Raw genomic sequence first — 115343 nt, forward strand, 5'->3', positions numbered from 1 at the left:
GATCTGACCCCGTTTTTATTGTCGATACCTGACAGATGTGTCGACCAAGGTCGACACCCACCAACAGCCGCGGAGATCTGTCAGAGGTGGGGCGGTGTCGGAGTGCGGGGTGTCAGCCGCATGGATGCGGCTGCCAAGCCCCCATGGATGGGTTTACGGCGTCCCCGCAGTCCGACACCGCCCCGCCATCCCACGGAATGCGGCTTTGGCTTTGGCTTTTGATCTGGCCTCTGCGGGTGCAGGGCGCAGCCCTGCCGACCTTTGCCACTTGCGGTAGCAAGCCCTGCCCACTAGCCTTCGGCGGTCGTTCACCACCCAAGGATCGCCCGTGAAACACCGTCATCTCCTGCTGGCCGCGGCAATCGCCGCCGCTACGCTGGCCCTGGCCGCCTGCAAGAAGGAAGCTGCCCCAGGCACCGATACCGCCAGCAGCAGCGCACCGGCCGGCGAAACCGCTGACCAGTTCGTGGCCCGCATCAATGCCGAATTCAAGGCGGCCTACCCGGAGATGACCTCAGCCCAGTGGCTGTCCTCCACCTACATCAACGGTGATTCAGAGCGCATCGCGGCCAAGGCCAACGAGCGTTCCCTGACCCAGCTCAACAGCTGGATCGAGCAGGCCGGCAAGTTCGACGGCAAGCCGATGAGCGAGGACAGCAAGCGCGCGATCCACCTGCTGAAACTGATGTCGTCGATGCCGGCACCGCGCGACCCGGCCAAGCTGGCCGAACTGACCCAGATCGCCACCCGCATGGAAGGCAGCTACGGCGCAGGCAAGTACTGCACCGACGCCAACGATCCGAACTCCTGCCGCCAGCTGGGCGAGCTGGAGCAGGTGCTGGCGCGCAGCCGCGACTATGACCAGCAGCTCGATGCCTGGCAGGGCTGGCACAGCACCACCAAGAGCATGCGCGGTGACTACCAGAAGTTCGTCGGCCTGGTGAATGAAGGTGCCAAGGGCATGGGCTTCACCGATGCCGGGCAGATGTGGCGCAGTGGCTATGACATGCCGCCGGAGCAGATCGGCCCGGAAACCGATCGCCTGTGGGAACAGGTCAAGCCGATGTACGAGCAGCTGCACTGCTATGCGCGCGGCAAGCTGGACAAGACCTATGGCAAGGACAAGGCCGAGGTGGGCAACGGCCTGATCGCCGCGCACCTGATGGGCAACATGTGGCAGCAGGACTGGTCCAACCTGTGGGACCAGCTGGAACCGTACCCGGGCGCCGGCAGCCTGGACATCACCGCGGCGCTGGAAAAGCAGTACCAGACCAACCTGAGCGCGGCGCTGGCCAAGGCCGGCAAGGATGCGAACGTGGCCGCGCAGTACAAGGCACAGCGCGAAGCCGAACTGCGCACGGCCAAGCAGATGACCGAGCGTGCGCAGGACTTCTACGTGTCGCTGGGCATGCCGTCGTTGCCGCAGTCGTACTGGGACAAGACCCAGTTCATCAAGCCCGACGACCGCGACGTGGTCTGCCACGCCAGTGCCTGGGACATGAACATGGAAGGCGACGTGCGCACCAAGATGTGCATCAAGCCCAACGAAGAGAACTTCACCACCATCTACCACGAGCTGGGCCACATCTATTACGACCTGGCCTACAACCCGCTGCCGCCGCTGTTCCAGGGCGGTGCCAACGATGGCTTCCATGAAGCGATCGGCGACACCATCGTGCTGGCGATGACGCCGAAGTACCTCAGCTCGATCGGGCTGGTCGACGCGCCGACCGAGAGCCGCGAAGCGGTCATCAACAACCAGATGCGCATGGCGCTGTCGGGCGTGTCGTTCCTGCCGTTCGGGCTGATGATCGACCGCTGGCGCTGGGGCGTGTTCGATGGTTCGATCACCGCAGACAACTACAACAAGGCCTGGTGGGACCTGAAGGCCAAGTACCAGGGCGTGGCACCGGCCACCACCCGTGGCGAAGAGTTCTTTGATCCGGGCGCCAAGTACCACGTGCCGGGCAACACCCCGTACACCCGCTACTTCCTGGCGCGCATCCTGCAGTTCCAGTTCTACAAGGGCCTGTGCGATGCCTCCGGCTTCAAGGGCCCGCTGCACGAGTGCACCTTCTACGGCAACAAGGAAGCCGGCCAGAAGTACTGGGCGATGCTGAGCAAGGGCGCCAGCCAGCCGTGGCAGGCCACGCTGAAGGAACTGACCGGCTCGGACAAGCTCGATGCCGGCCCGATGATCGAGTACTTCAGCCCGGTCAACGCCTGGTTGAAGCAGCAGAACGAAGGCCAGATGTGCGGTTGGCAGGCCAACGCGGCTCCGGCAGCGGCGGCGAAATGAAAGAAGGGGCGGGTCCGCGAGGATCCGCCCCTTTTGATCCGGTAGCGCCGGGCCATGCCCGGCGACTTTTCATCACACCGCTGCGCTCGCCGGGCATGGCCCGGCGCTACCCGCGATGACGATCAGTTGCTCTTCTTCGCCGCCAGCTGCGCGGCCAGGGCGGCCTTGAATTCCTCGAAGGTCTGACCCTTCTCGTTGGCTTCGGCCTGCGCTGCATCGCGCAGCGCATCCGAATAGATCAAGCGCACCGGCGTGCCCTGCCGTTCGTGCAGTTCACCGGCCTGCATGATCAGCGCCAGCACCTGCGCCGCACTTTCGCTCTGGCCGGCAATGCGGCCATCCATGCCCAGCACCCATTCGCCATCGCGACGGACGACGCCGGCCAGCAGCGTGCGCTGGCTGTCGCGCAGTTCGGCGTGCGGCTCGACGGGCGAGGCAGTGGCGGCGGCCTTGTTGGCAGCCTGCTGTTCCTGGCGACGGCGCTGGTCGCGGCGGGATTTAGAAGAGGTCGACATCAGTGGGGCTTGCATTGCGGGGGCGCAAGGATAACCCACGCCCCCTGCATGCTGGTTCACACCGCTACGGCATCCACTCAGTCCAGCACCCGCCCCTGCCGCCAGTAGCCCATGAAAGTGATCGCGCGGCGATCCAGGCCGCAGTCCTTCACCAGATACCGGCGGATCGCCATCACCGCGCCGGCCTCGCCCGCCACCCAGGCATACATCGCGCCGTCCGCACTGGCATCAGCCTGCTCCCACAGGATCTGCGCGTCGACGTCGATCTCGTCCAGTTCTGCGCCCTCGGCCACGGCCGAGGCCGCCGCCAGCCGCGCCTGCACGGCCTGCAGCAACCGCTGCCCATGAACCTCCTGCTCGCGCGGCAACCACACCAGTTCGGCCGTGGCCGGTGCCTTCAATGGCACCGCATCGCCCGCCTGGGCGATCTCCAGCAGGGCCAGCGTGCGCGGCGGATCGGCCAGCCCGGCCAGTTCCTCGAGGATGCCGGCCACTGCCGGCAATGCCGTCTCATCGGCCACCAGCAGCACCTGGCCGACCCCGGCTGGCGGCTTCCATTCCCAGCCTTCGCTGCTGTCCGCGCAGTCGGCGTCAGGGGCCAGCAGCACCACGCGGTCGCCCGGCCGTGCGTGCGTGGCCCAGCGCGAGGCCGGTCCGGTCTCGCCATGCAGCACGAAGTCGACGTCGACCTCGCAGTCGCCGGCGCGCAGTTGGCGGATGGTAAAGGTGCGCATCGGCGGCCGCGCGTCATCGGGCAGTGCCCGGTAACGGGCGTACCAGTCTTCGCCGCTGGGCACGTCCGGCGCATCCTGGCCGGGCAAGGGGAAGAACACCTTGATGCGTTGGTCCGGGCCTTCGGTCTTCATGCGCGCTACGTCGGCGCCGGTGAACACCATGCGGTCCAGGGAAGGAGAAAGAACGCGGCGCTCCTTCAGCGCCACCTCGAACAGGCGGTAGGTCTGCTGCGCAGCCATGCGGGTACCTCATACGGCGACATCGGAATGGCTGGCTGTCGTGCATCCACGAACCGGCTCGCTGGAAACCCCAGCCTAATCCCTGCCCGCGGCGCCGCAACGGGCCCGCGCGTGATGGCGCACCCTACCCCTGCGCGACGCTCAAAGCGCCGTGCCGGCTGCCTCTGCTGCGCGCTCGCGCTGATGTTCCCAATACCAGAACACGAAGCCGGCCGCGAAGAAGGCCGCCTGTCCCAGTGCCAGATGCAGCGGGCTGTCGTGCAGCAGTGGCGATACCACGCCGGCCACCACGGTGCTGATCATCAGCTGCACGAAGGCCTGCAGCGACGAGGCCAGGCCGCGCTGCTGCGGATACATGTCCAGCACTGCCAGCGCCAGGATCGGGAAGATCAGCGCCATGCCCATGCCGCCGAGGAAGATCGGCATCACCGCCCACGGCAGCGCGAACTGCGGCGCCAGGCTGACGTAGCCGATGTTCAACACGGCAGAGACCGCACACAAGGTAAAGCCCAGGGCCACCTGCCGCGTCGGTGTGCTGTGCCCGGCCATGCGCCCGGACAGGAACGAACCGGTGGTCATGCCGCCGATGGTGGGAATGAACAGCCAGGCAAAGCCGCCTTCACCCAGATGCAGGTGCTGCATCACGATGGCCGGCGCCGAGGAGATGTACAGGAAGATGCCGCCGAAGCCGATGCTGCCGGCCAGCGCCAGGCGCAGGAAACGCGGGTTGAAACCGATGCGCACGTAGTCGCGCATCAACGTGCGTGGCGACAGTGCGACCCGTGCCTCCGCCGGATGGGTTTCCGGCAGGAAGCGCGCGGTGGCCGCCAGCAGCACCAGCGCGAATACCACCAGGAACCAGAAGATCAGCGGCCAGCCGGCACCGCTGAGCAGGATCCAGCCGCCGATGATCGGCGCGATGGCCGGGGCGATACCGAACAGCATCGACACCTGGCTCATCAGCCGCTGCGCGTCGTGGCCGTGGTACAGATCGCGGATCACCGCGCGGCCGACGATCATGCCGACACCGGCAGACAGGCCCTGCAGTGCGCGGAACGCCAGCAGCGTGGTCAGGTCGGTGGACAACGCACAGCCAACCGAGGCACCGACGAAGATCACCAGGCCGCCGAGGATCACCCGCTTGCGTCCCCACGCATCGGACAGCGGGCCGTGGGCCAGGCTCATCAGGCCGTAGAACAGCAGGTAGACGCTGATGGTCTGCTGCACCGCCACCTCGTCCACCGCCAGGCGCTGGGCCAGCTGCGGAAACGCAGGAAAGATGGTGTCGATCGAGAACGGACCGAACATGGCCAGGCCAGCGAGCAACAGGGCCATGCGGCGGGTGGAAGGAGCAACAGCGGCGGTCATCGGGCAAGCGTCCGGCAGGGCCATGCGTGACACGCACGGCGGGCGCCGATCCCCTGCAGCAGGGACGGCGCCAGATGAATACGAGAATCCGACCATCATAGGTGGGGAATGCGTGCGACGCCATGCACGGGTGCACAGAACGCACGCCCGGGCCATCGGCCATTCAGGCCTGTGAGGCCGCTCCGGGCCACCGTCGGGCACCGGCAAGAGGCTATAATCGGCGGGCAACACGGTGGGAGAAGCAGGTCACCGCTGCCGAAGGCGCAACGCCCGTAATCGCTCAGGCCCGATACCACCCGTAACAGAACTCTGGAGAGACCGGTTCGATCCGGCGCCGAAGGGGCACGAAGCTGCGGTTTTCCGCGCTTTTAAACTCTCAGGCAAAAGGACAGAGGGGCGCCCGCAGACCGCCGACCGGCGGCTTGTGCCCGTGCGTGTGCCCTTTCCTGACGGATCCTTCGCCATGTCCCAGAACACCCCTTCCCTGCGTGAGCTCGAGCACCATTCGGCGTTCGTCGAGCGCCACATCGGCCCCAACGATGCCGAGATCGCGCAGATGCTCGGCGTCATCGGCCACGCATCGCTGGATGCGATGACCGATGCCATCGTCCCGGCCAAGATCAAGTCGCCGGCACCGCTGGCGCTGCCGGAGTCGATCACCGAAGTGCAGGCGCTGGCGAAGATCCGCGCGATCGCCGACAAGAACACCGTGCTGCGCAGCTTCATCGGCCAGGGCTATTACGGTACCCACACGCCGAACGTGATCCTGCGCAACATCCTGGAAAACCCGGCCTGGTACACCGCCTACACCCCGTACCAGGCGGAAATCTCGCAGGGCCGCATGGAAGCGCTGATCAACTTCCAGACCCTGTGCGCCGACCTGACCGGCATGGAAATCGCCAACGCCTCGCTGCTGGACGAAGCCACGGCCGCCGCCGAAGCGATGACCCTGGCCAAGCGCTCGGCCAAGTCGAAGTCGGACACCTTCTTCGTGCACGACGCCGTGCACCCGCAGACGCTGGAACTGCTGCGCACCCGCGCCGAGCCCATGGGCATCGTGCTGCGCGTGGGCACCCCGGCCGAAGCGCTGGAAGCGGAAGCCTTCGGCCTGCTGCTGCAGTACCCGGACACCTTCGGCCAGGTCGGCGACTACAAGGCGCTGGTCGATGCCGTGCACGCGCGCGGCGGCCTGGTGGCCGTGGCCACCGACCTGCTGGCACTGACCCTGCTGACCGCCCCGGGCGAATGGGGTGCGGACATCGTGGTCGGCAACAGCCAGCGTTTCGGCGTGCCGTTCGGTTTCGGTGGCCCGCATGCTGCGTTCATGGCCTGCCGTGACGCCTACAAGCGTTCGATGCCGGGCCGCCTGATCGGCGTCTCGATCGACGCACAGGGCAACCCGGCCTACCGCCTGACCCTGCAGACCCGCGAGCAGCACATCCGCCGCGAGAAGGCCACCTCCAACATCTGTACCGCACAGGTGCTGCTGGCAGTGATGGCCTCGATGTACGCCGTCTACCACGGTCCGGAAGGCCTGACCCGCATCGCCCGCCGCACCCATCGCCTGGCCGCGATCCTGGCCAGCGCGCTGCGCACCGCCGGTGTGCAGGTCGGTGCCGACTTCTTCGACACCCTGCACGTCACCGGTGTCGACGCCGATGCGATCCATGCCAAGGCCCGTGCTGCCGGCTACAACCTGCGTGCAATCGACAGCAGCTCAGTCGGCATCAGCCTGGACGAGACCACCACCCGCGCCGACATCGTCGCCGTGGGCGCGCTGTTCGGTGCCAACGTTGATGTGGACGCGCTGGATGCCAGCACCGCCGACGCGCTGCCGGCCGGCCTGCTGCGCCAGTCCGCGTTCCTGACCCACCCGGTGTTCAACACCCACCACAGCGAGCACGAACTGCTGCGCTACCTGCGTTCGCTGGCCGACAAGGACCTGGCGATGGACCGCACGATGATCCCGCTGGGCTCGTGCACCATGAAGCTCAACGCCACCGCCGAAATGATCCCGGTGACCTGGCCGGAGTTCTCGCAGATCCACCCGCTGGTGCCGGCCGAGCAGGCGCTGGGCTACAAGGAACTGATCGATTCGCTGGAAGCGATGCTGGTCGAGTGCACCGGCTACGACGCGGTCAGCCTGCAGCCGAACTCCGGTGCGCAGGGCGAGTACGCCGGCCTGCTGGCGATCCGCGCCTACCACCGCTCGCGCGGCGAAGATCACCGTGACATCTGCCTGATTCCGGATTCGGCGCACGGCACCAATCCGGCCTCGGCACAGATGTGCGGCATGAAGGTCGTGGTCACCAAGACCGATGCCAACGGCAACGTCGACGTCGAGGACATCCGCCTCAACGCCGAGAAGTACAGCGACCGCCTGGCCGCGATCATGATGACCTACCCGTCCACGCACGGCGTGTTCGAGGAAGAGGTGGTGGAGATCTGCGAGATCATCCACAAGCACGGCGGCCAGGTGTACACCGACGGTGCCAACATGAACGCCCTGGTCGGCGTGGCCAAGCCGGGCAAGTGGGGTTCGGACGTTTCGCACCTGAACCTGCACAAGACCTTCTGCATCCCGCACGGCGGCGGCGGCCCGGGCGTTGGCCCGTGTGCGGTCAAGTCGCACCTTGCCCCGTTCCTGCCGGGCAAGCTGGGTGACAACGGTCCGGTCGGCATGGTCAGCGCCGCCAGCTTCGGCAGCGCCTCGATCCTGCCGATCAGCTGGATGTACATCGCGATGATGGGCACCGAAGGCCTGCGCAAGGCCACCCAGGTCGCCCAGCTCAACGCCAACTACATCGCCAAGCGCCTGGCCCCGCACTTCAAGACCCTGTACACCGGTCGCAACGGCCTGGTCGCGCACGAGTGCATCCTGGACGTGCGTCCGCTGGAGAAGACCAGCGGCATCGGTGCTGAAGATGTGGCCAAGCGCCTGATCGACTTCGGCTTCCATGCCCCGACCCTGAGCTTCCCGGTGGCCGGCACGCTGATGGTCGAGCCGACCGAAAGCGAATCGCTGCACGAGCTGGACCGCTTCATCGACGCGATGATCCAGATCCGCGAAGAGATCACCGCGATCGAAGACGGCCGCCTGGACCGCGAGGACAACCCGCTGAAGAACGCGCCGCACACCGCCACGGCGGTGACCGCCAGCGAATGGACCCACGCCTACCCGCGCGAGCTGGCCGCCTTCCCGCTGCCGAGCCTGAAGCTGCAGAAGTACTGGCCGCCGGTGGCACGCGTCGACAACGTGTACGGCGACAAGAACGTGATGTGCGCCTGCATCCCGGTCGATGCCTACAAGGACGATGAAGTCGAGGCGTAAGCCTTCGCGGTATCGGTAGAAGAACGGCCCGCGCAAGCGGGCCGTTTTCCTTTCCAGTAGATCCACGCCATGCGTGGATGCTCTGCCATCACGGGTCGGGCACCTGCCCCAGGCTCAACTGCCACGACACGCCGAAGCGGTCCTGCACCCAGCCATAGCGGCTGCTGAACTCGTAGTCGCCCACCGGCATCAGCCAATGCCCGCCGTCGCCCAGCACGCGCGCGGCACGTTCGAACGATTCGGCACCCGCACATTCCACGAACAGCGACATTGAGGGCGTGAACGTGAAGTCGTGCACATCCAGGCTGTCGAAGCACAGGTAGTGGGTGCCGCCGAGCAGGAAAATGGCCTGGCGGACCTGGCCGGGCACGCCCGCGCCCGCCGCGTCAGGGTGGCGCTGCAGGGCCAGCAGGCGGAATTCGGCGAAGGCTTCGGCGTACAGGGCCAGCGCTGCTTCGGCCTGGCCGGTGAACATCAGGAAGGGACGGCTGCGCAGCATGCGGTGCTCCCGTTCGTCGGGCCGGTATGGCCCACGCGATCAGCATCGCACGCGGGATGTATGCCTTCTGTAGAGCCGAGCCCATGCTCGGCTGACGTCTGCCCGAACAGCAGCCGACCGTAGGGTCGGCTCTACAGATCAAGCCTCGCGCATGCGCCGGGCAATGGCGCTGCTGGCCGCGATGGCCGCCGTCAGCGCCACCATCGACAGGAACTGCAGGCGCGTATGCGCCTCACTCAGCAACAGGCCGAAGATCAACGCAAGGATGCCCAGCGCGCACACGGTCAGCCACGGGAAGCCGGCCATGCGGAACGGCAGGCGCGTGCCCAGGCGGTCGGCGCGACGGCGCAGCACCAGCTGCGAAACCAGCGACAGGGTCCACACCAGCAGACAGGTGGAACCGACGATGTTCAGCAGTACCGGCAACACCTTGTCCGGGAACAGCAGTTCCATGATGGTGGCAGCGAAGCCGAACAGGACGCTGGCCAGCACCGCGATCACCGGCACCTGGCGCGGATCGGTCCAGCCCAGCACGGCCGGTGCTTCGCGGCGTTGCGCCAGCGAATACATCATGCGCGAGGCGCCGTAGAGATTGGCATTGAGCGCCGACAGCAGGGCGATCACCGCGATCAGGGTGATGGCCGTGGCCGCACCCGGAATATTGGCGACATCGAGAACCGCGGCGAACGGCGATTTCAACGCTTCGCTGGTCCACGGCACCACGGCGATGATCACGCTCAGCGAACCGATGTAGAACACCAGGATGCGCCAGGCCACGGTGCGGATGGCACGGGCGATGCTGCGCTCGGGGTCTTCGGTTTCCGCCGCCGCAACGGCCACGATCTCGGTGCCGCCGAAGGCGAACACCACCACCAGCAGCGCCGCACCGATACCGGCCAGGCCCTTCGGTGCGAAGCCACCGTGCTCGGTGAAGTTGCTCAGGCCCGGCGAGGCCACCTGCGGCAGCCAGCCCATCAGCAGCGCCACGCCAACGGCGATGAAGGCCAGGATCGCCGCCACCTTGAGGATGGCGAACCAGAACTCGAATTCGCCGAAGTTCTTCACCCCGAGCAGGTTGATCGCGGTGAAGAACAGCATGAATGCCAGTGCCGCCATCGGTACCGGCACCACCGGCCAGACCGTGGCCAGCAACCCGGCCGCGCCCACCGCCTCGGCGGCGATGACGATGACCAGCTGCACCCACCACAACCAGCCCACGGTGGCACCCGCGGTGGCGCCCATGGCATCGGCTGCATACACCGAGAACGCACCGCTGGTCGGCTTGGCGGCGGCCATTTCGCCCAGTGCGTTCATCACGATGATCACCAGCGCGCCGGCCACCAGGTAGGACACCAGCACCGCCGGGCCGGCCGCCTGCACGCCCACGCCGGAGCCGAGGAACAGGCCGGCGCCGATGGCGCTGCCCAGCCCCATCATGATCAGCTGGCGTGGCTTGAGCGAATGGCCGAGGCGGGAGGGCGAAGCGGTCTGATCGGGGGTGGCGGGCATCGGCAGGGCTGGCGGCGGCGACAAGGGCGACACCTTACCGTGTCCTGCCGCCGCGGGGATAGGCACAGCGCAGCAGGGAACTCAGGCCGGTAGCTGCTCGCCGACATTCCCACCAATACGGGCGCGGTAGGCGCGCGGCGAGAAACCGGTTTCAGCCTTGAACTTGCGGGTGAACGCGCTCTGGTCGCTGAAACCGCAGGCCTGGCCGATGCAGGCGATGCTCTCGTTGCCGTGCAGCAGGTGCATGGCCATCTGGATCCGCAGCCGGGTCAGCACCTGCTGCGGGGTCATCTGGAACACCTTGCGGAAGCTGCGCTCCAGCTTGGACAACGAGAATCCGGTGATGTCCAGCAGGGTCTGCATCCGCACGTTCTCGGCGTAGTGCGTATTGAGATGGGCCAGGGCCAGCCGCAGCTGCTCGTACTGGGTGCCCAGGCTGTCCTTCTGGCCGAGGTCGCGGGAGATGCCGATCAGCCCTTCGACCTGCCCGTCGACCACCAGCGGTCGCTTGCAGGTCAGGCACCAGCCCGGCTCGCGGTTGGCGAACAGGTGCAGTTCCATCAGGTTCTCGATCACCTCGCCGGACAGCACGCGGGCATCCTGGTCGACATAGTCCGCGCTCAGGCCGGTGGGGTAGATCTCGGCCGCGGTGCGTCCGATCACGTCCTTGCGCGCACGCAGGCCCAGCCGTCGCAGCATGGTCTGGTTGACGTAGGTGTAGCGGCCCTGGCGGTCCTTCATGAAGAACAGCACGTCCGGAATGGCGTCGAACAGGGCTTCGATGTCGGCGGGTTCGACTCGCATGCGGCAAGCATACCCGAGGCGCCGATTTGTCTGCGCGTTCACTCCCACGGGACCGTGCATTAACACCGACGGCGCCAGTGTCTGGGGTCTGCCCCTACCCGCTCCAGGAGATCCTCCATGGCCGCCAGCAAGCCGACCGGCAAGCGCGCTCCCGCCACTCCCTCCGCCGACCGTGACAGCCGCGGCCAGGGCGATGAACTGCATCAACTGGCGGGAGGAGAACATCCGGTACTGACCAGCAACCAGGGCATCCCGGTCGCCGACAACCAGAATTCCCTGCGCCAGGGGCCGCGTGGACCGACCCTGCTGGAAGACTTCCTGCTGCGCGAGAAGATCACCCACTTCGACCACGAGCGCATTCCCGAGCGCATCGTCCACGCGCGCGGCTCGGCTGCCCATGGCTTCTTCGAACTGACCAAGTCGCTGGGCAAAGTGACGCGGGCGAAGATCCTCACCGAGGTCGGGGTGAAGACGCCGGTGTTCACCCGTTTCTCCACCGTCGCCGGCGGCGCCGGCTCGGTCGACACCCCGCGCGACGTGCGCGGCTTCGCGGTGAAGTTCTACACGAAGGAAGGCAACTGGGATCTGGTCGGCAACAACATCCCGGTGTTCTTCATCCAGGACGCGATCAAGTTCCCCGACCTGATCCATGCGGTGAAGATGGAACCGGACCGCGCGTTCCCGCAGGCGGCCAGCGCGCACGACACATTCTGGGATTTCGTCTCGCTGATGCCCGAGTCGATGCACATGATCATGTGGGCGATGAGCGACCGCACGATCCCACGCTCGCTGCGCACCATCGAAGGTTTCGGCATCCACAGCTTCCGCCTGCTGGATGAAGAAGGGAACTCCACCTTCGTCAAGTTCCACTGGCGCCCGAAGCTGGGTCTGCAGTCCACGATCTGGGACGAGGCGCTGAAACTGCAGGCAGCCGACAACGATTTCCATCGCCGCGACCTGTTCGAGGCGATCCAGCGCGGCGACTTCCCCGAGTGGGAGCTGGCGGTGCAGTTGTTCAGCGAAGAACAGGCCGACGGCTTCCCGTTCGATCATCTGGACCCCACCAAGATCATCCCCGAGTCGCTGGTACCGCTGCAGGTGATCGGACGCATGGTGCTGGACCGCTGGCCGGACAACTTCTTCGCCGAGACCGAGCAGGTTGCGTTCTGCCCGGCCAACGTGCCGCCCGGCATCGACTTCAGCAACGACCCGCTGCTGCAGGGACGGCTGTTCTCCTATCTGGATACTCAGCTGATCCGCCTGGGCGGGCCGAACTTCAACCAGATCCCGATCAACGCACCGAAGTGCCCGTTCGCCAACCACCAGCGCGATGGCCACATGCAGATGCAGGTGCCGAAGGGACGCGTGGCTTACGACCCGAGCTCGCTGCAGGAGGACAGCCCGCGCGAAACACCCGCAGGTTTCCGCAGCCACGCCAGCGCCGATGACGGGCGCAAGGGTCGCACCCGTGCGGAGAGCTTTGCCGACCACTACAGCCAGGCACGGATGTTCTTCCGCAGCCTGGAAAAACCGGAGCAGGCGCACCTGGCCTCGGCGCTGGTGTTCGAGCTGTCGAAGGTGGAAACCGAGAAGGTGCGCGTGCGCACCGTCAGCCATCTGCGCAACATCGACGAGGGACTGGCCAAGCGCGTGGCCGACGGACTGGCCCTGCGCACCCTGCCCGACCCGGCACCGACCGCAACCCCCGCGCAGGACCTGCCCGCCGCACCCGAAGTACGCGTGATCGGCCGCAACAAGTCAGTGCTGCAGGGGCGCTGCATCGGCATCCTGTTTGACGAAGGTTCCGATGCACGGGTGATCGCCAACCTGCGCAAAGCCGCTGAAAAGGCCGGCGCCAGCGTCAAGCTCGTCGCACCGAAAGTCGGTGGCGCCACGCTCAGCGACGGCAAGCTGCAGGCCGCTGATGGACAGCTGGCCGGTACCCCGTCGGTGGTGTTCGATGCGGTGGCCGTGGTGCTGAGTGCCGATGCTGGCAAGGCGTTGGCCAAGGAAGCGGCGGCCGTAGGCTTCGTCAGCGACGCCTGGGCGCATCTCAAAGCGATCGCCAGTGACGAAGGTGCACAGGCCCTGCTGAAGGCAGCGCGCGTCGGCAACGATGCAGGCACCGTCGAGGCCGAAGACAGCAAGGCCTTCCTCACCGCTGCCGCCACCCGCCAGTGGGCGCGCGAGCCGAAGCTGCGCCTGCTGGCCTGATCATCCGACAGGAGAATGCTCATGCCCCGTGGTGACAAATCCGCCTATACCGACAAGCAGAAACGCCAGGCCGAGCATATCGAAGCGAGTGAGCGCGAACGTGGTGCCAGCGAAGGCACCGCCGAGCACATCGCCTGGGCCACCGTGAACAAGCAGGATGGTGGCGGCAAGCGCAGCGGCAGCGCGCGCAGGAGCACGAAGAAGACGGCACCTGCCCACGCCAGCAGTTAAGCCGCAGTCGGCAGCGCCCTCACCCAACCGGCCACCACAGCGGCGGCCGGTTCGGCACAGGCCTGCAGCAGCAGATGCGGCCCTTCCAGTGCAACGTGCCGCGCATGCGGCAACAGCGCCTGCAGTTCGGCCACACTCGGCGGCCACAGCAACCGGTCCTGACGCGCCTGCAGGCACAGCGTCGGCACCATGATCTGCGGCAGCAGTGCGCGTACGTCCACCCGCAGGGTTGCTGCGGCGCGCTGCCGCAGCGTGGCGGCCGGGATCTGCGCCAACGCATCGCGCAGCATCGACAGGTGCTCGCGGGTGCGCCATCGCCCCAGCAGCAGGCGTGCCAGCAACGCTGCGGGAGGCATCGGCCAGGCCGGCGACAGCAGTGCCGCGCCGGCTGCCGGCAATGGCACGGGCCGATGTGCGAAGGTCGCGGCCAGTACCACTCCGCGCAGCCCGCGCGGATGCCGCATTGCGAGTTCAACCGCCAACGGGCCCGAGAAGGACTCGGCAAGCAGTACGAATGGTCCATGTGGCAACCGTGGCCACAGCCCCTCGGCAAGCGCGGCGTAATCTTGGGCTCCCTGTGCAGGCAGTGCGATGGCCTGCGTTGTCAGCCCATGAGCCTGCAGCGCGGACAGGAACGAGGTCGACATCCTGCCGGTGCCATCCAGGCCTGGCAGCATCAGTACGTGCAGCGGCGCAGCCGACGCATCGCCGCACTCCTTCTCCTCGTTTCCGGTTTCCATGGCACCTCCTTTGCTGGCAAGCATCGCCCGGATCGGCACGCCGCGGAAGCTCCTGTTCTGCGCTTCTTCCGCTGCGTCGGCCAAGGTTGCGCGATACTGCCGGCTTCGCCGCAGGATGCGGCTACCAGGGAGAACCGTTGATGCGATGGACCTACGCACTGGCCATGATGGCCCTGATGCTGCCACTGACCACCTTTGCCGGCGATGGCTGGATAGATGGCGACGGCAAGGCGCTGCCGCAGACCGATGCCATGAAGTCCAAGGATGGATTTGCGGCATCACTGCTGGTCACCTCCGACGCCGATTGGCGGGCCAAGTGGGACACCCCAGCGGACACCACGCCGAACTTCACCGAGGCCAGCGACGTGCAGCTGGGCGGAGAGTTGTTCGTGCTGACGTTCCTGTCCAACCCGCAACTGGGCGAGGATGGCGCAGCCAAGGTCCACTGCGACGTGCGCATGCTGCGCCCGGACGGCAGCACCAGCGCGGATGAGCGCGATGTTCCCTGCTTCACCGCCCGTCTGCCGGGTCCACCCACCTTGTTGTACATGACCAACGTGCAGCTGAAATTCGTCGCCGAACCCGGCGATCCGAAAGGTACGTGGACTGCGCAGGTGGTGGTCAAGGATCTGCTGCGGGGTGTGAGCCTGCCGCTGCAGGCCCACTTCGAGGTCCGTTGAAAGGAGGCCTGCGGATGAAGATGCGACGATTGTTCAGCTGGACCGGCCTTGCGCTGTGCGTGGCCTACCTGCTGTTTACCGCGTGGCTGGTTCACGGCGCACAGTCGGATGCGGACCCGAAGGGTACCTACATCCTGATGGCGCTGCCCATCACCTTGCAGTCTGCCGCGCTTGATGCCATCGGCGCAGGCGGCCTGCTGTACGGCAAGCCCTGGTCGACCGCGTATGCGGTGCTGGTGCCACCAACACTACTGTTCCTGTACGCGGCCGGTTGGTGGATCGAACGCTCGGCGCGCGGGCGCTGACGGCACTCAACCGTTGCGTGCATCGACGCCCTGCATGCGGCCATCGCATGCAGGGCGTCATCCAACATCCAACTACGGACTGCTTACGCCGCGCGCGCAGACACGGCAGGCTTGCGCACACCCTGTTCCAGCTGGAACACCGACACCGACGTGGTCAGTGCATGCGCCTGCTCTTCCAGCGCGCGGCTGGCAGCAGTGGCTTCTTCCACCAGGGCCGCGTTCTGCTGGGTCACCTGGTCCATCTGCACCACCACCTGGTTGACCTGCTCGATGCCAGCCGCCTGTTCCTTGCTGGCGGCGGCGATGTCGCTCATCAGCAAGGTGGTACGCGAACTGGCCTGCGCCACGCGCGCAATGGCAGCTTCGGACTGCACGGTCACCGCCAGGCCGCTCTGCACCTTGGCGGCGGCGTCCTCGATCAATTCCTTGATCTCCTTGGCAGCCACGCCCGCACGCTGTGCCAACGTACGCACTTCGCTGGCGACCACCGCGAAGCCGCGGCCCTGTTCACCGGCGCGCGCCGCTTCCACCGCGGCATTCAACGCCAGGATGTTGGTCTGGAAGGCAATGCCATCGATCACCGTGGAGATTTCCGAGATGCGCGCGGAAGACTGATCGATCTCGCCCATCACCGTGGCCATCTGTGCCATGGCCTGCTCGGTCTCGCGCACGGCAACGCCGGCCGCGTGCGCTTCGCTGTCGGCCTGACGTGCCAGCTCGGCGTTCTGGCGCACGGTCGAGGTCAGCTCTTCCATCGAGGCGGCGGCCTCTTCCAGATTCGCGGCCTGTTGTTCGGTACGGCGCGACAGATCGTTGTTGCCGGCGGCCAGTTCCTGTGCCGCGTTGTTGATGCTGTCGGCCGCTACCTGGATGCCGCGCACGATACCGGTCAGCTGCGTGGTGGTGGTATTGGCATCGTCGCGCATGCGCGCGAAAACACCTTCGTAGTCGCCTTCCATGCGCGCGGTGAGGTTGCCATGCGAGATCGCGCGCAGCACGTCGGAGACATCGGCGATGCTGGCCTGCGAACTGGCCATCATGCCGTTGAGGTGGTTCACCATCGCCTGGAACTGGTACTGGAATGCCGCGGCGTCGCCACGCATGCTGAAATCGCCGGCGCGCGCGGCACGGGCCAGTTCATCGATCTGCGCGTTGATCGCCATCAGGCTCTGCTTGACCGCCGCCAGGGTGCGGGTCAGCGTGCCCTTCTCGCCCGGGTACTCGGGCAGATCGCGGCTGAGATCGCCGATCGCATAGCGCTGCATCACCTCGGCCATCAGCAGCTGCACCTGCACGTGCGATTCGACCAGGTGATTGGTGGCCTGCACCATGCGGCCGAAGTCGCCGGGGAAGGCGCTGGCATCCATCCGGTAACGGATCGCACCGGCTTCATGCTGCTCGGCCATCTGCAGCTGGGCGCCGATCGCCGCCTGCACACTCTGGCGCACGCTGGCCATGGCCTCGCCGAGCTGGGTCAGCTCGTCACGACCGCCAAGGCGGAATTCCTGGTCCAGTTCGCCCTTCGACAGGCGCTCGGCCAACTGCACCGCACGTGCCAGCGGGCCGGTCATGCTGCGACCGATCAACACCGACGCGGCGATGCCGACCAGCAGGGCCACGCCGCCCAGCGCCAGCAGCTGCAGCAGGCTGCGTTCGCCTAGGCGGATCGCCTCGGCAGCGGCCTCACGGCTTTCCTTTTCCTCATACGCCACGCCATCGGCCAGGGCCTTGTTCCAGCCATTGGCCGCTTCCTGCACCGGCCCCAGGGTCAGCGCCACGGCAGCGGGGAAATCGCCCTGCTCCATCAGTTCGCTGGTCTGCTTGTTGAGCGGACGCGCGAGCGCACGCTTGGCGGCGATGGTCTCGCCGATCACCTTGCCCTCGGCATCGCCGGGCAGGGCCTGGTAGGCAGTCCAGCTGGCCTCGTAGCGCTTGACCAGATCGGCGATGCGCTGCTCGTCTTTGGCGCGGTCTTCGCCCTGGCGGATCAGCATCTCGCGTCGCACGACCATCATCTGGTTGTTGGCATCGAGCATCTCCGACAGCAGCCGTACCTTGGCTACGCCAACCTCGACCACCTGCTCCATCGCGCGCTTCTGCACGGTGGTGGCGGTAGCGCCGGTGGCCACTACGGCGGCAACCAGCAGCAACAACAGGCCAAAGCCAAGCCCAAGACGCCAGGCAACCCTGACGTTCCTCAAGTAGTTCATGGGGTGAATCCAAAACGGGGGGGATGCGCCCATATCGGCCTGCCTGTCGGGAATCTTGATCGTCCCCCATGCGCCTGCGTCGGAAGCCGTTCACCTTGGTGAGGTGCGGTCCTCCGCTTCCGCGGTGGGTCTTTGGCGTGGCGATGCGCTCCCGCTGCTCATGCCGGCATCAGTTCCTTTTCACGGCGGCTACGCAGCGTTTGCAGGCAGGGTGGAGGCGTTATCTGTTTGGAGACGCCCATGCCCGTATGCCGCCCCGCCCTGCTTGCCCTGTCGCTGCTGATCTCGCCCGCCTTCGCACAGTCCACGCCACCTGCGGGCCTGCCAGCGCCGATTGCCGAAAAAGCCGGTCCTGACACGGCGGCACGCTCGCCCCTGCATGCGCAGGTCCTGCTGGACCGTGCGAATTTCTCTCCGGGCGAGATCGATGGCGAAGTGGGCAGCAATCAACGCCGTGCGGTGTCCGGTTTCCAGGCTGCGCACGGGCTGACCGTCAGCGGTGAACTGGACGACGCCACCTGGAAGGCCCTGCAGGCCGATTCGGCTGGTCCGCTGGCAAGCTACACGCTGACCGCCGAAGACGTGGCCGGCCCCTTTGTCGCCATCCCGAAGAAGCCGGCCGAACAGGCCAAACTGAAATCCCTTGGCTTCAGCAGTGTCGAAGAATCACTGGGCGAACGTTTCCATGCCGCCCCGGAGCTGCTGAAGGCCCTCAATCCCGGCGTGGATCTGAGCAAGGCCGGCAATCGCATCCAGGTGCCCAACATTGCGCCTGCCGCTTTGCCCAAGGCGGCCAAGCTGGTGGTCGACAAATCCGACTCCACCCTCCAACTGCTGGACGTGCAGGGCAAGGTGATCGCGCAGGTACCGGTGTCGTCAGGCAGCGAGCACGACCCGCTGCCGATCGGGGAGTGGAAGATCCTCGGCGTGTACCCGGATCCGCCATTCCACTACAACCCGAAGCTGTTCTGGGACGCGAAGAAGGGCGATCGCAAAGCCACGATTCCGCCCGGCCCGAACAATCCGGTCGGCCGGGTCTGGATCGACCTGTCCAAGCCGCATTACGGCCTGCACGGCACGCCGGTACCCGGCCACGTCGGCAAGACCGAATCGCACGGCTGCGTGCGCATGACCAACTGGGATGCGCTGCGCGTGGCCGCGGCGGTGGATACGTCGGTAGTCGTGGTGATGCAGGAGTAAGCCGATGCGACTCGCGCAACTGATCGTGCTGGGACTGGTGATGGGCGTGGCCGCCGGGTGGTGGCTGCAGCGCGATGGCGAGCCCTCCGATGGCGCGGCTGTCCACCCTCCTGCAGTGGTTGCGGCGGACCACGCACCTGCCGTACCCGCGGAGCAGGCAGCGACGGCAATCGCTGCACCCGCCCCAGCAGCAACCGGCGACACACCCTCCGGTCTGCTGCTGCCGGTACAGGGCATTGCGCCGTCGCAACTGCAGGACACCTTCACCGACGCACGCAGCGAAGGCCGTGTGCACGATGCCATCGACATCATGGCCGCTGCCGGCACGCCGGTGCTGGCCGTGGCCGATGGCCATGTCGAGAAACTGTTCGACAGCAAACGCGGCGGCCTGACGATCTACCAGTTCGAACCCAGCGGCCGCTGGTGCTACTACTACGCACACCTGCAGCGCTACGCCGACGGCCTGGCCGAGAAGCAGACCATCAAGCGCGGCGATGTGATCGGCTACGTCGGCAGCACCGGCAACGCCAACCCTGAAGCTCCACACCTGCATTTCGAAGTGCACGCGCTGGGACCGGAAAAACAGTGGTGGAAGGGCGAATCGCTCAATCCCTATCCGCTGCTGAAAAAAGGGGACGGAGGGGATTAAGTCGTAACCCGCACGGTTTGTCCGGGGCGTCTATACAGCGCGTGGCCCCTTCCTGCGCAGCGCGATGGTGAAGATCACCAGTGCGATACCTGGAATCAGCAGCAACAGCGCCACCAGTTTCCAGAAGAAGAATGGCCACAGCCAGATGTAATCCAGGTCGGTCAGCTTCAGAAGATCCAGCGGCGGTTGCAGCTCGACGGTTGCCGGCCTGCCGACCAGCGCCGGCTCCACCTCCAGCACGGTTACCCGCAGCCAGGAGCGGCCACGGGGCAATGCGTCACCGCGGCCATAGCCGAAGTACGCGGCGGTGAAACCCGCCGTTTCAACGGTTTCCACCCGGCGCACGACATCCGTCGCGGGCGGGCCTGATCGCACGCTTGCGCGGAAGTCCGCGTGCTCGTTGGGCGTATCGACGCGCAGCAGCACGTCGGGGTCGAGGGCCGGGTCGGCAGCGTTGGGCGGGTAGCGCAGCCGCAACCGCAGGCGATCATCGATGAAGCGGTAGACCGTGATCTCCGCGCTCGCACCGGGGCTCAGCACCAGTGGCAGGGTCTGCGTGCGTGAGGCCAGGTGGTTGGCCACAGCGCCCACCGCCAGCACCACACAAGCGGCTGCCCACAGGCCCCAGAACACCCACAGGGTGATCCGCAGCACCCTGGTCCCTTTTACGCTGACATCGTCGGTCATCGGTCCGCTTCCCTGCTGGCACTGCGTACACACTAACGAAAAAGCCCCGCTTTCGCGGGGCTTTTCCTTCACGTCAGCGTGCGGTCGCTCAGGCGAACGGATCCTGCAGGACCATGGTGTGGTCGCGGTCCGGGCCGGTGGAGACGATGCTGATCGGGCAGCCGGCCAGCTCTTCCAGCGAGCGCAGGTAGGCACGTGCAGCCGGCGGCAGGTCTTCCCAGTTGGTGATGCCGTGGGTGTTCTCGGTCCAGCCCGGGAACTCCAGGTACACCGGGGTGCACTCTTCCCAGCCCTGCGCGTCCAGCGGCGCGTACTCGGTACGCTTGCCGTTGTATTCGTAGGCGATGCAGACCTTCAGCTTCTCCATGCCGTCCAGCACGTCCAGCTTGGTGATGCACAGGCCGCTGATGCCGTTGATGGCCACGGCGCGCTTGAGGGCGACGATGTCCATCCAGCCGCAACGACGCGGGCGGCCGGTCGAGGCACCGTACTCGGCACCGCGGTCGCGGATGCCCTGGCCGATTTCATCGTCCAGCTCGGTCGGGAACGGGCCACCGCCAACGCGGGTCGCGTAGGCCTTGGCGATGCCCAGCACGTAGTCGATCGCATCAGCGCCGACGCCGGCACCGGCCAGCGCGCCACCAACGGTGGTGTTGGAGCTGGTGACGTACGGGTAGGTACCGTGGTCGATGTCCAGCAGCGCGCCTTGCGCACCTTCGAACAGCACGCGCTTACCCTGCTTGCGCAGGTCATGCAGGATGCCGGCAACGTCGGACTTCATCGGCTGCACGTACTCGCCGAAGGCCAGCGCCTCGTCGAAGGTCTTCTGGAAATCGACCGCGTCGGTCTTCAGGTAGTTGGTCAGCACGAAGTTGTGATAATCCAGCGCGGTGCGCAGGAGTTCTTCCAGCTGCTTGGGGTAATGCAGGTCGGCGATGCGGATGCCGCGACGCGCCACCTTGTCTTCGTAGGCCGGGCCGATGCCACGGCCGGTGGTGCCGATCGCTTTGCCGCCGGCAGCGCGTTCGCGCGCCTGGTCCAGGGCGATGTGGTACGGCATGATCAGCGGCGCGGCCGGGGAGATCTTCAGGCGCGAACGCACTTCCACGCCGGAGGTTTCCAGCTCGGCGATTTCCTTCTGCAGCGCAGCCGGCGAGATCACCACGCCGTTGCCGATCAGGCACAGCGCATCGTCACGCAGGATGCCCGACGGGATCAGGTGAAGGACGGTCTTCTTGCCGTTGATGACCAGGGTGTGGCCGGCATTGTGGCCGCCCTGGAAGCGCACGACCGCGCCGATTTCCTCGGTGAGCAGATCGACGATCTTGCCCTTGCCTTCATCGCCCCACTGGGCACCAAGCACTACGACAGACTGACCCATGACGGGTTCCTCTATTTGTTGCGGCCATCGGGGCCGCGGACGGGTAAACCGCAGCGGGGCTGGCCAGCGCTTGGGTGGCGGCTCCAAACGGGGAGCAGCCGGCGATGGAAGGCCCAGACACGGAAAAAGCCGAACGGGGAGGCCCGTCCGGCTTTTGTGCATTATCCGGGTTTCCGGGGTCGGCTGCCACCTTTCCGACGGACGGCTTCACCGGCCGGTCAGGCGCCTCCCCGGTAGTGCCGGCCGCTGGCCGGCAATGCCAACCAAGGTTGGCATCTACCAGAGCCAGACGCAGGCGGCCGTGCCGGGCCTCAGTGCCGCACCCACCACAGCAGGCTCAGCCCGGCCAGCAGGACCAGGCCACCGAAGCTGCGCAGGGCCGGGCTGGGCAGGTCCAGCAGGCGTTCGGCCATGCGCTTCCAGGCCACGGGGGCCGCGAACAGCAACAGGCCTTCCAGCACCGCGACCAGGCAGACGGCGGCGAACAGATCTTTCATGGGGGAACTCCGGAAAAGCACGGGGCCCGGCGTATGGCCGGGCCCCGTGAGGTACTGCCGTGCGGTCTCAGCGATCGTTCTTGAGGTACTGCAGGAACGGGTCGTTCTTGTCCAGCACGATCACGCCGTTGCCGTCGGTCATCGAGCCGCGATAGGCCTCGAGGCTGCGGTAGAACGCGTAGAACGACGGGTCAGCCGAACCAGCCTTGCCGTAGATCCGCGCGGCCTCGGCATCGCCTTCACCACGCAGGCGCTGGGCATCGCGTTCGGCTTCTGCGATCAGCACGGTGCTGTCACGGTCGGCCTGGGCGCGGATGGTCAGCGACTGCTCCTCGCCTTCGGCGCGCAGCTTGGCGGCTTCCTGCTTGCGCTGGGCGCGCATGCGCTCGTACACGTCATTGATCACCTGGCTGTCGGTCGGCAGATCCACCTGCTTGATGCGCAGGTCGATCATCTGCATGCCCAGACCGGCAACGGCTTCGTTGATCCCCTTCAGCTGCTCGGCGATCAGCTCGCTGCGGTCGCCGGAGACCAGCTGCTGCAGGGTGCGCGAGTTGATCTGGTTGCGCAGCGAGTCGGTGATGATCGGTGCCAGGCGGGCGTTGGCGATACGCGGATCGCCACCGGTGGCACGGAAGTAATCACCCACGTTGGAGATGTAACCGATGGCGAAGAAGTCGACGCTGACGTCCTTCTGCTCGGCGGTGAAGTAACGTGCCGGCGCGGTGTCCAGCACCTGGAAGCGGCGGTCGAACACCCGCACCGTTTCCACCACCGGCAGCTTGAAGTGCAGGCCCGGCTTGATGTCCGAACGCACCACCTTGCCCAGGTTCAGGACCATGGCGGTCTGGTCCTCACGGACCACGTACACCGAGCCCAGCAGGCCCAGCAGCACCGCTACGACAACGGCGATCCACATTGAATTTCTCATCGGCTGCCCTCCTCACGGCCGCTCGAACGCCCGGTCGGGCGGCCCACCGGCCGGCCCGGATCACGGGAAGCTTCCACTGCCGTGGTACCCGGCAGCGACGGCATCACCACGTCCGGGTTCGGTACCGGCGCCTGTGCCGAGGTGCTGGCACGGGTATCGCCGGTCATCGGCACGTAGATCAGCTGACGGCCATCGCCGCCAATGACCTTGCGGTTCTCGCTCAACACCTGCTGCACCGTTTCCAGCCACAGGCGCTTGCGGGTGACTTCCGGTGCATCCTTGTACTGGGCCTGCAGCAGGCTGAAGCGCTGGCCATCACCCTCGGCCTTGGACACCACGGCCTGCTTGTAGCCTTCGGCGGTGGTACGGGCACGCGAGGACTGGCCACGCGCTTCAGGCACGACCTTGGCCGCATAGGCCTGGGCTTCGTTGATCAGGCGCTCCTTGACCTGCTGGGCACCGTTGACCTCGTCGAAGGCCGGCTTGACCTCCTCCGGCGGACGGGCGTCCTGCAGGGTCAGGCCGGTCACGGTCAGACCGGTCTTGAAGGCAGTCAGCAATGTCTGCAGGCGCTCTTCAGCGGCCACGGCCAGCGGGCCACGGTTGTTCAGCACGGCGTTGAGGTCGGCGCGGCCGACTTCCTCGCGCACTGCGCTCTGCGCCGACTGTTCCAGCACCTGGTTGGCATCGACAGTGCCGAACAGATACTGCTGCGGGTCATCGATGCGGTACTGGACGTTCAACGAGACGTTGACGATGTTCTCGTCGCGGGTCAGCACCGGCACCTGGATCGAGAAGGTCTTGATCTCGGTGGCGTTGACCTTGGTGACCGATTCGATCGGCCAGGGCAACTTGAAGTTCGGGCCTGGGGTCAGGATGCGCGAGAACTGGCCGAAGCGCAGCACGACGCCACGCTGCTGTTCGCCGATCAGCTGGAAGCTGGAGAACAGCACCAGCAGGACCACTGCTGCCGCCACCCAACGCAGGATGCCGCCGTCGAACAGATCCTTCAGCGGTCCGGGCAATCCGCCCCAGCCGCCACCATTGCCACCGCCGCGCGACCCGAACGGCCCGCGTCGATTGTCCTCGGGGCCTTGTCCGCCCTTGTTGCCGCCGGGTGTATTCCAGGCCATGCACGCTCCATCAAGATGTGGGCTGCGACGCGGGCCCTTCCCGCAACGCCAGCCATGAACCACTACCGATCATACAAGATGGGGCTGACCGGCAGGATTGAAAGGGTCCGGAACGGGTAAGGTGGCGTTTTCCTTGAAGTCAGGCAACGCCGATGGCCCCCACCGCCCCGTTCACCGCCTTCCGCATCGAAAAAGACGACGCTGGCTACCGCAGCGGCCTGGTCCCGCTGAGCCTGGACGACCTCAACCCCGGCCAGGTGCTGATCCGTGCCCACTGGTCCTCGGTCAACTACAAGGATGCCCTGGCAGGTACCGGCAAAGGCCGGATCCTGCGGCGCTTCCCGCTGGTGGGCGGCATCGACGTGGCCGGTACGGTGGTCGCCTCCACCGATCCGGCCTGGCGCGAGGGCGATGCGGTACTGGCCACCGGCTGCGGCCTCAGCGAAACCCGCGATGGCGGCTACAGCCAGTACGTGCGGCTGGAATCGAGCGCGGTCATCGCCCAGCCGGCAGGCCTGAGCCCACGCGAGGCAATGGTGCTGGGCACGGCCGGCTTCACCGCCGCGCTGGCCCTGCTGCGCCTGCAGGACAACCGGCAGACACCCGAGCTTGGGCCACTGGCGGTCACTGGCGCCAGCGGTGGGGTCGGTGCCCTGGCCGTGGACATCTTCAGCCGCGCCGGCTATGCCGTGCACGCGATCAGCGGCAAACCGGAGCAGACCGACTTCCTTCGCGGCATCGGTGCTGCCGAGGTGCTGCCACGTGATGCCCTTGCCGACACCGGGCCGCTGCAATCGGCACGCTTTGGCGGTGGCCTGGACAACGCCGGCGGGCCGATGCTGGCCAGTCTGCTGGCACAGACCGTGCCCTATGGCAGCGTGGTCAGTGCAGGCCTGGCCGCCAGCCCGACGCTGGACATGACCGTGATGCCCTTCATCCTGCGCGGTGTATCGCTGCTTGGTGTGTCGTCGGCCAATGCCCCGCGCGCGCTGCGCGAAGAAGTGTGGGCACGCCTGGGCGACGCGTGGAAACCGCAGCACCTGGACCGCATCTGCACCGCCGAAGTCGGCCTGGACGGCCTGCCTGCGGTGTTTGATCGCATGCTGGCGGGCGGCTCGCTTGGCCGCACGGTGGTGCGGATCGACTGAACGTCGCAGGCAGGCGACGGACGGCAGCTGTCGCCCTCCCGTCAACTGGATGCCGGCACTACACTTCCGGCATCACATGGGGAACAACATGGCACGCATTCTGATCGTCGACGACTCACCGTCGCAGCTGTTGGGGATACAGCGCATCGTCGAGAAGCTCGGGCACCAGATCCTGACCGCCACCGATGGCGCGGCCGGGGTGGAGACCGCCAAGGCCGAGCTGCCCGACCTGGTGCTGATGGACGTGGTGATGCCCAACCTCAATGGCTTCCAGGCCACCCGCACCCTCGCCCGCGATGAAGCGACCCGGCACATTCCGGTGATCCTGGTGACCACCAAGGACCAGGACACCGACCGCATGTGGGGCATGCGCCAGGGTGCCAAGGCCTACATCACCAAACCGTTCTCGGAAGACGAACTGTCCGAAGTGCTGGAGCGGGTGTTCGCCGGCCAGGGCTGACACACAGCTCTGGTAGATGCCAACCTTGGTTGGCACGCCTTTGCCGGCCAGCGGCCGGCACTACCCTCGAACCGATTTGCCGCCGCAATTCGTGCGGACCAAGGTCCGCACCCACCAAAGCAGATTTCAGATCGTTTCGCCAAACGCCTTGGCCAGATTCCGATAGGCCTTCTTCTGCGCCTCGTCGGTCGCCGCCGGGGCCACAATCTCCAGCTCGACGATCTGGTCGCCTTCCGGGCTGCCCGGCAGGCCACGCCCACGCAGGCGCAGCTTGCGACCGGCATCGGAGTCGGCCGGAATCTTCAATTCCACCGCTCCGCCCAGGGTCGGCACGCTGATGCTGGTGCCCAGCGCCGCCTGCCACGGGGTGACCGGCAGCGTGTACAGGATGTTGCGGCCGTCGACCTCGAACTGCGGATGCGCGGCGTACTCCACTTCCAGCAGCAGGTTGCCGCCGTGGTTGCCCTGCCCGGCCAGGCGGATCACCTGCCCGGGACGGATGCCCTTGGGCACGCGCACGTCCAGCTGCTTGCCGTTGACGGTGATGCGAAGGCTGTCGCCGTTGTAGGCCGCCTCCAGCGGTACCGACAGCTTGGCCCGGGTATCACGGTTGGGTGCATGGCCGTGGCTGCTGAAGCCCGGACCGGGGCCCGCGCCCTGGCCGCCGCGCTGGCGCGCGAACAGGCTCTCGAAGAAGTCGCTGAAGCCACCGTTGGGGCCACCGCCGCCACCACCGAACACTTCCTCGAAATTGAAACCGCCGCCACCGTAGTTCGGCGGCACGTTGAATTCCTCGCCCGGGCGATAGCCCTGTGCGCGCAGCTGGTCATAAGCGGCGCGCTTCTCGGGATCGCGCAGCGCCTCGTAGGCCTCGTTGATGGCCTTGAACTTGTCTTCGGCCCCGGCCTCCTTGCTGACGTCCGGGTGGTACTTGCGTGCCAGCCGGCGATAAGCGGTCTTGATTTCCGCTTCGCCCGCGCTCGGTTCCACCCCCAGGGTGGCGTAATAATCCTTGAATTCCATCCAGCTACCTCGATTCGCTTCGGCGGCGCCGGTGGCGCCGCCCCGGGTTCATTCTACGCGCCGGCGATGCTACGCCGCCGGTCGTGCGGCAATGGTGAGGCCGACTGATCCAGCGCAATGCGCCTGCCATCGCCCTGCCCCATGCTGTGGCTGACAGCCCGCCGCGGACGACGGAGATGGGGTGTATACATGGGTTTTCCAATGTCTTGACGCGTCCGTCCCCTCCTGGCCCCTACCTTCACCCAGCAAGGAGTTCCCATGACCATCCATGTCGGCGACCGCATTCCGGAAGTCACCCTCAAGCGCATCCGCGAAGGCATCGAGACCCTCGATACCCACGCCCTGTTCGACGGGCGCAAGGTGGTGCTGTTCGCCGTGCCCGGTGCCTTCACCCCCACCTGCTCCGCCCGCCACCTGCCTGGCTACGTGGAAACGTTCGATGCCTTCCGCAAACGCGGCATCGACGTGTACTGCATGGCGGTCAACGATCCGTTCGTGATGAAGGCCTGGGCCACTGACCAGCACGTGCCCGACGGTCTGCTGATGTTGTCCGACGGCAATGCCGAACTGACCCGCGCGCTTGGCCTGGAGCTCGATGCCAGCGCCTCGGGCATGGGCATCCGTTCGCGCCGCTTTGCCCTGTACGTGGTGGACGGCGCGGTACGCGCAGCTTGGATCGAGGAACCCGGACAGTTCGAGGTGTCTTCGGCCGAGTATGTGCTGGAGCACCTTCCCACTTGAACCCCTGACTACAAAGGAAATCGGCCAGCCATGTCCAACAAGCCAGCCAAATCCAGCAACGCCTCCCCTTCGGCCAAGGTCGCCGGCATCAGCGACCGCCAGACCCTGCGCGAGCGGGCGCGGAAGAACATCAAGGATGGCGCGATCACCGACAGCTACAGCGCCGACCGCAAGGTGGTGATCAAGCTGCTGAACGACGCGCTGGCCACCGAATATGTGTGCGTGCTGCGCTACTACCGGCACTATTTCATGGCCAAGGGCATGCTGGCCGATGCGGTGAAGGCCGAGTTCCTGGAACACGCGCAGCAGGAGCAGGCACATGCCGGGAAGTTGGCTGAGCGCATCGTCCAGCTCGGCGGCGAGCCGGACCTCAATCCGGACACGCTGACCGCACGCTCGCACGCCGAATACAAGGAAGGCAGCGACCTGCGCGACATGGTCCGCGAGAACCTTGTGGCCGAGCGCATCGCCATCGACAGCTACCGCGAGATGATCAACTTCATCGGCGACAGTGACACCACCACCAAGCGCATCCTGGAGGAGATCCTGGCGCAGGAGGAGGAGCACGCCGATGAGTTCGCAGACCTGCTGGAGGGCTGGATCGGGGAATAGCAGCTCCGGGCCATAGCCGGCGAATACCCCGGTAGTTGCCAACCTTGGTTGGCAGTTTCTGCTCATGCCAACCAAGGTTGGCATCTACCGGGTCATGGTGCATCAGGGGTGCCGGGCCATGCACATCGAACGGGTCCTGATGCATCGGTAGCGCCGGGCCATGCCCGGCGAACGCCGTGGTAGTCGCCCACCTTGGTGGGCAGCTTCTGCGCGTGCCAACCAAGGTTGGCACCTACCGCGTCATGGTGCATCGGTAGCGCCGGGTCATGGCCAAGGTCGGTACCTACCTGAGGACGTTGAACCGTACCTGCGTCCAGGCGCCGTCTGCGGCCAGTGCGGTCAACGTATGAGCACCCGGATCGGCGAACTCGCGCTGCATCAGCTGCGCACCGCGCGTCTGCGCGATCCAGCGGCCATCCAGCAGCCAATCCACGGCCTGCTCGCTGCCCAATGCGCGCAGCTGCAGGCGTACACCATGCTCAGCATTCGGCGCACGCGCCAGCGTCGCACCCTCGTTGAGGCCATCGATATGCAGGGCCACGCTGGCCTCGCGACCATCGTCGCGGCAGTCCGGCGACAACGCGGGAAGCCGTGAAGCATCGCGCGTGGCCTTGGGCAGCCAGGGTGACAACAGCGCCGGCCATCGCGCGATCTCGCGCGCGATTTCTTCATGCGGTGCGCTGCAGTCAGCCGATACCCGCAGGCCGGTGCGCGCGTCGGCCAGGTAACGTTGACGACCGGGCTGCCAACGCCGCGCATCGCGCTCCGGGAACGTGGGCGGCGCCGCGCCGTCCAGCAGGTAGGCCGACAGGCGTCGCTGGCAGAGCTCGGTGGGCAACGCCTCGGCCAGTTCACCGGTCGGCCAGCAGATGTCCGCCTCGGTCACGCTGGCTGGCATCGGCGCGGCCGCCGCATCGCCGCGCTGGCGCGGCAGGCTGTCGACCACTTCGAACATCAGCGGCAACGCCGTGACCGCACCGTACTGGCCCGGCAAGGGCGTGCCATCGGGCCGCCCCACCCACACACCCACGGTGTAGTGGCGGGTACTGCCGATCGCCCACGCATCGCGGTAGCCATAGCTGGTGCCGGTCTTCCAGGCCACGCGCGGCCGCCCGCCAACATCGAACGTACCAACGCCATAGCCCGGGCGCGGGTTCGATTCCAGCATCTCGCGCACGATCCAGCTGGCACCGGGCGACGCCAGCCGGCGCTCGATCATCGGTTCGTCATCGGTGTAGCGCACGCGGCCGGCAATGCCGTTGCGATTGAGTGCGGCAAACGCACCGACCAGGTCTTCCAGGCGCGCGCCGGTGCCGCCAAGAATCAGCGACAGATTCGGCGAGCTGCCCGGCGGGAAACGCAGCTGGATGCCGGCGTGCGACAGGCGCGCGGCAAAGCGTGCAGCACCCACCCGCTGCAGCAGATCCACCGACGGCACGTTCAGCGACAGACGCAAGGCACTGGCAGCGCTGATCGGTCCGTTGAAGGCCATGTCGAAGTTGCCTGGCCGGTAGTTGCCGAAACTCTGCGGCGCATCCACCAGCAGGCTCTCGGAATGGATCAGGCCATCATCGAGTGCCATCGCGTACAGGAACGGCTTCAGCGTGGAGCCTGGGGAACGCCAAGCCTGCACCATGTCCACGTGACCCAGCCGCTGCCGATCACCGAACGACAGCGTGCCGACGTAGGCACGCGCCTGCAGGGTCTGGTTGTCGACCACCAGCAGCGCCGCCGAGGTGCGCTCGGGCAGCGTGGAGAAATAGCTGGCCACGCGCTCTTCCAGGGTGCGCTGCAGGCCGATGTCGATGCTGCTCTGGATCCGCGCTTGCCCCGGATGCGCGGAGTGCAGCCGCTGGGCCAGCAGTGCGGCATGCAGCGGCGGGCGCAGCGAGCGTGCAACCACGTTCTCGATGCGCGCATCTTCCACTTCGTCCGGCGTCCACGCGTCGAGCTCGGCCATGCGCGCCAGCACCTTGTCGCGTGCCTTCTGGGCCGCTTCAGGATGGCGGTCCGGGCGCAAGCGACTGGGCGCCTGTGGCAGCACCGCCAGCAGCGCGGCCTCGGCATGCGAAAGCTGCGCGGCCGGTTTGCCCAGATAGGCCCAGCTGGCCGCTTCCACACCCTCGATAGTGCCACCGTAGGGCGCGCGCTCCAGATACAACGCAAGGATCTCGCGCTTGGACAGGTGTACTTCCAGCTGCACCGCACGCAGCATCTGCTTCAGCTTGCCCCAGGGGGTGCGTGTATGCGGATCCAGAATGCGCGCGACCTGCATGGTCAGGGTCGAGCCACCGGAGACGATGCGGCCACCGCGCAGCAACTGCCCGCTGGCACGCAGAATCGCCAGCGGATTGATGCCCGGGTGCCGCCAGAACCAGCGATCCTCGTAGGTCAGCAGCGCCTGCAGGTACAGCGGCGAAACGCTGTCGACCGACGCCGGATAGCGCCACACGCCCTCGGCGTCGGCGAACGCACGCAACGGGCTGCCGTCAGCGGCAACCACCAGCGTGCTGGTGTCGCGCTGCTTCGGCAACGGTGGCGGAAAGACGAAATCCAGCACCAGCAACAGCGCCAGCAATGCCGCGGTGCCCCAGCGCAGCCACGGCCACAGCGGTTGCAGCCGCTGCCGCAGGCGCGGCAGCCGCGTCTTCAGAGATCCCACCTTCATCCAAGGCATCCTGTGGGACGGGCCGCGCCGTCGCGGCCCGTCCGCACGATCACGGCTGTACCACCGTCAACGTGGTCGGGTTGCTGCGGCCGACGCCTCGCAGCTGCGGCCGGTACATGTCCTCCACCAGCGACGGCGGTACGGTGTAGGTACCCGGAGTGACCGCACGCACCAGGTAGAACACATTGGCCTTGCTGCCGCGCGAGAGCTTCAGCGCCGCCACGTAGCGGTCATCGCGGAACTCTTCGTGCTTGGTATCGGCCGCTTCGCTGCGGTCGCTGATGGTGATGCCATCCACCACCACGTCGGCCCACTGCTTGGCATCGCCCAGGTTGAGGTTCTCGATCTCCAGGCCTGCCGGCAGCAGGTCGGTCAGCAGCGCATCGGGCATCTCGCTGTCGGCGGTGATGGTGACGCGTACGATCAGCGCTTCACCCTCCTTCAGCGGACGCGGCGACCACGGCTTGCCATCGGTGCCGAAGTAGCTGCGCTCCACGCCGATCACACTGTTGTCCGGCGCCGGTGCGCTGCGCGGAATGCCGGCCACATCGATGCTGGCGAACATCGGCGGCTGCCCCTGCGGCGTGAAGCGCACGCCTGCGGCCAGCTGCCCTGCATCGAAGTTGCGGCCAAACAGCTTGCGCTCGCCGATGGCCTCGGTGCTGCCACCGATCACCAGTTCGCCGGCCACCAGTGCCTTCTGGTTGGCAGCCAACGCCTTGCCGAGGCGGGCGACGGCCACCTGTTCCTGCGTGCTCAGCCACATCCAGCCACTGTTGCGGCGCGCATCCAGGCCGCGGCCAAGATCGACCGCGCGTGCATCCCATGCCGGCTTGGCCAGCTTGTTTTCGTGGGTCAGCGCGATCATCAGCGCGTCGTCGCGCACGGCACTGCCGTAGTCGCCGAAGTACGACGGGCGTTCGCTGCTGGACTTGGCGAAGCCGGCCGCAAGAGCAGCCTGGCCACGCTTGGCATCGCCCTGCAGCGACAGCGCCACGCCCAGGTGCACCAGCGACAGGCCACCCACGGCCTTGCTGCGTTCGTTGTCGTACAGCGTACGCAGAGTACCCAGCGGTGCGCGGTTGACGCGGGCCAGCACGTAACCCGAGTACGCCTGGTTGGCGAACTTCAGGCTTTCGCGCTTTTCCTGGCCGTAGAACTGGTTGCCACCGGACAGCAGGTCTTCGCTCAGGCGGTTCAGCGCCTTCTGCAGCACGTTGTCCGGCACCGCAAAACCACCGTCCTTGGCATCGAGCAGGAACTCGGCGATGTACGGCGTCAGCCACGGGTTCACGTAGCCGTCGTCACCCCACATCGAGAAGTTGCCGTTGGCCACCTGCATCGACGCCAGGCGACCGAACGCACCTTCCATTCGCTCGCGACGGGTCTTCGCGTCCAGGCCATCGGCGCCGAGCATGGACGACGTCGCCTGGTCCAGGATCAGCGCGGCGTAGCCCTTGCTGGTGGTCTGTTCGGCGCAGCCGTACGGGTAGTTCAGCGCGCCCTGCAGCGCGCTGGCGAACGGGATCGGTGGCAGCGGGCTGACCAGCAGGCGGGCATTGACCGATTCGGACATCAGCCCGTCCATCAGGCTGCCATCCAGGCTTACCGCCGCCAGCGGATCGAGCGTGCGCACCTGCGAGCGCAGCACCTGCGGCCACGCCGCGCGTACCGGCAGATCGTAGCGGCGGTCGGCCTTGAAGCCGTTGCCATCCACGCGCACGCGCACCTTGGCCACGCTGTGGCCCTCGCGCGCCGACAATGGGAAGCTCAACGTGGTCTTGGCATCGGCATTGAGCTGCACGCTGCGCGTGCCTTCGCTCAGGCTGAGCGGGCCTTCGCTGTCCACGCGCACGTTGAACTGACCCGGCTTGCCGGTGAAGTTCTGCACGTCCAGGGTCACCGTACTGCGGTCACCCGGGGCGAGCACGCGCGGCATGCTGGCCTCGGCCAGGATCGGCGCGCGCACGATGGTTTCCACATCGCGCTTGCCGTACTGGTCATCGCTGTAGACCAGCGCTGACACGCGCAGGGTGCCATTGAAATCCGGCACCTTCAGGCGGATGCGGGCAATGCCCTTGGCATCGAGCTGCACCGGGCCGGAGAACAGGTCCACGGTCTGCACGCGCGCGGTCGGCCGCTTGGCCTGCGGCAACGCCTGCAGTGCCATGTCGCCACCGAACTTCAGCTTGCCACTGCTGCCGTCGAAGCTCTCGATCACCCGGCTGTAGATGTCATAGGCATCGATGCCGAGGCGACGCTGGGCGAAGAAGTGCGCGCCGGCATCGGGCACCGGGAAGCGGGTGATGTTGAGAATGCCCACGTCCACGGCCGAAACAGTGACGTGCGCGGTCTTGCCGGCCAGCTGCGGTGCGCTGACCGTCACCGGCAGGTCCTGCTCCGGTCGCATCTGCTTGGGTGCGGCCAGGCCGACGGCCACCGTGCGGCCCTTGCGGTCCATCGGCACGTGCACCACACCCACCGCTCGAGCCGGGGTGATCTTGCTCGGCGCACTGCCACCGCGGAACACCAGGGCGGTGATGTAGACGTCGTGGCGCTCCCAATCGGCAGTGACCGGGATCTTGTAGGTGGCACCGGGCTTGGCGTCGATGTCCTGCACGTACAGCATGCGGTCGGTCTCGACCATCAGCACGCCCTTGCCGGCGTGCGGCGGGGTCACCGTCACTTCCAGGGTATCGCCGGCCTTGTAGCCGGTCTTGTCCAGGCCCAGCTTGACCTTGTCCGGGCGGGCATCGAGGCCACGGTTGTCATCGCCCCAGCTCCAGCCGGCGCGGAACGGATAGCGGCTGGTCAGGCCGGTGGACGGATCGAACACGTCCACCCGGTACTCACCCCACTCCACCGGGAAGTCGAAGGCGACCGCGCTGCCGCCCGCATCGACGGTACGGGTTTCCTTGTTCTCGAAACGGCGGGTGAAATCGTAATCCCAGCGGTTGTCGTTGAAGGTCCAGTGGTAGTCGCGCAGCTCGCGCACCAGGGTGATCTTCAGGCCCTTGGCCGGCTGCGGCTTGCCGTCCGCATCCACACGCATCAGTTCAAAGCGCGCGTTGCCGTTGGAATCAGCGCCGTCGTCCGGGTTGAACAACGGGCGCACGCCGACCAGTGCGGCGGCCGGCCACACCACCCGCTTCAGGGTGCGGGTGACCGTGCGGCCACCGGTTTCATACAGGCTGCCGGACAGCACCACCGCGATCGGCGCCTTCGCCTTGGTCGCTTCTTCCGGCAACGACACATCTTCGCGCAGCTGGCCATTGGCCGGCAGCGTGGTATCGATCACATCCTTGGCTTCGCGCGGCAGCTGCAGGGTCGGGTCGCCGAAGAAGTAACCCGGCAGCCCCTCCACCGGCTTCTGTTCGGCGGCCACCGCCATGCGCGCGGTGAAGCGGTTGCCATCGGCTGGGGCACCATACAGATAGGCACCGTTGGCCTGCAGACGCAGATCTTCGCCCGGCTTCAGCGTTTTCTGGGTGCTGTCCAGGTCCAGCTTCATGCGCTCGGGCAGGAACTCCTCGATGCGCAGGGTCATGCCCTGGATCGCTTCCTTGCTGGCCGGGTCGGTGCGGAACTCGACCTGCCAGCGCCCGGTCGGCGCCTCGGCGGGAATGGTCTGCTCGAAATTGATGTAGCCCTGTTCGCCCGGTTGCACGCGGGTTTCGCGGAAGGTCTTGCCGTCGGGCTGCTTCAGGCGCAGGAACACCGGCTGACTCTTCACCGGCTTGCCATCGTTGTCACGCAGCAGCGCCGACAGGCGCACCGTCTCACCCGGGCGGTACAGGTCGCGGCCCGACCAGGCGTAGACATCGAACCAGGCGTTGTCACGGCCGGCCACGGCGAACTCGCTCAGGTCCAACGCGGGCTGGTTGAAGGGCAGGAAGCTGGTGTCCTTGCCGCTGCTGGCCACCAGCACGTGGGTGGCGTCCAGGGTGTAGTTCAGCAGCGCATTGCCGTTGCTGTCGGTGCTGCCCTTCAGCACCACCTCGCCCTTGGCATCGAGCACGCGAAGGTCGATACCCTTCAGCGATGCACCGTCCTTGAGCGCGGCGGTGTGTACGAACAGCTTGTCCTTGTACGCGCGGGTGTGCAGGCCGATGTCGCTGACCGAGAAGAAGGCGGTATCGAACTCGCCCTCGTAATCACCGGTGCGCTTGAGCAGGGCGAAATACAGGCCCGGCTCCTGCAGCTCCTTGATGTCCTGGGTCGGCAGGTAGGTCAGCACCCGCTCGTTCTGCTTGCCACCCAGAATGAAACGGTTGACGTAGACCGGCTCGGCCAGCTTGTTGATCGGGCTGCGCTCGTAGTCGCTGCTCAGTTCCCAGCTGCCACGGCGACCGCCGCGCTGGTACTGGCTGAAGAAGGTCGGCAGGTCCTTTTCGCGCACGCGCAGGAACTCGACATCGACTTCCGGCACGTTCACCGACACCACCGGCAGGCCACGGCTGTCCTTGGCCGGCAGCACGCTGCCCTGCGACGCAAAACCGGCCACCGGCTTCAGCTCGCCGCTGAACACCTTCTGCTTCAGTTCCTTGCCCAGGCGGCTGCCATCGGCGGCCAGCAGGTCCGGCGAGACGACCAGACTGAATTCCTTGCCGGCTTCGACGAACGGGTAGCGCAGGGTCAGGCCGTCATCGGACAGGGTCCAGCTGCTGTCATCGTTGCCGACCTTCTCTTCAAAGCGCACCAGCTTGTCGAAGTCCTGGGTGCCGACCAGCGGGCGCGAGAACTCCAGCGCCAGCGACAGGCCTTCACTCTTCTGGTCCGGGTAGGCACGCAGCAGGGTGAACTCCTTCACCTGCTCGGCCTTGGTGGCGATGGCCTCGCCGCTGGCCTTGGGCAGCTGCCCGCTGTCGTTGCGGCAACCGGCCAGGCCCAGCAACAGGCCTCCTGCCAGCAAAGCTGCCGTCCATCCCCACCGCATCCGCCGTGCCGGACCGCTCATGTCGTCACTCCTTGATCGAGGTGCCCATTATAGGGCCGCCGCGTCAAGGCGTTGACGCCGGGCACCCGGTATCGGAAACGAGGTAGACGCCAACCTTGGTTGGCGCTGTCCGACACGCGCCCGCTGCCCGCCTTGTGCCAACCAAGGTTGGCATCTACCAGAGCAGGTCCAGCGCGGGTGCCCGGTGGAGCATCGGAACGGGCCCCGCCCTACCCCGGCAGGTACAGGTCCACATAATCGGTCACCGGCATCGCCGCCAGCGCGACCGGATCCAGCGAGGCGGCCAGGATGCGCTGCTGCTGGGCAGTCGGGAAGCGGTGCGCCAGATGCCGGCGGAACTTGTCCATCAGCAGCGGGATACCCTCCTCGCGCCGGCGCGCGTGGCCCAGCGGGTACTCCACCAGCACCTCCGGCAGCGCGCTGCCATCACTGAAACGCACACTCAGGCCGTTGGCGATGCTGCGCTTGTCGGGATCCAGGTAATCGGCGCTGAGCTGCGGGTCTTCATGGCAGGCCATCTTCGCCCGCAGCGTGTCGATGCGCGGATCGGCCGCCATGTCGTCCTCGTAGTCCTCGGCCACCAGCCGCCCATGCAGCAGCGCGATGGCTACCATGTACTGCACGCAGTGGTCGCGGTCGGCGGGGTTATGCAACGGGCCCTGCTTGTCGATGATGCGGATGCAGGCTTGCTGGGTACGGATCGCGATGTGCTCGATGTCCTCGACCTTCCGCCCCAGCGCGCGCAGCTGATGGTGCAGCAGGACCGCAGCCTCCACCGCTGTCTGCCCGTGGAACTCGGCCGGGAAGCTGATCTTGAACAGCAAGTTTTCCATCACGTAGCTGCCGAAGGCGCGGCCGAGGGTCAGCGCCTGGCCATGCATCGATACCGCCTCGAAGCCCCAGGTCGGTGCACTGAGCACGCTGGGGTAGCCCATCTCTCCGGTGGCGGCCATCAGCGCCAGGCGCACGCCACGGCTGGTCGCATCACCGGCTGCCCAGCTCTTGCGCGAGCCGGTGTTGGGCGCATGCCGGTAGGTGCGCAGCGCCTGCCCATCCACCCAGGCCAACGACACCGCATTGAGCATGCGCTCGCGGTCCAACCCGAGCATCTGCGCGACGACGGCGGTGGTGGCCACCTTGACCAGCAGCACGTGGTCCAGGCCAACGCGGTTGAAGGAGTTCTCCAGCGCCAACACGCCCTGGATCTCGTGCGCCTTGATCATCGCCAGCAGCACGTCGTGCACGGTCGGCGGCGGGCGTCGCAACGCGGCCGCATTGCGGCCGAGCCAGTCGGCTACGGCAAGGATGCCACCGAGGTTGTCCGAGGGGTGGCCCCATTCGGCGGCCAGCCAGGTGTCATTGAAATCCAGCCAGCGCACCATCGCGCCGATGTTGAAGGCCGCCTGCACCGGATCGAGCACGAAGTTAGTGCCAGGCACGCGTGCGCCGTTTGTCACACTGATGCCCGGCACCAGCGGTCCCAGCAGCTTGCTGCAGGCAGGGAAGGACAGCGCCTCCAGCCCGCAGCCAAGCGTGTCGAGCAGGCAGTGATGCGCGGTCTGGAACGCCAGCGGCGAATCGATGCGGGTGTCACGCACGTAGTCGACGATATCCATCAGCAGCGCATCCCAGGCTGCACGCGTGTTGGATGGGGTGTGATTCTCGGACATCGTCGATCTCCTCGTAGGTTTGCCAGGCCACGCCAGACCCGGTAGTCGCCAACCTTGGTTGGCGCGGACGTTCACCCGGCGCTGCCTTCTTCATGCCAACCAAGGTTGGCATCTACCGAAGCATGTGATGCCACCGCCGACCAGCCCATCACTCGGCGGGCACCCGCACCTTGCCTTCCATCAGCACGCGGGCACTGCGGCTCATGATGGCCTTGGACACCGTCCACTGGCCGTCAACGCGTGCCGCCTGCGCACCCACGCGCAAGGTGCCCGACGGATGCCCGAAGGTAACAGCCTCGCGCTCGCCGCCACCGGCCGCACGATTGACCAGCGTGCCGGGGATTGCCGCGGCGGTACCGATCGCCACTGCAGCGGTGCCCATCATCGCGTGGTGCAGCTTGCCCATCGACAGCGCACGTGCATGCAGATCGATGTCCGCAGACGAAATCGCCTTGCCGCTGGACGACACGTAGTCCTGTGCCGGAGCGACGAAAGCCACCTTCGGCGTGTGCTGGCGGGTGGCCGCATCTTCCAGCGTCTGGATCAGGCCCATGCGCAAGGCGCCATAGGCACGGATCTTCTCGAAGCGCTCCAGCGCCGCCTTGTCTTCATTGATCGCCGGCTGCAGTTCGGTGCCGGTGTAACCGAGGTCGGCAGCGTTGAGGAAAATGGTCGGGATGCCGGCAGTGATCATCGTGACCTCGAAACTGCCCACGCCCGGCACGTCCAGCGTATCGACCAGGTTGCCGGTGGGGAACATCGCGCCAGCATCACCATCGTCGGACGGATCAATGAATTCCAACTGGATCTCGGCCGCCGGGAAAGTCACCCCATCCAGCTCGAAATCGCCGATCTCCTGCACTTGCCCATCGCGCATCGGCACGTGGGCGATGATGGTCTTGCCGATGTTGGCCTGCCAGATGCGCACGGTGCACAGGCCATCGCGCGGCACCCGGGCCGGATCGATCAGGCCGTTGGCGATGGCGAACGGCCCGACAGCGGTGCTGAGATTGCCGCAGTTGCCGCTCCAGTCCACGAATGCCGTGCCGATCGACACCTGGCCGTACAGGTAATCCACGTCGTGGTCGGGCACCGAAGCGGTGGAAATGATCACGCACTTGCTGGTGCTGGACGTCGCGCCGCCCATGCCGTCGGTCTGCTTGCCATACGGGTCGGGCGAACCGATCACGCGCATCAGCAGCGCATCGCGCGCGGCGCCCGGCACCTGCACGGCTTCGGGCAGGTCCTGCAGGCGGAAGAACACGCCCTTGCTGGTGCCGCCGCGCATGTAGGTGGCGGGAATACGGAGTTGCGGGAGGAAGGTCATGAATAAAATTTCCTGTGTGCGTTGAAAGAATACTTGGAGAGCCGTAAGCCAACCCTGGGTAGGCCGGCTCTACAGACCTCATTTTCGATTCGATGCACGCTCAAGCAGTTTCTGAAAGTGCCCCGGAGGCAGAGGAGCCGGAGGCCCCGAAGCCCAGCCTTCCGCGATCAACTGGCGGAGCAGGCTTTCAGCCTTGCTCCGCCGACGCTGGCGGATAAGGTCGCTAACGTATTCAGAAGCGCTGGCATAGCCCTCTCCACAAATTTCCTCGTCTACGAATCGTTTGAGCTCATCAGTCAGCACCACACTGATAGTGACCATACGGACCTCCGCTGCAGAACTGTCACGCGACAGTCTGCGAGGGCCTCGGGGCAACGACAAGGGCGGAAAGCGCCAGCCTTTGCATACAGAGGACATCGCCATCAGGTAGGTGCCTCAGCATGATTTCGCCGCGACCGCGCACCGACCCCCTGCTGCCATCGAAAGAGATACAGGATGACAAGTTTGGTGCAGCCACTCACCACCGCCAGCAGCAGCAAAGGCCACCCCATCCGCAGGCCCATGGCGAAGGCAAATACGATTGTGGACAGGTCCATCAGCAGGATCAGCTGACTCATCCGTAGCGACACCGCACCGGTGTGGCCATTGCGCAGGATCAGGAGGATCTGATGCGCGTAACCCTGCGCCAACAAGGCGGTGATGGCCACGATCATCGCACTGGCCACCACCCTGCCCTCATCCACATGACGATCGCCCCCAGCCAGACCAGCCAGCGCGCAGACCAATAGCAATGCGGCTGCCAGTAGGCTCGTCGTGGCAGAGCGATTTCGGCGGTCGCGCCATATCTCCACCAGGATGGCCATCACCAGCACCGACGCGAGCAACCGCGGCCAGACGATGAAGTGATTGAACGGTGTGACGCTGTATCCGTAGACGAAGAAAGAAAGGTAAGCCAAGAAGCTGACAGTGAACTGATTCAGCGATAGAACCGCAGTGGCGCTGTCGGTCGCGCCCGTGCGTCCGCGGCGGCGGCGCACCAGCCGCCATTGCGCGCCCACACCCAACAAGCTCAGCAGAATGAAGGCGGTGTTGACTGTGCCGGCGATGTTGTAGAACACAGAACCCATGCAGATGGGGCAATACCCCTCTCCTCCATGACCACCACCATGCGGGCCGAAGCCAGCATGGCGGCAACTCGACACAAGGCGGCTACCAGCCGCCTCACGCCACCTTGGCGCCTTCCAGGAAGTCCTGGGCGAAGCGCTGCAACACACCACCTGCCTCGTAGATCGCCAATTCCTCGTCGCTGTCCAGGCGGCAGGTCACCGGCACGATCACGTCCTGGCCGTCGCGGCGGTGGATGACCACGCGCAACTCGGCGCGCGGCGTCCTTTCACCGATCACATCGAAGGTCTCGGTGCCGTCGATGCCCAGAGTCAGGCGGGTGGTGCCCGGCTTGAACTCCAGCGGCAGCACGCCCATGCCGATCAGGTTGGTGCGGTGGATGCGTTCGAAGCCTTCAGCAACGATGGCCTCCACACCAGCCAGACGCACGCCCTTGGCGGCCCAGTCACGCGAGCTGCCCTGGCCGTAGTCGGCACCAGCGATGATGATCAGCGGCTGCTTGCGCTCCATGTAGGTCTCGATCGCTTCCCACATGCGCATGACCTTGCCTTCCGGCTCCACGCGCGCCAGCGAGCCCTGCTTCACGCTGCCATCGTCGTTGCGCACCATCTCGTTGAACAGCTTCGGGTTGGCGAAGGTGGCACGCTGCGCGGTCAGGTGGTCGCCGCGGTGGGTGGCGTAGGAATTGAAGTCCTCTTCCGGCAGGCCCATCTTCGCCAGGTATTCACCCGCAGCGCTCGAGGCCAGGATCGCGTTGGACGGCGACAGGTGGTCGGTGGTGATGTTGTCCGGCAGCACCGCCAGCGCACGCATGCCAGCCAGCGTGCGCTCACCGGCCAGTGCGCCCTCCCAGTACGGCGGACGGCGGATGTAGGTGCTCTGCGCGCGCCAGTCGTACAGCGGACTGACCTTTGCAGCGTGCTCCACGCGCACGTTGAACATCGGGTTGTAGACGCTGCGGAACTGCTCCGGCTTCACCGCAGCCTTCACCACCGCGTCGATTTCCGCGTCGCTCGGCCAGATGTCCTTCAGGCGCACCTCGTTGCCGTCGGTATCCACGCCCAGCACATCCTTTTCGATATCGAAACGGATGGTGCCGGCGATGGCGTAGGCGATCACCAGCGGCGGCGAGGCAAGGAAGGCCTGCTTCGCGTACGGATGGATGCGGCCGTCGAAGTTGCGGTTTCCCGACAGCACAGCAGTCGCGTACAGATCGCGATCGATGATTTCCTGCTGGATCTTTGGATCCAGCGCGCCGCTCATGCCATTGCAGGTGGTGCAGGCGAAGGCGACGATGCCGAAGCCCAGCTTCTCCAGGTCCGGCAGCAGGCCGGCCTCTTCCAGATACAGCTGCACCGCCTTCGAACCCGGCGCCAGCGACGACTTCACCCACGGCTTGCGCAGCAGGCCACGTTCGTTGGCCTTGCGTGCCAGCAGCGCCGCAGCGATCACGTTGCGCGGGTTGGACGTATTGGTGCAGCTGGTGATGGCGGCGATGATCACCGCGCCATCGGGCATCAAGCCTTGTGCCTGTTCGGCCTTGCCGGCTTCCAGCTTGGCGGCATCGGCGATGCCACGCTCGACCAGTTCCGATACCGGCAGGCGGCGATGTGGATTGCTCGGGCCAGCCATGTTGCGCACCACCGTCGACAGATCGAAGCGCAGCACGCGCTCGTACTCCGCGGTGGCCAGGTCATCGGCCCACAGGCCGGTGCTGCGCGCGTAGTTTTCGACCAGTGCGACCTGCTTTTCCTCGCGACCGGTCAGGCGCAGGTAATCAAGCGTCTGCCCATCGATGTAGAACATCGCGGCGGTGGCGCCGTACTCGGGGCACATGTTGGAGATGGTGGCGCGGTCACCGATGGTCAGTGCGGCGGCACCCTCACCGAAGAATTCAAGCCAGGCGCCGACCACGCGTTCCTTGCGCAGGAACTCGGTCAGGGCCAGCACCACGTCGGTGGCGGTGATGTCCGGCTGCGGCTTGCCGGTCAGCTCGACGCCGATGATGTCCGGCAGGCGCATCCACGACGCGCGACCCAGCATCACGTTCTCCGCTTCCAGGCCGCCCACGCCGATGGCGATCACGCCCAGCGCGTCCACATGCGGGGTATGGCTGTCGGTGCCCACGCAGGTATCGGGGAAGGCTACGCCGTCCTGCACGTAGATCACCGGCGACATCTTCTCCAGGTTGATCTGGTGCATGATGCCGTTGCCCGGCGGAATCACGTCCACGTTCTCGAAGGCCAGCTTGGTCCAGTCGATGAAGTGGAAGCGGTCTTCATTGCGGCGATCCTCGATGACGCGGTTCTTCTCGAACGCTTGCGGATCGAAACCACCGCACTCCACCGCCAACGAGTGATCGACGATCAGCTGCACCGGTACCACCGGGTTGACCTTGGCCGGGTCACCGCCCTTGTCGGCGATCGCATCACGCAGGCCAGCGAGGTCGACCAGCGCGGTCTGGCCGAGGATGTCATGGCACACCACGCGCGCCGGGAACCACGGGAAGTCCAGGTCGCGACGGCGCTCGATCAACTGCTTCAGCGAGTCGGTCAGCGTGGCCGGGTCGCAGCGACGCACCAGGTTTTCGGCCAGCACGCGCGAGGTATACGGCAGCGTGGCATAGGCACCGGGCTGGATGGCATCGACCGCGGCGCGCGCGTCGAAGTAGTCCAGCGAGGCGCCGGGGAGGTTCTTGCGATAGTCGATATTCATGGGCTGGCGGAATACTTGAGGCGGGCCGGGTGCCGGCGATGCGGCGGCGAAAACATCCGGCCGGCACGGGGCCGGCCGGATGCATGCAGCAGTAGGACGGTGGCGATGATCAGGAACGCTTGTCGATGGCCACGAAGTCGCGATCTTCCGGGCCGATGTAGTTGGCGCTCGGGCGGATGATCTTGCCGTCGATGCGCTGCTCGACGATGTGCGCGCTCCAGCCGGCGGTGCGGGCGATCACGAACAACGGGGTGAACATCGCGGTCGGCACGCCCATCATGTGGTAGCTGACGGCGCTGAACCAGTCCAGGTTCGGGAACATCTTCTTGATGTCCCACATCACCGTTTCCAGGCGCTCGGCGATGTCATACATCTTCAGGCTCGACTGCTCTTCGGACAGTTCGCGGGCGACGTCCTTGATCACCTTGTTGCGCGGATCGGACACGGTGTAGACCGGGTGGCCGAAACCGATCACCACTTCCTTGCGCTCGACGCGGGCCTTGATGTCTTCCTCGGCTTCGTCCGGATTGTCATAGCGCTTCTGCACTTCAAAGGCCACTTCGTTGGCGCCGCCGTGCTTGGGACCGCGCAGTGCGCCGATGCCACCGCAGATCGCGCTGTACATGTCGCTGCCGGTGCCGGCAATGACGCGGCAGGCGAAGGTCGAGGCGTTGAACTCGTGCTCGGCGTACAGGATCAGCGAGGTGTGCATCGCCTTCACCCACGAATCCTGCGGCTTCTCGCCGTGCAGCAGGTGCAGGAAATGACCACCGATGGAGTCATCGTCGGTCTCCACGTCGATCGCGCGACCGTTGTGGCTCCAGTGGTACCAGTACAGCAGCATCGAGCCCAGGCAGGCCATCAGCTTGTCAGCGATGTCACGTGCGCCCGGATGGTTGTGGTCGTCCTTCTCCGGCGACACGCAGCCGAGCACGGACACGCCGGTGCGCATCACGTCCATCGGGTGCGCCGACGGCGGCAGTTCTTCCAGCGCAGCCTTCACCGCAGCCGGGATGCCACGCAGCGACTTCAGCTTGGCCTTGTACGAAACCAGCTCGGCGCGGGTCGGCAGCTTGCCGTGCACCAGCAGGTAGGCGATTTCCTCGAACTCGCTGGTGTTGGCCAGGTCCAGGATGTCGTAGCCGCGGTAATGCAGGTCGTTGCCACTGCGGCCGACGCTGCACAGCGCGGTGTTGCCGGCGGCGGTGCCGGACAGGGCGACGGACTTCTTCGGCTTGAAGGTCGGGGTTGCGGTCGTATCGTTCATGTTTCCCTCCGAAACTTGATGGTGCAGGGTACTGCTTATTTCTTGGCGGCGAACAGCGCATCGAGCTGCTGCTCGAAGGCGTGGTAGCCGATACGGTCATACAGCTCCTCGCGGGTCTGCATGCTGTCGATCAGGTTGCGCTGGTGGCCTTCGCGGCGGACCGTCTGGTAGACGTTCTCGGCAGCCTTGTTGGCGGCGCGGAACGCCGACAGCGGGAACAGCTGGATGGCCACGCCGGCCGAGGCCAGCTCGTCGCGGCTGAACAGCGGGGTCGCGCCGAATTCAGTGATGTTGGCCAGCACCGGCACCTTCACCGCGTCAACGAAGCGGCGATAGGTCTCCAGGTCGTAGGCGGCTTCAGCGAAGATGCCGTCGGCACCGGCTTCGACGCAGGCGATGGCGCGCTCGATGGCCTTGTCCACGCCGTCCACCTGGATGGCGTCGGTGCGTGCGATCAGGAAGAAGTCCGGATCGGTCTTGGCATCGGCAGCCGCCTTCACGCGGTCGACCATTTCACCCTGCGAGACGATCTCCTTGCCCGGGCGATGACCGCAGCGCTTGGCGCCGACCTGGTCTTCGATATGGCAGGCGGCCGCGCCAGCCTTGATCAGCGACTTCACGGTGCGCGCGATGTTGAACGCGCTCGGGCCGAAGCCGGTGTCGATGTCGACCATCAGCGGCAGGTCGCAGACATCGGTGATGCGGCGCACGTCCACCAGCACGTCTTCCAGGGTGTTGATGCCCAGGTCCGGCAGGCCCAGCGAGCCGGCCGCAACGCCGCCGCCGGACAGGTAGATGGCACGGAAACCGGCGCGCTTGGCCAGCAGCGCATGGTTGGCGTTGATCGCGCCGATCACCTGCAGCGGCGATTCGGCAGCCAGCGCCTCGCGGAAGCGGGCACCAGCGGAGAAGGGGGTGGAAGCGGTCATGCGGCGATCCAGGTTGAAGGACAGGGAGGTAAGCGCAAGCACCGTGCCAACCTGCAAGCGATTGATTTCACGGGGATGACCGCCCAACCCCGGCGAAACATATGAAACATTGAAACAGATGTATCATGAAACATCGCCACACCCGATCCCCGCGCCATGTACCTGCCCCGCTCGCCCTTGCGCCATGCCGATGTCGACCCCGGCCGCCCGGTGATCTGGACCGTCAGCGTCTCGCGCCTGACCGGCCTGCTGGGCGATGTCATTCCCGAATTCGACCGCCGCGCCCGCATCGAGCAGATCAACCTCGGCTTCGAGGAAGCAGTGGACGTGATCGGCCAGCGCCTGCGCCGCGAGCACTGCGACGTGGTGATCGCCGGCGGCTCCAACGCAGCTTGGTTGCGCGGGCGCCTGGACCTGCCGCTGGTGCCGATCCAGGCCAACGGTTTCGATCTGATGGAAGCACTGGCTCGGGCACGCCGCATCGCCCCACGCATCGGGCTGGTCACCCACGCCAGCGACGTGCCGGTGTTCAGCAGCTTCCAGCAGAGCTTCGGCCTGGACATCGAGCATCGCCGTTTCGTCACCCGCGAAGACGCCCGCGACTGTATCGCCGACCTGCGCGCCAACGGCATCGAAGTGATCGTCGGCACCGGTATGGCCATCGACCATGCCGAACAGGCCGGCCTGCCCGGCGTACTGCTGTATTCGGCCGATTCGGTGCGGCAGGCGTTCGAGCACGCGCTGGAACTGACCCAGACCCTGGCACGCTCGGCGGACGCGCGCCCGGCTACGCGCCGACGGGCCGCACCGCGCGCCGATGCGCATGCCCTGCTCGGCGACAGCAACGCGATGGCCGACGTGCGCGCGCAGATCGCGCTGTACGCCCCGCACGACAGCACCGTACTGGTCACCGGCGAGACCGGCACCGGCAAGGAACTGGTAGCGCGGCAGCTGCATGCGGCCAGCGGCCGACGGGGTCGCTTCGTCGCACTGAACTGCGGCGCGATCAGCGAATCGCTGCTGGAAGCGGAACTGTTCGGCTACAGCGATGGCGCCTTCACTGGTGCGCGGCGCGGTGGTCGCGTCGGCCTGGTCGAGGCCGCCGACGGCGGTACATTGTTCCTGGATGAGATCGGCGAACTGCCGCTGCCGTTGCAGACCCGCCTGCTGCGCGTGCTGGAAGAACGCGAGGTGCTGCGCGTCGGTGCAACCGAACCGACGCCCGTCGACCTGCGCGTGGTCGCCGCCACCCTGCAATCGCTGGAACAGCGCGCGGCGGCTGGCAGCTTCCGTCGCGATCTGTATTACCGGCTGGCCGCGTTGCGCATCGCGTTGCCCACTCTGCGCGCGCGTCGCAGCGATATCCCGCTGCTGACCACGCACTTCTTCCGCGAACTGCGCGGCATCGATGCACCGCTGGATGCAGAAGCGCTGGCCCTGCTCGGCGCAGCCGATTGGCCGGGCAATGTGCGTGAACTGCGCAATCTGGTGGATCGGCTGCGCATCCACTGGCAGCCCGGTGAAGGGCTGATCGATGCCGCGCGACTGCTGCAGCTGGCGCCGGAGCTGTTGAACGAAGGCGTCGCGGCACTACCGGTGGAAAGCAACGGCAAGCGACCGCCGCGTGCGCAGCTGGAGGCGCTGCTGCAGGAACACCGCAATGACCGCGAAGGCATGGCACAGGCGCTGGGCGTATCGCGCACCACGCTGTGGCGGTGGCTGCGCGCGGAGGGGTTGTAGAAGTCGAGCTTGCCCGACTGCTTCATCTAAGCCGCCCGATCATCATCGTTGATGTACCAAACGATGAAATCTACGAAGTTCTTCCAACGGGCCGGGGCTTCACCTGAAAGAAACTGATCATGCCGAGCCAGGTAATAGTCATGCACCTCTTCCGTTCGCACATCGTACAAATACATCCCCTCACCTTCGTCAGATGACAACGGAAGAAAATCCGCTGGGAGCTCGTACCGATCCCGAACGTACTCGGCCTGGTCTGGAATCTTCGGAATTCCGGGTCCAACAATGCGCAACAACTCAAGCTTCCCGTGCATGGGAGGCAGCGCGCCGTTGATCGCCATGTAGAACATCCACATATTGGAGCGAGGTCCAACGCCCAAACGATGCATGGCCTCTGCCGTCGAAGCGCAATCAAGATTCTGGCGATCCGGGCATGCGCGATTCACACGCTGGATCACATCATCCATCCCCATTCCAATTGCCTTCGTGTCACTCAATTTTCATCGCCTCCAGCGCGCTTCGATGGCAAACAGGCCACTGCCCACTGCGGAAATCCATAGCAGCAATACGCCCAACGGCACTTCGCTGAGATAGAAGAACCAGCTCAGCCAATCCAGCATGCCCAACCCGGCCGGAATGCGCGCGACGCCATCGGTCAGCGCCGCCACCGCGCAGATCGCTGCCAGCAGCAGGGCCGAAGGCCGACTCAGCAGGCCCAGCACCAGCAGGCCGCCCGCAATCCACTCGATCGCGCCGAGCACCGGCGCGCTGAACACCGGGAATGGGATGCCCGCGTCGACCAGCGTATGCACCATGCGCTCGCGCCCGGCGTCGGTGAACACCTTGTTCCAGCCAGATACGCAGAACATCACACCTGCCACGATGCGCGCGAGCAGCAACAGGAGTGCTTCCACGCCACGGCGCGGTGGAGGCACGGCAAGCAGGCAATGCCAGGAGGGCATGGCAGTTCCGGAAGTCAAGGACATTTCGGAGAGTGTGCCCGCGGCCTGCCTGCTCGCACATGAAGCGGACCAGTCCATTAGCGACAAACGCAGATTTCTGTAGAGCCGAGCCCATGCTCGGCTGATGCTCTCGAAGGAGCAGCCGAGCGTGGGCTCGGCTCTACAGCAGCCCGAGCACCACCCCGACTTACGGGTACAGCAGCCGCTTGCTCCAGCGCCCTTCGGCACCGGCTTCATAACACCAGCGCTCGTGCAGGCGGAACTGCGCGCCGTACCAGAACTCGATGCGGTCAGGCACCACGCGCAGGCCACTCCAACCGTCCGGGCGCGGCACATCCTTGCCGTCGAAGCGCGCCTCGACCTCGGCCACGCGTGCGTCGAACTCCTCGCGCGTGTTCAACGTCTTCGACTGCAGCGAGGCCCACGCGCCGATCTGGCTCATGCGCGGACGGCTGGCAAAATAGGCATCGGCTTCGGCATCGGCCACCTGCTCCACGCTCCCCTCGATGCGCACCTGGATGCCAGCCTCGCGCAGGCTGCGCCACAGGAACAGCAGCGCCGCCTGCGGATTGGCCTGCAGTTCGGCGCCCTTGTGGCTGTCCAGATGGGTGTAGAACACGAAGCCGCGCTCGTCGAACGCCTTCAGCAACACAGTTCGCGCCGACGGCCGGCCCTGCGTATCGGCAGTGGCCACGGTCATCGCATTGGGCTCCACCTCACGGCTCTGTTTCGCTTCTTCAAACAGGGCGGCAAAGGTCGACAGGGCTTCGGCGTACAGGTCGCTCATGACAGCATTCTTCTCACACGGTTTGGGCTATTGTGGCGGCATGGTCGCTGCTGCGTACATGCCCCAGGTGAAAGGATTCCCCGAAACAGTGGTCGAGCAGGCGCTGGATGACGCGCTGGGCAGCAGCACAGCCGTTCCAGTATTGGCGATCAGCGGCCTGCAGGGGAGCGGCAAATCGACGCTGGCCGCGCAGGTGGTCGCCCGTGCCCATGCCCGTGGCCTGAACGCCGCAACGCTCTCCATCGACGATGTCTACCTGACCCGCGCGCAGCGCCAGCGCCTGGCGCGTCAGGTACATCCCTTGTTGATCACCCGTGGCCCGCCGGGCACCCACGACCTGCCGCTGGCGCATGCGGTACTGGATGCAGTGGCCGCACGACAGCCGCTGGCCCTGCCCCGATTCGACAAACTGGCCGACGAGCGCCTGCCCGAAGCGCAGTGGCCGCAGCTCGAAAAGCCGCTGGACCTGCTGGTGTTCGAGGGCTGGTTCCTCGGCACTCCGGCGCAGGACGCTTCCGAACTGGACCCTCCCCTCAACGCACTCGAGCGCGAGGCCGATGCCGATGGCCGCTGGCGGCGCTGGTGCAACCAGGCGCTGGCCCGCGACTATCCGGCGCTGTGGCAGCGCTGCGACCGTCTGTGGTTCCTGCAGCCCCCGGATTTCTCGGTGGTGCCGCGTTGGCGCTGGCAGCAGGAGCAGAACCTGCAGGCGGCCCAGCCCGGCCGGCACGGCATGAGCCGGCCGCAGCTGGAGCGCTTCGTGCAGTACTACGAGCGGGTCAGCCGGCAGGCATTGCGTGCGCTGCCGGCCATTGCCGACCGGATGCTGGTGCTGGATGCGCAGCGCCAAGTGCAGGCGCTGCGCTGAGCAGGCTCACTCCACCAGGAAGGTGATCCGCAGGTTCACCCGCCATTCGGTGATCTCACCGTTGCCGTCGGTGACCACCTTGGTCTCGTTGATCCAGGCGCCCTGGATGCCCTTGACCGTCCCGGACACCTTCTTCAATCCGCTGCGCACCGCGTCCTCCACGCTCTTGGGCGAGGACGCATTGATTTCGATGACCTTGGCAACCGACATGGCAGGTACTCCGTCAGGCGCGGGAAACCCCGCAGGAACCTCCACCCTGACGTGAAGAACGTAAAGGCCAAGGCACGGAGGTGTTAGCATCAGAGGGCATGAATCCCGCTCCGAACCTGATCCTGATCGGCCCGATGGGCGCCGGTAAAACCTGCATCGGCCGCCGCCTCGCCGAGCGCTTCACGCTGGACTTCGTCGACGTCGACCAGGCCATCGTCGATGCGACCGGGGCCAGCATCCCCACGATCTTCGAACACTCCGGCGAGGCCGGCTTCCGCGCCCATGAGCGCCAGGCACTGGCACAGGTGCTGGCCGGCCGTGGCCAGCTGGTGTCCACCGGCGGTGGTGCCGTGCTCGACCCGGACAATCGCGCCCTGATCGCCCGGCGTGGCTTTGTCGTCTACCTCCGGGTCAGCGTCGCGGCCCAGCTGGAGCGCCTGTCACGCGACAAGGCGCGCCCCCTGCTGCAGCGGCCGGACCGCGAACAGGTACTGCAGGATCTGGCCGCGCATCGCGACCCGCTGTATCGCGACCTGGCCGATGTCACCCTTGATACCGACCCGTTTACTGCAGCCGATGCGACCGCCCAGCTTGTGCTCAAGCTGGCCACGCACTGGCAGCGACAGGACCCCACTGCATGACTTCCCCTGCCCTGCTGCAGGTCGCCGTTGGCGGCGACCGCCCCTATTCCATCACCATTGGCGCCGGCGCCCAGGCCGACGGTTCCGCGCTGGCCAACCATGTACGCGGCCGCCATGTGCTGCTGGTCAGCGACAGCGAGGTTGCGCCGCGCTATCTGGATGCCGTCAGGCAGACCCTGCTGGCCGCACGCCCGGACCTGATCGTGGGTGAGCACGTGCTCGCTGCCGGCGAAGCCTCCAAGACCCTGGCCGAGTTCGGCTCGGTCATCGAGGCGCTGGCTGCGCTCGGCGCAACCCGTGATGCCTGCGTGTTCGCCCTCGGCGGCGGTGTGGTCGGCGACCTTGCCGGCTTTGCCGCGGCCTGCTGGATGCGCGGCGTCGACTGCGTGCAGCTGCCGACCACGCTGCTGGCGATGGTCGACTCCTCGGTGGGCGGCAAGACCGCCGTGGATATCCCGGCCGGCAAGAATCTGGTCGGCGCGTTCCATCCGCCGCGTGCGGTGATCGCCGATACCCGCGTGCTGACCACCCTGCCGCCGCGTGAGCTGCGCGCCGGCCTGGCTGAAGTGGTGAAGTACGGTGCGCTGGGTGATGCGCTTTTCTTCGAGTGGTTGCAGCAGCATGCCGACGCCCTGGTGGCCGGCGAGGATGCCGTGATCGCCGAAGCCATCGCCCGCAGCTGCCGGCACAAGGCGGCGATCGTCGAGCGCGATCCCTTCGAGAAGGGCGAACGCGCCCTGCTCAACCTCGGCCACACCTTCGGCCACGCCATCGAAACCGAACAGGGCTACTCCGCACCGGGGCGCGATGCGCTCAACCACGGTGAGGCCGTAGCGGTGGGCATGGTGCTGGCCGCCCGCCTCTCCACCCAGCTGGGCCTGGCCGAGGACGCCGACCGTGTGCGCCTGCAGGCCCTGTTGGAGCAGTTGGGCCTGCCGGTGGCAATCCCCGCCGGACTGGACCCGCAGGCCCTGCTCGGCCGCATGCGCCTGGACAAGAAGAACGTGGCCGGCCGTCTGCGCCTGGTGCTGTGGCGCGGCATGGGCCGTGCCGAAGTGGTGCCGGATGTGGATGAAGCGGCGGTACTGAAGGTGCTGGGCGAAGGCTGACCGCTTCCGCGTTCGCCGGGCATGGCCCGGTGCTACCGGGGAGGTTTCATGAGGTTGCCGGCCAGCGGCCGGCACTACCGCGTTGCGGCAGGGGTCACACCACCCCCGCTACAATCGACGCCATGCACGTCCACCTGCAACAACCCGCCGACGGTGCCCAGGCACCGCGCTTCCTGCGCCTGACCTTGGTCCCGGACCTGTTCGGCGGCTGGGAGCTGCTGCGCGAATCCGGCCGCGTCGGCGCCCGCTCGCAGCTGCGGCGCGAGCTGTACCTCAAGGCCGACGAAGCCCGCCACGCCTACGAGAAGGCCCGCGATGCCGAACTGCATCGGGGCTTCCAGATTCTTTCGCACGGCGACTGACTGCGCCGCTGCCCTTTTCGCCCAAGGAATGCCCACTGTGACCAGCCCTCTCCGCAACGATCGCCTGCTGCGCGCCCTGCGCCGCGAACCGGTGGACTGCACCCCCGTCTGGCTGATGCGCCAGGCCGGCCGCTACCTGCCGGAATATCGCGCCACCCGGGCCAAGGCCGGCAGCTTCCTGGCCATGGCCAAGAACCCGGAGATCGCCTGCGAAGTCACCCTGCAGCCGCTGCGCCGCTTCCCGCTGGACGCGGCCATCCTGTTCTCGGACATCCTCACCATTCCCGATGCAATGGGCCTGGAGCTGTACTTCGTCGAAGGCGAAGGCCCGAAGTTCCGCCACCCGGTGCGCGATGAAGCGGCCATCGCCAGGCTGGCGGTCCCGGACATGGAACAGGACCTGGGCTACGTAATGGACGCGGTGCGCCTGATCCGCCGCGAACTGGACGGCCAGGTGCCGCTGATCGGTTTCTCCGGCAGCCCGTGGACGTTGGCCTGCTACATGGTCGAAGGCGGCGGCAGCAAGGATTTCGCGCGCATCAAGGCGATGGCGCTGAATCATCCGCAGGCCCTGCACCGTCTGCTGGAGGTAACCACCGACGCGGTGATCGCCTATCTCGGCGCGCAGCGCGCCGCCGGTGCGCAGGCCCTGCAGGTGTTCGACACCTGGGGTGGCGTGCTGTCGCCGGCAATGTACCGCGAGTTCTCGCTGCGCTATCTGCAGCGCATCGCCGAAGGCCTGGAGCGCGGCGAAGGCAGCGAGCGCACGCCGCTGATCCTGTTCGGCAAGGGCACCGGCCTGCACCTGGAAGCGCTGTCGCAGACCGGCGCCGATGCGCTCGGCCTGGACTGGACGCTGGACCTGGATGAAGCACTGCGCCGCACCGGGGGGCGCGTAGCCCTGCAGGGCAACCTGGACCCGACCACGCTGTATGCCTCGCCCGATGCGATCGCCGCGGCGGCCGCACGTGTGCTCGACACCTATGCCGCCGGCAATGGCGGTTCGCGCGAGGGCCATGTGTTCAACCTCGGCCACGGCATGTCGCCGGACATGGACCCGGCCCATGTACAGGTGCTGGTCGACGCGGTGCACGCGCACAGCCAACGCTGAGCATTCCGCATGCAGTCGCGGCGCGATGTTGATCGCGCCGTGACCCGCAGTGCGCGATCATGGTGCCCCCACGTTGCACCGGCCCCACCCCATGTCCACAGCGCCATCGACCTACACCCGCCAGCGCCCACTGCTGTGGCTGGTGTCCTTGGCGATCTTCATGCAGATGCTGGACTCGACCATCGTCAACACGGCGCTGCCGGCGATGGCGGCCAGCCTCGGCGAAAGCCCCCTGCAGATGCAGTCGGTGGTCTTCAGCTACGCACTGGCCGTGGCCACCTTCATCCCCGCCTCCGGCTGGATCGCCGACCGCTACGGCACCCGTCGCACCTTCCTGGTAGCGATCATCCTGTTCACCCTCGGCTCGCTGGCCTGCGCCTTGGCCCAGCACCTGCACCAGCTGGTCGGCGCACGCGTGCTGCAGGGCATCGGTGGCGCGATGCTGCTGCCGGTCGGGCGCCTGGCGGTGATGCGCTCGGTGCCTCGCGAGGACTTTCTGCGTGCGATGAGCTTCATCGCCATCCCCGCACTGGTCGGTCCGCTGATCGGCCCGACCCTGGGCGGCTGGCTGGTCGAAATCGCATCATGGCACTGGGTGTTCCTGATCAACCTGCCGATCGGCGTCATCGGCTTCATCGCAGCGATGAAGATCATGCCCGACCACTACGCCAGCCACCGCACCCGTTTCGACCTGCGCGGCTACGCCATGCTGGCCTTTGCGATGGTGGTGCTGTCGCTGGCGCTGGATGGCATCTCCGGGCTCGGCACACCGCACGCGCTGGTGATGCTGATGACCGTGGCCGGCCTGGCTGCGCTGGTCGGCTACTGGCTGCACGCGGCCAATTCAACCGCACCGCTGTTCTCGCTGGCGCTGTTCCGCGTGCCCAGCTATCGCATCGGCATTCTCGGCAACCTGTTCTCGCGCATCGGCAGCAGTGCCATGCCGATGCTGATTCCGCTGCTGCTGCAGGTCGGCCTTGGCCTGGGGCCGATGAACGCCGGCCTGATGATGGTGCCGGTGGCGGCCGCGGGCATGGTGTCGAAGAAGTTGGCGGTGAAGCTGGTTGAACGCTACGGCTATCGCCGCGTACTGATGACCAACACCGTGCTGGTCGGCCTGGCGATGGCCAGCTTCATCCTGATGACACCGGGCCAGCACCTGAGCGTGCGCCTGCTGCAGCTGGCGTTCTTCGGTGCGGTCAATTCGCTGCAGTTCACCGTGATGAACACCGTCACCCTGCGCGACCTGGATCGTGAGTTCGCCAGTTCCGGCAACAGCCTGCTGTCGATGGTGATGATGCTCGCCGCCGGCTTCGGTGCGGCTGCTGCAGGCAGCCTGCTGGCCGCGTTCGGTACGCAGCTGGAAGGCCACGGCGCGACGGCGGCGCTGCACGCCACGTTCCTGTGCGTCGGCGCGATCACCCTGACCTCGACGCTGATCTTCTGGCAGCTGCCCGACACCAAGCCGGAGCCGCGCGAGGTCGAGCACGTAGCGGAGTAGTGGGTTCGGCAGGGCTGCGCCCTGCACCTGCAGAGGCCACTGCGCAAGCAACAGCAACGGCAACGGCAACAGCAACAGCGGGCTATCCGTGGGATGGCGGGGCGGTGTCGGATTGCGGGGACGCCGCAAGTACGTCCCTGTAGGCTTGGCCGCGGCATCCATGCCGCGGACACCCCGCAATCCGACACCGCCCCACCTTCGACAGATTTCCGGTGGCTGATGGATCCACGCCATGCGTGAATCCATGTCCATCGAGATAGAATATTTCGACAATTGAACGAACAGCATCCACGCATGGCGTGGATCTACAGTGTCGACCAAGGTCGACACCCACCAACAGCAACACAGAACGCCGTTCCGACAGATCGCGGAAATCTGTCGAAGGCGGGGTGGGTCCGGTTGCGGGGGCGTGAGCGCCATGGATGGCGCGACCGAGCTTACATGGACGTACTTGCAGCGTCCCCCGAACCGGACCCACCCCGCCATCCCACGGATAGCCAGCTGTTGCTGTTGCTTCGGCCGTTGCTGTTGCCTCTGCAGGTGCAGGGCGCAGCCCTGCCGAACTTCTACCGCCCCAGCACGCGGGCGATCGCTTCCACCAGCAGCTCACCGGTCACCGGCTTGCGCAGGAAACCACCGATGCCGGCCGCTTCCACCTGCTGCTGCAGATCGGGGTCGGTACGTGCGGTCACTGCCAGCAGCGGCAGCGTGTAGCCCTGGTTGCGCAGATGCTGGGCGAGTTCGAAACCGCTCAGGCCCGGAAGATCCAGATCAAGCAGGCCGACATCGAAATCACCTGCGCTGATCTCACGCAGTGCGGCCAGCGCGTGGGCGGCGTGGACCACCTCATGGCCACGGGTCGCGAGCAGGCCACACATCACATCGGCCACGGTCGCATCGTCCTCCACCAGCAACACCCGCAGCGGTGACATGTTGACCGCGGCAGCAGCGGCATCACTGTCGGCACCTCCGTCGCTGGCCGCACCCTGTTGCAGCGGCAGCGGCAGGCTGACACCGAAGCAGGTACCGCTGCCCAGTTGGCTTTCCACGCGGATCCGGCCCTGCATGGCCAGTGCCAGCTCGCGGCAGATCGCCAGGCCCAGGCCGCTGCCACCGTACTGCGCGGCCGTGCGCGCGCCGTCAGCCTGCTCGAAGCGCCGGAACAACCGTTGCTGTTGCTCCTGGCTGATGCCCGGTCCGGTATCGCGCACTTCGAAATGCAACCCGCGCGGCCCTTCCTCGCAGCGCGCGTGCAGCGTGATGCTGCCGCGGCTGGTGAACTTGACCGCGTTGGACAGCAGGTTGAGCAGGATCTGCCGCACCCGCATCGCATCGCCGGTCGCCTGCAGCCCTGCAGGCAGCTGGTTGTCGAGGATGAAGCGCAAGCCCTTCTGCGCGGCGAGCGGCCCCATCAGCGCGGCCAGATCCTGCAGCAGACGATTGAGACCGAACGCATTGGATTGCAGTTCCAGGCGCCCCGATTCGATCCGCGCCAGATCCAGCGCATCGTTGACCAGATGCAGCAGGTGCTCACCGGCGTGCCGGATCGACTGGGTATAGCCGCGCTGCTGCGGATCCAGCGGCGAGGCCAGCAACAGCTCACTCATGCCCAGCACGCCGGTCATCGGCGTGCGGATTTCATGGCCGAGATTGGCGAGGAACCGGGTCTTGGCCGCCGAGGCGTGTTCGGCCAGGTCCTGCTTGTGCAGAGCGAGCTGGTAGGCGTGCTGGCGCTGCAGCCGGCGCCGGTACAACCAGGCGAACCAGCTGGTCAGCAGCAACGCAATCGAGGCCAGCACCAGCAGCCCGGACAAGCTGCGCCACCATGGCGGCTGCACGTGGAATTCCAGGGTCTGCACCCGCGACCACACGTGGTCGGCCGAGCGCGCCTGCACTTCCAGCCGGTAGGCCCCGGGTGGCAGGCGCGAGAACAGGCGCTCGCCTGCCGGGCCCACCTCGACCCAATCAGGGTCATAGCCGGCCAACCGGTAGCGGTAGGTGTTGGAGGCCGAATCGGCGAAGGACAGCAGGCGCGCGACGATACGCAGGTCGCGGTCGCCATCGGCGATCTGCAGCGGCGTGTCATGGGTCAGGTCCAGCAACTGTTCGTTGCGGCGCACCTCCACCCGCTCGATCACCAGCGGCGCACGCCGGGTGGAAGGCCGCACCTGCTCGGGATCGAACACCACCACACCGGCGGGGGTACCCGCCACCATGCGCCCAGCGGCGGAGGCAATCAGGGTGTGTTCGCGGAACTCCTGGCTGGGAAGCCCATCGTGCACCCCGTACAGGCGTACGCTCTCGCCATCGGCACTCACCCGCACCAGGCCGCGGGCACTGGTGGCCCACGCCACGCCCTGTGCGTCAACGACCAGCCCAGTGGCGGAAATCGCCGGATAGCCCTGCTCCGTGCCCACCACCGCCTGCCGTTCCAACCTGCCCTGGCTCCAGAGATACCGCGACAGGCGGCCATCCTCGGACAACCAGATCTGCCCATCCTTGCCGACGTGCAGGGCATACACTGCCGTGGCCGGCGCACCCGGCACCGGCTGGAAGCGCTGCGCATCCGGTTGCCACTGCAGCAGGCCACGGCTGCTGGCCAGCCAGATCCGGTCCTGCGGGCCGCATTCCACGTCAAGATTGAGCTGGCCGGCCTGCAGACCATCCTGACCGTTGTCCAGCTGCCGGCGCACATGCCCATCCAGGTCACGCTGCTGCAGGCCCGCTGCCAGCATCAACCACAGGCTGTCACCATCACAGGTCATCATCGCCTCGATGTTGCCTTCCATGGTCGCGTCGGCACCGGCATCCCGGCCCCAGCGCCGCAGCTCGCCCCGGCGCGGGTCGTAGCGCATCAAGGCGTCGGTCGAACCCACCCACACCCGTCCCTGCCGGTCTTCGCGCACCGACGTCAGCCAGTGCATGCCATTGACGAAAGTGCGGTGCTGCTCGATCACGCCCGTGCGCGGATTGAAACGGTCCAGCGCGCCATGGCTGCCGACGGTCCACACGCCGCCATTGCTGGAGGGGCTGGTACCCAGCACATAGGAATTGCGCAGCGAGGACGGATCATCCTCCAGCCGCGAGAACACCGAGAACTGCCACCAGCGCGGCAGCAGATGCCACAGGCCGGCATTGGTGCTGGCCAGCCAGATGCCGCCTTCGCGATCCTCATAGGCGCCGGTCCAGTTCGGCCGCACCAGGCCACGAGCGATGGCGCTGTAAAGCGGCACTGTCTGGTACCGTCCATCGATGCCCCGGCCCAGGCCGCTGCGCGTATCCAGCCAGTGCCCACCCTGCTCGTCGCGCAGCATCATGCCCAGCACCTGGTCGCCGGCCGGCAATGTCCAAGGAACGGATTCGAAACGGCCATCCGGGCGGCGCACCGTGGCCCCGGCCAGCGTGCTGATCCAGAGGCTGCCGTCCGGTTCTGCGGTCAGTCCATTGATCAGCAGGCTGGGCACCAGGTCGCCGCCGATGCGTTCGAAATCGGTGCCGGTCCAGCGCGCCACGCCATGCTTGGTGCCGACCCACAGGCTGCCATCGGCAAGCGTGGCCAGGTACGGCACCGACGCGGCCGGGACACTGCGCGGGTTGTTCGCTTCGGGCAGGAACCGCTGCAGGCGATCATTGCTGTCCAGCCGGTACAGGCCGCCTTCGTGGGTGCCGAACCAGATCGCGCCATCCGGCGTTGCAGCCAGGCTCCAGACCGTGTTGCTGCCCATCAGCGGCTGGCTGCTGCGGTCGTAGAAGCGCAGCTGCCGGCGATCGGCCGACATCCGCACCAGGCCGGCATTTTCAGTGCCGATCCACAACTCGTTGCGGGCATCGACCAGCACGCTCCAGATGCGGTTGTCGCGCAGGCCGTCCTCGGAACGCCAGATGCGGTAGTTGCGCCCGTCGTAGCGCGCCAGGCCATCGTTGGTGGCAATCCACAGGTAGCCGTAGCGGTCTTCGGCCATGCGGTTGACGGTGTTGGACGGCAACCCATCGAACACGGTGACCTGCCGCGGCGAAGGTGGCACCGGCTGCGCGGCAGCGGGCGCCAGGCAGCACAGCAGCAGCATCAGCAGCGTCACTGCCCGCAGATACACCACCGATGGCCTCCTCACGCTGCTGTTGATGATGCCCACGCCGTGGGCGTCGGCATGGTAAACCGAAAGTTGCGGGATTCACGCCGCAGGATGCCGTACTCAGCTGATGATCTGGCGTTTATTGCGCGCCTGGGCAATCGCCGCCACCAGCAGATCGCCGGTCACCGGCTTGCGCAGGAAACCATCGAATCCGGCCGCAAGCACCTGGGTCTCGGCATAGGCATCCGAGCGCGCGGTAACGGCCACCAACGGCAGCTCGTAGCCCATCGCGCGCAGCTGGCGGGCGATGGCGGTGCCGTCGAGTGCCGGCAGGTCGAGGTCGAGCAGGCCGACATCGAATCCCTCTGTGGATATCTCCGACAGTGCGCCCAGGCCATGCAGCACGTGTACCACCTCATGGCCGCGGCCGCGCAGCAGGCCAGCGATGACCTCGGCAACGGTTGCATCGTCCTCGACCAGCAGGATGCGCAGTGCAGGCAGGGTCGGCGACGCTGCCTCACCAGGGCTGGAGGCCTGCTGCCGGCTCCATGGCAGCGGCAACCGCACTGCGAAACGTGCGCCGCGCCCCGGCTGGCTGTCGACATCGATGCGGCCGCCCATCGCCACGGCCAGCTCCTGGCAGATCGCCAGACCCAGCCCGCTGCCGCCATAACGCGAGGCGGTGCGCGGGCCATCGGCCTGTTCGAAGCGGTGGAACAGGCGCTGCTGCTGTTCGGCATTGATGCCCGGCCCGCTGTCGCTGACTTCAAAGGTCACCGCACCACCGTCCTCGTCCAGGCGCGCCGCCAGACCGACATGGCCGCGCTCGGTGAACTTGATCGCGTTGCCCAGCAGGTTCAGCAGGATCTGGCGGACGCGCATCTCATCGCCACTGACGCAGATCGGGCCAGGCAGTGCATCCCCGCGTTGGAAAGCCAGCCTGCGCTGTTGTGCCATCGGCTGCATCAATGCCTGCACCTGGGCCAGCAGTGCGCCCAGGTCGAACGGCCGGATGTCCAGTTCAAGCCGGCCGGCCTCGATCCGTGCCAGGTCCAACGCATCATTGACCAGCCGCAGCAGATGGCTGCCGGCCTGCTGGATGGAGCCTGCATAGCTGCGCTGCACCGGGTCCAGTTCGGTGGCCAGCAGCAGTTCGCTCATGCCCAGTACGCCGGTCATCGGCGTGCGCACTTCGTGGCCCAGGGTCGCCAGGAAGCGGCTCTTGGCCTGCGATGCCTGCTCGGCGATCTGCTGCTTGTGCACCGTCAACTGCCACTGCTGGCGCCGCCGCAGCCGCCTGCGGATCGACCACAGCAGTGCCAACAGCAACAGCGAGCCCAGCATCACGTAGCCGAAGATCGCCATGCCGCTGCGCCACCAGGGCGGCAACACCTTGATGTGCAACTGCTGCGAGGGTGTCCACGGGCCACTGGCCGATGCGGCCTGCACCTCGATCGAATAGGCCCCGGGCGGCAGCCGCGACAACGTACGCTGGCCATCCCCGCCCTGTTCCACCCAGTTCTGGTCGTAGCCCTCCACGCGGAACCGGTAGCGGTTGCCCTGCGGGTTGGCATAGGACAACAGCCGCGCATCGATCTGCAGGTCACGGTCATCGGGCCCCAGCAACAGCAGGCCGGAGGTCGGCAAGGGCTGCCAGCCGCGCGCATCATCACGACGCACGCGCACCTGCGCGATCACCAGCTGCGACGGCGGAAGTTCGACGTCGGCGGCATTCGGATCGAAGCCCACCATGCCGGTCTGGGTAACGGCCAGCACCCGGCCATCCGCATCGATCGCCGGCGGGCGTCCGGTGAATTCGGCATCGAGCAGGCCATCGCGCTCATTGAATATCTGCAGGCGACGCTGTTTCGGATCCCAGCGCAGCAGGCCACGCGGTGTCGTCGCCCACAACTGCCCGTTCGCAGCCAGGGCCAGCCCACCCATGCTGACCGGCGGCACGCCGGCGCCAGCATCGACGCGCTGGATCAGGCGCAGGCTGAGGCCATCCCACTGGTAGCGTTCAAATGCGCCTTGGCGTGCGATCCACATCTGCCGGGGATCGATCCACACCAGATCGTAGATCGGGCCCCTGGAAACGCCGGGTACCGCTTCGAAGCGGTCACCCTGCTCGCGCAGGATGCCCATTTCCCCCATCACCCAGGCCCGCCCCGTGGCATCGAAGCGGATCTGTTCGACCGGCGCATCGGTGTTGCCACGCAGCGTCGCGCCATCGAAAGTGCGCAACAGGCGGCCCTCGGCACTGCGCTGCTGCAGGCCCAGATTCATCACCGACACCCAGACCGTGCCATCAGGCGCCTGCCGCATCAGATCGATCCGCTGCCGCAGGTCGGAGCCGCCGCCGATGCGCCAGTCGCGCAGCGCACGGGTGGCCGGGTCATAGACGCTGATGCGTCCCGCGCGGCCCAGCCACAGCCGCCCATCGGGACGTGGCAGCACCGACCACACCGCGCCACCGCCGAGCTCGCGGTCGCTGGCCAGCAGCCTCAACGTCCCCTGCGCATCGATCTGGTAGACACCATGGGCAGAGCCAACGTAGTAGCTGCGACCGTCACTGGCGGCGCTCAACAGGTACTGGCTGTCGAGCGGTTTGCCATCAAGCTGGTACCAGGTCGAAAAACGCCGCCAGTCTGGCGGAAGGTAGGCCAGGCCCTGGGTCAACAACGCGACCCACAGACCTCCTTCATGATCCTGCAGCAGGTCGAGCACGCCACTATGGCCCGTCAGGAAGCCACTGCCACGGTCGCCTTCCAGCTTGCGCAGCACCTGGCCGTCACCGCGCAGCAGGCCATCGGAGGTTCCCGCCCAGTAGCCTCCGCGGCTGTCGGGCAGCACCAGTGCCGAACGCAGGCCGGCGCTGTCGGCCCAGGCAGGTCGCGTTACCCGATCCTGCGCATCGATGCGGTACAGGCCGTCGTTCTGTGTGCCGACCCAGACTGCGCCATCGGCATCGCGGCTCAGCCGCAGCACGCTGACTGCCGCCAGTTCGCGCGGCGCCACGGCTTCAAAGGCATGGCCGTTCCAGCGCGCCACGCCGGTTTCGGTTCCCACCCACAGCCGTCCCTGCGCATCGACCAGGCTGCTGAAAACGGTGTCGCTCGGCAGTCCGCCAGGCTGCGCCGGATCATGCTGGAAATGGCGCAGCGAGCCGTCTTCGCCGAAGCGGCAGACCCCATGGCTGCTGCTGCCGATCCATAGCGCATCCTCGGCATAGGCCAGCGTCCAGAACTGTCCCTGGCAGCCGTCGGTGACGGAATCGAAGGTCTTGAAGCGCTCGCGATCGGCATCCAGGCGGGCCAGCCCCTTGCCGTTGATGCCGACCCATACCCGGTCGAGCGGGTCGACCAGCAGGGTTTCGATCTCGTTGCCGGGCAGCGAATCCGGTTGTGCCGGGTCGTGCTGCCACACCCGCAGTTCACCACCGTCATAGCGGGCCAGGCCGCCGTCGGTGGCAGCCCACACACGGCCCTGTCGGTCTTCGGCCAGCGCGACCACCATGCGCGAGGGCAATCCCTCGGCCGCGCCGAAACGGCGCAGGCGCGGCGTTTCGCCGGCCATGTCCAAGGTCGCGGCTGCAGCGGAAAGCGCCAACAGCACCAGACCTGCTCCTGCAATGCCTTGGCACCACCGGCGCCAGCCGCTCGTCATCCTGAACCCCCTGTCCTGTGCCGATTGTCACACAGGGCTGCAGCCATCGCTGCAACAGCCTGTTTCCGGCCACATCGGCACCACGAACTGTTGCAGCCGTGGACACAGCGTTGCGCAGGGGCTATGGGTATGATCGAACAGTCTTTTTCCCGGAGTCCACCGCCGATGCGCCACTGCCTGGCCCTGCTGCCGATGCTGCTTGCCGTCGCCCCCGCCTGGGCAGGCAACGATGCCTACCGCATCGATCCGGTACACACCCGGGTGCTGTTCGCCATCGACCATGCCGGCTACTCGCAGGCGCTGGGTACGATCTCCGGAAGCCAGGGCCAGCTGCAGTTCGATAGCGACAACTGGCGCGATGCGACACTGGACGTCGAGATTCCGGTAGCACGACTGGACCTTGGCGATGCCAAGTGGAACCAGGCCACGCTGGCGCGCAGCCTGCTCGACGGCGAACGCTTTCCCACCGCCCGCTTCGTTTCCCACCATGTTGAACCGATCGACGCGAAACGTGCCCACGTGACCGGGACACTGACCCTGCGCGGCGTCAGCCAGGAAGTCACGCTCGAGGTGACCTTGAACCAGGTCAAACGCTATCCGCTGCCGCCGTTCCGGCGTACTGCAGGGTTCTCCGCCACCACGACACTGAGCCGCCGCGCCTTCGGCATCACCGCCTGGCCGGGCGTGATCGGCGATGCGGTGCAGGTGCGGATCGAGGCTGAAGCCACGCTCGACCGCAGCGATTCTCCGGGAACTCCTGCGCCCCAACCCCACTCCGACAGCCAGACGGCCACCAAGGACCCTTCATGACCGCCAAGAACACCCCCGCCGCCTGGGGGAGTGTCAGCCAGACCCTGCACTGGCTGATCGCATTGCTGATTCTCGCCCTGGGCATCGTCGGCCTGACCATGGGCGAGCTGCCGAAGACGCCCAAGTACTTCTGGGTCTATACCGCGCACAAGTCGATCGGCATCACCGTGCTGGCACTGGTGGTGCTGCGCCTGGGCTGGCGCCTGTATGCCGGTGCCCCCAAGCCGGTACCGGGCGTGCCGAGCTGGCAGGAGCGCATCGCCAGCGCCACCCATGTGCTGCTGTATGTGCTGATGTTCGCCATCCCGTTGTCGGGCTGGATATACGACTCGGCCAGCGGCCTGCGCCCGTTCCGCTGGTTCGGTCTGGTCGAAGTACCCAAGCTGAGCGGACCGGACCCGCAGGTCGTGGCGGTTTCCCATGCCCTGCACGAATACGGCTTCTGGCTGTTGATCGCGGTGGTACTGGCCCATGCCGGTGCTGCCTTCTACCACCACCTGTTCCAGCGCGATGCCACCCTGTCCCGGATGTTGCCGCGTGGCTGGCTCGCCTCTCCCCAGAAGGACTGACCGATGAACCTGAAACTGACCACCCCGGCCGCCGTGGCCGCCGCCCTCGCCGGCATGCTGGCCACCGCACCGGTGCTCGCCGCCGATTACGCCCAGGCGCCAGGTGCCGGTTCGTTCCTGGCCTTTGCCACCAAGTACGACGGTGAAGTGTTCACCGGCAGCTTCCCGGGCTTCGCCACCAAGCTCAGCTTCGACCCGGCCAATCCGGCTGCGGGTTCGCTGGACGTGGTGATTCCGCTGGCCGGCGCCAAGAGCGGCAACAGCGACCGCGACTCCACCCTGCAGGGCGCGGACTTCTTCAGCGTCGGCAAGTTCGCTACCGCACGCTACACCGCCAAGGGTTTCCGCGCGCTCGGCAACGACCAGTTCGCCGCCGATGGCACGCTGGAACTGCGCGGCGTCAGCAAGCCGGTCACCTTCACCTTCACCTGGAAGCCCGGCGCACAGCCGGTGCTGACCGGCAAGGCGACGGTCAAGCGCCTGGACTTCGGTGTCGGCGGCGGCGACTGGGCCGATACCAAGACCATCCCCGACGAAACGGCGATCAGCACGATCGTGAAGTTCGACGCGAAATAAGACGCCCTGGCGTCCGCGGTAGCGCCGGGCCATGCCCGGCGGCTTCCCCCGATGGCCGCGCTACGCGCTCGCCGGGCATGGCCCGGCGCTACCTGCCCGCAGCCAACCAGGCCTGCACCGCAGCCGCATCGAACGGCCAGTCCAGCTCCCGCCCGCCGGTCTCATCACGCAGCACCGGCACGCGCGCCCCATAGCGCGCCTCCAGCGCCGGCTGGTCATCGAGGAACACCGATTCGAACTCGGGCGCCCGCGCCTTGGCCAGTTCGGCCAGGGCCATGTCACACAGATGGCAGTCGTCACGCTGGAACAGGGTCAACACCGGGGTTTGCTCCCTTGGCGGAAATGCTGCGCCGCAGCCATGGAAGCGCGGCGTGAACCGCTAGAATAGCGGTCTCTCCCGGTACCCGCAGTACGGCAACCATGGCTGTCAGCACGTTCGACGTTTTCAAGATCGGCATTGGCCCGAGCTCCTCGCACACCGTCGGGCCGATGAGGGCCGCCGAGCGTTTCATCCATCGCTGGCTGCTCGACCCGGGCAAGCTGGAGGAGGTCGCACGCATCCGTGCCGATGTGTACGGCTCGCTGGCGCTGACCGGTCGCGGCCACGGCACCGACAAGGCGATCCTGCTGGGCCTGGAAGGGCAGCGTCCGAACCTGATCGACCCGGACATCATCCCGTCCACGCTGGAGCGAATCCGCAGCAGCAAGCGGATCATGCTGATGGGCCAGCACGAGATCGCCTTCGACGAAAAGCGCGACCTCGGCCTGAACAAGCGGCAGAAGCTGCCCTACCACACCAACGGCATGCGCTTCACCGCGTACAACGCCGATGACGAAGTGCTGGCCACCCGCGATTACTACTCGGTCGGCGGCGGCTTCGTGGTCAACCAGGACGACGCGGCCGATGACCGCATCGTGCCTGATGAAACGCCGTTGCCCTACCCGTTCAAGAGCGGCGACGAGCTGCTGGCGCAGACCGCACGCAGTGGCCTGAGCATCGCCCAGTTGATGTTCGAGAACGAGAAGTGCTGGCGCACGGAAGACGAGATCCGCGACAACCTGCGCGAGATCTGGAGCGCGATGCAGGCCTGCGTGGCGCGCGGCATCCGTGAGGAAGGCGTGCTGCCCGGTGGCCTGAAAGTGGGCCGCCGCGCACCGGCGCTGTACCGCGAACTGTCATCGAAGCCGGAAGCGGCGATGCGTGATCCGCTGACCACGCTGGACTGGGTCAACCTGTACGCACTGGCCGTGAATGAAGAGAACGCCGCCGGTGGCCGCGTGGTCACCGCACCCACCAACGGCGCGGCGGGCGTACTGCCGGCGGTGCTGCACTACTTCGACCGCTTCTGCCCCGGCGCGAACGAGCAGCGGGTGTTCGACTTCCTGCTGACCTCGGCGGCGATCGGCATCCTGTACAAGGAAAACGCCTCGATCTCCGGCGCCGAAGTGGGCTGCCAGGGCGAGGTCGGCGTGGCCTGTTCGATGGCCGCCGGTGGCCTGGTCGCGGCGCTGGGTGGCAACCCGAGCCAGATCGAGAACGCGGCGGAAATCGGCATGGAGCACAACCTGGGCCTGACCTGCGATCCGATCGGTGGCCTGGTGCAGATTCCGTGCATCGAGCGCAACGCGATGGGTGCGGTGAAGGCGATCAACGCCTCGCGCATGGCCATGCGCGGCGACGGCAAGCACAAGGTGTCGCTGGACAAAGTCATCAAGACCATGCGCGACACCGGCCGCGACATGCAGGACAAATACAAGGAAACCAGCCGCGGCGGGCTGGCGGTGAACGTCATCGAGTGCTGATGGTTGGCGCAGCCAGGCATGGCCTGGCTCTACTGTGCAGCCGAGCATGGCCTCGGCTCTACAGCGGACAACACCGTCCCCGCTTTCCGGTTAGGCTCGGGCATCCCCTGCTCCGGAATGTCCCATGCGTGTGATCGCTGCTGCCCTGCTTGCCTGCGTTCCGTTGTCCGCTCTCGCTGCGCCGGCCTACGGGCCGCGGCTGGAGGGGTTCGATTACGGCTATCCGGTGAAGACCTTTGCGTTGGAATCGCAGCGCCAGCCGCTGGAGATGGCCTATCTGGATGTCGCGCCGAAGAAGAAGCCGATCGGCGTGGTGGTGCTGCTGCATGGCAAGAACTTCTGTGCAGCGACCTGGAAGGAGACGATCAAGCCACTGGTGGCTGCAGGCTACCGGGTGATCGCACCGGACCAGGTGGGTTTCTGCAAATCGAGCAAGCCCGAGCGCTACCAGTATTCATTCGGGCAGCTGGCCGACAACACCCATGCGTTGTTGCAGCAGCTGCAGTTGGATGACGTGCCGGTGCATGTGGTCGGTCATTCGATGGGCGGCATGCTGGCCATCCGCTATGCGCTGATGTATCCGCAGGAACTGCGCAGTCTGTCGCTGGTCAATCCGATCGGGCTGGAGGACTGGAAGGCGCTGGGCGTGCCCTGGCGCAGCGTGGACGCGTGGTATGCCGGCGAAATGAACATCAGCTATGACAGCATCCGCCGCTACCAGCTGGACGTGTACTACGACGGCAAGTGGAAGCCGGCGTACGAACCGTGGGCGCGCATGCAGTCAGGCATGTACGAAGGCCCGGGCAAGCAGCAGGTCGCCTGGAGCCAGGCGTTGACCTCGGACATGGTGTTCAACCAACCCGTCGTCCATGAACTGAAGAACCTGCAGGTGCCGACCACCTTGTTCATCGGCCAGAAGGACCGCACGGCGATCGGCCGTGACCAGGCATCACCCGAACTGAAGGCGACGCTGGGCAACTACCCGGCACTGGGCAAGGCGGCAGCGGCGGCGATACCCGGCTCGACCCTGGTCGAGTTCGCGGCACTGGGCCATTCGCCGCAGGTGCAGGACCCGAAGCAGTTCAATGCGGCGTTGCTGAAGTCGCTGAAGGCGCGTTGACGTTCCATGACCGCCGGGCATGGCCCGGCGCTACCAGGATCGGTATCGGTAGCGCCGGGCCATGCCCGGCGAGCGCAGCGGCGGCTGGGGTCAACCCACGATCCGCAGCACGTCATCCAGCAGCGCCGCTGCGGTGACTTCCGCACCCGCGCCCGGCCCCTGGATCAACAGCGGCTGCGCGCGGTAGCGATCGCTGTGGATGGCCACGCGGTTGTCGGTGCCCGCGCCCTGTGCCAGCGGATGGTCGGCCGCCAGCTCACGCAGGCCTACCTGCGCACCCTCACCATCCACACGTCCGACAAAACGCAGCACCCGACCGTTCGCGCGCGCCTGCTGCCAACGCGCCTGCAGCGGTGCATCCAGCTGCTCCAGCGCATTCACTGCATCATCCAGCGGCAACGCCGCGAGCGTATCCGGCACCAGTGAATCGACCTGCACCTGCGAAGCGTCCAGCGCCAAGCCGCTGCTGCGCGCGAGGATCAACAACTTGCGGCGCACATCCTCGCCGGACAGGTCCAGTCGCGGGTCCGGCTCGGTGTAGCCGGCCGCCAGCGCTTCACGCACCGCTGCCGAGAACGGTGACTGGCCGTCATACCGATTGAACAGCCACGCCAGCGAGCCGGAAAGTACGCCTTCGATGGCATGGATGTGGTCGCCACCGGCAACCAGCGCACGCAGGCTGCTGAGCAACGGCAGGCCGGCGCCGACGGTGGCACTGTCGCCGTAGCGCGCACCGCTGTCGGCGCAACGGTCGGCGATGGCCTGCGCACGCGACAGCTGCGCGCCACGGCCGAGCTTGTTGGCGGTCACCACGTGCACGCCGCGCGCCAACCACTGCACATGGCGCGCCGCTACGTCTTCGCTGGCGGTGGCATCGACCACTACGTCACCACGCTCCAGCCCTTCGGCGCTGGCCCACGGTGGCGAACTCTGCCCATCGCGCGGCGCACGGCGTGCCAGTTCCAGCGGCAACGCCAGATCACGGTCGATCGCCAGCGCCGTGCGCGAATTGGCCAGCCACTGCACGCTGGGCAACTCCAGCCCACGTGCCTGCAGCGCCTGGTAGCGCTGTACGAAGGCCGAACCGACGGTGCCGGTTCCGAGCAGCGCCAAGCGGCCGGTACCCAGCAGCGGAATTTCGACAGGCAAAGCGCTCATGCGTCTGCCACCTGTTTGCCACGCGCCACCGCATCTATCACCGCCCCGGCGCGCGCCAGTGCAGCGCCCAGATCCGCCAGCAGGTCACGCTCGCCTTCGATGCCGACCGACAACCGCAGCAGGCCTTCGCTGATGCCCGCAGCAGTGCGCGCTTCGGCCGTCATCGCCGCGTGGGTCATGGTTGCCGGGTGCGCGATCAGGCTCTCCACGCCCCCAAGCGACTCGGCCAGCGTGAAGTAACGCAGGCCATCGACAAACGCACGCACAGCAGCATGCGGATCATCGCCGGCACAGCTGGCCAGTTCGAAGGACAGCATCGCGCCGAAACCACTCTGCTGGCGGGCGGCAACGGCGTGGCCCGGATGATCGGCCAGGCCCGGGTAGTAGACCTTGGCCACCGCCGGATGCGCATCGAGCAGTGCCACGATCGCGGCGGTGTTTTCCTGGTGCGCGCGCAGGCGCGCGTCCAGCGTACGCAGGCCGCGCAGGGTCAGGAACGCATCGAACGGTGAACCGGTAAGGCCCAGTGCATTGCCCCACCACACCAGCTGTTCGTGCACGGCGGGATCGCGGGCAATCACCGCACCACCGACCACGTCGCTGTGGCCGTTGATGTACTTGGTGGTGGAGTGCAGCACCACGTCCGCACCGAACGACAGGGGCTGCTGCAATGCCGGCGACAGGAATGTGTTGTCGACCACCACCAGCGCACCGGCTTTGTGCGCGGCATCGATCACGAAGCGCAGGTCGGTGATGCGCAGCAGCGGGTTGGACGGCGTTTCCACCAGCACCAGCTTCGGCTGCGTGGCCAGCGCCTGGGCCAGCGCGCGCGGGTCGGTCAGGTCGGCGGTAACCAGTTCGAAATGGCCCTTCTTCGCCAGCGCGTTGAACAGACGCCAACTGCCGCCGTACGCGTCATGCGGCACCACCAGGGTGTCGCCGGGCTGCAGCAGTGCGTTCAGCACCAGGTTGATCGCACCCATGCCGGTGGCAGTCACCACGCCGCCGGCGCCGCCTTCCAGTTCGGCCAGCGCTTCGCCCAGCAGGTCGCGCGTGGGATTGCCACTGCGGGTGTAGTCGTACTGGCGCTTGTTGCCGAAGCCTTCAAAGCTGAAGTTCGACGACAGCACGATCGGCGGCGTGACCGCGCCATGGGCGGTGTCCCGATCGATGCCGGCGCGGACGGCGGCGGTGGTGCGACAACAGGACGGTTCAGCGGCGTGCAGGCTCATGCGGACTCTCCAGAAGTGCGGAAGGCGGTGGCGAGGATCGCGTCGATGCGATCGGTTTCTTTCAGGAAGGCGTCGTGGCCGTAGGGCGAGCGCAGCACGCGCAGGCTGCCACGCGGGCCCAGTCCCTCGACCAGGCCGACCAGGTCGGCAAGCGGTACCAGGCGGTCGCCTTCAACGGCAACCACCACGGTCGGCGGCAGGATCGCGCTCGGGTCCACGCGGTGCAGGTCGATCGACTCGGACAGACGCAGGTAGGCATTGACCGGCGTGCGCGCCACGTACTGCGCGCCAGCGGCGTCGAGGTAATCTTCGGCGGCGACCCGGACGCGGCCATTGACCACTTCCGGTGCTGCGTCGAAGCGCTCGCCGAATTCTTCCGGCGTGCGATAGCTGAGCATCGCGAACTGACGAGCCAGCGCCAGGCCGTGGTCTTCGCCACACTGCAGCTGGCCCAGCGCCACAGCACGGCGCTGCAGCGCACGCCAGGCAGCGGCATACGGATGCGGGCGATGTGCGCCGCTGACCAGCACCAGCTGGCGGACCCGTGCACGGTGGCGGATCGCGAACTGCTGGCCGACCAGTGCACCATACGAATAGCCGACGAACGCCTTCAGCGCGCGGATGCCGAGGTGGTCCAGCAGCAATGCCAGCGCATCGGCCTGGTCGGCGGTATCGATCGGCACATCCAACGCACCGTCGGCGCCGATGAAATCGAACGCGAGCACGCGCAGCTGCTGCGGATCCAGTGCGCGACCACTGCCGACCAGGCCTTCGGCCCAGCCCTTCTCGGGGAACTGCGCATTGGAGGCCACATGGCGGTGCGCGGAGATGCCGCCGGCCAGCACCACCACCGGTGCGTTGACCGGACCGACCCACTCGTAGCGCAGGCGCACCGGGCAAGGGCCGGCATGACGCATCGACAGCACAGCGGCGAACTCGCCGCGCTCGGCGTGCACGCGGTCATCGACCGGCACGCTGACGGGGACAAAGGGTTCGGGGCGAAGCACGGTGCTGGTGGCGAAGCTCATGGCGGGTTCCGGTAGGGAAATCGGCCATCGAGCCTTCGCGGGGCTCGCGTTCGAAATGCACGTGGTGTGCAGGTTCGAACCATCTTTCGGTGGACGCCACGGTCCCCGCAGGATTTGGCACCTACGCAGGCGCTTTCGCGTCTGCGGGCTGCCCCGGCTTCAAAGGGCCTGTCCCTCTGCCGGTCTCGATGGTGGAGCCACGATGCCAGTCCTTTCCGGGCATGTCAATCCCTTCATGCGGATAAAGAGATGAATAAGCGGAGCGCCCGCCGCCCTTCCCCCTTCCCAACAGCTTGCGTAGAGTCCCGGCGGTCCATGTCGCTGGAGCCATCGATGCGCCGTTTGCCCCTGTCCTGCCTGCTGCTGCCCCTGTTGGTGAGCGCCTCCGCGAACGCCGCCGACTGGCGCCAGGGCTGGGGAATGGTGCCGAAGACTGCAGCCGAGGCTGCGCCGCAAGCGGCGTCGATGGCGCGCCTGCGGCTGCAGCCGATCGGCGACCAGTGGCAGGCGCGGATCGACAATCCGCTGTCCGGCCCGGTGCAGATCGAGCTGCGCGCGGCCCCCGGCACGCAGGTGGAGGGCCTGCCGTTGCAGTCGCTGGTGCAGGCCACCGGCAGTCTGGTGGTGGGCCACCTTGCCTCCCCTTCCAGCGGCAAGGCACTGGACCTTCGCCTGCAGTCGGTGCCGGGCAATCCGGCCGCGCGCGCCGAAGACGTCGCCTATCGCCTGCCGTTCGAGGCCGTCCAGCTGCGTGTGGACCAGGCCCCGCAGGGCCGGTTCAGCCACGATGACGAGGAGAACCGCGACGCCATCGACTTTGCCCTGCCCGAAGCAACGCAGGTCCTGGCCGCCCGCGAGGGCACGGTGATGCAGGTACAGGACGGTTTCCGCGGCAATGGCCTGGATCGTGAACGCGATGCCGGACGCGCCAACTTCGTTCGCATCCTGCACAGCGACGGCAGCATGGCGATGTACGCCCACCTGCAGGCCGGCGGCATGCGGGTCCGGCCAGGCCAGGCCGTGCAGGCTGGCCAGCCGATCGGCCTGTCCGGCAACAGTGGCTACAGCACCGCACCGCACCTGCACTTCGTGGTGCAGCTCAACCGGGGCATGGGCCTGCGCTCGGTGCCGGTGCGCATCCTCGCCCCGCAGGGCGAATTGCACTTCGCCCGCGAGGGCAGCGGCGACGCCAGCGCCGGGCGCTGACCCGCCGACGCCGGCAGGCCGGTATAATCGGGCGCTTATCTCTTTGAAAAGCGCCCCGTGCGGGCGCCACTGCCATGTCCGAAGTCGCCACCGAAGCGTCGCGTCGCCGCACGTTCGCCATCATTTCCCACCCTGACGCCGGCAAGACCACGCTGACCGAAAAGCTGCTGCTGTTCGGCGGCGCGATCCAGATGGCCGGCTCGGTGAAGGGCCGCAAGGCTGCCCGCCACGCCACCTCGGACTGGATGGCGCTGGAAAAGGAGCGCGGCATCTCCGTCACCTCCTCGGTGATGCAGTTCCCGTACGAAGGCAAGATCATCAACCTGCTCGACACCCCGGGCCACGCCGACTTCGGCGAGGACACCTACCGCGTGCTGACCGCGGTGGACTCGGCGCTGATGGTGATCGACGTGGCCAAGGGCGTGGAAGAGCGCACCATCAAGCTGATGGAAGTGTGCCGCCTGCGCGACACCCCGATCATGACCTTCATCAACAAGCTCGATCGCGAGGGCAAGGAACCGATCGACCTGCTGGATGAAGTTGAAAGCGTGCTCGGCATCCAGTGCGCACCGGTCACCTGGCCGATCGGCATGGGCCAGCGCCTGAAGGGCGTGGTCCACCTGATCACCGGCGAAGTGCACCTGTACGAACAGGGTCGCAACTTTACCCGTCAGGATTCGACCATCTTCCCGTCGATCGATTCGCCCGGGTTGGCCGAGAAGATCGGCGAGCGCATGCTGGCCGATCTGCGCGACGAACTGGAACTGGTGCAGGGCGCCAGCCACCCGTTCGACCTGCAGGCCTACCGGGCCGGCAAGCAGACCCCGGTATTCTTCGGTTCGGGCGTGAACAACTTCGGCGTGCAGCCGCTGCTGGACTTCTTCGTCGAGCACGCGCCGTCGCCGCAGGCACGCTCCACCACCGGCCGCGAGGTCGCCCCGCAGGAGCCGAAGCTGACCGGCTTCGTGTTCAAGATCCAGGCCAACATGGATCCGCAGCACCGTGACCGGGTGGCCTTCATGCGCGTCTGCTCGGGCCGGTTCACTGCCGGCATGAAGACCCTGCACGTGCGCACCGGCAAGGACATGAAGCTGGCCAATGCGCTGACCTTCATGGCCAGCGACCGTGAAATCGCTGCCGAGGCGTGGCCGGGCGATGTGATCGGCATCCACAACCACGGCACCATTTCCATCGGTGACACCTTCACCGAAGGCGAAGCGATCACCTTCACCGGCATCCCCAACTTCGCCCCGGAACTGTTCCGTCGCGCCCGCCTGCGCGATCCGCTCAAGCTCAAGCAGCTGCAGAAGGGCCTGGCACAATTGTCCGAGGAAGGCGCGACCCAGTTCTTCCGTCCGTTGACCAGCAACGACCTGATCCTGGGTGCGGTGGGCGTACTGCAGTTCGATGTGGCTGCCTACCGCCTGAAGGACGAATATGGCGTGGAAGCCACCTTCGAGCAGGTCAGCGTGACCACGGCGCGCTGGGTCCATTGCAGCAACGAGAAGAAGCTGGAGGAGTTCCGCGAGAAGAATGCGCTGAACCTGGCCCTCGACGCCGCCGGCCATCTGGTCTACCTGGCGCCGACCCGGGTCAACCTGCAGCTGGCGCAGGAACGCGCGCCGGATGTGCGTTTCTCGGCAACCCGGGAAGCCGCGCATACGGTCACCGGCAACTGATCGCAGCAACCATACGGTGGCGGGGGTGCACGCGCCCGCCATCGCGGCGATGATAGGGGGGTGCGGGTCCCCCTCCCTGCAGACGATGCCCATGCCATGTCCACGACTTCCGTTGTTTCGATCCGTGAAGAAATCGCCAGCGCCCTGACCCACGGGCTGGGCGCGGTGCTTGCCCTGGCCGCCAGCGCGGTATTGATCACCCTGGCCGCGATCTACGGCGATGGCTGGCAGCTGGCCAGCGCGATCGTGTTCGGCATCGCCCTGCTGCTGCTGTACACCGCCTCCACGCTGTACCACGCCATCCAGCACCCGCAGGCCAAGGGCCGCCTGAAGGTGTTCGACCATTGCGCGATCTATGTGCTGATCGCCGGCACCTATACCCCGTTCACCCTGATCGGCCTGCGCGGCCCCTGGGGCTGGGGCATGTTCACCGCGATCTGGGCGCTGGCGCTCGGCGGCGTGGTGTTCAAACTGTTCTACACCGGCCGCTTCAAGGTGTTGTCCACGGTGATCTACATCGCCATGGGCTGGCTGGTGGTGGTGGCGATCAAGCCGATGTGGGCCTCGATCGATGGCGGCACCCTGGCCTGGCTGTTCGGCGGCGGCCTGTCCTACACGCTGGGCACCTACTTCTACCACCGCGAATCCATCCCCTATTCGCATGCGATCTGGCACCTGTTCGTGATCGGCGGCAGCGTCTGCCACTTCGTCGCAGTGACCCGACAGGTGCTGTGACCCTCGATCAGCGGTAGCGCCAGGCCCTGCCTGGCAAGCAAGCGTTCGCTCTGCACGCCATGCACATGAACGCTTCGCGCCCCGTCCACCGCGACGGGGCAACCATGACAGCGTGAATGCTGCCTCTGCTCCTGCTGCTCCCAAGGCGTCGCGCTGGCGCCTGCGTCGCCCCGGCCCACGCGGGCAGCGTTGGCTCGCCGTGCTGGTGTTCCTGTTCGCGGCGATCCTGGTCCTCATCGCCCTCTGGGACTGGAACTGGTTCAAGGGCCCGGTGGAACGTGCGGTGCAGGCCCGTACCGGGCGCGCCCTGCACATCGGCAACTTGGATGTCGACCTCGGCCGCACCACCACTGTGCGCGCCGATACCCTCACCTTCGCCAATGCGCCGTGGGCGAAACAGCCGAACATGGCCAGCGCCGACCGGGTCGAGATCGACGTGCGCGTGTGGCCACTGCTGCGCGGCAACGTGCAGCTTCCCGAAGTCCGCCTGACCCGCCCTGACGTACTGCTGGAGACGGCGCCGCGCAAAGGTGACCCGGGCAACTGGAACTTCCTCGGCGACAGCAAGGGCGGCACCACGCCGCAGCTCAAGGGCCTGCGAATCGATGATGGCCGCCTGCAGTTCCTCGACGCGCTCGGCCGCACCGATATCCTGGTAAACGTGCGCAGCGGCGAACCGAAACGGGCCGACGCCGCACCACCGTTGCTGGTGGCCGGCAAAGGCCGCTGGCGGGGCAATCCCTTCATCCTGAGTGGTGGCACCGAATCGCCGCTTGAACTGACCGACAGCGGCCATCCCTTCCGCATCCACCTTGATGGCCGCGCTGGCGCGACCCATGCCATTGCCAGCGGCACCTTGACCAACCCGTTCCAGCTGCAGGTGTTCGACCTGCAGTTCGCGCTGAGCGGCAACGACCTGGCCGACCTCTATCCATTGCTGGGCATCGCCATTCCGCCCTCCCCGCCATATGCCCTGGATGGTCGCCTGAAGCGTGATCACCAGGTGTGGCGCTACGAGCGCTTCACCGGCAAAGTCGGCGACAGCGATCTGGGCGGCGATGTGCAGTTCGATGTCTCCCGGGAACGCCCACGGATGACCGCGAACCTGGTGTCGCGTCGTCTGGATTTCGATGACCTTGCCGGCTTCGTCGGTGCACCGCCGAAGACCGGTGGCGGCGAGACCGCCAATGCAGAACAGAGAGCCGAGGCTGCGCGCGTGGCCGCCAGCGCAAAGGTGCTGCCAGCCACCCCGTACAACCTGGGCAAGCTGCGTGCGATGGATGCCGACGTGCGCTGGAAGGCCCAGCGCATCAATGCGCCGAAGCTGCCGCTGGACGACATGGATGCGCATCTGCTGCTGGATGATGGTGTGCTGCGGCTGGACCCGCTGAACTTCGGCGTTGCCGGCGGCGACATCCGCAGCACGATCCGCATGGACGCACGACGCCCGCAGATCGCCACTTCGCTCAAGGCCAGCGTGCGCGGCGTGCAGCTGGGCCAGTTGTTCCCCGATGCCAAGCTGGCCGAGCAGGCCAAGGGTGGGATCAGCGGCGACATTGATCTGACCGGCAACGGCAACTCGATCGCGGCGATGCTCGGCAGCAGCAGCGGCAACGTGGCGTTGGGCATGGGCCGCGGCCATGTCGGCAACCTGCTGATGGAAGTGGCGGGGCTGGACATCACCGAGTCGCTGAAATTCCTGTTCACCGGCGACAAACAGATTCCGCTGCGCTGCGCCTTCGCCGATTTCGGCGTGCGCGAGGGCCTGATGCATACCCGGTCGATGGCAGTGGACACCACCGACACGATCATCCTCGGCGAGGGCGATGTCAGCCTGCGCGATGAAACACTGGACCTGCTGCTGAAGCCACGACCGAAGGACAGGAGCATCCTGGTACTGCGCTCGCCGCTGCGCATCGGTGGCACCTTCAAGGACCCGTCGTTCCGTCCGGACTTCAAGGCGCTGGGTATCCGTGGTGCGGTGGCGCTGACGCTGGGCAGCATCGCGCCGCCGGCGGCACTGCTGGCCACCATCGAACTGGGCCCGGGCAAGGATGCCGACTGCGGTGGGCACTACGCGAAATAGAGCGGTCGTTCGGCGCGTTTGTTGATCTTGGCTTGAGGGTGACGGGTGCGGCTGGGCAGGACCGTGAGGCGCATGGATGCGCCGACCGAGCCCCCATGGATGGGTTTACGGCGTGTCCTGCCCAGCCGCACCCGACGCCTCCCCTGCGTAACAGGAAGGCGCTGCTTTGGCTTTGGCTTTGGCAGTTGCTTGAAAAAGCGGGCCGGCGGGCCGCAGGCCCGCCAGCGACAAACTTACCCCGCCACGATGTACTGCTGCAGCTGATCCAGCTCGCGCCGCTGCGCATCGATCACCGACTTCACCAGGTCACCGATGGAAATCACCCCAAGTACCTGCCCGCCCTCGACCACCGGCAGATGGCGGATGCGGTAATCGGTCACCAGTTGCAGGCAGTGTTCTACCTGCTCACCGGGACTCACTGTCACTACTTTCGCGGTCATGATCTCCGACACCGCCGTATCGCGCGACGAACGATCGTGGAGCACGATCTTGCGTGCGTAATCACGCTCGGACAGGATCCCGACCAGTCGCGGTCCGTCCATCACCAGCACCGCACCGATGCCCTTCTGCGCCATCAGCCGGATCGCATCGATCACCGCCGCACCAGGCGCGACCGCATGCACTTCAGGGGACTTGCCGTCCAACAGTTGCCGTACCGACGTCATCTGCCTGCCCTCCCAGGGTGGGTTGCAGCTCCGAGTCTGCCACGGAAGGGGCCAACCATGCGTCAACCAGGTACAACGGCCGCTGCTTGGACTCCTCGTACAGGCGTCCCAGGTACTCGCCGATAAGCCCCAGCGCGATCAACTGCACGCCCCCCAGGAACAGGATCACCGCCATCATCGTCGGCCAGCCGGCCACCCGGTCGCCATACATCGCGGCCTTGGCGATCACCCAGATGGCAAACACGAAGGCTACGCCCGCGGTGGCCAGCCCCATGTAGGTGGCCGCCCGCAGCGGGACCGTCGAGAAGCCGGTGATGCCTTCCAGCGCGAAATTCCACAGCCGCCACAGGCTGAACTTGCTGCTGCCGGCCAAACGGGCATGCCGGTGATACGGCACCGCCACGCGGCGGAAGCCGACCCAGCTGAAGAGCCCCTTCATGAACCGGTGACGTTCGCGCATCTCGCGCAGTGCGCTCAGCGCGCGCGGCGACAGCAAACGGAAATCGCCGGTATCGGCAGGGATGGGCGTGCGCGAGAGGCGGCCGATCACCCGGTAGAACACCGATGCGGCAGCACGCTTGCTCCAGCTCTCACCGTCACGCACCAGACGGGTGCCATAGACGTTGTCGTAGCCTTCGCGCCAGCGCTCGACAAAGTGCGGCACAAGTTCCGGCGGGTCCTGGCCATCGGCGTCGAGGATCATCGCCGCGCCTTCGCGCACATGGTCCAGGCCGGCGGTCAGCGCCGCCTCCTTGCCGAAGTTGCGCGACAGCTTCAGCGCCGATACCCGCGGGTCGGCCTGGGCCAGCGATGCGATCAACGACCAGGTCGTGTCACTGCTGCCGTCATCCACGTACAGGATGTGTCCATCGATTCCGGCCAGGCCGTCCAGTACCGCGCACAATCGCGGATGCAGCTGGGGTAGAACCAGCTCTTCATTGTGCGCGGCGATGACGAAGGTAAGACGCTCACGAGTCATCGCCGGATTGTACGTGGTTGACGGGCGTGCAGCCCGCCAGTCCACCGTTCACGCCACCCGCTTCCGGCACCAGAAGCAAAGGCACCACGGACGCCGCTGCTGTCGGCGCCCTCAATCCTCGGCCAGATACCCCGCTCCACCCAGCTGCCGTGCCTGCCGCTGGATCCACGCCGCGCGCCGCTGCACGTACGGGCCTGGCTTGGCCGCGTTGTAGCGACGCGGCGCCGGCAGCACTGCCGCCAGACGTGCGCTCTCCGCAGGGCTCAGCCGCGCGGCGTCCTTGCCCCAGAATGTCTGCGCCGCCGCCTGTGCGCCGTACACGCCGTCGCCGAACTCGGCGATGTTGGCGTACATCTCCAGGATCCGCTGCTTCGGCCAGAACGCTTCGATCAGCACCGTGTACCAGACCTCCAGGCCCTTGCGGATCCAGCTGCGGCCCTGCCACAGGAACAGGTTCTTGGCCACCTGCTGGCTGATCGTGCTGGCCCCGCGCAGGCGCCCGCCGCGCGCGTTGTGGTCGCGCGCCTTTTCAATGGCCTGCAGATCGAATCCGCTGTGGTCAGGGAAGCGCTGGTCCTCCGCGGCTACCAGCGAAATGGGAAGGCTCGGCGCCATCTGGTCCAGGTCCCGCCACTGGTAGTGCAGCCGGTAGGACCAGTCGCCTTCACCCAGTGCCTCGCCGAAACGCCAGACCATCACCGTGGACAGCGGCGGATCGATGAAACGCAGCACCAGCACCTGCAGGCAGCTGAAGGCCACGAACAGCACCGGCAGCCACAGCAGCCGCTTCCAGCGCCAGCGCCGACGCGGCGCCGTTTCGGCGGCGGCCACTACCTTGTCCTGCTCTCCCCCTGCCCCCATTACTGGTGCATCCTTCTTATGCCTGGTTGTCGGCGCATTATCCGGCAACCATCCCCGTTTCCGCGCGATGTGAGCCGATGACCGCCCAATCCGATTCCCTTATCCGTTTCCTGCTCCCCGACGCCGGTGTCCGTGGCGTCCACGTGCGCCTGCAGGCCACCTGGCAGGACATCCAGTCCCACGGCGAGTATCCGGACAGTGCCACCGAACTGCTCGGCGAGGCCTGCGTGGCCTCGGCGCTGTTCACCGGCCACACCAAGGTGGACGGCCGCCTGTCGATCCAGCTGCGCAGCAACACGGCCCTGCGCACGCTGTTCGCCGAATGCACTGCCGCCGGCACCCTGCGCGGCATCGTCCAGCTGGCCGAAGGCGGTGACGCCCCCCGCGACCTGACCGACCTGGGCCAGGACTCGCTGCTGGCCATCACCATCGAGAATCCGGGCCTGGATCCGCGCGAACCGCAGCGCTACCAGAGCCTGGTCGCACTGACCGCGCCGGAACTGGATGAAGCGTTCGAGGACTACTTCCGCCAGTCCGAGCAGTTGCCGACGCGCCTGCTGCTGGCCGCCGGCCGCGACGGCGCTGCCGGCCTGCTGCTGCAGAAGCTGCCGGGCGACGAGGGCGACGACGACGGCTGGGCCCGCGCCAGCGCGCTGTTCGACACCCTGGGCAAGGCGGAGCTGCTGGCCACCCCGGCCGAGGAACTGCTGCACCGCTTGTTCCACGAGGAGAAGGCGGAGCTGGTGGGTGACAAGGCCCTGTCCTTCGCCTGCTCCTGCTCGCGTGAACGGGTCGCCTCGATGCTGTTTTCGCTGGGCGAGGAAGAGGCCCGTGCCGCTGCCGAAGATACCGGTGCGGTGGACGTACGTTGCGAATTCTGCGGACAGGAGTATCACTTTCCGTTGACGGAGTTCGGCATACTGTTCCACGGTGCCAAGGGGGCTGTACCGGCACCTGAACGTCTTCAGTAAAAACGAATGAGTCTTGTATCTGGGGAGGAACAAGGCTTGTTAAGAATTCATAAACACCCTAGGATCGAGTTCCCGCCCCAGCGGGAACTTTCACTGTCCGTCACTGTCTGAACTGGTCCGATGCGTACCTTCCTGCGTCTACCGCTGGCCCTGCTGATCGCCCTTGGCGCGATCACGGGCGTGCATGCGCAGAGCAAGGACACCCGCACCGTGATTCCGGTCTGGAACAAGGGCAGTGGCAAGGTCGAGGCGCTGCTGTACCTGGAGCCGACCGGTGAACAGGCCGTCGGCGCACGCTGGCATTTCGGCCGCAATTCGCTCGATGCAGCGTTCGGCCTGTCCTCGGGCGACTCGCTGGGCCTGCTGTGCAACAGCAGCAGCGGTTCGAGCATCAGCGGACTGGCGAGCCATTGCATGCTGGCCAGCCTGGGTGACGACGATGACGCCATCGGCTCCAACCGGCGTCTGACCGGCACCGCCGCGCTCAACCGTGGTACCGGCCGCCTGGGAATCACTGCCGGCACCGGTCGCGAGACCCTGCCCGCCTGGCTGGCGACGCCCAGCAAGACCCCCTCGCTGCGCGCCGAACAGAATGATCTGACCGTGTTCGCACAGAAGAACATCGGTCGCGAAGGCTTTGTCTCCATCGCCGGCACGTATGCCAAGGCACGCCTGGTACCGCTGGCTGACGCCTCGCCGGCCATCGTCGACCGCTGGGACAGCAAGAGCCTGAGCCTGGGCGCCGGCTACGGCAATTTCAGTGGCAGCATCATCGGTCGCGTGGTTGACGTTCCCGGCAAGCCCGGCAAATGGGAAGGCCTGGGCATCGGCCTGACCTGGCGCACCCCGTGGTCCGGCCAGCTCACCGTCGGCGCGGAAAACGTCATCAGCCGCGGCAAGAACCCGTTCTCCCCGCGCAATGAAAGCAACGATGACGGCACCGTGCCGTACGTGCGCTACGAGCAGGATCTGTAGCCGCTCATCGACTGGTAACAAGCAGTGTTCAACATCGGGCGCCCTGGGGCGCCCGAATTGTTTCCGGACACCTCTGTCAAGTGCGAAAAGCACTCATCTGTTACAAACAGATACATCACGACATGCATCAACTGAAACTTTTTTGTGCTTCGGAGGCGGGCAGACGCAGTGGCGCCCGCCCGCGCACCAGCATAACTTGTTGAAATAAAAGAAATCGAAGCGCATTCATGTGTAACCACAGCGTGAATTAACACAGCTTTAATTTTTGGCAGAGGGCCGTTACTATCGATTCAGCCTCGCGATTTTGGAGCCCTCTTTTGGACTCCGCCGCGCAGGCACTACCCCAGCCAAGATTTCTTGGAGAGAGAGAGCCAATGAATTTCCAGTCCAACAAGCTGCGTGACGCTGTCGTCGTCGCGCTGATCGCCGGTGCGGCGACGTCCGTAACAGCCCAGGCGCAGGAAGCGACCAACCTGGATCGCATTTCGGTAACCGGTTCGCGCATCAAGAGCACCGATATCGAAACCTCGCAGCCGGTCCTGAGCCTGACCCGCGCCGACATCGAGAAGCAGGGCGTGACCTCGGTCGCCGACATCCTGCAGCGCGTTGCCGCCAACGGTGCCGCACTGAACCGTACCTTCAACAATGGCGGCGACGGTACGTCCGGCATCAGCCTGCGCAACCTCGGTGCCGAACGCACCCTGGTGCTGGTCAACGGCCGTCGCTGGACCACCGGCCTGGATGGCAGCGTCGACCTCAACACGATCCCGGTTGCGATGATCGAGCGGATCGACGTCCTGAAGGACGGCGCTTCGACCATCTACGGTTCGGATGCCATCGCCGGCGTGGTGAACATCATCACCAAGCAGAACTTCGACGGCGCCGAAGCGAACTTCTACAAGGGCCAGTACAGCCAGGGCGACGGCGAGCGCGAGGCTGCCGACTTCACCATCGGCACCACCACCGACCGCGCGTCGCTGGTGCTCGGCGTGTCCTACGTGAAGGAAGGCACCGTGATGGCTGGTGATCGCAAGATCTCAGCCGGTGGCCCGCCGTTCTTCGGCGGTCAGAGCAGCACCGGTATCCCGGGCTCCTACATCCGCGATGACGAGCGCTATGTACTCATCAACGGCGTGCAGACCCCGTTCGACAGCGACGTGCATGGCTACAACACCTCGCCGGACAACTACCTGCTGACCCCGCAGGAACGCACCTCGCTGTTCGCCACCGGTTCCTACAACGTCACCGACAACATCACCTTCCGTACCGAGGCGATGTACAACGAGCGCAAGTCCGAGCAGCTGCTCGCGGCGATGCCGGTGACCGGCCGTCGCCTGAGCGCCAGCAGCATCTACAACCCGTTCGGCGAGGACCTGACCGGCGTGAATCGCCGCTTCAATGAAACCGGCGGCCGTTCGTTCAACCAGAACGTCAAGAACTGGCACTTCTACGGTGGTTTCGAGGGCTTCTTCGAATTCGCCGACCGCAACTTCGACTGGGACGTCGGCTACCGTTACGACAAGACCGACCAGAATGATCTGACCTACGGCCTGTTCAACGTCCAGCGCTTGAACGAAGCCTATGGCCCGTCGGCAATTCAGGGTGGCCAGGCTGTCTGTCTGACCGCAGCCGGCGCTGTCATTCCGGGCTGCGTGCCGATGAATCCGCTGGGCGGGCTGGGCTCGATCTCGCAGGAAGCACTGGACTACGCCTCCTTCACCGCGCATGACTCGGCCAGCCTGGTTTCCAAGAGCTACTACGCCAACATCTCCGGTGAAATCGTGCAGTTGCCGGCAGGTGCGCTGGGTTTCGCAGCAGGTTATGAAGGCCGTAAGGAAAGTGGCCAGTTCGATCCGGACGCGTTCATTGCCGCTGGCCTGAGCACCGGCAACGGCGCGGCACCGACCAAGGGCGCCTACGACCTGGACGAGTTCTTCCTGGAATTGTCGATCCCGGTGCTGGCTGACCTGCCGGGTGCCAAGCTGCTCGACTTCAGCGTGGCTTCGCGCTACTCGAAGTACAGCAACTTCGGCAACACCACCAACAACAAGTTCGGTTTCCGCTGGAAGCCGATCGATGACCTGATGGTGCGTGGTAACTACTCCGAAGGCTTCCGTGCGCCGAGCATCAACAACCTGTATCGCGGCGACGCCGATTCGTTCGAAACCTATGCCGATCCGTGCTCGGCCTCCAGCGGTCGTCGCACCGGTGCGGTGGCCGCGCAGTGCGCGGCTGAAGGCGTACCGGCGAACTTCCAGCAGCCGGGTGCCGGCAGCGGCGCCAACAAGCAGACGCCGGAAGCGTTCACCTGGAAGTCGAACCCGAATCTGAAGCCGGAAACCTCGACCAGCAAGACGCTGGGCCTGGTGTGGAGCCCGAGCTTCGTGACCGGCCTGAACGTCACCGTGGACTGGTGGCAGATCGAGGTCGAAGACGCCATCACCCGTCCGGCGATCGGCGACATCATGGATCGCTGCTACGGTGGTTCACCGCAGGAACAGGCAGCCTATTGCGGCCTGATCACCCGCGACCCGACCTACGGCACCGCGACCCAGCGCTACACCATCACCAACGTCGACATGCCGCTGCAGAACCTGTCCTCGTACAAGGTGGAAGGCTGGGATGTGGGCGTCCTGTACAAGCTGCCGGAAACCTCGTTCGGCCAGTTCACCGTCAGCTGGGACAGCACCTATCTGTCCAAGTGGGACACCAAGTCCACCGAAGATGCTCCGGTCGACGGCCGTGCCGGTCGCTACCTCGACCAGGATCCGTACTGGCGCATCCGTTCCAACCTGTACGTCGACTGGTCCTACGGTGATTTCGGCGTGAACTACGGTCTGCGCTACAAGTCGGGCATGACCGAAGAATGTCCGTTCGATCCGGTGCGCGACTCCGACCTGGTGGGCTACTGCTCCGACGGCCAGAACGGCAAGAACCACATGGCATCGACCACCTACCACGACATCCAGGTGCGCTACAACACCCCGTGGAAGGGCACGATCATGCTGGGTCTGAACAACGCATGGGACAAGCAGCCGCCGGTCTCGTACTCGACCTCGTACAACATGTTCGACCCGCAGTACGACCTGCCGGGCCGTTACATGTACATGCAGTACAAGCAGAAGTTCTGATCGATCCACTGATCAGCTGATGCAGCAACGGCCCCGAAAGGGGCCGTTGTTTTTTTGTGCGTTCGCTGCTGGCGTCAACACCAAAGAAAAAGGCCGCGGCACTGCCGCGGCCTTTCTGCATCCAGCGATGAAGAACGCCTCAGCCGTTCGGAATCAGCGTGTCGATCAGGTGTTCGACATACGCTTCGAAGTCCTCGCGCGCCTGCTTGGGCTGCTGCAGCTGCAGCGACAACTGCAGGAAGCCCACATATGCCGCGTAGGCCAGGCGTGCGCGATGGCGCGCATCGGTCGAGCTCAGGCCCGCCTGGCGGAAGGAGGCGATCAGGTAATCGAGCCGCCGCTGCGACACGCGGTCAATCACCGGCCGCACCATCGGATGGTCCAGCGCCTTCAGCAACTCGCTGTAGATGATGTGCGGCTGTACTTCGTGCGCCACCATCTGGAACAGCTGGCGCAGGCGCACGCGCGGGTCCGGCACGTCTTCCAGGCTGCCGAACACCTGTTCCTGCTCGAACAGTTCCCAGCGTTCCAGCGCGGCCTGCAGCAGCGCATCACGCGAGGGGAAGTGCCAGTAGAAACTGCCCTTGGTCACGCCAAGGCGGCGCGCCAGCGGCTCCACCGCGACGGCGCTGACACCTTGCTCGGCAATCAGATCGAGGGCCGCCTGGGCCCAGTCTTCGGCACTCAGGCGGCTGTTGCGGCCGGCACGCGGTTCGCCGGCGGAAGCGTCAGGTTGATTCATTTGCTGATTTAACCATACGCCGGGGTTCGTTGCAGTACGCGGTTGCGGCCGAAACCGTCGGCAGCCGGGCCAGAAGGGATTCCTGCAGCGCACCATACCGTGCAGTATTGACTTCCTGCAGAAGCAATCCATACTAGCGAGTATGGTTATGTCCCCTACTCCCGCTGCATTCCATGACCTGCGCCTGGAGGCTGCCCACGGCGCCTCGCTGGCTGCAACTGCCAGCACCTCCGGCCGTCGCGGACGCGTGCTGTTCGCACACGGCTTTGGCCAGACCCGCCACGCTTGGACGACCACGGCCAAAGCACTGTCGGCCGCTGGCCTGCAGACACTGGCCTACGACGCACGCGGTCATGGCGATTCCGACTGGAATGCGGCCGATCTGGCCTATCACGGCGAGCAGTTCGCCGATGACCTGATCGTGCTGGCCGGCGAGCAGCCGCGACCGCCGGTGCTGGTGGCCGCGTCCATGGGGGGCCTGTTCGGCCTGTTGGCCGAATCACGCTGGCCCGGGCTGTTCTCGGCCATGGTGCTGGTGGACATCACCCCGCGCTGGGACACCGCTGGCGTCGAACGCATCCTCGCCTTCATGACCGCGCACCCGGAAGGATTCGCCTCGCTGTCGCAGGCTGCCGATGTGATTTCGGCCTATGTGCCGCACCGCCCGCGCAAATCCGAGGATTCACTGCGCGCCCTGCTGCGCGAAGATGGCCACGGCCGCTGGCGCTGGCATTGGGACCCGCGCCTGGTGGCCGAACTGGCCCGCGACAGCGAGCAGCACCAGGATGCACTGGCCGAGGCCGCGCGCCAGGTGAAGTGCCCCCTGCTGCTGGTCAGCGGTGGCCGCAGCGATCTGGTCACCCCGCAGACGGTGGCCGAATTCCTGGCATTGGCGCCGCACGCGCGCCACGTACAGTTGCCGCAGGCCACGCACATGGTCGCCGGTGATGACAACGACGCCTTTACCGCTACTGTGTTGGACTATCTGGACGTGTTGCCCGCAGCGGATGCTGCAGCTTCGTCCGCCATAAACGAGCACGTCACCGGAGCACGCTCATGAGCCTCGTCATTCCCTTCCTCGCCCTGCTGCTGGCAGGCGCGTTCGTTGCCTACCACCGCATGCGCCTGCTGACCTGGACGCTGATCAGCGTGGCCCTGCTGGTCGCCTGCTGGTTCATTCCCTACGTCAACCAGACCGCCACGATCGTCGCTGCCGCCGTACTGGCCGTGATCGTCGTGCCGCTGCTGCTGCCGTTCATCCGCAAGCCGCTGCTGACCGGCCCGATGATGAAGGTGTTCCGCAAGGTGCTGCCGCCGCTGTCGCAGACCGAGCGCATCGCCCTGGAAACCGGCTCGGTCGGCTTCGAAGGCGAACTGTTCACCGGTGACCCGGACTGGAACATCCTGCTGAACTACCCCAAGCCGCAGCTGAGTGCTGAAGAACAGGCCTTCCTCGATGGCCCGGTCGAAGAGCTGTGCAAGATGGTCAACGACTGGGAGATCACCCACGTCCATGCCGACCTGCCGCCGGAACTGTGGAGCTTCATCAAGAAGAACAAGTTCTTCGGCATGATCATTCCGAAGGAATACGGCGGCCTGGGCTTCAGCGCGCTGGCCCACCACAAGGTGATCCAGAAGCTGGCATCAGTGTCGAGCGTGGTCAGCTCCACCGTTGGCGTACCGAACTCGTTGGGCCCGGGTGAGCTGCTCAACCATTACGGCACCCAGGAACAGAAGGACCAGTACCTGCCGCGCCTGGCCGATGGCCGCGAAGTGCCCTGCTTCGGCCTGACCGGTCCGTTCGCCGGCTCGGACGCCACCTCGATCCCCGATTACGGCATCGTCTGCAAGGGCGAGTGGAACGGCGAGCAGGTGCTCGGCGTCAAGCTCACCTTCGACAAGCGCTACATCACGCTGGCCCCGGTGGCCACGCTGATCGGCCTGGCCTTCCGCATGTACGACCCGGATGGCCTGATCGGCACCACCCGCGATATCGGCATCACCTTGGCCCTGTTGCCGCGTGACACCGCCGGTGTGGAAATCGGCCGTCGCCATTTCCCGCTCAACTCGACCTTCCAGAACGGCCCGATCCGTGGCAAGGATGTCTTCATCCCGCTGACCCAGCTGATCGGCGGCGCCGAGAAGGCCGGCAAGGGCTGGAACATGCTCAACGAGTGCCTGGCCGTAGGCCGCTCGATCACCCTGCCCTCCACCGCCAGTGGCGGTGCCAAGGCCGGCGCGGTGGTGACCGGTGCCTACGCGCGCATCCGCAAGCAGTTCGGCCTGTCGGTCGGCCGCTTCGAAGGCGTGGAAGAAGCGCTGGCCCGCATTGGTGGCAAGGCGTACAAGATCAGCGCGCTGTCGCAGGCCACCGCTGCCGCTGTGGACCGCGGTGACGTGCCGTCGGTGCCGTCGGCGATCGCCAAGTACCACTGCACCAACATGAGCCGTGAAGTGATCTCGGACGTGATGGACGTGATCGGCGGCAAGGGCATCATCCTGGGGCCGCGCAACTTCGCCGGCCGCAGCTGGCAGGCCGCACCGATCGCGATCACCGTGGAAGGGGCCAACATCATGACCCGCAGCCTGCTGATCTTCGGCCAGGGTGCGATCCTCTGCCACCCGTGGGTGCTGAAGGAAATGAAGGCCGCGCAGGATCCGGACACCCGTACCGGCCTGCAGGACTTCGACCGCAGCCTGTTCGGCCACATCCGCTACGGCATTTCGAATGCCGTGCGTTCGTTCTGGTTCGGCCTGACCGGCGCGCGCTTCGGTGCCGCCCCGGGCGATGCCTACACCCGCCGCTACTTCCGCAAGCTGGACCGCTACTCGGCCAACCTGGCGCTGATGGCCGACATCTCGATGATGACGCTGGGCGGCAAGCTGAAGTTCAAGGAATCGCTGTCCGGCCGCCTGGGCGACGTGCTGAGCCACGTCTACATGACCAGCGCCATGCTCAAGCGCTATCACGACGAAGGCGCTCCGCAGGCCGACCAGCCGCTGCTGGCCTGGGCCTTCCATGACAGCGTGCACAAGATCGAGGAGTCGCTGTCGGCGGCCCTGCGCAACTTCCCGATCCGTCCGATCGGCTGGCTGATGTGGGCACTGATCTTCCCGCTGGGCCGCCGTGCCGAGGCCCCGGGCGACCGCCTGAGCCGTCGCGTGGCTGCGCTGCTGATGGCACCGAACGAAGCCCGTGACCGCCTCGCCAGCGGCGTGTTCCTGACCCCGTGCGAGAACAACCCGGGTGGCCGCATCAACAGCTACCTGAGCAAGGCGATCATGGCCGAGCCGGTGGAGCGCAAGTTCATCAAGGCGCTCAAGACCAAGGGCATCGAAGCGCTGGATTTCGTCACGCAGTTGGACGAGGCCGTGGCCGAAGGCGTGATCACCCAGGACGAGCGCACCCTGCTCGAGGAGCTGCGCACGCTGACCCTGGAAACCATCACCGTGGACGACTTCGATCCGGAAGAGCTGCGCTCGGCGGGCTACTACAAGCGCGAACAGAAGGGCGCGCAGTCGCAGGCCGCGTGATCGCAGCCACCATGTAAACGACAACGGCGGACTTCGGTCCGCCGTTTCTTTAGGGAGACACCCGATGTCTGCTCCACTGCTTACGCTTTACCATCGCCTGCAGCGCTGGCCTGCCGGCAACTGGTTGTTCTCGCGCGCGGTGTGCTTCAAGGCACCCTACTTTGCCAGCATCGCCCCGCGCATCACTCTCCTCGAGAACGGCCGCTGCGAGGGCACGCTCGTCGACCGCCGCAAGGTGCGCAACCACATCGGCACGGTGCACGCGATCGCGATGTGCAATCTGGCCGAGCTGACCGCCGGGCTGATGGTCGATGCGTCGCTGCCGAAGGGCATGCGCTGGATCCCCAAGGGGATGCAGGTGCAATACCTGGCCAAGGCCCGCGGCACGCTGCACGCGACGGCGTTGCCGGCGCAGCCGATCGTGGTGGCGGCGGAAGGCTACGCGTTGCCGGTGACGGTGAGCGTGCGCGACCGCGCGGGCACGGAGGTATTCAGTGCGGTGATCGACATGTGGCTGTCGCCGGCGAAGTGATGTTCCCGCGAACGGCTCGGCCCCTCGTGGGTGGGTCGCTGGAAGCGGGTCATGGGTTGGGCCGGAGGGGTGGGGCCAGGCGGGGACGCCGCAAGTACGTCCCTGTAGGCTTAGCCGCGCCATCCATGGCGCGGATACCCCGCCCGGCCCCAGCCCTCCGGCCTCTGACAGTTCTCTGCGGCGTCCACCCACGCAAGAGAAAAAAGAAGAGCAAAAGCAAAAACAAAAGCGGCCCGGTGGCCGCTTTTTTCATGCGCGCAGAACCCACGAGCGCAGCGACCCGCTGTTGCTCTTGATCTTCTTTTTCTTCTCCGTGGGCTGGCCGCGCACGGAAACTGTCAGGGGTCGGGCGGGTTGGGTTCGCGGGGGTGTCCGCGGCATGGATGCCGCGGCCAAGCCTACAGGGACGTACTTGCGGCGTCCCCCGCGAACCCAACCCGCCCGACCCAACCACATGACCTGCTCCCAGCGACCAACCCACGAGGGGCTCAGCCATTGGCTGGAAACTCACGCCACCGCGCGAAGGATCAACGCCAGGATCGCCGGCACCGCCTGGATCATGAAAATGCGCCGGCTCACGCTGTACGCGCCATAGCACCCCGCCACCACCACGCACGCCAGCGAGAACGTCACCAGCACCGGCTGCGCCAGCACCAGCCCCACCACGATGCCTGCCGCCAGGAAGCCGTTGTACAAGCCCTGGTTGGCCGCCAGCACGCGCGTGGTCTCCGCCTTCTCCGGCGTATTGCGGAACGTCCTCAGACCCAGCGGGCGGGTCCACAGGAACATTTCCAGCACCAGGAAATAAACGTGCAGCAGTGCGACCAGCAGGGTCAGGGCGAGCGCGATCCAGTACATGGGCGGTTCCTTGAACAGGGATGGAGAATGGGGTCAGATCCCTTTCCCGCAGGGAAAGGGATCTGACCCCGGAAAATCAACGATCGCGCGGCAGCTTCTTTTCTTCGCGCAGCACGCCGAACGCCGCAGCGGTCATGCAGGCAGCCACCACCACGCCACCGATGAACACCACGTGCGAGCCGAACAGCGACAGCCCCTTGTGCAGCCAGGCGAAGCTCAGGTCGGCACCACGATAGACCACGGTGTCGATCGCTGCGCCGGCCTTGTAGCGCCACTGGCGGTCCACGCGGGTGTAGATGGTTTCGCGGGCCGGCTTGGCCAGGGCGAATTCGCTGGCGCGGGTCATCACCTGCACCACCGCCACCATCAGCGGCATAGGCGAGGCGGCCAGCACCGAGAAGCCGATCAGGATCGCAAAGCCCGGAATCAGCAACGCCGGTGCGATGCCATGGCGCGACAGCAGCCAACGGGTCAGTCCGAGCTGCATCAGCAATGCCAGCGCATTCACCGCCAGGTCGATGCGCGAGAAGAACGCGGTGGCAGCGCCCGCATCGGTGAACGAGGCACGCACGATGGTGGCCTGCTGGTTGTACAGCAGGGTGCCGACGCCCACGCCAAACAGCACCATGATCGCCAGCCAGCGCAGCAGGGGCTCGCGCACGATCAGCTTCAAGCCATCCAGCACGCTGCCGCCCATCGGCTTCTCGCCCGACACCAACTGTTGTTCATGCTCGCGCAGCACCGCCCAGTGCCGCAGGCGCCAGATGCACAGCAGGCAGACCATCAGGAAGCCGGCCGACACCAGCATCAGGTTGGCGATGCCCACCCGCTGCACCAGCACACTGGTGATGAACGGGCCAAGGAAGGCGCCGACCGTGCCGGCCGCACCGATATAACCGTAGTACGCCCGCGCCTGCGCATTGGAAAACACGTCGGCCATGAAGCTCCAGAACACGGCTACGGCGAACAGGTTGAAGACGCTGATCCAGAAGAAGAAGGCCATGCCGCGCCCGGGCACGTCGCTGTAGAACAGTGCGTAGAAGCCCAACAGGCTGACGATGAAGAAGCCATACACCGCCGGCAGGAACACCCGCCGCGGGAAGCGGCTGACCAGCCAGCCATAGACCGGCTGCAGCACCAGCATGATCACGAACACGCAGGAAAACAGGAACTGCAGGACGAAGTCCTTCAGCGCGATGCCATGGCTGGCGAACCAGGCGATCAGCATCGGTGGGAACACCGTCTCCAGGTCGGCCGAGGCGGCCATCGCCTCGCGTACCGGGCGCAGCACGTAGTAACCGCTGAGCAGGCAGAAGAAGTACAGGAACGACCACCAGAGCGCCGGTGACTCGCGCAGCGCTGCGACCAGCTTCTTCAGCGGACCGCCTGTCCCGGCCGCGCTCACGCGGCTCCCCTCGCCAGCGAACGGCGGTTGGACAGCGGCATGGCAGGCTCCGGGGGCAGTGAAGCGCGTACGTTATCCAATGCACTGCAACATCGCCAGCGCGGGCTGCACCGATGGCTGCAACGAAGTGTCACGGCATCCCACGCACGACACCTTCTGATACCCGCTTTTGCGGCGTCAAAAATCCAACTTTTTCAACAAGATGCGCATTCATCTTCGCTTTGTTTGTGCACAGGCGAAAAGCGGCGCTAGAATCATCCCCAGCAGTCGCGCACGGGTTCCAACCGATGAAAAAGAACAGCCTGCGTCGTCCGATCCGTTCGGCGGCCACCGGTTTGCTGGGCATGTTGATGCCCCTTGCCTTGTCCACCACCGCGCAGACCCCGCCGGCCCTGCCGCCGATGCCGACCAACATCGAGACCGCTGCCGGTGGCGCCATTGCCCACACCCAGCCAGCGGCCTACCGCACCGGCCTGGTGCCGCAGGTGCAGTTGCCGGCCGCCGGCTTCAACGTCGCCAACATCGAATCGATGGCGCAGCAGCTCACCTATGGCGAGCGCGTGCCGGGCATGGCGGTGGCCATCGTGCAGGGCGGCCGCGTGCTCAGCGCGCGCGGCTACGGCGTCACCGACGTCAACAACCCGTTGCCAGTCGACGCCCACACCGTGTTCCGCCTGGCGTCGCTGTCCAAGGCCTTCGCCGGCACCATGGCTGGCCTGCTGGTCAACGATGGCACCCTGCGCTGGGACAGCAAGGTCACCGACTATGTGCCGGGCTTCCGCCTGAACTCGCCGGAGGCCACCGACCGCCTGACCGTGGCCGATGTACTCAGCCATCGCGTCGGCCTGCCGTACAACGCCTACGACCGCGACATCGAAGGCAATGCCGAGTACTACGCGCTGACCCAGAAGCTGGCCAACACCGGCCTGAAGTGCCTGCCGGGCGACTGCTACGCCTACCAGAACGTGGCCTTCAGCCTGATCGGCGACGTCGTGTATGCCGCCTCCGGCAGCTTCTACGAGCAGTCGGTCGAACGCCGCATCTTCAAGCCGCTGGGCATGAACGATGCCAGCCTCGGCCTGGCCGGCATCCAGGCCAGCTCGCGTTGGGCACGCCCGCACGTGCGCAGCCGCAACGGCTGGGTATCGCTGACGCCGAAGCCGACCTATTACCGCGTTGCCCCGGCTGCCGGCGTCAACGCCAGTGCCAGTGACATGGCGCAGTGGCTGCTGGCCCATACCGGCCACCGTCCGGACGTGCTGCCGGCGCCGCTGCTGGCCACCCTGCACTCCAGCCTGATCAACACGCCGGGCGAGATGCGCTCGGGCTGGCGCCGCGAACGCCTGCACTCGGCCGGCTACGCGCTCGGCTGGCGCACCTTCGACTACGCCGGTCACGATGTCGTGTTCCATGCCGGCGCCGTGCAGGGTTACCGGGGCCTGGTGGCATTGGTGCCCGAGCGCGACCTCGGCATCGCCATCATGTGGAACGGTGAAAGCGGCCTGCCCAGCGGCCTGCTGCCGACCGTGCTCGACGCCGCCCTCGGCCTGCCGTCGCAGCGTTGGCTGGACGTGGACACCGACTTCGGCAGCGACAACCTGATGGCCGAGGGCGCCGCCCCGGCACAGCAGGACAAGCGCAAGGGCAAGGGCGCCTCGGGCAACCGCGCGGTGGCCTCGCCGCGCTGAGCCGGCGAGCTCGACCGTAAGCAGAAGGGCGGCCCTCGGGTCGCCCTTTTTTTGTTGTTGCAAAGCCGAGCCCATGCTCGGCTGATTCAAGCAGCCGAGCCTAGCTCGGCTCTACCGTTCCGCAGCGCTAGTGGGCGAAGTAGTGCATTCCGCCATCCACCGGAATCACCGCGCCGGTGATGTACCCCGCCAACGGGGAAGCCAGGAACGCGACCAGGTGCGCTACCTCCTCCGGTTCGCCGAAGCGCCCCATCGGGATGTTGCGGGCGATGAACTCACGTCGGCTCTCTTCGGTGGGATGCAGCCGATCCAGAATCTGCGCGCTGTTGATACGCCCTGGTGCAATCGCGTTGACGGTGATGCCCTCGCCCGCCACGTCGCAGGACAGCCCCTTGCTCCACAGATGCAGCGCCGCCTTCGCAGGGCTCGCGGCATTCACCGCGCGCGGCTCCATCGAGCCGCTGAGGTTGATCACACGCGCCCAGCCATTGGCCCGCATCGACGGCAGCAACGCCTGCGTCAACCGTCGTGCTGCCGAGAAGTTCAGCGCCATCGCCTCGTCCCACACGTCGTCTGCTGCAGCCACCCCGGCCAGCCGCGCACCACCGGCCGCATTGACCAGGATATCCACGCGCTGCAGCGCCTCCAGCGACGCGCTGGCGATGCGCTGCACATCGTCGGCGTCGGTCAGATCACCCATCACCACCACCGGTACCGGCCCACCCGCCGCCTCGATCGCGGCCGCCACCGACTGCAACGGCGCCTGCCGCCGCGCGGTGATCGCCACGCGCACACCCAGCGTTGCCAGCACCCGCGCGACACCGGCGCCGATGCCACTGCCTGCGCCGGTGACCAGCGCGGTACGTCCTTCAAGATCCAGTTTCATGTGCTGCCCTGCCAGGTTCTGCCGGCCCATCTGGCCGCGCGGACATGCTCTTTGAATACCCTCGATTGATAAACTCCGGCGAGGTTTCAACATTCAGAACCCGGGGTGTCAGATGAACCTGTTGGAGAGCATGCAGGTCTATGTGCTGGCCGTGGAAAAAGGCAGCCTGAGTGCCGCGGCGTCGGCACTGGACATCTCCGCGACGATGGCCGGCAAGCACCTGCGCGCCCTGGAGGAACGGCTGGGCATGCAGCTGTTGAGCCGCACCACGCGACGGCAGCACATGACCGCTTTCGGTGAGGCCTACTACGGCCGCTGCAAGGAGATCCTGCACCTGGTGGAGGAAACAGATGCGCAGGCACAGCATCACCATCTGGCACCGGCGGGCAAGCTGCGGATCAGTGCACCGGTGATCTTCGGCACGCATGCGCTGGTGCCGGCACTGTCGACCTACATGGACCGCTACCCCGAGGTCAGTATCGAACTGGTCCTGACCGATCGCGTGGTCGAACTGGCCGAAGAGGGATTCGAGGCGGCCATCCGCATCGGTACGCTTGCCGACACCAGCCATCTCGTAGCGCGTCCGCTCAGCCCCTACCGGCTGACCTTGTGTGCATCACCGGCCTATCTCGCGCGGCATGGCACGCCGCACAGCGCGCAGGCGCTGCAGAAGCATCAATGCCTGTCGCTGGATCCGGCTGCGCTGTCGCACTGGCTGGGCAACGAGGCAACGTCGGCGGTGCAGCCGCCCTCGGGACGCCTGCAGATCAACAACGGCGAAGCGTTGCGGCTGGCCGCGCTGCAGGGCTTGGGCATCATCCTGCAGTCGAGCCTGCTGCTGGCAGCGGACATCGATGCGGGTGGCCTGGTCCCGTTGCTGCCGGAACTTGGTCAGCGCGGTCGGCCCATGCATGTGGTCTATCCGCACGACCGTTATCACTCGACCCGGCTGCGCAGCTTCGTGGATTTCCTGGTCGAGCGGTTTCCCTGGGAAGCAGCTGGCCATCGCAGCCAGCCAAAATGATGCCCATAAAAAAACCCCCTCCCCGCTGGGCAGTCGGGGAAGGGGTCTCAGGGTACGGCTATCGGGAAGTACTTAGATCAGCGGTGCCGGAGTTGCCGGAAGGGCCACCGGGGCGGCCTTCTTCTTGCGGGCGGCCGGCTTGCGCTTGGCAACCTTCTTGGCAGCCTTCTTCGGGGCAGCCTTCTTGGTGGCCTTCTTCGCAGTCTTCTTCACCGCCTTCTTGGCGGTCTTCTTCACCGCCTTCTTCACTGCCTTCTTGGCGACCTTCTTGGCCGGCTTGCGGGCAGTAGCTTTCTTGGCGGTCTTCTTTACGGCTTTCTTGGCAGTCTTCTTGGTGGCCTTCTTGGCTACCTTCTTGACGGCCTTCTTCGCGGTCTTCTTTACGGCCTTCTTGGCAGTGGACTTCTTGGCTACCTTCTTCGCAGCCTTCTTCACTGTCTTCTTCGCCGTGGCCTTCTTGGCGACCTTCTTGGCAGCCTTCTTCACTGCCTTCTTGGCGGTCGCCTTCTTCGCGACCTTCTTCACTGCCTTCTTGGCAGCGGCCTTCTTGGCGACCTTCTTCACCGCTTTCTTGGCGGCGGGCTTTTTCTTCGCAGCTTTCTTGGTTGCCATGGTGATGGCTCCTCGTCAGTGATAGGGAGTTGAAACGCCCAGGTGGATCAAACCCGCCCATGCTGCGTGCGGGGACCGCCGGCGCGTCAGGCGCGCCGTTACGGATGCGGTGATGCCCGCCACGATCGGCGGAGCAGGCATCGGAACAGGGGTCGCCTTGCATTTCTCCGGGGGAAGCGGGGCCATGTCCACCGTCTTGAGGATCGCGGTGGTCTTCGAGGGGCTGCTTCGCATCGGACGATTGATTCTGCGCACTCGGTTTGGCAGGCAAGGTCTGCTGAGGCGAAACCTAATCACGGTTTTTTTTACTGTCAACAACCCCCGCGAAAAATTTTCACATCCGCCGCGTCCCGGGAGCCCTTCCCGCGCCTGCCGATGTTGCTCCGCGAGCGCCGGCAAACACGGCATCGCGCATCGTCGCTGCCATCGGCTGCGTACCAACAGCGAAGAAAAAACACTTGAAACAAGCACTCTGCGTCATGTAGAGGCCTGGAGTGGAACGCCACACGGCGACGTGGTCGTGCACGGCGATGCACTCGCCAACGCCAGCACAACGGACCTGCAACAAGGCCAAAAACTTTTCACATCCGGGCGCGCCGCCGCGGGGGTGGAAACGCGGATTTGCGCAAAACTGCGCACGCCTTTTGGCCGCGCTCAACACCGGCTGATGCCATGGCGATGGCATGCGGCGAACCGGTCGGCATAAGTTCGACGCGTCCTCCAAAACGAAAACGGCCACCCGAGGGTGGCCGTTTTCGTACCGGGGAAACGACGACTCAGTGCTCTTCGTCTTCCAGGCCTTCGGCGTACGCGTCCGGGTCCAGCAGCTCGTTGAGCTCTTCGCTGTTGGACACTTCGACCACGAACATCCAGCCGTCGCCGTAGGCGTCTTCGTTGATGGTTTCCGGCTTGTCGGCCAGCGACGAGTTCACCTCGACGATGGTGCCGCTGATCGGGCTGTAGACGTCGGAGGCGGCCTTCACCGACTCGACGACCGCGATCTGCTCGTTGGCCTTGGCGGTCGTGCCGACTTCCGGCAGCTCGACGTAGACCAGGTCACCCAGCAGGCCCTGAGCGTGGTCGGAAATACCGACGGTCACGCGGCCATTGCCTTCGACACGGGCCCACTCATGGGACTTGAGGAACTTGAGGTCGCCGGGGATCTCGCTCATGGGACTGCTCCAGAGATATGCAGGGGGTGGAAAAAACGGGGCTAGTGTAACCAACCGGCCGCCACTGCTGGCAGTGACGACCGGCACGTTTGGATCATGCGTCGGTGAGCACGCCGGGTTGGGCCTGGCCTTCGCGCACGAACGGGAACTTGACCACCCGCACCGGCACCTGACGGCCGCGGATGTCGACGGTGACCTGACCGAGTTCACCGGCCGGTACGCGCGCGAATGCGATGCCCTTGGCCAGGGTCGGCGAGAAGGTGCCGGACAGGATCTCGCCCTGGCCGCCGGCCGTGGTGACCGCCTGGCCATGGCGCAGCACACCCTTCTCATCCATCACCAGGCCGATCATCTGGCGTGCGTTGCCAGCGGCCTTCTGCGCCTCCAGCACATCGCGGCCGATGAAGTCGCGGCCTTCGTCCAGCGACACCGTCCAGGCCAGCGCCGCTTCGTAGGGACTGATCGCTTCGTCCATGTCCTGGCCGTACAGATTCATGCCGGCTTCCAGGCGCAGGGTGTCGCGCGCGCCGAGGCCGGCCGGCTTCACGCCAGCAGCAAGCAGGCGGTTCCAGAACGCGACCACGGCATCCTGCGGCAGCAGGATCTCGAAACCGTCTTCGCCGGTGTAGCCGGTGCGGGCGACGAACAGTTCAACGCCGTCATCGGACTGCACCTGCAGCGCGGCGAAGCGGCCGAGCTTGCCCAGCGACTCACGGTCGGCTTCGCCGGCCAGGCCGATGACGATGTCGCGCGCCTGCGGACCCTGCACGGCGAGGATCGCCAGGTCCGGACGCTGCTCGACGGAGACGTTGAACGGCGCCGCCTGCTCGCGCAGCCACGCCAGATCCTTCTCGCGGGTGGAGGCATTGACCACCATGCGGAAGAAGTCTTCGCCCAGGTAATAGACGATCAGGTCGTCGATGACGCCGCCCTGCGGATTCAGCATGCACGAGTACAACGCCTTGCCGGTGGCCTTGAGCTTGTCGACCGAGTTGGCCAGCAGGCGGCGCAGGAACGGCTTGACCTGGTCGCCGCGCAGGTCGACCACGGTCATGTGGCTGACGTCGAACACGCCCGACTCACGACGCACCAGGTGGTGCTCGTCCAGCTGCGAGCCGTAGTGGATGGGCATGTCCCAACCCCCGAAATCGACCATCTTGGCGCCAAGGGCGCGGTGGGTATCGTTGAGCAGCGTCTTCTGGGTCATGACCGGGTCCGGCAGCAGAGGAAACAAGAACGCGCATTATCCCAGATCGGTCGGCCGCAGGTCGCGCCGCAGCGCAGCGGGGGGATGTTGGCCGGCCTGCGGCCGGCGGGTGCTTTCTACAAGCCAGGGCGCAAAGCGCAAAGCCGAAGCGTGTCGGCTCTGGGTTCTTTCGGCTTGGTCGGAGCAGCGTGGGCACGCGGAGGACGCCGTAAACCCATCCCTGGGGGCTTGGCCGCCGCATCCATGCGGCGGACACCTCCGCGTGCCCACGCTGCCCCTCCCTTCCGGAGTTCCCGGAGACGGGACGGAAGGCAAGAGCGGTTGTGGATGTCGATACATATAAGGAGAGGGGTGGGATTTCTTTTCCTGCCGAAAAGAAATCCCACCCCGGCCATGACCCGCGAGCGCAGCGACCCGCTTCTGCTTCGCTCTTATTTTCTTTTCCGTGGGTGGACGCCACCGGAAACTGTCAGAGGTCGGGCGGGTGGGCTGGGCAGGGGTGTCCGCGCCATGGATGGCGCGGCCAAGCCTACAAGGACGTACTTGCGGCGTCCCCTGCACAGCCCACCCGCCCGACCCAACCCAGCATCTGCTTTCAGCGACCATCCACGAGGGGCTGCGCCGTTGGCTGGAAAACTCAGCCGGCCGCTTCGACCACCAGCGCACTGCCCTGCACCGCCACTACCCGCACCAGCGTGCCGGCCGGCAGCTCCGGCCCACTCACCTGCCACGACGCGTCGTCGATGCTGACCCTGCCCTGCCCGCCGACGATGGCCTGCTGCAATGGCACCACCCGGCCGACCAGTTGTTCAGCGCGACGGTTCAGCAGTGGCGCGTCGCTCTGCCGCGCACGCGGCTTGCCCCAGTGCCGGTAGCACTGGATCGACAGCACGCTCAGCACCACGAAGGCGACCACCTGCCACAGCACCGGAACATCGGCGAACACCGCTACCAGCGCGAACACCGCCGCCGCACCGATGCCGATCCACAGCATGAACGCGCCGGGCGCCAGCGCTTCGGCGGCGAACAGCAACAACGCCAGCGCACCCCAGGCAACGACTTCCCAGCGCATGTCAGCCTCCAATCGGCGGCGGCCGCTTGGCCGGCTGCCGGGTTTCCTGATTGGACAGGGCCTGCTTGGCGAGCTCGGCCACGCCGGCAATCGAACCAATCACGCCGCTGGCCTCCATCGGCATCAACACCAGCTTCTGGTTCGGCGACGTGGCCAGTGCCTTGAACGCTTCCACATACTTCTGTGCGATGAAGTAGTTGATGGCCTGGACGTCGCCGTCGGCGATCGCCGCCGACACCACCTGGGTTGCCTTGGCTTCGGCTTCGGCCAGGCGCTCACGGGCTTCGGCGTCGCGGAACGCGGCCTCGCGCCGCCCCTCCGCTTCCAGCACCGTGGCCTGCTTCTCGCCTTCGGCACGCAGAATCTCGGACTGTCGGGAACCTTCCGCCTCGAGGATCTGCGCGCGCTTCTCGCGCTCGGCCTTCATCTGCCGTGCCATCGCATCAAGCAGGTCGCGCGGCGGCTGGATGTCGCGGATCTCGATGCGGTTGACCTTCACGCCCCAGGGATTGGTCGCATGGTCGACCACACTGAGCAGCTTGGCGTTGATCACCTCGCGCTGGCTGAGTGATTCATCCAGGTCCATCGAGCCGATCACGGTACGGATGTTGGTCTGCACCAGGGCGATCATCGCCACTTCCAGCACCGACACCTCGTAGGCGGCCTTGGCCGCGTCCAGTACCTGGAAGAACACCACGCCATCGACGCGCACGGCGGCGTTGTCCTTGGTGATCACTTCCTGGCCGGGCACGTCCAGCACCTGCTCCATCATGTTCACCTTGCGCCCCACCCCATAGACGATCGGGATCAGGAAGTGCAGGCCGGGCGACATCGTGTGGGTGTAACGGCCGAACCGCTCGACGGTCCATTCATAGCCCTGCGGCACCATCCGTACCGCCTTGAACAGGATGATCACGGCCACGAAGGCCAGAACCGCGCTGAAGAACATGGTCGGGAACATCGCGCTTTCCTTATGGGAGACGTCCGGAGCCCAGCATAGCGCGCGGATGCAGGCAGTGCGGGTGCGGGACGTTCCAACGGAAAGCAGCCGAGCATGGCCCGGCGCTACAGCATGGGCCCGGTCAGATCCGGGTCGTGGCCAGGAAGCGCTCGCGGTCCTGCTGGGTCTGCCGGCGGATCTCGGCCAGCGCCTGGCTTTCGGTCGCCTCCAGCATCGCCTCGAACAGGCGCTGGAAGTGATGCCGCATCGCATTGCGTGCCGCGACCGGATCGCGCGCGCGCAGACCTTCGAAGATCGCCATGTGCTCGTCGGCGCGGCTGGCACCATCGTCATGGCACACCCGGGCATAGACCTCGGTCACCCGCGGCAGCTCACTGCGCATGCGCCAGATCTGCTGCACGAAATACTCGACCACCGGATTGCCGGACAGGCGGGCGATGGTCAGATGGAAGCGGCGGTCGTAATCGCCGGCCTCTTCATCGCTGAGGTCACGCCGGCACAGTGCTTCGGCCAGCACCTGCAACTCGGCGATGCCGGCCTCATCGATATTGCTTGCCGCCAGCGCGGCGGCTTCTGCCTCGAACACGGCACGCGCAGCGGTCAGGTCGAAGGCGCTGATATCGGGCAGCCCGCCGGCAGCCTGTGCCGGGCGCGGCTTCACATAGACACCCGAGCCGATACGGATCGCGATCCAGCCCTGCGCTTCCAGGGCGATTTCCGCCTCGCGGATGGTGACCCGGCTGACGCCGAAGCGTTCGGCAAGTTCACGTTCGCCCGGCAGGCGCGAACCCGACGGATATTCGCCATCTTCGATCAGCTTGCGGAGCTTGGCGGCGATGGTCTGGTAAAGACGGTTGGCGGACATGCGGCTGACCCTTGGCGGTTCCCTCCGGGCCCGTCCCCGGCCACCGGGCACGGTGCGGGTCCGGTTGGAGCGACGGCGCGACCATTGGCCGCGCCGCCCTGTTCAGAACTTGTATCGTACACCGAAATACGCGCGCCGCCCGTAGCTCACCACCTCGCGGAAATTCCCGTAAAGCGGCTGGTATGCCACGCGTGGCTCGTTGGTCAGGTTCATCAGTTCCAGCGACAGCGACAGCTGCTTGTTCACCCGGTAACGCAGGCGCAGGTCGACGCTGGTGTTGTCATCGTAATAGCGGTTCTGCTGCGCCGTGTTGCCGGTGAAGTCCTGGTAATAGTGCGAACGGAACTTGCCGATGGCCTGGATGTTGAAGCGGCCCACATCCCAGTAGATCGAACCGGACAGCACGTGCCGCGAGAATCCGCTCAGGCCGGCCGGCGGCACGATGGCCGGGATGATCGATCCGTCGGCAGCCAACTGCTCGCCCAACCGCGAATCCTGGGTCTGGTAGTCGGCGTCGGCATAGTTGTAGCTGACCTTGAAGCCGAGGCCGTCGAACGGCTTGGGCAGGTACGAGAACCGGTGCGTGGCACTGAGCTCGATACCGGTCAGGGTGCTGTCCTCATCGGTGGTCACCTGCTGGCGCACCGGCACGGTCACCGTCTGTCCGTTGATGGTGTAGGTTTCCGGCACCAGCGCGGTGGCGGTGCCGCCGTTGAACTGCTTCCAGTACACCGCACCGGCCAGCAGCGTGTCCGGGTTCGCATACCACTCCAGCGAGACATCACCGTTCCAGGACATCAACGGCTGTGCGGCCGGATTGCCGCTGGCACTGATGTCGTCCAGCGCGTCGGCCAGGCCGGTATAGGTGGCATCGCTGCTGACATTGATGGTTCGACCGGCACCGAGTGCGGCGATATCCGGGCGTGACATCGCACGATACGCGCCCACCCGCAGCAGCAGGTCCGGCTTCAGCTCGAAGGCGGCATTCACGCTTGGCAGCAGCTTGTCGTTGCCCGACTTGAACACCTGGGTGGTGAAATCACCCGTGGGCTGCAGGCGGATCGTGCCGTCGCCGTTGTCGATGATCGCCAGGTCGGTGCGCACACCTTCCGAGCGCACATCGGTCTTGACCCAGCGCAGGCCGACATTGCCGGTGACCGGCAGCCCGAACAGTGTGCTGCTGAACTCGCCCATCAGGTACAGCGCGCGGGTTTTCTCGGTCACATCGACGTTGTTCGGATCCTGGAAATCCGGGTCCAGGCCGCTGTCGCTGGTGCCGCGGAAGGACTCGTAGAGGCAGCTCGGATCGAAGTACGCCCACGAGGAGATCGTGTTGCCGCTGGCCGCATCCATGAAGTCATCCTGCGGGAACGGTGCACGGCAGGCACGGTTGGCGGCAATGATCTTCGCCTTGTCTGCCGCAACGCGCTGGTCGTAGTCGGTCACCAGGGTGTTGTCGCGCAGGCGATAGTCGGCCTGGCTGGCGCGCACGCCACCCTTGACGCGGGTGAAGAAACCGGACTCGGGCATGAAGCTGGCATCGAAGCGGCCAGCCTTGATCTTGTGGTCGTTCTCGGTAGCGCTGGAGGTGACCCGCGCTGCACCGGTGTAGGCATCCCAGTTGTTGGGATCGAAGTTCGGCGCCAGCGCGACGCTCGGCACCTCGCCATGCCAGTCCCAGTCGTAGTCGACATAGCCGGTGGCGCCGCTGCTGATGCCCGGCACGATGGCGTTGTTGACGTCGCGCTGGTTGGCGCGCAGCCGGGTCATGCGCTCGCTGTCCAGGCGGTTGGTATGCGAATAGGAAAGATCGGTGGACAGCTCCCAGGCCGGGCTCGGGCGCAGGATCAGGTTGAGGCCGCCACCGGTGTACTCCTCGCCACGCCAATAGCGGTTGGAGGTCGAATCGATGGAGGTGCTGCCATGCAGGTGGCGGACGATGCCGTCCTCGTCCACGTCACGCTGGGTGATGCCGCGACGCGCGTTGGACAGGCTCAGGTCGCTGCGGTTCTCGTCCCAGTTGCGCTCGGTATGCTCGAAATCGAGGTTGACCTCGACCACGTCGTTGGGCCGCCACTGGAGCGCCGCGAACTCGCTCTGGCGATCATTGCGTTCCTGCTTCATGCGATAGATGCGGCTGCTGGGCACCAGGTAATACGGGGCACCGTTGGCGATGGCCTGGGCGCTGACTTCACTGCAGTTGGCATTGGCCACGTTCTGCCTGCCGTCGCAGGCATACCAGGTGGAGCCGCTGGTAATGCTCTCCTCTGGATCGGTGCCCTCCAGCCGCTGGATGCCCAGCGAGATACCGAGCTTCTGGCCGTTGCCGAATTCGAACTGGTCGATGTAGCTGGCGGTACCGCGATAGCCGATGCCATCGTCGTCGCGGTACTTCTTGTCATACTCGGCCCAGCTGCCACGCAGATCGATCTGCGCCGAGCGCTTGCCGTACTCCAGCGGCTTGACCGTCTCCAGCCCGATGGTGCCGGCGACACCGCCTTCGATGATGTCGGCACGCTGGGTCTTGTAGATCGCCACCGTGTTGATCAGCTCGGCTGGGAACATGTTGAAGTTCACCGAGCGGTCGCCGCTGCCGTTGGTGATCTCGCGGCCATTGAAGTTGGTGCTGCTGAGGAATGCGCCAAGCCCACGGATCGAGATTTCCGACGCGCCGGTCTTGTCGCGGGTCGAGGCTGCACCGGTCAGCGTTTCGATCGCATCGGCCAGCGATGGCGCGGGCAGGTCGCCGATGTCATCGGCCGACAACACATCGGCGATCACCGTGTCGTCGCGCTTCTTGTTGATCGAACTCTGCATCGACTCGCGGATGCCGGTGACCTGGACCTGGTCCAGGGTGGTGGCGTCCTGCCCGGAACCGGTAGCGGCAGACTGCGCCTGTACGGCCGGCGAAGCCGCCAGCGCAGCGAGCAGTGCCACGATCAGTGGTGTGGGTGACAACGGTGTACGACGTACAACTCCGGCAGGTTGCCGCATGGTTTTCCTCCTCCCAAAGGATCGCCCGGACGGTAGGCGTGGGACGCAGCTTCGACACGCCGACACAGAAATGTCAACCAACTGGACTGGATTTGTCGTAATACCTTTGATTCAGACCGGTTGCCCGCCATTTCATGTGCTGATGCAGCATGACTTTGCGCGCGACGTGGCTTACAACACACCCAACAAGTGGTATGCACACCCACTCTGAAACCACGGCATCGCCGTCTCTGGAAGGACTTCATGCGCATTCAATCGACTTCGCACCGCCTTTCGAAACCTGCACTTGGATATTGCCTGGCAATTGGACTGGCAACATGCCTGACCAGTTCGCCGGCAACAGCCGCCAGCTGGCTCGTACACGACGTCGGCGCGTTCGCCACCGCCGCTGCCGCCCTGCAGCCTGGCGATGAGATCGTGCTGGCCGATGGCACCTGGACCGATGCGCGCCTTCTGCTGAAGGGCCAGGGCACGGCCGCCGCTCCGATCGTGCTGCGCGCGCAGACGCCGGGCAAGGTGATCCTCAGCGGGGCGTCGGACCTGCGCCTGGCCGGCAGCTACCTGCAGGTCTCCAACCTGGTGTTCCGCAACGGCTACACCCCGGGTGACGCGGTGGTGGCCTTCCGCGAGTCGAGCAAGGCGGTAGCCAGCCACAGCCGCGTCACCGGCTTGGTCATCGATGACTACAGCAACCCCGATGGCAGCGACCAGGACTACTGGGTGTCGCTGTACGGCAGCAACAACCGCCTCGACCACAGCCAGATGCGTGGCAAGACCAACGCTGGCCCGACGGTGGTGGTGGTGCGCGATGCCAGCCAAGGCCTGGACAACCAGCACCGCATCGACCACAACTGGTTCGGCCCGCGCCCTGCACTGGGCGTCAATGGCGGCGAAACGATCCGCGTCGGCACCAGCGACACCTCGCTGAGCGATTCCAACAGCACTGTCGAGAACAACTGGTTCGAGGGCTGCGATGGCGAGACCGAGATCGTCTCCAACAAGTCCGGCGGCAATACCTTCCGCGGCAACGTGTTCTATCGTTCGGCCGGCGCGCTGACCCTGCGCCATGGCAACGGCAACCGGGTGATCGACAACCTCTTCCTCGGCGACGACAAGGCCGGCACCGGCGGCGTGCGCATCATCAATGCCGACCAGACCGTCAGCAACAACTACTTCGAACGGCTGGCCGGCTCCAGCAACCATTCGGCGCTGGCGGTGATGGACGCACAGGCCAATCCGCCACTGTCCGGCTATGCGCCGGTGGTCAACGCAACCATCAGCCGCAACACTTTTGTCGACGTGGCGAAGATCAGCTTCGGCGTTGGCCACGACGAGGCCAAGGGGATCGTGGTCGCGGCCAGCAACAGCCACTTCAGCGGCAACCTGATCGTCAACCGCACCAGCAAGAATCCACCGAATGCGGCCAGCTCGCTGGCGGGCATCGCCTTCAGCAACAACGTGCAGTCGCCGCAGGCCAGCAGCGTATTCCCGGGCGGGGTGAGTAGCGCCAGTATCGCCCTGCAGCAGGCCGCCAGCAGTCTGTGGGTGCCGGCAACGCCCCTGCCCACCATCGGCGCCGATCCGGCGCTGGCGATGATCCCGCGCGAACAGACAGGGGTGGACTGGTATCCCAAGGTGGGCGAGGTTGCCCTGTCACGCACCAGCACCGGAGTTGATCGATGAGGTTGCAGCCGCTGTCCCTGTGTTCCCACCGCCTGGCGCTCGCCCTTGCCCTGGCCGCTCCCTTCGCCCTGATGCCGACGGCACCGCTGCACGCTGCGCCTGCCGCAGCCGCGCGACAAGGCGATACCGCGCCGGTACTGGTGACCGCTGCGCAGTGGCAGCAGATGGCCAGCGAGGGCAGCCGCTACCCGTGGTTCTCCAAGGAGCAGGCGCGTACGCAGAAATCGCTGCAGAAGATGATGAAGGCCGGCATCGATGTGCCGGTGCCGAAGGACAAGGGTGGCGGTCGCACCCATGAGCAGCACAAGCGCAATTACCAGGCGCTGCTGGCCGCCGGCACCCTGTACCGGCTGACCGGCGACAAGGCCTATGTCACCTATTCGCGCGACATGCTGCTGCAGTACGCCAAGCTCTACCCGACCCTCGGCCCGCATCCGGAAGGACGCGGGCAGATTCCCGGCCGGGTGTTCTGGCAGGTGCTCAACGATTCGGTCTGGCTGGTCAACGCCATCCAGGGCTACGACGCGATCCGCGACGCCCTGTCGCCACAGGATCGGCAGACCATCGAATCGCAGGTGTTCCGGCCGATGGCTGAGTTCCTGGCCAGCGAGCCGAAAAACTACGACCAGATCCATAACCACGCAACCTGGGCGGTGGCGGCCACCGGCATGACCGGCTACGTGCTGCGCGATCCGGAACTGGTGGAAAAATCGTTGCGCGGCAGCCGCAAGGATGACCAGTTCGGTTTCCTGCGGCAGATCGACCTGCTGTTCTCGCCCGATGGCTATTACGAGGAAGGCCCCTACTACCAGCGCTACGCGCTGGCGCCGTTCCTGCTGTTCGCCAATGCGATCGAACGCAATGAGCCGCAGCGGAAGATCTTCGCGCGCCGCGACGGCGTGCTGCTGAAGGCGGTGGACGTGCTGGTGCAGACCAGCTACGACGGCCTGTTCTTCCCGATCAACGACGCGATCCTGGACAAGGGCATCGACACCGAAGAGCTGGTGGCGGGCATCGGCATCGCCTATGCGCAGGCCGGCGATGATCGTCTGCTGTCGGTCGCGCAGCAGCAGAAACGCCTGCTGCTGTCGCCGGAAGGGCTGCAGGTGGCGCAGGCGTTGGCCGCCAACAAGGCCAAACCGTTCGACTACCGGCCGATGCTGCTGCGCGATGGCCCGGACGGTGAACGCGGCGGTCTGGCGATCCTGCGCATGGGCGGCGAACGCGGCCAGGCGCTGGTGCAGAAGGACACCATGCAGGGCATGGGCCATGGCCACTTCGACAAGCTCAACTGGTTGTTCTACGACAACGGCAATGCCGTGGTGACCGACTACGGCGCAGCACGCTTCCTCAACGTGGAAGCCAAGCGAGGCGGCATCTATCTGGCCGAGAACCGCAGCTGGGCCAAACAGACCGTGGCCCACAACACCCTGGTGGTGAACGAGCAGAGCCACTTCAAGGGCGACTGGAAGCGCGGCGAGGAACATGCGCCAACGGTGCGTTTCTTCCAGGCCGACGCGGATACCCAGATCGCTTCGGCGACCATGCGCGACGCCTACCCGGGCGTGGTATTCACCCGCACCCAGGCACTGCTGCGCCACCCCGAACTGGGCCTGCCGGTGGTGCTGGACCTGCTGCAGGTGCACGGCGACAAGGCCGCGCGTTACGACCTGCCGCTGCACTTCAACGGCCATATCGTCACCACCGGTTTCGAGGCCGAGCATTTCCCCACCCAGCGCCCGGTGCTCGGCGGCGACAACGGCTACCAGCACCTGTGGCTGGACGCACGCAGCAAGGCCGGCAGTGAACCGCGCACGCTGGCATGGCTGCTCGACGGGCGTTTCTACACCTATCGCTTCGGCAGCAGTGCGCCATCGCAGGCGTTGCTGGTGGAAAGCGGCGCCAACGATCCCGAATTCAACCTGCGCCGCGAACCTGCGCTGCTGCAGCGCGTGGAAGGACAGAAGGATGTGACCTTCTTCAGCGTGCTGGAGCCGCATGGCGAGTACAACGGCACCGCCGAGTACGTGCACGGCGCCGACAGCCGCATCAGGGAGATCATCCGAACGCGCGGCAATGATGCCGAGGTGCTCGAACTGCGCTTGGCCAGCGGCGCGCGCATCGCACTCGGCGTGGCCGACGACAGCGACGCGAAGGGCGACCACAGCGTGACGGTGGACGGTCATGCCTACCGCTGGAGCGGCAGCCATGCGCGCATGGACCGCAGCAAGGGTGACGCGCGATGAACGGCCCCTCGGCCGTGGCCACGCTGCGCAAGGTGCCGGTGCGCTCGGCCGTACGCTGGCTGATCGTCGGCCTGATCGCGGTGGCCACGGTGATCAACTACATCGACCGCAATGCGCTGGCGGTGATGTGGCCGGAGATCGCCAAGGAGGTCGGCGCGACCAAGGACGACTACGCGCTGCTGGTAACGGTGTTCATGCTGTTCTATGCCGCTGGCCAGTTCCTGTTCGGGCGCCTGTTCGACATGATCGGGACGCGACTGGGGTTCGCGTTGTCGATCAGTGTGTGGTCGATCTCGATCGCGCTGCATTCGGTCACCCACTCCATGCTGTCCTTCAGCGTAGTGCGGGCGATGCTGGGCGTCAGCGAAGCCGGCGCCTGGCCCGGTGCGGTGAAAGCCAACGCCGAATGGTTCCCCGCGCGTGAGCGCGCCCTCGCACAGGGCATCTTCAACGCAGGTGCGTCCATCGGCGCCATCGTTTCGGCGCCGGCCATCGCCGGCCTGTACCTGTGGCTGGGCTGGCGCGGCACCTTCGTGCTGGTCGGTGCGCTTGGCTTCCTGTGGCTGCTGCCGTGGCTGTTCGTCTATCGCGCCGGCCCGGACAAGCACCCGTGGGTGAGTGACGCCGAGCGACGCCTGATCATGGAAGACCAGACCGGCCAGCAGCGCGCGGATGCGCCCAAGGTGAGCGTGCGCTCGCTGCTGGCCCACCGGCAGAGCTGGGGCATGCTGGCCTGCCGTTTCCTGCTGGACCCGATCTGGTGGCTGTTCGTATCGTGGCTGCCGATCTATCTGGCCGAGACCTTCGGCTTTGACATCAAGCAGATCGGCCTGTTCGCCTGGGTGCCGTTCGTTGGCGCCATGCTGGGCAGCCTCAGCGGCGGCTGGCTGTCGGGGCGGCTGATCAACGCCGGCCATGGCGTGGACCGCGCACGCAAGCTGTCGATTTCGCTCGGCTGCGTGATCATGGCACCGGCCCTGCTCGGTGCGGTACTGGCCAACCAGCCGCTGTATGCGGTGCTGGCGATCGCTGCGGTGCTGTTCGGTTTCCAGATCGCCATCGGCAACATCCAGACCCTGCCCGGCGATCTGTTCGACGGCCGCTCGGTCGGCACGCTGGCCGGTCTCGGTGGCCTGGCCGCAGTGGCCGGCACGTTGATCACCACCTGGCTGGTGCCGGTGCTGACCCGCCATTCCTACGCACCGATCTTCATCCTCGTCGCCGCACTGGTGCCGCTGTCGCTGGTGGCGCTGTGGTGGTGGACCGGACCGATCCACAAGCTCGACCGCAACGACGGTTGAGCCCCCTTTCCCTCGCATTCCCCCGCAAACCAAGGAGTTTCCCGCATGTCGTTCCAGGACAAGGTGGCCATCGTCACCGGTGGTGGCCGTGATATCGGCCGTGCCGTCTCGATCAAGCTGGCTGCGGCCGGTGCACGCGTCTGCCTCAACTACGCCAACGACGAGGCCAGCGCGCAGGAAACGCTGGCGCTGATCAAGGCGGCCGGTGGCCAGGCCATCGCCCACCGCGCCGACGTCACCGATCCGGCCGCAGTGGCCGGTCTGGTCGCAGCAACCCAGGCGGCATTCGGCCAGCGCATCGATGTGCTGGTGAACGTGGCCGGCGGCATGGTCGAGCGTCGTCCGCTGGCCGACATCGACCCGGCGTTCTTCCACAAGGTCATCGACCTCAACCTGACCTCCACCTACCTGACCACCCACGCCGTGGTACCGCACATGGGCGAAGGCGCGGCGATCGTGAACTTCGCCTCGCAGGCCGGTCGCGATGGCGGTGGCCCTGGTGCGGCGATCTATGCCACCGCCAAAGCGGGCGTGATGACCTTCACCCGGGCCATGGCCAAGGAGCTGGGGCCAAAAGGCATCCGCGTGAATGCGCTGTGCTGCGGCATGATCGCCACGCGCTTCCACGACGAATTCACCAAGCCGGAAGTGCGCACGGCGGTGGCCGGCGCGACGCCGCTGCGTCGCCAGGGGCTGCCGGACGAAGCCGCCGATGCAGCGGTGTACCTGGCGTCGGACGCAGCAGCGTTCGTCACCGGCGCCAATCTGGACGTCAACGGCGGCACCTACTTCTCCTGATCGGACCGAAGCCCATGCAGCGCTGGATCACCCTGCTTTCCCTCGCCATCGGCAGCGCCGTGGCCGCCCCCGCGGCGCTGGCCGCACCGGTCTGGGTCACCGCCTGGACCGCCTCGCCCGCGCCTGACCGCAAGGATGGCAGCGCCGATGCGCCCGTACAGTTCGCCGCGCAGACCGTGCGCCAGGACATGCGCCTGGGCAGCAAGGGCGATGCGCTGCGTCTGCGCATCAGCAACGAGCTGGGCACCACGCCGCTGCATGTGGAAGAGGTACGGGTGCGCCTGAAGGATGGCAAGGCGGCAGCGCTGCCGGTCACCGTCGATGGACGCGTGTCCATCGACGTACCGGTAGGTACAGCGCTGCTGAGTGATGCGCTGCCATTGCGGGTTGCCGCCCTGCAGGAGATCAGCGTAACCGCGTATTTCCCGCAGCCCACCCGCCCTGCGGTGCGCCGTACGGTGGTGCGGGTGGCCGACGGCAAGCAGGACGCGGTGGCCGACAGCGTGCGCGTGGGCTATCAGCAGAATGTGTTCTCAGCCGTGCTGGTGCAGCGCGCGGATCGGCCGCAGGTGATCGTAGCCCTGGGTGATTCCATCACCGAAGGTGCGACGGCCTCGCGTGGCTCCTTCAACCAATGGCCCGAGCGGTTGGGCCAGCGTCTGCAGCAGGCCTGCCCGGACCGCTTCGTGGTGCTCAACCAGGGCATCAGCGGCAACAAGCTGCTGGACCATGGCCGCAGCCACAGCGCGCTGTCGCGGCTGGATCGCGACGTGATCGCAGTGGCCGACGCCGACCAGGTGATCCTGTTCGAAGGCATCAATGACATCCGCCACGGTGGCGGTGCACAGCCCCTGCCGGGGCGCAGCACGACGGACATGCTGCTGGGCTACCGCCAGGTGGCCGCACGACTGCATGCGCATGGCATCCGCGCTCATCTCGGCACACTGACGCCCTTCGGCGATTCGGAGCGCTACGAACCGGTATCGGCCGCCACCCGCACCGCGATCAACCAGTGGGCGCGTGGCAAGGACACCGGCTTCGATGGCGTGGTGGATTTCGATGCGGCGCTGCGTGATCCGAAACAGCCTGAATCATTGCCGGCGAACATCACCCGCGATCATCTGCACCCGAACGACGAGGGCTACCGGCGCATGGCCGACTCGATCGACCTGAAGATGCTGGGATGCGATGCCCCGCGCTGAGGCGGTTTTGTAGAGCCGAACCCGCGTTCGGCTGCTGTTGCTTCCTGTAGAGCCGAGCCATGCTCGGCTGCCTCTGCCAAAGCAGCCGAGCATGGCTCGGCTCTACAGAAGATCAACAGCCGCCATTAGACCGGCTGCCGCGGCCCGAACATGATCACCGCCATGCCGGCCAGGCAGAGTGCAGCACCCAGCATGTCCCAGCGGCTGGGACGGATGCCGTCGACCAGCCACAGCCAGAACAGCGCCGTGCCGATGTACACGCCACCATACGCGGCGTAAACGCGGCCGCTGGCGGTCGGGTGCAGGGTCAGCAGCCAGGCGAACAACGCCAGGCTGGCCGCCGCCGGCAGCAGCAGCCAGATGCTGCCGCCCTTGCGCAGCCACAGCCAGGGCAGGTAACAGCCGACGATCTCGGCCAGCGCGGTCAGCAGGAACAGACCCAGCGTTTTCACGCTTTTTCCGAGGCCTTGGCGTGCTGCCAGAGCGCTTCCTGTGCATCCAGATCGAGTGCAGCCAGCGAATCGCCGTGTGCCTCGGCCTGCGCCTCCATCGAACGGAAGCGACGTTCGAACTTGTGGTTGGCCCCACGCAGCGCGGCGCCCAGATCGATGTCCGCATGCCGCGCCAGGTTGGCGCAGACGAACAGCAGGTCACCCAGTTCCTCCTGCAGGCGCGCTTTGTTGCCGGCAATGTCGCCGCGCTCGAACTCCTCGCGCAGTTCCTGCAGCTCCTCGGCCGCCTTGTCCAGCACCGGCAGCGGGCCGGGCCAATCGAAACCGACCTTGGCTGCGCGAGACTGCAGCTTCACCGCCCGCTGCCATTCCGGCAGGCCACGCGAGATGCCCGCAAGCGCCGAGGTGTCCCGCTCACCCTTGGCAGCGCGCTCGGCACGCTTGATCGCGTCCCAGTTGCGCATCACACCGTCAGCATCGTCGACGCTGACATCGGCGAACACATGCGGGTGCCGCCGTTGCATCTTGTCGCTGATCGCGCGCGCGACCTCGGCAAAGGCAAACGCGCCCTGCTCTTCGGCCATGCGCGCATGGAACACCACCTGCAGCAGCAGGTCCCCCAGTTCATCGCAGAGGTCGTCAAGATCGCCCCGATCGATCGCATCGGCCACTTCGTAGGCTTCTTCGATCGTATAGGGCGCGATGGTGGCGAAGTTCTGTTCCAGGTCCCAGGGACAACCGCCCTGTGGGTCGCGCAGGCGCGCCATGATGGCCAGCAGGCGCTCCAGCTCCACGCTGGCAGTGCCGGTGGCAGGGGTGTCGTGCGTGCTCATGTGTTTCTCCAGGATCAATCGGACAACCAGTCCCGCCACGGCAGGCTGGTATCGCCCAGCGCCATGAACTCACCGTTCAACAGCGTCGGCCGGCGGTTGTAGCGGAACGGCTTGCCGGTACCGACCGAAAGCACCGCACCACCGGCCGCGTGCAGCACGCACTGGCCGGCAGCGGTATCCCATTCGGAGGTCGGGCCCAGCCGCGGATAGACGTCCAGCCCGCCTTCGGCGATCCGGCAGAATTTCAGCGAAGAGCCCTGCACCACGGTCTCGATGTCGCCCATCCGGGCCAGCAACGCATTCGTCTCGGCTGAGCGATGCGAGCGGCTGGCGGCGACCCGCAGCGGCGCAGTCGCGGGTGTACGGGTACGCAGCACGGTGTCATGTACACCCTGCCGGCGATACGCCAGCTCGCCCCGCATCGCGTGCCAGACAATGCCGGTGACCGGCGACTGGACCACGCCGAAGGCCGGGGCGCCCTGGTAGATCAATGCGATGTTGACGCTGAATTCGCCATTGCGCTTGACGAAATCACGGGTGCCATCAAGCGGGTCGACCAGCCAGTACGCGCCCCAGTGCTGACGCTGCTCCCACGGCACCAGCGGCGACTCTTCCGACAGGATCGGCAGGTCCGGGGTCAGCTGCCGCAGCCCCTGCTGGATCACCCGGTCGGCAGCGAGGTCGGCAGCGGTGACCGGGCTGTCGTCGTCCTTGAGTGTCACGTCGAAACCGTTGCTGTAGATCTGCATGATGGCCTGCCCGGCTTCCTGGGCGATGGCGATCGCGGTCTCGCGCAGTTCCGTGGTCAGCTTGATCATCGTGCTCCCTGCAGCCACTGGCGGGCGATGAACAGCGCCGCCAGCGAACGCCCTTCGGAAAAGTCCTCGCGCAGCATCAGCTGGTCCAGATCGGCCAGCTTCCACGGCACCACTTCCAGTTCCTCCGGCTCGTCTCCGGCCAGCTTCTCCGGATACAGGTCGCGCGCGACCACCAGCCAGGACTGATGGCTCATGTAGGTCGGCGCCAGGGTCATCGCGCGCAGCACGTCGACCTGCCGTGCGCCATAGCCGGCCTCTTCCTTCAGCTCACGGTCGGCGGCCTGCTCCGGCGTTTCGCCGGCATCGATCCGGCCCTTGACCAGGCCAAGCTCGTAGCGATGCATGCCGGCCGCGTATTCACGCACCAGCAGCACGGTTTCATCATCGAGCATCGGCACCACCACCACCGCGCCATGGCCGCGGCTGACCAGGCGTTCGAAGCGGCGGCGTTCGCCGTTGGAGAACTCCAGGTCCAGATGCTGGCGCTGGAAGGGCCCGTTCTCCTCGTCGGTGATCCGATGGATGATCGGCAGAGGACGCCTGGCGCGGTCATCGTTCATGCGGAATCTCCGTGGCAACCGGCGCATGCGCCGAGGCCGATAGAATGTGCAGGCAGCAACATGTTCATGAGCCCGAAATGCTAGCAGACCCAACCCCCTCTCCGCTGGTCCAGCACTGGCGGCAACGCGACCTCCAGGTCCTATGGCACCCGTGCACGCAGATGCGCGAGCATCCGGACACGTTGCCGCTGGTGCCGATCGCCCGCGGCGAAGGCGCCTGGCTGATCGATCACGACGGCAACCGCTACCTGGATGCCGTCAGCAGCTGGTGGACCAACCTGTTCGGCCATGCCGAGCCGCGCATCGGCGGTGCCATCGCCGCCCAGGCCGGGCAGCTGGAACAGGTGATGCTGGCCGGCTTCGGCCATGAACCGGCGATCACCCTGGCTGAACGCCTGCTGGCCCTGGCGCCGCGCCAGCCCGGCCGCGCGCCGCTGGCCAAGGTGTTCTACGCCGACAACGGCTCGGCCGGCGTCGAAGTGGCGCTGAAGATGGCCTTCCAGTATTTCCAGAACCGCGGTGAGACCCGGCGCACGCGCTTCGTCTCGCTGGAGAACGGCTACCACGGCGAGACGCTGGGCGCCCTCGCACTGGCCGACATCCCGCTGTATCGCCGCGTCTATGCGCCATTGCTGGCCGAGGGCCTGTTCGCGCCCTCGCCCGACGCCTACCTGGCCGAGCCCGGACAGAGTGCGGCCGACCGCGCACGCCAGGCCGCTGACGGCCTTGCCACGCTGTTCGACCAGCATCCGGGCGAAATCTGCGCGGTGATCCTGGAACCACGGCTGCAGTGCGCCGGTGGCATGCGCATGCACGATCCGGCCTATCTGCAGCGCGCGCGTGAACTGTGCGATGCCCATGGCGCCTTCCTGATCGCCGACGAGATCGCCACCGGCTTCGGCCGCACCGGCACGATGTTCGCCTGCGAGCAGGCCGGGGTGATGCCTGATCTGCTGTGCCTGTCCAAGGGCCTGACCGGCGGTTTCCTGCCCTTGGCTGCGGTGCTGGCCACGCAGGCGCTGTACGACGCGTTCCTCGATGATTCGCGCGAACGTGCCTTCCTGCATTCGCACAGCTATACCGGCAACCCGCTGGCCTGTGCGGCGGCGCTGGCCACGCTGGACATCTTCCACGACGACGATGTGATCGCGCGCAACCGCGGCATCGCCTCGGTGATGGGGACCTTGGCCGCACCGTTCGCCGACCATCCACACGTGGCCGATGTGCGCCAGGCCGGGATGGTGGTGGCCTTCGAACTGACCCGCAACGGCGACAAGCGCACGCCCTTCGATCCGGCGCTGAAGCTGGGGCTGCATGCCTACAAGGCGGCGCTGAAGCGCGGCGTGGTGCTGCGGCCGCTGGGCAACGTGCTGTACTGGATGCCACCGTACTGCGTGGACGACGAACAACTGGAGCTGCTGGCGCATACGACGCTGGCAGCCATCGACGAGGCAATTGCATGCGCGTGACCCGCTGCCCCATCGACCTGGCGCTGAACAGCGGCCAGACCGTGACCCTCCCGGAAGAGACGGCCAACCACCTGGTGCGGGTGATGCGCCTGCGCGAGGGTGACACCTGCGTGCTGTTCAACGGCGATGGCCACGACTACACCGCGACGCTGACGCTGGCCGGCAAGCGCGAAGTGCAGGTGCGCATCGACCAGGTGCAGCCGATCGGCAACGAATCGCCGCTGACCATCACCCTGCTGCAGGGCATTGCACGCGGCGAGAAGATGGATCTGATCCTGCAGAAGGCCACCGAACTGGGGGTGAGCGCGATCGTTCCGGTGAATGCCGAGCGTACCGAGGTGAAGCTGGATGCAGCACGCGCGGAAAAGCGCGTGGCGCACTGGAACAACGTGGTGCAGTCGGCCTGCGGGCAGTCCGGCCGTGCGCGCATTCCGCAGGTAGGGCCGCCGCAGTCGCTGGCGCAGGCCAGCGCGGCACTGCCAGCCGACACGTTGCGGTTGACCCTGGACCCGCTGGGAGCGCACCGGCTGTCGACACTGCAGGCGGCGCCCGCCGGCGGCGTGGTGATCGCCATCGGCCCGGAAGGTGGCTGGTCGCCACGTGACCGTGAACAGCTGGCGGCCGCAGGCTTCCAGGGCCTGCAGTTGGGCCCACGTATCCTGCGCACGGAAACCGCAGGCCTGGCCGCGATCGCGGCATTGCAGGCACGGTTGGGCGATCTGGGATAAGCGACGGATCGCGCGACCACTGCGCTCGCCGGGCATGGCCCGGCGCTACCCGATATCCGGAACGCCTGCGGTAGCGCCGGGCCATGCCCGGCGGATTCCGGTCACGCCGTCAGCGAATCCAGCGCGGCTTCCAGTGCGTCGAGATTCGGCAACAGCGCGCTCTGTTCACCCAGCAACACGCGCATGTGCACGATGTCGGGCAGGTTTTCCTCGGACGCGTCGGCCAGCAGGCCATCGCGCGGTACCGAGATCAGCTGCGGGAAGCTCTGCGTCAACAGCGCGTAGTAGGGA

General features: G+C 66.3%; 97 protein-coding genes and 2 riboswitches (1 of these 99 running past the window's edge). Of the genes, 44 read left to right on the forward strand and 53 right to left on the reverse strand.

What is annotated here, in order from left to right; translation table 11 throughout:
- Positions 1–328 precede the first annotated feature (328 nt).
- Positions 329–2299, forward strand: a complete 1971-nt coding sequence (locus CR156_RS13600) for a M2 family metallopeptidase (protein WP_100553215.1) — start codon at positions 329–331, stop codon at positions 2297–2299.
- Between the two features lie 122 nt (positions 2300–2421).
- Here the strand turns inward: CR156_RS13600 and CR156_RS13605 are convergent, their stop codons facing one another.
- The 3 genes from CR156_RS13605 to CR156_RS13615 all read right to left on the reverse strand — a co-directional run bounded on the left by CR156_RS13605 (position 2422) and on the right by CR156_RS13615 (position 5156).
- Positions 2422–2814, reverse strand: a complete 393-nt coding sequence (locus tag CR156_RS13605) for a hypothetical protein (RefSeq protein WP_100553216.1) — start codon at positions 2812–2814, stop codon at positions 2422–2424.
- A 77-nt stretch (positions 2815–2891) separates the two neighbouring features.
- Positions 2892–3788 (reverse strand): siderophore-interacting protein, encoded by an 897-nt coding sequence (locus tag CR156_RS13610; RefSeq protein WP_100553217.1) that lies wholly within the window; start codon positions 3786–3788, stop codon positions 2892–2894.
- A gap of 141 nt (positions 3789–3929) precedes the next feature.
- Complete coding sequence (locus CR156_RS13615; RefSeq protein WP_100553218.1) at positions 3930–5156, reverse strand: multidrug effflux MFS transporter; 1227 nt, start codon at positions 5154–5156, stop codon at positions 3930–3932.
- Positions 5157–5455: 299 nt separating this feature from the next.
- Positions 5456–5558, forward strand: a riboswitch (glycine riboswitch).
- A 61-nt stretch (positions 5559–5619) separates the two neighbouring features.
- On the opposite strand from CR156_RS13615, the gene gcvP reads away from it, so the two are divergent.
- A complete protein-coding gene (gene gcvP, locus CR156_RS13620) occupies positions 5620–8487 on the forward strand; it encodes an aminomethyl-transferring glycine dehydrogenase (RefSeq protein WP_100553219.1) in 2868 nt (955 codons plus the stop codon).
- An 88-nt stretch (positions 8488–8575) separates the two neighbouring features.
- Here gcvP and CR156_RS13625 read toward each other — a convergent pair whose 3' ends face one another.
- The 3 genes from CR156_RS13625 to CR156_RS13635 all read right to left on the reverse strand — a co-directional run bounded on the left by CR156_RS13625 (position 8576) and on the right by CR156_RS13635 (position 11299).
- Positions 8576–8986 (reverse strand): VOC family protein, encoded by a 411-nt coding sequence (locus CR156_RS13625; RefSeq protein ID WP_100553220.1) that lies wholly within the window; start codon positions 8984–8986, stop codon positions 8576–8578.
- 138 nt (positions 8987–9124) lie between these two features.
- Complete coding sequence (locus CR156_RS13630) at positions 9125–10495, reverse strand: amino acid permease (protein WP_100554175.1); 1371 nt, start codon at positions 10493–10495, stop codon at positions 9125–9127.
- A gap of 81 nt (positions 10496–10576) precedes the next feature.
- Positions 10577–11299 (reverse strand): AraC family transcriptional regulator, encoded by a 723-nt coding sequence (locus CR156_RS13635; RefSeq protein ID WP_100460033.1) that lies wholly within the window; start codon positions 11297–11299, stop codon positions 10577–10579.
- A gap of 117 nt (positions 11300–11416) precedes the next feature.
- Between CR156_RS13635 and CR156_RS13640 the strand changes: the two genes are divergently transcribed.
- Both CR156_RS13640 and CR156_RS13645 read left to right on the forward strand, forming a co-directional pair.
- The gene (locus CR156_RS13640) at positions 11417–13513 is read left to right on the forward strand and encodes a catalase (RefSeq protein ID WP_100553221.1); all 2097 of its coding nucleotides are present in this window, start codon (positions 11417–11419) and stop codon (positions 13511–13513) included.
- 21 nt (positions 13514–13534) lie between these two features.
- Positions 13535–13744: a hypothetical protein gene (locus tag CR156_RS13645; protein WP_100553222.1), complete on the forward strand. Its 210-nt coding sequence runs from the start codon at positions 13535–13537 to the stop codon at positions 13742–13744.
- On the opposite strand, the gene CR156_RS13650 is transcribed toward CR156_RS13645, so the two are convergent.
- Positions 13741–14484 (reverse strand): alpha/beta fold hydrolase, encoded by a 744-nt coding sequence (locus tag CR156_RS13650; protein WP_100553223.1) that lies wholly within the window; start codon positions 14482–14484, stop codon positions 13741–13743. The genes CR156_RS13645 and CR156_RS13650 overlap by 4 nt on opposite strands.
- Positions 14485–14624: 140 nt before the next feature.
- Between CR156_RS13650 and CR156_RS13655 the strand changes: the two genes are divergently transcribed.
- Both CR156_RS13655 and CR156_RS13660 read left to right on the forward strand, forming a co-directional pair.
- Complete coding sequence (locus CR156_RS13655; protein WP_100553224.1) at positions 14625–15164, forward strand: hypothetical protein; 540 nt, start codon at positions 14625–14627, stop codon at positions 15162–15164.
- Between the two features lie 14 nt (positions 15165–15178).
- Entirely contained in the window at positions 15179–15469 is a 291-nt protein-coding gene (locus tag CR156_RS13660) for a hypothetical protein (RefSeq protein WP_100553225.1), read from the forward strand.
- Between the two features lie 83 nt (positions 15470–15552).
- Here CR156_RS13660 and CR156_RS13665 read toward each other — a convergent pair whose 3' ends face one another.
- The gene (locus CR156_RS13665) at positions 15553–17679 is read right to left on the reverse strand and encodes a methyl-accepting chemotaxis protein (RefSeq protein WP_100553226.1); all 2127 of its coding nucleotides are present in this window, start codon (positions 17677–17679) and stop codon (positions 15553–15555) included.
- A 240-nt stretch (positions 17680–17919) separates the two neighbouring features.
- Here CR156_RS13665 and CR156_RS13670 point away from each other — a divergent pair, with 240 nt between their 5' ends.
- Together CR156_RS13670 and CR156_RS13675 are read left to right on the forward strand one after the other, a co-directional pair.
- Positions 17920–18879 carry a L,D-transpeptidase family protein gene (locus CR156_RS13670; protein WP_100553227.1) on the forward strand — a complete coding sequence of 320 codons (960 nt, stop codon included), beginning with the start codon at positions 17920–17922 and terminating at the stop codon, positions 18877–18879.
- 4 nt (positions 18880–18883) lie between these two features.
- On the forward strand, positions 18884–19528 hold the full coding sequence (locus CR156_RS13675; protein WP_100553228.1) for a M23 family metallopeptidase: 645 nt from the start codon (positions 18884–18886) through the stop codon (positions 19526–19528).
- A 30-nt stretch (positions 19529–19558) separates the two neighbouring features.
- Here CR156_RS13675 and CR156_RS13680 read toward each other — a convergent pair whose 3' ends face one another.
- The 5 genes from CR156_RS13680 to hflK all read right to left on the reverse strand — a co-directional run bounded on the left by CR156_RS13680 (position 19559) and on the right by hflK (position 24157).
- Positions 19559–20215, reverse strand: a complete 657-nt coding sequence (locus CR156_RS13680) for a hypothetical protein (protein WP_100553229.1) — start codon at positions 20213–20215, stop codon at positions 19559–19561.
- Positions 20216–20303: 88 nt separating this feature from the next.
- The gene (locus CR156_RS13685; RefSeq protein WP_089236458.1) at positions 20304–21596 is read right to left on the reverse strand and encodes an adenylosuccinate synthase; all 1293 of its coding nucleotides are present in this window, start codon (positions 21594–21596) and stop codon (positions 20304–20306) included.
- Positions 21597–21907: 311 nt separating this feature from the next.
- The gene (locus CR156_RS13690; RefSeq protein ID WP_089236459.1) at positions 21908–22093 is read right to left on the reverse strand and encodes a DUF2065 domain-containing protein; all 186 of its coding nucleotides are present in this window, start codon (positions 22091–22093) and stop codon (positions 21908–21910) included.
- A gap of 67 nt (positions 22094–22160) precedes the next feature.
- Positions 22161–23024 (reverse strand): protease modulator HflC, encoded by an 864-nt coding sequence (gene hflC, locus CR156_RS13695; RefSeq protein ID WP_089236460.1) that lies wholly within the window; start codon positions 23022–23024, stop codon positions 22161–22163.
- Positions 23021–24157 carry an FtsH protease activity modulator HflK gene (hflK, locus tag CR156_RS13700; protein WP_089236461.1) on the reverse strand — a complete coding sequence of 379 codons (1137 nt, stop codon included), beginning with the start codon at positions 24155–24157 and terminating at the stop codon, positions 23021–23023. Before hflK ends, hflC begins: the two co-directional genes overlap by 4 nt.
- A 152-nt stretch (positions 24158–24309) precedes the next feature.
- Between hflK and CR156_RS13705 the strand changes: the two genes are divergently transcribed.
- Entirely contained in the window at positions 24310–25305 is a 996-nt protein-coding gene (locus CR156_RS13705) for a YhdH/YhfP family quinone oxidoreductase (protein ID WP_089236462.1), read from the forward strand.
- An 88-nt stretch (positions 25306–25393) separates the two neighbouring features.
- Positions 25394–25765 (forward strand): twitching motility response regulator PilH, encoded by a 372-nt coding sequence (gene pilH / locus CR156_RS13710; RefSeq protein WP_005410644.1) that lies wholly within the window; start codon positions 25394–25396, stop codon positions 25763–25765.
- Between the two features lie 126 nt (positions 25766–25891).
- On the opposite strand, the gene CR156_RS13715 is transcribed toward pilH, so the two are convergent.
- A complete protein-coding gene (locus CR156_RS13715; RefSeq protein ID WP_100460041.1) occupies positions 25892–26788 on the reverse strand; it encodes a DnaJ C-terminal domain-containing protein in 897 nt (298 codons plus the stop codon).
- 258 nt (positions 26789–27046) lie between these two features.
- Here CR156_RS13715 and CR156_RS13720 point away from each other — a divergent pair, with 258 nt between their 5' ends.
- Positions 27047–27529 carry a peroxiredoxin gene (locus CR156_RS13720; RefSeq protein WP_100553230.1) on the forward strand — a complete coding sequence of 161 codons (483 nt, stop codon included), beginning with the start codon at positions 27047–27049 and terminating at the stop codon, positions 27527–27529.
- 30 nt (positions 27530–27559) lie between these two features.
- Positions 27560–28141, forward strand: a complete 582-nt coding sequence (locus tag CR156_RS13725; RefSeq protein ID WP_100553231.1) for a ferritin-like domain-containing protein — start codon at positions 27560–27562, stop codon at positions 28139–28141.
- A gap of 283 nt (positions 28142–28424) precedes the next feature.
- Here the strand turns inward: CR156_RS13725 and pbpC are convergent, their stop codons facing one another.
- From pbpC to prpB, 9 genes are all read right to left on the reverse strand, one after another.
- Positions 28425–30809 (reverse strand): penicillin-binding protein 1C, encoded by a 2385-nt coding sequence (gene pbpC / locus CR156_RS13730; protein ID WP_100553232.1) that lies wholly within the window; start codon positions 30807–30809, stop codon positions 28425–28427.
- A 49-nt stretch (positions 30810–30858) separates the two neighbouring features.
- Entirely contained in the window at positions 30859–35766 is a 4908-nt protein-coding gene (locus CR156_RS13735) for an alpha-2-macroglobulin family protein (RefSeq protein WP_100553233.1), read from the reverse strand.
- Between the two features lie 209 nt (positions 35767–35975).
- Positions 35976–37436, reverse strand: a complete 1461-nt coding sequence (locus CR156_RS13740; protein ID WP_100553234.1) for a bifunctional 2-methylcitrate dehydratase/aconitate hydratase — start codon at positions 37434–37436, stop codon at positions 35976–35978.
- A 148-nt stretch (positions 37437–37584) separates the two neighbouring features.
- On the reverse strand, positions 37585–38763 hold the full coding sequence (prpF, locus tag CR156_RS13745) for a 2-methylaconitate cis-trans isomerase PrpF (protein ID WP_100553235.1): 1179 nt from the start codon (positions 38761–38763) through the stop codon (positions 37585–37587).
- A gap of 78 nt (positions 38764–38841) precedes the next feature.
- Positions 38842–39186 (reverse strand): ribbon-helix-helix domain-containing protein, encoded by a 345-nt coding sequence (locus CR156_RS23410; RefSeq protein ID WP_409349555.1) that lies wholly within the window; start codon positions 39184–39186, stop codon positions 38842–38844.
- Positions 39186–39881 carry a hypothetical protein gene (locus tag CR156_RS13755; protein WP_100554176.1) on the reverse strand — a complete coding sequence of 232 codons (696 nt, stop codon included), beginning with the start codon at positions 39879–39881 and terminating at the stop codon, positions 39186–39188. The genes CR156_RS23410 and CR156_RS13755 overlap by 1 nt, the downstream gene beginning before the upstream one ends.
- Positions 39882–39984: 103 nt before the next feature.
- Positions 39985–42603 carry a Fe/S-dependent 2-methylisocitrate dehydratase AcnD gene (gene acnD / locus CR156_RS13760; protein ID WP_100553237.1) on the reverse strand — a complete coding sequence of 873 codons (2619 nt, stop codon included), beginning with the start codon at positions 42601–42603 and terminating at the stop codon, positions 39985–39987.
- Between the two features lie 109 nt (positions 42604–42712).
- Positions 42713–43870: a bifunctional 2-methylcitrate synthase/citrate synthase gene (gene prpC, locus CR156_RS13765; protein ID WP_100553238.1), complete on the reverse strand. Its 1158-nt coding sequence runs from the start codon at positions 43868–43870 to the stop codon at positions 42713–42715.
- Between the two features lie 35 nt (positions 43871–43905).
- Positions 43906–44799: a methylisocitrate lyase gene (prpB, locus tag CR156_RS13770; RefSeq protein WP_089236473.1), complete on the reverse strand. Its 894-nt coding sequence runs from the start codon at positions 44797–44799 to the stop codon at positions 43906–43908.
- Positions 44800–44955: 156 nt separating this feature from the next.
- Between prpB and prpR the strand changes: the two genes are divergently transcribed.
- Positions 44956–46539 carry a propionate catabolism operon regulatory protein PrpR gene (prpR, locus tag CR156_RS13775; protein ID WP_100553239.1) on the forward strand — a complete coding sequence of 528 codons (1584 nt, stop codon included), beginning with the start codon at positions 44956–44958 and terminating at the stop codon, positions 46537–46539.
- Between the two features lie 26 nt (positions 46540–46565).
- Here prpR and CR156_RS13780 read toward each other — a convergent pair whose 3' ends face one another.
- The 3 genes from CR156_RS13780 to pdxH all read right to left on the reverse strand — a co-directional run bounded on the left by CR156_RS13780 (position 46566) and on the right by pdxH (position 48285).
- Entirely contained in the window at positions 46566–47003 is a 438-nt protein-coding gene (locus tag CR156_RS13780) for an SMI1/KNR4 family protein (protein WP_243381830.1), read from the reverse strand.
- Positions 47004–47036: 33 nt separating this feature from the next.
- Positions 47037–47498, reverse strand: coding sequence for a DoxX family protein (locus CR156_RS13785; RefSeq protein WP_100553241.1), 462 nt, complete (start codon positions 47496–47498; stop codon positions 47037–47039).
- Positions 47499–47685: 187 nt separating this feature from the next.
- The gene (pdxH, locus tag CR156_RS13790; protein ID WP_089236475.1) at positions 47686–48285 is read right to left on the reverse strand and encodes a pyridoxamine 5'-phosphate oxidase; all 600 of its coding nucleotides are present in this window, start codon (positions 48283–48285) and stop codon (positions 47686–47688) included.
- A 40-nt stretch (positions 48286–48325) separates the two neighbouring features.
- Here pdxH and CR156_RS13795 point away from each other — a divergent pair, with 40 nt between their 5' ends.
- A complete protein-coding gene (locus tag CR156_RS13795) occupies positions 48326–49153 on the forward strand; it encodes a kinase (protein WP_100553242.1) in 828 nt (275 codons plus the stop codon).
- A 6-nt stretch (positions 49154–49159) separates the two neighbouring features.
- Here CR156_RS13795 and CR156_RS13800 read toward each other — a convergent pair whose 3' ends face one another.
- Positions 49160–49363, reverse strand: a complete 204-nt coding sequence (locus CR156_RS13800) for a dodecin family protein (RefSeq protein WP_049465447.1) — start codon at positions 49361–49363, stop codon at positions 49160–49162.
- 98 nt (positions 49364–49461) lie between these two features.
- On the opposite strand from CR156_RS13800, the gene CR156_RS13805 reads away from it, so the two are divergent.
- From CR156_RS13805 to mdtD, 5 genes are all read left to right on the forward strand, one after another.
- On the forward strand, positions 49462–50004 hold the full coding sequence (locus CR156_RS13805; protein WP_100553243.1) for a shikimate kinase: 543 nt from the start codon (positions 49462–49464) through the stop codon (positions 50002–50004).
- Positions 50001–51113: a 3-dehydroquinate synthase gene (gene aroB / locus CR156_RS13810; protein ID WP_100553244.1), complete on the forward strand. Its 1113-nt coding sequence runs from the start codon at positions 50001–50003 to the stop codon at positions 51111–51113. Before CR156_RS13805 ends, aroB begins: the two co-directional genes overlap by 4 nt.
- 122 nt (positions 51114–51235) lie before the next feature.
- Complete coding sequence (locus CR156_RS13815) at positions 51236–51475, forward strand: WGR domain-containing protein (RefSeq protein WP_099818886.1); 240 nt, start codon at positions 51236–51238, stop codon at positions 51473–51475.
- A gap of 28 nt (positions 51476–51503) precedes the next feature.
- Positions 51504–52586: a uroporphyrinogen decarboxylase gene (gene hemE, locus CR156_RS13820; protein WP_032951968.1), complete on the forward strand. Its 1083-nt coding sequence runs from the start codon at positions 51504–51506 to the stop codon at positions 52584–52586.
- Between the two features lie 91 nt (positions 52587–52677).
- Complete coding sequence (gene mdtD, locus CR156_RS13825) at positions 52678–54087, forward strand: multidrug transporter subunit MdtD (protein ID WP_100553245.1); 1410 nt, start codon at positions 52678–52680, stop codon at positions 54085–54087.
- Positions 54088–54653: 566 nt separating this feature from the next.
- Here mdtD and CR156_RS13840 read toward each other — a convergent pair.
- Together CR156_RS13840 and CR156_RS13845 are read right to left on the reverse strand one after the other, a co-directional pair.
- Positions 54654–58184 (reverse strand): hybrid sensor histidine kinase/response regulator, encoded by a 3531-nt coding sequence (locus CR156_RS13840; RefSeq protein ID WP_100553246.1) that lies wholly within the window; start codon positions 58182–58184, stop codon positions 54654–54656.
- Between the two features lie 96 nt (positions 58185–58280).
- Entirely contained in the window at positions 58281–61826 is a 3546-nt protein-coding gene (locus CR156_RS13845) for a sensor histidine kinase (protein ID WP_100553247.1), read from the reverse strand.
- 165 nt (positions 61827–61991) lie between these two features.
- Here CR156_RS13845 and CR156_RS13850 point away from each other — a divergent pair, with 165 nt between their 5' ends.
- Genes CR156_RS13850 through CR156_RS13860 form a run of 3 tightly spaced genes read left to right on the forward strand, consistent with a single transcriptional unit; the run spans position 61992 to position 63781 of the window.
- Complete coding sequence (locus CR156_RS13850; protein ID WP_100553248.1) at positions 61992–62636, forward strand: YceI family protein; 645 nt, start codon at positions 61992–61994, stop codon at positions 62634–62636.
- Positions 62633–63205, forward strand: coding sequence for a cytochrome b (locus CR156_RS13855; RefSeq protein ID WP_100553249.1), 573 nt, complete (start codon positions 62633–62635; stop codon positions 63203–63205). Before CR156_RS13850 ends, CR156_RS13855 begins: the two co-directional genes overlap by 4 nt.
- 3 nt (positions 63206–63208) lie before the next feature.
- Entirely contained in the window at positions 63209–63781 is a 573-nt protein-coding gene (locus CR156_RS13860; RefSeq protein ID WP_100553250.1) for a YceI family protein, read from the forward strand.
- An 88-nt stretch (positions 63782–63869) separates the two neighbouring features.
- On the opposite strand, the gene CR156_RS13865 is transcribed toward CR156_RS13860, so the two are convergent.
- Positions 63870–64100: a glutaredoxin family protein gene (locus tag CR156_RS13865; protein WP_100553251.1), complete on the reverse strand. Its 231-nt coding sequence runs from the start codon at positions 64098–64100 to the stop codon at positions 63870–63872.
- Between the two features lie 101 nt (positions 64101–64201).
- Between CR156_RS13865 and CR156_RS13870 the strand changes: the two genes are divergently transcribed.
- Positions 64202–65584, forward strand: a complete 1383-nt coding sequence (locus CR156_RS13870) for an L-serine ammonia-lyase (RefSeq protein WP_100553252.1) — start codon at positions 64202–64204, stop codon at positions 65582–65584.
- Between the two features lie 124 nt (positions 65585–65708).
- Complete coding sequence (locus CR156_RS13875) at positions 65709–66704, forward strand: alpha/beta fold hydrolase (protein WP_100553253.1); 996 nt, start codon at positions 65709–65711, stop codon at positions 66702–66704.
- Positions 66705–66794: 90 nt separating this feature from the next.
- Here CR156_RS13875 and CR156_RS13880 read toward each other — a convergent pair whose 3' ends face one another.
- Genes CR156_RS13880 through metX form a run of 3 tightly spaced genes read right to left on the reverse strand, consistent with a single transcriptional unit; the run spans position 66795 to position 70122 of the window.
- Positions 66795–67862 carry a homoserine dehydrogenase family protein gene (locus CR156_RS13880; RefSeq protein ID WP_100553254.1) on the reverse strand — a complete coding sequence of 356 codons (1068 nt, stop codon included), beginning with the start codon at positions 67860–67862 and terminating at the stop codon, positions 66795–66797.
- Positions 67859–69094: an O-succinylhomoserine (thiol)-lyase gene (locus CR156_RS13885; protein ID WP_100553255.1), complete on the reverse strand. Its 1236-nt coding sequence runs from the start codon at positions 69092–69094 to the stop codon at positions 67859–67861. The genes CR156_RS13880 and CR156_RS13885 overlap by 4 nt, the downstream gene beginning before the upstream one ends.
- Entirely contained in the window at positions 69091–70122 is a 1032-nt protein-coding gene (gene metX, locus CR156_RS13890; protein WP_100553256.1) for a homoserine O-succinyltransferase MetX, read from the reverse strand. Before metX ends, CR156_RS13885 begins: the two co-directional genes overlap by 4 nt.
- Before the next feature lie 76 nt (positions 70123–70198).
- A riboswitch (SAM riboswitch) is annotated at positions 70199–70317 on the reverse strand.
- A 138-nt stretch (positions 70318–70455) separates the two neighbouring features.
- Between metX and CR156_RS13895 the strand changes: the two genes are divergently transcribed.
- The 4 genes from CR156_RS13895 (at position 70456) to CR156_RS13910 (ending at position 75828) form a co-directional block, all read left to right on the forward strand.
- Complete coding sequence (locus tag CR156_RS13895) at positions 70456–71328, forward strand: M23 family metallopeptidase (RefSeq protein ID WP_100553257.1); 873 nt, start codon at positions 70456–70458, stop codon at positions 71326–71328.
- Positions 71329–71402: 74 nt separating this feature from the next.
- Positions 71403–73007: a peptide chain release factor 3 gene (locus CR156_RS13900; RefSeq protein ID WP_089236493.1), complete on the forward strand. Its 1605-nt coding sequence runs from the start codon at positions 71403–71405 to the stop codon at positions 73005–73007.
- A 96-nt stretch (positions 73008–73103) separates the two neighbouring features.
- Positions 73104–73742, forward strand: coding sequence for a PAQR family membrane homeostasis protein TrhA (trhA, locus tag CR156_RS13905; RefSeq protein WP_100553258.1), 639 nt, complete (start codon positions 73104–73106; stop codon positions 73740–73742).
- 112 nt (positions 73743–73854) lie between these two features.
- Positions 73855–75828, forward strand: coding sequence for an AsmA family protein (locus CR156_RS13910; RefSeq protein ID WP_100553259.1), 1974 nt, complete (start codon positions 73855–73857; stop codon positions 75826–75828).
- Positions 75829–76061: 233 nt separating this feature from the next.
- On the opposite strand, the gene CR156_RS13915 is transcribed toward CR156_RS13910, so the two are convergent.
- The 3 genes from CR156_RS13915 to mtgA all read right to left on the reverse strand — a co-directional run bounded on the left by CR156_RS13915 (position 76062) and on the right by mtgA (position 78333).
- Complete coding sequence (locus CR156_RS13915) at positions 76062–76493, reverse strand: CBS domain-containing protein (protein ID WP_025877817.1); 432 nt, start codon at positions 76491–76493, stop codon at positions 76062–76064.
- Positions 76453–77472, reverse strand: a complete 1020-nt coding sequence (locus CR156_RS13920) for a glycosyltransferase family 2 protein (RefSeq protein WP_100553260.1) — start codon at positions 77470–77472, stop codon at positions 76453–76455. The genes CR156_RS13915 and CR156_RS13920 overlap by 41 nt, the downstream gene beginning before the upstream one ends.
- 111 nt (positions 77473–77583) lie before the next feature.
- Positions 77584–78333 (reverse strand): monofunctional biosynthetic peptidoglycan transglycosylase, encoded by a 750-nt coding sequence (gene mtgA / locus CR156_RS13925; protein ID WP_100553261.1) that lies wholly within the window; start codon positions 78331–78333, stop codon positions 77584–77586.
- Positions 78334–78410: 77 nt separating this feature from the next.
- Here mtgA and hslO point away from each other — a divergent pair, with 77 nt between their 5' ends.
- The 3 genes from hslO to CR156_RS13940 all read left to right on the forward strand — a co-directional run bounded on the left by hslO (position 78411) and on the right by CR156_RS13940 (position 83410).
- Positions 78411–79304, forward strand: a complete 894-nt coding sequence (hslO, locus tag CR156_RS13930) for an Hsp33 family molecular chaperone HslO (protein WP_100553262.1) — start codon at positions 78411–78413, stop codon at positions 79302–79304.
- A 120-nt stretch (positions 79305–79424) separates the two neighbouring features.
- Entirely contained in the window at positions 79425–80279 is an 855-nt protein-coding gene (locus CR156_RS13935) for an XOO1806 family protein (RefSeq protein ID WP_032952038.1), read from the forward strand.
- Between the two features lie 374 nt (positions 80280–80653).
- A complete protein-coding gene (locus CR156_RS13940; RefSeq protein ID WP_033831778.1) occupies positions 80654–83410 on the forward strand; it encodes a TonB-dependent receptor plug domain-containing protein in 2757 nt (918 codons plus the stop codon).
- 139 nt (positions 83411–83549) lie between these two features.
- On the opposite strand, the gene CR156_RS13945 is transcribed toward CR156_RS13940, so the two are convergent.
- Positions 83550–84152 carry a TetR/AcrR family transcriptional regulator gene (locus tag CR156_RS13945; RefSeq protein WP_025877807.1) on the reverse strand — a complete coding sequence of 201 codons (603 nt, stop codon included), beginning with the start codon at positions 84150–84152 and terminating at the stop codon, positions 83550–83552.
- A gap of 142 nt (positions 84153–84294) precedes the next feature.
- Between CR156_RS13945 and CR156_RS13950 the strand changes: the two genes are divergently transcribed.
- The 3 genes from CR156_RS13950 to CR156_RS13960 all read left to right on the forward strand — a co-directional run bounded on the left by CR156_RS13950 (position 84295) and on the right by CR156_RS13960 (position 88218).
- Positions 84295–85212: an alpha/beta fold hydrolase gene (locus CR156_RS13950; RefSeq protein WP_033831779.1), complete on the forward strand. Its 918-nt coding sequence runs from the start codon at positions 84295–84297 to the stop codon at positions 85210–85212.
- Complete coding sequence (locus CR156_RS13955; RefSeq protein WP_100553263.1) at positions 85209–87686, forward strand: acyl-CoA dehydrogenase; 2478 nt, start codon at positions 85209–85211, stop codon at positions 87684–87686. The genes CR156_RS13950 and CR156_RS13955 overlap by 4 nt, the downstream gene beginning before the upstream one ends.
- A 64-nt stretch (positions 87687–87750) precedes the next feature.
- On the forward strand, positions 87751–88218 hold the full coding sequence (locus tag CR156_RS13960) for a hotdog fold domain-containing protein (protein WP_100553264.1): 468 nt from the start codon (positions 87751–87753) through the stop codon (positions 88216–88218).
- Between the two features lie 507 nt (positions 88219–88725).
- On the opposite strand, the gene CR156_RS13965 is transcribed toward CR156_RS13960, so the two are convergent.
- The 3 genes from CR156_RS13965 to CR156_RS22980 all read right to left on the reverse strand — a co-directional run bounded on the left by CR156_RS13965 (position 88726) and on the right by CR156_RS22980 (position 90827).
- Positions 88726–89076 carry a DUF1304 domain-containing protein gene (locus CR156_RS13965; RefSeq protein ID WP_100553265.1) on the reverse strand — a complete coding sequence of 117 codons (351 nt, stop codon included), beginning with the start codon at positions 89074–89076 and terminating at the stop codon, positions 88726–88728.
- A 76-nt stretch (positions 89077–89152) separates the two neighbouring features.
- On the reverse strand, positions 89153–90481 hold the full coding sequence (locus CR156_RS13970; RefSeq protein ID WP_100553266.1) for an NTP/NDP exchange transporter: 1329 nt from the start codon (positions 90479–90481) through the stop codon (positions 89153–89155).
- A gap of 130 nt (positions 90482–90611) precedes the next feature.
- Positions 90612–90827: a hypothetical protein gene (locus CR156_RS22980; protein WP_165780957.1), complete on the reverse strand. Its 216-nt coding sequence runs from the start codon at positions 90825–90827 to the stop codon at positions 90612–90614.
- Between CR156_RS22980 and CR156_RS13975 the strand changes: the two genes are divergently transcribed.
- On the forward strand, positions 90769–92169 hold the full coding sequence (locus CR156_RS13975) for a serine hydrolase domain-containing protein (RefSeq protein WP_089236505.1): 1401 nt from the start codon (positions 90769–90771) through the stop codon (positions 92167–92169). The two genes, CR156_RS22980 and CR156_RS13975, sit on opposite strands and share 59 nt — an antisense overlap.
- A 127-nt stretch (positions 92170–92296) precedes the next feature.
- Here the strand turns inward: CR156_RS13975 and CR156_RS13980 are convergent, their stop codons facing one another.
- Positions 92297–93055, reverse strand: a complete 759-nt coding sequence (locus tag CR156_RS13980; RefSeq protein WP_100554177.1) for an SDR family NAD(P)-dependent oxidoreductase — start codon at positions 93053–93055, stop codon at positions 92297–92299.
- Positions 93056–93167: 112 nt separating this feature from the next.
- Between CR156_RS13980 and CR156_RS13985 the strand changes: the two genes are divergently transcribed.
- The gene (locus tag CR156_RS13985; RefSeq protein WP_100553267.1) at positions 93168–94079 is read left to right on the forward strand and encodes a LysR family transcriptional regulator; all 912 of its coding nucleotides are present in this window, start codon (positions 93168–93170) and stop codon (positions 94077–94079) included.
- A gap of 72 nt (positions 94080–94151) precedes the next feature.
- Here the strand turns inward: CR156_RS13985 and CR156_RS13990 are convergent, their stop codons facing one another.
- Complete coding sequence (locus CR156_RS13990) at positions 94152–94691, reverse strand: histone (RefSeq protein ID WP_089236507.1); 540 nt, start codon at positions 94689–94691, stop codon at positions 94152–94154.
- 184 nt (positions 94692–94875) lie between these two features.
- Here CR156_RS13990 and CR156_RS22750 point away from each other — a divergent pair, with 184 nt between their 5' ends.
- Entirely contained in the window at positions 94876–95397 is a 522-nt protein-coding gene (locus CR156_RS22750; protein WP_133120089.1) for a hypothetical protein, read from the forward strand.
- 70 nt (positions 95398–95467) lie between these two features.
- Here the strand turns inward: CR156_RS22750 and gcvH are convergent, their stop codons facing one another.
- The 6 genes from gcvH to CR156_RS14020 all read right to left on the reverse strand — a co-directional run bounded on the left by gcvH (position 95468) and on the right by CR156_RS14020 (position 102962).
- The gene (gene gcvH / locus CR156_RS13995) at positions 95468–95863 is read right to left on the reverse strand and encodes a glycine cleavage system protein GcvH (protein WP_100553268.1); all 396 of its coding nucleotides are present in this window, start codon (positions 95861–95863) and stop codon (positions 95468–95470) included.
- A 94-nt stretch (positions 95864–95957) separates the two neighbouring features.
- Positions 95958–97070, reverse strand: a complete 1113-nt coding sequence (gene gcvT / locus CR156_RS14000) for a glycine cleavage system aminomethyltransferase GcvT (RefSeq protein ID WP_100553269.1) — start codon at positions 97068–97070, stop codon at positions 95958–95960.
- 637 nt (positions 97071–97707) lie between these two features.
- A complete protein-coding gene (locus tag CR156_RS14005; RefSeq protein WP_100553270.1) occupies positions 97708–98142 on the reverse strand; it encodes an NfeD family protein in 435 nt (144 codons plus the stop codon).
- A 1-nt stretch (position 98143) separates the two neighbouring features.
- Positions 98144–99103, reverse strand: coding sequence for an SPFH domain-containing protein (locus tag CR156_RS14010; protein WP_100553271.1), 960 nt, complete (start codon positions 99101–99103; stop codon positions 98144–98146).
- Positions 99104–99224: 121 nt separating this feature from the next.
- Positions 99225–99968 (reverse strand): FadR/GntR family transcriptional regulator, encoded by a 744-nt coding sequence (locus tag CR156_RS14015; protein WP_099818855.1) that lies wholly within the window; start codon positions 99966–99968, stop codon positions 99225–99227.
- 102 nt (positions 99969–100070) lie between these two features.
- Complete coding sequence (locus CR156_RS14020; protein WP_100553272.1) at positions 100071–102962, reverse strand: TonB-dependent receptor; 2892 nt, start codon at positions 102960–102962, stop codon at positions 100071–100073.
- 243 nt (positions 102963–103205) lie between these two features.
- On the opposite strand from CR156_RS14020, the gene CR156_RS14025 reads away from it, so the two are divergent.
- From CR156_RS14025 to CR156_RS14045, 5 genes are read left to right on the forward strand one after another with little or no spacing between them, the layout of a single operon-like run.
- Complete coding sequence (locus CR156_RS14025) at positions 103206–104645, forward strand: polysaccharide lyase 6 family protein (protein WP_100553273.1); 1440 nt, start codon at positions 103206–103208, stop codon at positions 104643–104645.
- Complete coding sequence (locus tag CR156_RS14030; protein WP_100553274.1) at positions 104642–106891, forward strand: oligoalginate lyase; 2250 nt, start codon at positions 104642–104644, stop codon at positions 106889–106891. The genes CR156_RS14025 and CR156_RS14030 overlap by 4 nt, the downstream gene beginning before the upstream one ends.
- Entirely contained in the window at positions 106888–108192 is a 1305-nt protein-coding gene (locus CR156_RS14035; protein ID WP_100553275.1) for an MFS transporter, read from the forward strand. Before CR156_RS14030 ends, CR156_RS14035 begins: the two co-directional genes overlap by 4 nt.
- Positions 108193–108237: 45 nt before the next feature.
- Positions 108238–108990, forward strand: coding sequence for an SDR family NAD(P)-dependent oxidoreductase (locus CR156_RS14040; RefSeq protein WP_089236518.1), 753 nt, complete (start codon positions 108238–108240; stop codon positions 108988–108990).
- 14 nt (positions 108991–109004) lie between these two features.
- Positions 109005–110192, forward strand: coding sequence for a GDSL-type esterase/lipase family protein (locus CR156_RS14045; protein WP_100553276.1), 1188 nt, complete (start codon positions 109005–109007; stop codon positions 110190–110192).
- A 125-nt stretch (positions 110193–110317) separates the two neighbouring features.
- On the opposite strand, the gene CR156_RS14050 is transcribed toward CR156_RS14045, so the two are convergent.
- Genes CR156_RS14050 through nudE form a run of 4 tightly spaced genes read right to left on the reverse strand, consistent with a single transcriptional unit; the run spans position 110318 to position 112855 of the window.
- The gene (locus tag CR156_RS14050; protein WP_100553277.1) at positions 110318–110644 is read right to left on the reverse strand and encodes a YnfA family protein; all 327 of its coding nucleotides are present in this window, start codon (positions 110642–110644) and stop codon (positions 110318–110320) included.
- Positions 110641–111477 (reverse strand): nucleoside triphosphate pyrophosphohydrolase, encoded by an 837-nt coding sequence (mazG, locus tag CR156_RS14055; RefSeq protein WP_100553278.1) that lies wholly within the window; start codon positions 111475–111477, stop codon positions 110641–110643. Before mazG ends, CR156_RS14050 begins: the two co-directional genes overlap by 4 nt.
- Before the next feature lie 14 nt (positions 111478–111491).
- Positions 111492–112295, reverse strand: a complete 804-nt coding sequence (gene cysQ / locus CR156_RS14060) for a 3'(2'),5'-bisphosphate nucleotidase CysQ (RefSeq protein ID WP_089236523.1) — start codon at positions 112293–112295, stop codon at positions 111492–111494.
- The gene (nudE, locus tag CR156_RS14065; RefSeq protein WP_088100969.1) at positions 112292–112855 is read right to left on the reverse strand and encodes an ADP compounds hydrolase NudE; all 564 of its coding nucleotides are present in this window, start codon (positions 112853–112855) and stop codon (positions 112292–112294) included. Before nudE ends, cysQ begins: the two co-directional genes overlap by 4 nt.
- A gap of 77 nt (positions 112856–112932) precedes the next feature.
- Between nudE and bioA the strand changes: the two genes are divergently transcribed.
- Both bioA and CR156_RS14075 read left to right on the forward strand, forming a co-directional pair.
- Positions 112933–114324 (forward strand): adenosylmethionine--8-amino-7-oxononanoate transaminase, encoded by a 1392-nt coding sequence (bioA, locus tag CR156_RS14070; RefSeq protein WP_223880189.1) that lies wholly within the window; start codon positions 112933–112935, stop codon positions 114322–114324.
- Positions 114315–115052, forward strand: coding sequence for a 16S rRNA (uracil(1498)-N(3))-methyltransferase (locus CR156_RS14075; protein ID WP_100553280.1), 738 nt, complete (start codon positions 114315–114317; stop codon positions 115050–115052). Before bioA ends, CR156_RS14075 begins: the two co-directional genes overlap by 10 nt.
- A gap of 101 nt (positions 115053–115153) precedes the next feature.
- On the opposite strand, the gene CR156_RS14080 is transcribed toward CR156_RS14075, so the two are convergent.
- Positions 115154–115343: the 3' end of a chemotaxis protein CheW gene (locus CR156_RS14080; protein ID WP_100553281.1), read on the reverse strand. The gene runs 275 nt beyond the window's last position; 190 of the gene's 465 nt are visible here — the last part of the coding sequence; its start codon lies off the right edge, out of view; it ends in the stop codon at positions 115154–115156.

This window comes from Stenotrophomonas lactitubi (genome assembly GCF_002803515.1).
Lineage (GTDB): Bacteria > Pseudomonadota > Gammaproteobacteria > Xanthomonadales > Xanthomonadaceae > Stenotrophomonas > Stenotrophomonas lactitubi.

Excerpts from the sequence above, each read along its gene's own strand:
- CR156_RS14010 (WP_100553271.1), bottom strand. The coding sequence starts at position 99,103 with ATGTTCCCGACCATGTTCTTCAGCGCGGTTCTGGCCTTCGTGGCCGTG.
- CR156_RS13800 (WP_049465447.1), bottom strand. The coding sequence starts at position 49,363 with ATGTCGGTTGCCAAGGTCATCGAAATCAATGCGTCCTCGCCCAAGAGC.
- CR156_RS13985 (WP_100553267.1), top strand. The coding sequence starts at position 93,168 with ATGAACCTGTTGGAGAGCATGCAGGTCTATGTGCTGGCCGTGGAAAAA.
- CR156_RS13805 (WP_100553243.1), top strand. The coding sequence starts at position 49,462 with ATGAATCCCGCTCCGAACCTGATCCTGATCGGCCCGATGGGCGCCGGT.
- CR156_RS13870 (WP_100553252.1), top strand. The coding sequence starts at position 64,202 with ATGGCTGTCAGCACGTTCGACGTTTTCAAGATCGGCATTGGCCCGAGC.
- bioA (WP_223880189.1), top strand. The coding sequence starts at position 112,933 with ATGCTAGCAGACCCAACCCCCTCTCCGCTGGTCCAGCACTGGCGGCAA.
- CR156_RS13605 (WP_100553216.1), bottom strand. The coding sequence starts at position 2,814 with ATGTCGACCTCTTCTAAATCCCGCCGCGACCAGCGCCGTCGCCAGGAA.
- CR156_RS13945 (WP_025877807.1), bottom strand. The coding sequence starts at position 84,152 with ATGAATCAACCTGACGCTTCCGCCGGCGAACCGCGTGCCGGCCGCAAC.
- CR156_RS13675 (WP_100553228.1), top strand. The coding sequence starts at position 18,884 with ATGCGACTCGCGCAACTGATCGTGCTGGGACTGGTGATGGGCGTGGCC.
- CR156_RS13935 (WP_032952038.1), top strand. The coding sequence starts at position 79,425 with ATGCGTACCTTCCTGCGTCTACCGCTGGCCCTGCTGATCGCCCTTGGC.
- CR156_RS13845 (WP_100553247.1), bottom strand. The coding sequence starts at position 61,826 with ATGACGAGCGGCTGGCGCCGGTGGTGCCAAGGCATTGCAGGAGCAGGT.
- CR156_RS13645 (WP_100553222.1), top strand. The coding sequence starts at position 13,535 with ATGCCCCGTGGTGACAAATCCGCCTATACCGACAAGCAGAAACGCCAG.
- CR156_RS13785 (WP_100553241.1), bottom strand. The coding sequence starts at position 47,498 with ATGCCCTCCTGGCATTGCCTGCTTGCCGTGCCTCCACCGCGCCGTGGC.
- CR156_RS13680 (WP_100553229.1), bottom strand. The coding sequence starts at position 20,215 with ATGACCGACGATGTCAGCGTAAAAGGGACCAGGGTGCTGCGGATCACC.
- CR156_RS13735 (WP_100553233.1), bottom strand. The coding sequence starts at position 35,766 with ATGAGCGGTCCGGCACGGCGGATGCGGTGGGGATGGACGGCAGCTTTG.
- CR156_RS13690 (WP_089236459.1), bottom strand. The coding sequence starts at position 22,093 with ATGAAAGATCTGTTCGCCGCCGTCTGCCTGGTCGCGGTGCTGGAAGGC.
- CR156_RS13875 (WP_100553253.1), top strand. The coding sequence starts at position 65,709 with ATGCGTGTGATCGCTGCTGCCCTGCTTGCCTGCGTTCCGTTGTCCGCT.
- CR156_RS14040 (WP_089236518.1), top strand. The coding sequence starts at position 108,238 with ATGTCGTTCCAGGACAAGGTGGCCATCGTCACCGGTGGTGGCCGTGAT.
- mtgA (WP_100553261.1), bottom strand. The coding sequence starts at position 78,333 with ATGGGGGCAGGGGGAGAGCAGGACAAGGTAGTGGCCGCCGCCGAAACG.
- CR156_RS13660 (WP_100553225.1), top strand. The coding sequence starts at position 15,179 with ATGAAGATGCGACGATTGTTCAGCTGGACCGGCCTTGCGCTGTGCGTG.
- prpF (WP_100553235.1), bottom strand. The coding sequence starts at position 38,763 with ATGACCTTCCTCCCGCAACTCCGTATTCCCGCCACCTACATGCGCGGC.
- CR156_RS22980 (WP_165780957.1), bottom strand. The coding sequence starts at position 90,827 with ATGCCCAGCAAACCGGTGGCCGCCGAACGGATCGGACGACGCAGGCTG.
- CR156_RS13815 (WP_099818886.1), top strand. The coding sequence starts at position 51,236 with ATGCACGTCCACCTGCAACAACCCGCCGACGGTGCCCAGGCACCGCGC.
- CR156_RS13625 (WP_100553220.1), bottom strand. The coding sequence starts at position 8,986 with ATGCTGCGCAGCCGTCCCTTCCTGATGTTCACCGGCCAGGCCGAAGCA.
- metX (WP_100553256.1), bottom strand. The coding sequence starts at position 70,122 with ATGAGCTTCGCCACCAGCACCGTGCTTCGCCCCGAACCCTTTGTCCCC.
- hslO (WP_100553262.1), top strand. The coding sequence starts at position 78,411 with ATGACCGCCCAATCCGATTCCCTTATCCGTTTCCTGCTCCCCGACGCC.
- CR156_RS13950 (WP_033831779.1), top strand. The coding sequence starts at position 84,295 with ATGGTTATGTCCCCTACTCCCGCTGCATTCCATGACCTGCGCCTGGAG.
- prpR (WP_100553239.1), top strand. The coding sequence starts at position 44,956 with ATGTACCTGCCCCGCTCGCCCTTGCGCCATGCCGATGTCGACCCCGGC.
- CR156_RS13725 (WP_100553231.1), top strand. The coding sequence starts at position 27,560 with ATGTCCAACAAGCCAGCCAAATCCAGCAACGCCTCCCCTTCGGCCAAG.
- CR156_RS13705 (WP_089236462.1), top strand. The coding sequence starts at position 24,310 with ATGGCCCCCACCGCCCCGTTCACCGCCTTCCGCATCGAAAAAGACGAC.
- CR156_RS13635 (WP_100460033.1), bottom strand. The coding sequence starts at position 11,299 with ATGCGAGTCGAACCCGCCGACATCGAAGCCCTGTTCGACGCCATTCCG.
- hemE (WP_032951968.1), top strand. The coding sequence starts at position 51,504 with ATGCCCACTGTGACCAGCCCTCTCCGCAACGATCGCCTGCTGCGCGCC.
- CR156_RS13640 (WP_100553221.1), top strand. The coding sequence starts at position 11,417 with ATGGCCGCCAGCAAGCCGACCGGCAAGCGCGCTCCCGCCACTCCCTCC.
- CR156_RS13650 (WP_100553223.1), bottom strand. The coding sequence starts at position 14,484 with ATGGAAACCGGAAACGAGGAGAAGGAGTGCGGCGATGCGTCGGCTGCG.
- CR156_RS13980 (WP_100554177.1), bottom strand. The coding sequence starts at position 93,055 with ATGAAACTGGATCTTGAAGGACGTACCGCGCTGGTCACCGGCGCAGGC.
- CR156_RS13665 (WP_100553226.1), bottom strand. The coding sequence starts at position 17,679 with ATGAACTACTTGAGGAACGTCAGGGTTGCCTGGCGTCTTGGGCTTGGC.
- gcvH (WP_100553268.1), bottom strand. The coding sequence starts at position 95,863 with ATGAGCGAGATCCCCGGCGACCTCAAGTTCCTCAAGTCCCATGAGTGG.
- CR156_RS13940 (WP_033831778.1), top strand. The coding sequence starts at position 80,654 with ATGAATTTCCAGTCCAACAAGCTGCGTGACGCTGTCGTCGTCGCGCTG.
- CR156_RS14030 (WP_100553274.1), top strand. The coding sequence starts at position 104,642 with ATGAGGTTGCAGCCGCTGTCCCTGTGTTCCCACCGCCTGGCGCTCGCC.
- CR156_RS14015 (WP_099818855.1), bottom strand. The coding sequence starts at position 99,968 with ATGTCCGCCAACCGTCTTTACCAGACCATCGCCGCCAAGCTCCGCAAG.
- pilH (WP_005410644.1), top strand. The coding sequence starts at position 25,394 with ATGGCACGCATTCTGATCGTCGACGACTCACCGTCGCAGCTGTTGGGG.
- CR156_RS13955 (WP_100553263.1), top strand. The coding sequence starts at position 85,209 with ATGAGCCTCGTCATTCCCTTCCTCGCCCTGCTGCTGGCAGGCGCGTTC.
- CR156_RS13740 (WP_100553234.1), bottom strand. The coding sequence starts at position 37,436 with ATGTCCGAGAATCACACCCCATCCAACACGCGTGCAGCCTGGGATGCG.
- CR156_RS13855 (WP_100553249.1), top strand. The coding sequence starts at position 62,633 with ATGACCGCCAAGAACACCCCCGCCGCCTGGGGGAGTGTCAGCCAGACC.
- CR156_RS13885 (WP_100553255.1), bottom strand. The coding sequence starts at position 69,094 with ATGAGCCTGCACGCCGCTGAACCGTCCTGTTGTCGCACCACCGCCGCC.
- CR156_RS13720 (WP_100553230.1), top strand. The coding sequence starts at position 27,047 with ATGACCATCCATGTCGGCGACCGCATTCCGGAAGTCACCCTCAAGCGC.
- CR156_RS14020 (WP_100553272.1), bottom strand. The coding sequence starts at position 102,962 with ATGCGGCAACCTGCCGGAGTTGTACGTCGTACACCGTTGTCACCCACA.
- CR156_RS13685 (WP_089236458.1), bottom strand. The coding sequence starts at position 21,596 with ATGGGTCAGTCTGTCGTAGTGCTTGGTGCCCAGTGGGGCGATGAAGGC.
- mdtD (WP_100553245.1), top strand. The coding sequence starts at position 52,678 with ATGTCCACAGCGCCATCGACCTACACCCGCCAGCGCCCACTGCTGTGG.
- hflC (WP_089236460.1), bottom strand. The coding sequence starts at position 23,024 with ATGAGAAATTCAATGTGGATCGCCGTTGTCGTAGCGGTGCTGCTGGGC.
- CR156_RS13975 (WP_089236505.1), top strand. The coding sequence starts at position 90,769 with ATGAAAAAGAACAGCCTGCGTCGTCCGATCCGTTCGGCGGCCACCGGT.
- prpB (WP_089236473.1), bottom strand. The coding sequence starts at position 44,799 with ATGACCGCTTCCACCCCCTTCTCCGCTGGTGCCCGCTTCCGCGAGGCG.
- CR156_RS13965 (WP_100553265.1), bottom strand. The coding sequence starts at position 89,076 with ATGTACTGGATCGCGCTCGCCCTGACCCTGCTGGTCGCACTGCTGCAC.
- CR156_RS13670 (WP_100553227.1), top strand. The coding sequence starts at position 17,920 with ATGCCCGTATGCCGCCCCGCCCTGCTTGCCCTGTCGCTGCTGATCTCG.
- CR156_RS23410 (WP_409349555.1), bottom strand. The coding sequence starts at position 39,186 with ATGGCGATGTCCTCTGTATGCAAAGGCTGGCGCTTTCCGCCCTTGTCG.
- mazG (WP_100553278.1), bottom strand. The coding sequence starts at position 111,477 with ATGAGCACGCACGACACCCCTGCCACCGGCACTGCCAGCGTGGAGCTG.
- CR156_RS13655 (WP_100553224.1), top strand. The coding sequence starts at position 14,625 with ATGCGATGGACCTACGCACTGGCCATGATGGCCCTGATGCTGCCACTG.
- CR156_RS13610 (WP_100553217.1), bottom strand. The coding sequence starts at position 3,788 with ATGGCTGCGCAGCAGACCTACCGCCTGTTCGAGGTGGCGCTGAAGGAG.
- CR156_RS13780 (WP_243381830.1), bottom strand. The coding sequence starts at position 47,003 with ATGGATGATGTGATCCAGCGTGTGAATCGCGCATGCCCGGATCGCCAG.
- CR156_RS14045 (WP_100553276.1), top strand. The coding sequence starts at position 109,005 with ATGCAGCGCTGGATCACCCTGCTTTCCCTCGCCATCGGCAGCGCCGTG.
- CR156_RS13880 (WP_100553254.1), bottom strand. The coding sequence starts at position 67,862 with ATGAGCGCTTTGCCTGTCGAAATTCCGCTGCTGGGTACCGGCCGCTTG.
- CR156_RS22750 (WP_133120089.1), top strand. The coding sequence starts at position 94,876 with ATGTCCACCGTCTTGAGGATCGCGGTGGTCTTCGAGGGGCTGCTTCGC.
- CR156_RS13860 (WP_100553250.1), top strand. The coding sequence starts at position 63,209 with ATGAACCTGAAACTGACCACCCCGGCCGCCGTGGCCGCCGCCCTCGCC.
- CR156_RS13915 (WP_025877817.1), bottom strand. The coding sequence starts at position 76,493 with ATGACGTCGGTACGGCAACTGTTGGACGGCAAGTCCCCTGAAGTGCAT.
- CR156_RS13630 (WP_100554175.1), bottom strand. The coding sequence starts at position 10,495 with ATGCCCGCCACCCCCGATCAGACCGCTTCGCCCTCCCGCCTCGGCCAT.
- nudE (WP_088100969.1), bottom strand. The coding sequence starts at position 112,855 with ATGAACGATGACCGCGCCAGGCGTCCTCTGCCGATCATCCATCGGATC.
- CR156_RS14005 (WP_100553270.1), bottom strand. The coding sequence starts at position 98,142 with ATGCGCTGGGAAGTCGTTGCCTGGGGTGCGCTGGCGTTGTTGCTGTTC.
- CR156_RS13990 (WP_089236507.1), bottom strand. The coding sequence starts at position 94,691 with ATGGCAACCAAGAAAGCTGCGAAGAAAAAGCCCGCCGCCAAGAAAGCG.
- CR156_RS13895 (WP_100553257.1), top strand. The coding sequence starts at position 70,456 with ATGCGCCGTTTGCCCCTGTCCTGCCTGCTGCTGCCCCTGTTGGTGAGC.
- hflK (WP_089236461.1), bottom strand. The coding sequence starts at position 24,157 with ATGGCCTGGAATACACCCGGCGGCAACAAGGGCGGACAAGGCCCCGAG.
- trhA (WP_100553258.1), top strand. The coding sequence starts at position 73,104 with ATGTCCACGACTTCCGTTGTTTCGATCCGTGAAGAAATCGCCAGCGCC.
- prpC (WP_100553238.1), bottom strand. The coding sequence starts at position 43,870 with ATGAACGATACGACCGCAACCCCGACCTTCAAGCCGAAGAAGTCCGTC.
- gcvP (WP_100553219.1), top strand. The coding sequence starts at position 5,620 with ATGTCCCAGAACACCCCTTCCCTGCGTGAGCTCGAGCACCATTCGGCG.
- acnD (WP_100553237.1), bottom strand. The coding sequence starts at position 42,603 with ATGAATATCGACTATCGCAAGAACCTCCCCGGCGCCTCGCTGGACTAC.
- aroB (WP_100553244.1), top strand. The coding sequence starts at position 50,001 with ATGACTTCCCCTGCCCTGCTGCAGGTCGCCGTTGGCGGCGACCGCCCC.
- pbpC (WP_100553232.1), bottom strand. The coding sequence starts at position 30,809 with ATGAAGGTGGGATCTCTGAAGACGCGGCTGCCGCGCCTGCGGCAGCGG.
- CR156_RS13715 (WP_100460041.1), bottom strand. The coding sequence starts at position 26,788 with ATGGAATTCAAGGATTATTACGCCACCCTGGGGGTGGAACCGAGCGCG.
- CR156_RS13850 (WP_100553248.1), top strand. The coding sequence starts at position 61,992 with ATGCGCCACTGCCTGGCCCTGCTGCCGATGCTGCTTGCCGTCGCCCCC.
- pdxH (WP_089236475.1), bottom strand. The coding sequence starts at position 48,285 with ATGAGCGACCTGTACGCCGAAGCCCTGTCGACCTTTGCCGCCCTGTTT.
- CR156_RS14025 (WP_100553273.1), top strand. The coding sequence starts at position 103,206 with ATGCGCATTCAATCGACTTCGCACCGCCTTTCGAAACCTGCACTTGGA.
- CR156_RS13795 (WP_100553242.1), top strand. The coding sequence starts at position 48,326 with ATGGTCGCTGCTGCGTACATGCCCCAGGTGAAAGGATTCCCCGAAACA.
- CR156_RS14075 (WP_100553280.1), top strand. The coding sequence starts at position 114,315 with ATGCGCGTGACCCGCTGCCCCATCGACCTGGCGCTGAACAGCGGCCAG.
- CR156_RS13900 (WP_089236493.1), top strand. The coding sequence starts at position 71,403 with ATGTCCGAAGTCGCCACCGAAGCGTCGCGTCGCCGCACGTTCGCCATC.
- CR156_RS13920 (WP_100553260.1), bottom strand. The coding sequence starts at position 77,472 with ATGACTCGTGAGCGTCTTACCTTCGTCATCGCCGCGCACAATGAAGAG.
- gcvT (WP_100553269.1), bottom strand. The coding sequence starts at position 97,070 with ATGACCCAGAAGACGCTGCTCAACGATACCCACCGCGCCCTTGGCGCC.
- cysQ (WP_089236523.1), bottom strand. The coding sequence starts at position 112,295 with ATGATCAAGCTGACCACGGAACTGCGCGAGACCGCGATCGCCATCGCC.
- CR156_RS13615 (WP_100553218.1), bottom strand. The coding sequence starts at position 5,156 with ATGACCGCCGCTGTTGCTCCTTCCACCCGCCGCATGGCCCTGTTGCTC.
- CR156_RS14035 (WP_100553275.1), top strand. The coding sequence starts at position 106,888 with ATGAACGGCCCCTCGGCCGTGGCCACGCTGCGCAAGGTGCCGGTGCGC.
- CR156_RS13960 (WP_100553264.1), top strand. The coding sequence starts at position 87,751 with ATGTCTGCTCCACTGCTTACGCTTTACCATCGCCTGCAGCGCTGGCCT.